Source organism: Xenorhabdus littoralis (genome assembly GCF_033949345.1).
In the GTDB taxonomy this organism is placed as follows: domain Bacteria; phylum Pseudomonadota; class Gammaproteobacteria; order Enterobacterales; family Enterobacteriaceae; genus Xenorhabdus; species Xenorhabdus littoralis.
Genome location: NZ_VCDP01000038.1, coordinates 1 through 101,282, shown reverse-complemented (window position 1 = coordinate 101,282; position 101,282 = coordinate 1). Strand labels below are relative to the sequence as shown.

The 101,282-nt window shown below is 44.1% G+C and carries 76 protein-coding genes and 1 pseudogene; 48 read left to right on the top strand and 29 right to left on the bottom strand.

The window, feature by feature from the left end:
* Positions 1 to 259: 259 nt before the first annotated feature.
* Positions 260 to 1,642, top strand: coding sequence for a multidrug transporter subunit MdtD (gene mdtD, locus FE394_RS11375; RefSeq protein ID WP_319926502.1), 1,383 nt, complete (start codon positions 260 to 262; stop codon positions 1,640 to 1,642).
* A gap of 5 nt (positions 1,643 to 1,647) precedes the next feature.
* Here mdtD and rbsR read toward each other — a convergent pair whose 3' ends face one another.
* From rbsR to rbsD, 6 genes are all read right to left on the bottom strand, one after another.
* On the bottom strand, positions 1,648 to 2,646 hold the full coding sequence (gene rbsR, locus FE394_RS11370; protein ID WP_319926501.1) for a ribose operon transcriptional repressor RbsR: 999 nt from the start codon (positions 2,644 to 2,646) through the stop codon (positions 1,648 to 1,650).
* Positions 2,634 to 3,578, bottom strand: a complete 945-nt coding sequence (gene rbsK / locus FE394_RS11365; protein WP_319926500.1) for a ribokinase — start codon at positions 3,576 to 3,578, stop codon at positions 2,634 to 2,636. The genes rbsR and rbsK overlap by 13 nt, the downstream gene beginning before the upstream one ends.
* Positions 3,579 to 3,641: 63 nt before the next feature.
* Positions 3,642 to 4,532 (bottom strand): ribose ABC transporter substrate-binding protein RbsB, encoded by an 891-nt coding sequence (gene rbsB, locus FE394_RS11360; RefSeq protein ID WP_319926499.1) that lies wholly within the window; start codon positions 4,530 to 4,532, stop codon positions 3,642 to 3,644.
* 20 nt (positions 4,533 to 4,552) lie between these two features.
* Positions 4,553 to 5,524, bottom strand: coding sequence for a ribose ABC transporter permease (gene rbsC, locus FE394_RS11355; protein WP_319926498.1), 972 nt, complete (start codon positions 5,522 to 5,524; stop codon positions 4,553 to 4,555).
* 5 nt (positions 5,525 to 5,529) lie between these two features.
* Positions 5,530 to 7,080, bottom strand: a complete 1,551-nt coding sequence (rbsA, locus tag FE394_RS11350) for a ribose ABC transporter ATP-binding protein RbsA (protein WP_319926497.1) — start codon at positions 7,078 to 7,080, stop codon at positions 5,530 to 5,532.
* A 7-nt stretch (positions 7,081 to 7,087) separates the two neighbouring features.
* Complete coding sequence (gene rbsD, locus FE394_RS11345; RefSeq protein WP_319926496.1) at positions 7,088 to 7,507, bottom strand: D-ribose pyranase; 420 nt, start codon at positions 7,505 to 7,507, stop codon at positions 7,088 to 7,090.
* Positions 7,508 to 7,783: 276 nt separating this feature from the next.
* Here rbsD and ravA point away from each other — a divergent pair, with 276 nt between their 5' ends.
* Positions 7,784 to 9,304, top strand: a complete 1,521-nt coding sequence (gene ravA / locus FE394_RS11340) for an ATPase RavA (RefSeq protein ID WP_319926495.1) — start codon at positions 7,784 to 7,786, stop codon at positions 9,302 to 9,304.
* A 153-nt stretch (positions 9,305 to 9,457) separates the two neighbouring features.
* Here ravA and FE394_RS11335 read toward each other — a convergent pair whose 3' ends face one another.
* Entirely contained in the window at positions 9,458 to 12,937 is a 3,480-nt protein-coding gene (locus tag FE394_RS11335) for a DEAD/DEAH box helicase (protein ID WP_319926494.1), read from the bottom strand.
* Between the two features lie 138 nt (positions 12,938 to 13,075).
* On the opposite strand from FE394_RS11335, the gene viaA reads away from it, so the two are divergent.
* The gene (viaA, locus tag FE394_RS11330; protein ID WP_319926493.1) at positions 13,076 to 14,533 is read left to right on the top strand and encodes an ATPase RavA stimulator ViaA; all 1,458 of its coding nucleotides are present in this window, start codon (positions 13,076 to 13,078) and stop codon (positions 14,531 to 14,533) included.
* Positions 14,534 to 14,536: 3 nt separating this feature from the next.
* Here the strand turns inward: viaA and asnA are convergent, their stop codons facing one another.
* Positions 14,537 to 15,529 carry an aspartate--ammonia ligase gene (gene asnA, locus FE394_RS11325; RefSeq protein ID WP_319926492.1) on the bottom strand — a complete coding sequence of 331 codons (993 nt, stop codon included), beginning with the start codon at positions 15,527 to 15,529 and terminating at the stop codon, positions 14,537 to 14,539.
* 165 nt (positions 15,530 to 15,694) lie between these two features.
* Between asnA and asnC the strand changes: the two genes are divergently transcribed.
* From asnC to cml, 23 genes and pseudogenes are all read left to right on the top strand, one after another.
* Complete coding sequence (gene asnC, locus FE394_RS11320) at positions 15,695 to 16,156, top strand: transcriptional regulator AsnC (protein ID WP_047964586.1); 462 nt, start codon at positions 15,695 to 15,697, stop codon at positions 16,154 to 16,156.
* Positions 16,157 to 16,246: 90 nt separating this feature from the next.
* Complete coding sequence (gene mioC, locus FE394_RS11315) at positions 16,247 to 16,687, top strand: FMN-binding protein MioC (protein WP_319926506.1); 441 nt, start codon at positions 16,247 to 16,249, stop codon at positions 16,685 to 16,687.
* A gap of 375 nt (positions 16,688 to 17,062) precedes the next feature.
* Positions 17,063 to 18,952 (top strand): tRNA uridine-5-carboxymethylaminomethyl(34) synthesis enzyme MnmG, encoded by a 1,890-nt coding sequence (mnmG, locus tag FE394_RS11310; protein WP_319926491.1) that lies wholly within the window; start codon positions 17,063 to 17,065, stop codon positions 18,950 to 18,952.
* Positions 18,953 to 18,963: 11 nt separating this feature from the next.
* On the top strand, positions 18,964 to 19,584 hold the full coding sequence (gene rsmG / locus FE394_RS11305; RefSeq protein WP_319926490.1) for a 16S rRNA (guanine(527)-N(7))-methyltransferase RsmG: 621 nt from the start codon (positions 18,964 to 18,966) through the stop codon (positions 19,582 to 19,584).
* A 611-nt stretch (positions 19,585 to 20,195) separates the two neighbouring features.
* Positions 20,196 to 20,573 (top strand): F0F1 ATP synthase subunit I, encoded by a 378-nt coding sequence (gene atpI, locus FE394_RS11300; RefSeq protein WP_319926489.1) that lies wholly within the window; start codon positions 20,196 to 20,198, stop codon positions 20,571 to 20,573.
* Between the two features lie 31 nt (positions 20,574 to 20,604).
* A complete protein-coding gene (gene atpB, locus FE394_RS11295) occupies positions 20,605 to 21,429 on the top strand; it encodes a F0F1 ATP synthase subunit A (protein WP_319926488.1) in 825 nt (274 codons plus the stop codon).
* 51 nt (positions 21,430 to 21,480) lie between these two features.
* Positions 21,481 to 21,723: a F0F1 ATP synthase subunit C gene (gene atpE, locus FE394_RS11290; protein WP_319926487.1), complete on the top strand. Its 243-nt coding sequence runs from the start codon at positions 21,481 to 21,483 to the stop codon at positions 21,721 to 21,723.
* 54 nt (positions 21,724 to 21,777) lie between these two features.
* Positions 21,778 to 22,248 (top strand): F0F1 ATP synthase subunit B, encoded by a 471-nt coding sequence (atpF, locus tag FE394_RS11285; RefSeq protein WP_319926486.1) that lies wholly within the window; start codon positions 21,778 to 21,780, stop codon positions 22,246 to 22,248.
* 12 nt (positions 22,249 to 22,260) lie between these two features.
* Complete coding sequence (atpH, locus tag FE394_RS11280; RefSeq protein ID WP_319926485.1) at positions 22,261 to 22,794, top strand: F0F1 ATP synthase subunit delta; 534 nt, start codon at positions 22,261 to 22,263, stop codon at positions 22,792 to 22,794.
* Positions 22,795 to 22,808: 14 nt separating this feature from the next.
* The gene (gene atpA, locus FE394_RS11275) at positions 22,809 to 24,350 is read left to right on the top strand and encodes a F0F1 ATP synthase subunit alpha (RefSeq protein WP_319926484.1); all 1,542 of its coding nucleotides are present in this window, start codon (positions 22,809 to 22,811) and stop codon (positions 24,348 to 24,350) included.
* Between the two features lie 74 nt (positions 24,351 to 24,424).
* Positions 24,425 to 25,288 (top strand): F0F1 ATP synthase subunit gamma, encoded by an 864-nt coding sequence (gene atpG, locus FE394_RS11270; protein WP_319926483.1) that lies wholly within the window; start codon positions 24,425 to 24,427, stop codon positions 25,286 to 25,288.
* Between the two features lie 34 nt (positions 25,289 to 25,322).
* Entirely contained in the window at positions 25,323 to 26,705 is a 1,383-nt protein-coding gene (gene atpD / locus FE394_RS11265; RefSeq protein ID WP_319926482.1) for a F0F1 ATP synthase subunit beta, read from the top strand.
* A 21-nt stretch (positions 26,706 to 26,726) separates the two neighbouring features.
* Complete coding sequence (locus tag FE394_RS11260) at positions 26,727 to 27,149, top strand: F0F1 ATP synthase subunit epsilon (RefSeq protein ID WP_319926481.1); 423 nt, start codon at positions 26,727 to 26,729, stop codon at positions 27,147 to 27,149.
* A gap of 183 nt (positions 27,150 to 27,332) precedes the next feature.
* The gene (glmU, locus tag FE394_RS11255) at positions 27,333 to 28,718 is read left to right on the top strand and encodes a bifunctional UDP-N-acetylglucosamine diphosphorylase/glucosamine-1-phosphate N-acetyltransferase GlmU (protein WP_419836332.1); all 1,386 of its coding nucleotides are present in this window, start codon (positions 27,333 to 27,335) and stop codon (positions 28,716 to 28,718) included.
* A 191-nt stretch (positions 28,719 to 28,909) separates the two neighbouring features.
* Positions 28,910 to 30,739, top strand: coding sequence for a glutamine--fructose-6-phosphate transaminase (isomerizing) (gene glmS, locus FE394_RS11250; protein ID WP_319926480.1), 1,830 nt, complete (start codon positions 28,910 to 28,912; stop codon positions 30,737 to 30,739).
* Between the two features lie 333 nt (positions 30,740 to 31,072).
* Positions 31,073 to 33,454, top strand: a complete 2,382-nt coding sequence (locus tag FE394_RS11245; RefSeq protein ID WP_319926479.1) for a type I restriction-modification system subunit M — start codon at positions 31,073 to 31,075, stop codon at positions 33,452 to 33,454.
* Between the two features lie 12 nt (positions 33,455 to 33,466).
* The gene (locus FE394_RS11240) at positions 33,467 to 34,807 is read left to right on the top strand and encodes a restriction endonuclease subunit S (RefSeq protein WP_319926478.1); all 1,341 of its coding nucleotides are present in this window, start codon (positions 33,467 to 33,469) and stop codon (positions 34,805 to 34,807) included.
* A 272-nt stretch (positions 34,808 to 35,079) separates the two neighbouring features.
* A complete protein-coding gene (locus FE394_RS11235) occupies positions 35,080 to 38,133 on the top strand; it encodes a type I restriction endonuclease subunit R (RefSeq protein ID WP_319926477.1) in 3,054 nt (1,017 codons plus the stop codon).
* A gap of 217 nt (positions 38,134 to 38,350) precedes the next feature.
* Positions 38,351 to 38,656 carry a type II toxin-antitoxin system TacA family antitoxin gene (locus FE394_RS11230; RefSeq protein ID WP_319926476.1) on the top strand — a complete coding sequence of 102 codons (306 nt, stop codon included), beginning with the start codon at positions 38,351 to 38,353 and terminating at the stop codon, positions 38,654 to 38,656.
* Positions 38,637 to 39,179 carry a GNAT family N-acetyltransferase gene (locus tag FE394_RS11225; RefSeq protein WP_319926475.1) on the top strand — a complete coding sequence of 181 codons (543 nt, stop codon included), beginning with the start codon at positions 38,637 to 38,639 and terminating at the stop codon, positions 39,177 to 39,179. Before FE394_RS11230 ends, FE394_RS11225 begins: the two co-directional genes overlap by 20 nt.
* Before the next feature lie 49 nt (positions 39,180 to 39,228).
* Positions 39,229 to 39,870: pseudogene (darT, locus tag FE394_RS11220) on the top strand (type II toxin-antitoxin system toxin DNA ADP-ribosyl transferase DarT).
* Positions 39,871 to 39,883: 13 nt separating this feature from the next.
* The gene (gene darG, locus FE394_RS11215; RefSeq protein ID WP_319926474.1) at positions 39,884 to 40,924 is read left to right on the top strand and encodes a type II toxin-antitoxin system antitoxin DNA ADP-ribosyl glycohydrolase DarG; all 1,041 of its coding nucleotides are present in this window, start codon (positions 39,884 to 39,886) and stop codon (positions 40,922 to 40,924) included.
* Positions 40,925 to 41,179: 255 nt separating this feature from the next.
* Positions 41,180 to 42,367, top strand: a complete 1,188-nt coding sequence (cml, locus tag FE394_RS11210) for a CmlA/FloR family chloramphenicol efflux MFS transporter (protein ID WP_319926473.1) — start codon at positions 41,180 to 41,182, stop codon at positions 42,365 to 42,367.
* Here the strand turns inward: cml and FE394_RS11205 are convergent.
* Entirely contained in the window at positions 42,364 to 42,699 is a 336-nt protein-coding gene (locus tag FE394_RS11205) for a LysE family translocator (protein WP_319926472.1), read from the bottom strand. The two genes, cml and FE394_RS11205, sit on opposite strands and share 4 nt — an antisense overlap.
* A 303-nt stretch (positions 42,700 to 43,002) precedes the next feature.
* On the opposite strand from FE394_RS11205, the gene FE394_RS11200 reads away from it, so the two are divergent.
* Positions 43,003 to 44,451 (top strand): flavin-containing monooxygenase, encoded by a 1,449-nt coding sequence (locus FE394_RS11200; RefSeq protein ID WP_319926471.1) that lies wholly within the window; start codon positions 43,003 to 43,005, stop codon positions 44,449 to 44,451.
* Between the two features lie 372 nt (positions 44,452 to 44,823).
* On the opposite strand, the gene FE394_RS11195 is transcribed toward FE394_RS11200, so the two are convergent.
* The 4 genes from FE394_RS11195 to FE394_RS11180 all read right to left on the bottom strand — a co-directional run bounded on the left by FE394_RS11195 (position 44,824) and on the right by FE394_RS11180 (position 53,750).
* Positions 44,824 to 45,390 carry a rhomboid family intramembrane serine protease gene (locus FE394_RS11195; RefSeq protein WP_319926470.1) on the bottom strand — a complete coding sequence of 189 codons (567 nt, stop codon included), beginning with the start codon at positions 45,388 to 45,390 and terminating at the stop codon, positions 44,824 to 44,826.
* A gap of 310 nt (positions 45,391 to 45,700) precedes the next feature.
* Positions 45,701 to 50,647 carry a DNA repair ATPase gene (locus FE394_RS11190; RefSeq protein ID WP_319926469.1) on the bottom strand — a complete coding sequence of 1,649 codons (4,947 nt, stop codon included), beginning with the start codon at positions 50,645 to 50,647 and terminating at the stop codon, positions 45,701 to 45,703.
* Positions 50,648 to 50,857: 210 nt separating this feature from the next.
* Positions 50,858 to 53,056, bottom strand: coding sequence for a hypothetical protein (locus FE394_RS11185; RefSeq protein ID WP_419836331.1), 2,199 nt, complete (start codon positions 53,054 to 53,056; stop codon positions 50,858 to 50,860).
* 67 nt (positions 53,057 to 53,123) lie between these two features.
* Positions 53,124 to 53,750, bottom strand: coding sequence for an NfeD family protein (locus FE394_RS11180; protein ID WP_319926468.1), 627 nt, complete (start codon positions 53,748 to 53,750; stop codon positions 53,124 to 53,126).
* Between the two features lie 707 nt (positions 53,751 to 54,457).
* On the opposite strand from FE394_RS11180, the gene ykgO reads away from it, so the two are divergent.
* The 3 genes from ykgO (at position 54,458) to asd (ending at position 56,725) form a co-directional block, all read left to right on the top strand.
* The gene (gene ykgO / locus FE394_RS11175; protein WP_086109894.1) at positions 54,458 to 54,598 is read left to right on the top strand and encodes a type B 50S ribosomal protein L36; all 141 of its coding nucleotides are present in this window, start codon (positions 54,458 to 54,460) and stop codon (positions 54,596 to 54,598) included.
* A 231-nt stretch (positions 54,599 to 54,829) separates the two neighbouring features.
* Positions 54,830 to 55,513 carry a hypothetical protein gene (locus FE394_RS11170; protein ID WP_319926467.1) on the top strand — a complete coding sequence of 228 codons (684 nt, stop codon included), beginning with the start codon at positions 54,830 to 54,832 and terminating at the stop codon, positions 55,511 to 55,513.
* Between the two features lie 93 nt (positions 55,514 to 55,606).
* On the top strand, positions 55,607 to 56,725 hold the full coding sequence (gene asd / locus FE394_RS11165) for an aspartate-semialdehyde dehydrogenase (RefSeq protein WP_319926503.1): 1,119 nt from the start codon (positions 55,607 to 55,609) through the stop codon (positions 56,723 to 56,725).
* A gap of 7 nt (positions 56,726 to 56,732) precedes the next feature.
* On the opposite strand, the gene FE394_RS11160 is transcribed toward asd, so the two are convergent.
* The 5 genes from FE394_RS11160 to dnaA form a co-directional block, all read right to left on the bottom strand.
* Positions 56,733 to 57,083 (bottom strand): hypothetical protein, encoded by a 351-nt coding sequence (locus FE394_RS11160; RefSeq protein ID WP_319926466.1) that lies wholly within the window; start codon positions 57,081 to 57,083, stop codon positions 56,733 to 56,735.
* Between the two features lie 263 nt (positions 57,084 to 57,346).
* Positions 57,347 to 59,761 (bottom strand): DNA topoisomerase (ATP-hydrolyzing) subunit B, encoded by a 2,415-nt coding sequence (gyrB, locus tag FE394_RS11155; protein WP_319926465.1) that lies wholly within the window; start codon positions 59,759 to 59,761, stop codon positions 57,347 to 57,349.
* Positions 59,762 to 59,779: 18 nt separating this feature from the next.
* Entirely contained in the window at positions 59,780 to 60,871 is a 1,092-nt protein-coding gene (gene recF / locus FE394_RS11150; RefSeq protein WP_319926464.1) for a DNA replication/repair protein RecF, read from the bottom strand.
* 33 nt (positions 60,872 to 60,904) lie between these two features.
* Positions 60,905 to 62,005: a DNA polymerase III subunit beta gene (dnaN, locus tag FE394_RS11145; protein WP_319926463.1), complete on the bottom strand. Its 1,101-nt coding sequence runs from the start codon at positions 62,003 to 62,005 to the stop codon at positions 60,905 to 60,907.
* A 4-nt stretch (positions 62,006 to 62,009) separates the two neighbouring features.
* Entirely contained in the window at positions 62,010 to 63,398 is a 1,389-nt protein-coding gene (gene dnaA, locus FE394_RS11140) for a chromosomal replication initiator protein DnaA (RefSeq protein ID WP_319926462.1), read from the bottom strand.
* 733 nt (positions 63,399 to 64,131) lie between these two features.
* Here dnaA and rpmH point away from each other — a divergent pair.
* From rpmH to FE394_RS11110, 6 genes are all read left to right on the top strand, one after another.
* A complete protein-coding gene (gene rpmH, locus FE394_RS11135; RefSeq protein ID WP_082026854.1) occupies positions 64,132 to 64,272 on the top strand; it encodes a 50S ribosomal protein L34 in 141 nt (46 codons plus the stop codon).
* Positions 64,273 to 64,290: 18 nt separating this feature from the next.
* Positions 64,291 to 64,650, top strand: coding sequence for a ribonuclease P protein component (rnpA, locus tag FE394_RS11130; RefSeq protein WP_319926461.1), 360 nt, complete (start codon positions 64,291 to 64,293; stop codon positions 64,648 to 64,650).
* Positions 64,614 to 64,871: a membrane protein insertion efficiency factor YidD gene (gene yidD, locus FE394_RS11125; RefSeq protein ID WP_319926460.1), complete on the top strand. Its 258-nt coding sequence runs from the start codon at positions 64,614 to 64,616 to the stop codon at positions 64,869 to 64,871. Before rnpA ends, yidD begins: the two co-directional genes overlap by 37 nt.
* Positions 64,872 to 64,873: 2 nt before the next feature.
* On the top strand, positions 64,874 to 66,520 hold the full coding sequence (yidC, locus tag FE394_RS11120) for a membrane protein insertase YidC (protein WP_319926459.1): 1,647 nt from the start codon (positions 64,874 to 64,876) through the stop codon (positions 66,518 to 66,520).
* Between the two features lie 92 nt (positions 66,521 to 66,612).
* Positions 66,613 to 67,977: a tRNA uridine-5-carboxymethylaminomethyl(34) synthesis GTPase MnmE gene (gene mnmE, locus FE394_RS11115; RefSeq protein ID WP_319926458.1), complete on the top strand. Its 1,365-nt coding sequence runs from the start codon at positions 66,613 to 66,615 to the stop codon at positions 67,975 to 67,977.
* Positions 67,974 to 68,150: a hypothetical protein gene (locus FE394_RS11110; RefSeq protein ID WP_319926457.1), complete on the top strand. Its 177-nt coding sequence runs from the start codon at positions 67,974 to 67,976 to the stop codon at positions 68,148 to 68,150. The genes mnmE and FE394_RS11110 overlap by 4 nt, the downstream gene beginning before the upstream one ends.
* Positions 68,151 to 68,456: 306 nt before the next feature.
* Here FE394_RS11110 and FE394_RS11105 read toward each other — a convergent pair whose 3' ends face one another.
* From FE394_RS11105 to FE394_RS11090, 4 genes are all read right to left on the bottom strand, one after another.
* Positions 68,457 to 69,263, bottom strand: coding sequence for an energy transducer TonB (locus tag FE394_RS11105; RefSeq protein WP_319926456.1), 807 nt, complete (start codon positions 69,261 to 69,263; stop codon positions 68,457 to 68,459).
* 21 nt (positions 69,264 to 69,284) lie between these two features.
* Complete coding sequence (locus FE394_RS11100) at positions 69,285 to 72,254, bottom strand: TonB-dependent receptor domain-containing protein (protein ID WP_319926455.1); 2,970 nt, start codon at positions 72,252 to 72,254, stop codon at positions 69,285 to 69,287.
* Positions 72,255 to 72,314: 60 nt separating this feature from the next.
* A complete protein-coding gene (locus tag FE394_RS11095; protein ID WP_319926454.1) occupies positions 72,315 to 73,790 on the bottom strand; it encodes a surface lipoprotein assembly modifier in 1,476 nt (491 codons plus the stop codon).
* Between the two features lie 87 nt (positions 73,791 to 73,877).
* Complete coding sequence (locus FE394_RS11090) at positions 73,878 to 74,618, bottom strand: Slam-dependent surface lipoprotein (protein ID WP_319926453.1); 741 nt, start codon at positions 74,616 to 74,618, stop codon at positions 73,878 to 73,880.
* Positions 74,619 to 75,080: 462 nt separating this feature from the next.
* Between FE394_RS11090 and FE394_RS11085 the strand changes: the two genes are divergently transcribed.
* On the top strand, positions 75,081 to 75,845 hold the full coding sequence (locus FE394_RS11085; RefSeq protein WP_319926452.1) for a GNAT family N-acetyltransferase: 765 nt from the start codon (positions 75,081 to 75,083) through the stop codon (positions 75,843 to 75,845).
* Positions 75,846 to 75,914: 69 nt separating this feature from the next.
* Here the strand turns inward: FE394_RS11085 and FE394_RS11080 are convergent, their stop codons facing one another.
* The 5 genes from FE394_RS11080 to fdhD all read right to left on the bottom strand — a co-directional run bounded on the left by FE394_RS11080 (position 75,915) and on the right by fdhD (position 83,949).
* Complete coding sequence (locus tag FE394_RS11080; protein ID WP_319926451.1) at positions 75,915 to 77,099, bottom strand: MFS transporter; 1,185 nt, start codon at positions 77,097 to 77,099, stop codon at positions 75,915 to 75,917.
* 9 nt (positions 77,100 to 77,108) lie between these two features.
* Complete coding sequence (locus FE394_RS11075) at positions 77,109 to 79,931, bottom strand: aldehyde dehydrogenase family protein (RefSeq protein ID WP_319926450.1); 2,823 nt, start codon at positions 79,929 to 79,931, stop codon at positions 77,109 to 77,111.
* A 567-nt stretch (positions 79,932 to 80,498) separates the two neighbouring features.
* The gene (locus FE394_RS11070; RefSeq protein ID WP_319926449.1) at positions 80,499 to 82,016 is read right to left on the bottom strand and encodes a porin family protein; all 1,518 of its coding nucleotides are present in this window, start codon (positions 82,014 to 82,016) and stop codon (positions 80,499 to 80,501) included.
* A 140-nt stretch (positions 82,017 to 82,156) separates the two neighbouring features.
* Positions 82,157 to 82,873, bottom strand: coding sequence for a Slam-dependent surface lipoprotein (locus FE394_RS11065; protein WP_319926448.1), 717 nt, complete (start codon positions 82,871 to 82,873; stop codon positions 82,157 to 82,159).
* A gap of 245 nt (positions 82,874 to 83,118) precedes the next feature.
* Entirely contained in the window at positions 83,119 to 83,949 is an 831-nt protein-coding gene (fdhD, locus tag FE394_RS11060; RefSeq protein ID WP_319926447.1) for a formate dehydrogenase accessory sulfurtransferase FdhD, read from the bottom strand.
* A 149-nt stretch (positions 83,950 to 84,098) separates the two neighbouring features.
* Between fdhD and fdnG the strand changes: the two genes are divergently transcribed.
* The 3 genes from fdnG to fdoI are packed head-to-tail and all read left to right on the top strand — an operon-like array spanning position 84,099 to position 88,738.
* Positions 84,099 to 87,146 carry a formate dehydrogenase-N subunit alpha gene (gene fdnG, locus FE394_RS11055; RefSeq protein ID WP_319926446.1) on the top strand — a complete coding sequence of 1,016 codons (3,048 nt, stop codon included), beginning with the start codon at positions 84,099 to 84,101 and terminating at the stop codon, positions 87,144 to 87,146.
* Positions 87,147 to 87,158: 12 nt separating this feature from the next.
* Positions 87,159 to 88,088, top strand: coding sequence for a formate dehydrogenase subunit beta (gene fdxH / locus FE394_RS11050; protein ID WP_319926445.1), 930 nt, complete (start codon positions 87,159 to 87,161; stop codon positions 88,086 to 88,088).
* The gene (gene fdoI / locus FE394_RS11045) at positions 88,085 to 88,738 is read left to right on the top strand and encodes a formate dehydrogenase cytochrome b556 subunit (protein WP_319926444.1); all 654 of its coding nucleotides are present in this window, start codon (positions 88,085 to 88,087) and stop codon (positions 88,736 to 88,738) included. The genes fdxH and fdoI overlap by 4 nt, the downstream gene beginning before the upstream one ends.
* 177 nt (positions 88,739 to 88,915) lie before the next feature.
* Here the strand turns inward: fdoI and FE394_RS11040 are convergent, their stop codons facing one another.
* The gene (locus FE394_RS11040) at positions 88,916 to 90,988 is read right to left on the bottom strand and encodes a plasmid pRiA4b ORF-3 family protein (RefSeq protein WP_319926443.1); all 2,073 of its coding nucleotides are present in this window, start codon (positions 90,986 to 90,988) and stop codon (positions 88,916 to 88,918) included.
* Between the two features lie 226 nt (positions 90,989 to 91,214).
* Between FE394_RS11040 and fdhE the strand changes: the two genes are divergently transcribed.
* The 4 genes from fdhE to FE394_RS11020 all read left to right on the top strand — a co-directional run bounded on the left by fdhE (position 91,215) and on the right by FE394_RS11020 (position 97,312).
* Positions 91,215 to 92,147 (top strand): formate dehydrogenase accessory protein FdhE, encoded by a 933-nt coding sequence (gene fdhE, locus FE394_RS11035; RefSeq protein ID WP_319926442.1) that lies wholly within the window; start codon positions 91,215 to 91,217, stop codon positions 92,145 to 92,147.
* A 19-nt stretch (positions 92,148 to 92,166) separates the two neighbouring features.
* Positions 92,167 to 93,558: an L-seryl-tRNA(Sec) selenium transferase gene (gene selA, locus FE394_RS11030; RefSeq protein WP_319926441.1), complete on the top strand. Its 1,392-nt coding sequence runs from the start codon at positions 92,167 to 92,169 to the stop codon at positions 93,556 to 93,558.
* Positions 93,559 to 93,622: 64 nt separating this feature from the next.
* Entirely contained in the window at positions 93,623 to 95,506 is a 1,884-nt protein-coding gene (gene selB / locus FE394_RS11025; RefSeq protein ID WP_319926440.1) for a selenocysteine-specific translation elongation factor, read from the top strand.
* 156 nt (positions 95,507 to 95,662) lie between these two features.
* Positions 95,663 to 97,312: an LTA synthase family protein gene (locus FE394_RS11020; RefSeq protein WP_319926439.1), complete on the top strand. Its 1,650-nt coding sequence runs from the start codon at positions 95,663 to 95,665 to the stop codon at positions 97,310 to 97,312.
* A gap of 176 nt (positions 97,313 to 97,488) precedes the next feature.
* Here the strand turns inward: FE394_RS11020 and FE394_RS11015 are convergent, their stop codons facing one another.
* Positions 97,489 to 98,157, bottom strand: a complete 669-nt coding sequence (locus tag FE394_RS11015) for a helix-turn-helix transcriptional regulator (RefSeq protein ID WP_319926438.1) — start codon at positions 98,155 to 98,157, stop codon at positions 97,489 to 97,491.
* 94 nt (positions 98,158 to 98,251) lie between these two features.
* Here FE394_RS11015 and FE394_RS11010 point away from each other — a divergent pair, with 94 nt between their 5' ends.
* The 4 genes from FE394_RS11010 to FE394_RS10995 all read left to right on the top strand — a co-directional run bounded on the left by FE394_RS11010 (position 98,252) and on the right by FE394_RS10995 (position 101,270).
* Positions 98,252 to 99,664, top strand: coding sequence for an MFS transporter (locus tag FE394_RS11010; RefSeq protein WP_319926437.1), 1,413 nt, complete (start codon positions 98,252 to 98,254; stop codon positions 99,662 to 99,664).
* Positions 99,665 to 99,872: 208 nt separating this feature from the next.
* Positions 99,873 to 100,172 (top strand): TPM domain-containing protein, encoded by a 300-nt coding sequence (locus FE394_RS11005; protein WP_319926436.1) that lies wholly within the window; start codon positions 99,873 to 99,875, stop codon positions 100,170 to 100,172.
* Positions 100,173 to 100,330: 158 nt separating this feature from the next.
* Positions 100,331 to 100,624, top strand: coding sequence for a helix-turn-helix domain-containing protein (locus tag FE394_RS11000; RefSeq protein WP_319926435.1), 294 nt, complete (start codon positions 100,331 to 100,333; stop codon positions 100,622 to 100,624).
* A complete protein-coding gene (locus FE394_RS10995; protein ID WP_474068165.1) occupies positions 100,614 to 101,270 on the top strand; it encodes a HipA N-terminal domain-containing protein in 657 nt (218 codons plus the stop codon). Before FE394_RS11000 ends, FE394_RS10995 begins: the two co-directional genes overlap by 11 nt.
* Positions 101,271 to 101,282: the final 12 nt, after the last annotated feature.

Below are 101,282 nucleotides of genomic sequence, written 5' to 3'. Positions count from 1 at the left end.
GTTTTTTTTGATTTTCTTTCTGTTCGTGGTTTTTTTCAACAAAACTGTCATTTATGTTCTTTTATTGCCCTAAAACTGGTGTTATAGACACCAATGATTAAATCAAGGTAAGTAATATAAGCTGTTAAATAGAGTGTAAGGATGGCGTCCATGCAGTTAAAAGAACAAAAAAATGCGAGAAAAAGGATTCTGTCCTATCTTTTGGCTGAACAAATCGATCAGATAATACTTTCAGGTGAGTATAAAAACGGGATATCTAATGGTTAAGTCCGCACGCAGTATGTCGGGATTGCCGTGGATTGCGGCTATAGCTTTTTTTATGCAGTCTTTAGATGCCACAATTCTTAATACCGCACTCCCGGCAATAGCTAAAAGCCTTCATCATTCTCCACTGGCAATGCAGCCTGCTATTGTCAGTTATACCTTAACTGTCGCGATGTTAATTCCCGTCAGCGGTTGGTTAGCTGATAGGTTTGGCACTCAACGGATATTCATTTATGCCGTTTTTCTCTTTTCTTTCGGTTCACTCGCTTGTGCGCTTTCCCATAATCTCTCTTTCTTAGTCATCTCCCGAGTGATTCAGGGAATTGGTGGAGCCATGATGATGCCAGTGGCTCGTTTAGCCTTACTGCGAACCTATCCACGCAGTGAATTACTGCCGATATTGAGTTTTGTCACCATGCCTGGATTATTAGGCCCAATTTTAGGCCCCATGTTGGGCGGTTTGCTGGTCACCTATGCAACATGGCATTGGATTTTCATCATTAATATTCCCATCGGGTTACTGGGGATCATTTACGCCAGAAAAAATATGCCCAATTTAACTATGCCCAAATGCCCTTTTGATTTTCTGGGGTTCATGCTGTTTGGCATGGGATTGGTGATGATTTCTGTCAGCTTTGATTTATTTGGCGATAATTCTCTTTCCGGCTATATTCCTTTGGCCTTGTTGCTTGGCGGGATCACTATGCTGTTGATATACATCTTCCATGCAAAAAGGCATAAAAATCCCCTTATTGATCTTCAGCTATTTCAGACACACACATTTTCAATCGGTATCGCCAGCAATATCGCAACTCGCTTAAGTACTGGTTCACTCTCATTTATTATTCCGTTGATGCTACAGGTAGGATTCGGATACTCAGCAGTGATTGCTGGGATAATGATGGTGCCGAACGCAATTGGTTCAATTTTCGCCAAATCTTTTGTTACCAAGATACTGACTCAATTTGGATATCGAAACACTCTCATTTGGGCCACAATTATAATTGGTGTGATGATTTCACAGTTTTCTCTGCAAACACCGGAGGTGTCCGTCGTATTATTGATAATCCCTCTATTTATATTGGGAATGGCAATGTCTACACAGTTCACCGCAATGAATACAATTACACTTGCTGATCTGAACGATAACAATGCCAGTGCTGGTAATAGCCTATTGGCAGTGACTCAGCAGTTATCTATCAGTTTCGGGGTAACTGTCAGTGCCGCAGTCCTTCGGTTTTATGAATCGATGGAATATGGATCAACTGTAAGCCATTTTCACTATACCTTGATTACGATGGGGATCATTACCCTGATTTCTTCTACTGTTTTCTTGTTCCTTAATAAAGAAGACGGCAATAACTTAATTAAGAAATAAATCAACTAACGATGAGCAACAGAACTACGCTCGACCAATGCGGGTGTCAAAATCAGCTCCTTGGGTTCACTTTCTGGGTTATCCATTCGATAAAGCAAGGTATCAATTGCCAGCTTACCCAATTCCCCTTTTGATTGATGGATAGTTGTCAACGGGGGAGTCAGGTAAGGTGCAATTGCAATATCATCATACCCAATGACAGAAATATCTTTAGGAACAGAAAGCCCTGACTGATATAGCGCCTGATAAACGCCAATCGCCATGGCATCATTACTGGCAAAGACTGCTTCTGGAGGTTCCGGTAGCTGCAATAATTGTTTCATTGATAAAAAACCACCGGAAAACTCAAAATTACTGTAAATCTCGTAGTCTGCAGAGATTTCAAGTCCGGCATCTCTCATGGCTTTTCGATAACCAAACAAACGCTGTTGAGCAGGCATCTTATCCTGTGGACCTGCGATACAGGCTATTTTGCGAAATCCTCTGCTAATCAGATAATTTGTTGCCAGTTCTCCCCCCAGCAGTGAGTTATCTTTAATCACATCACTGGAAACATCAAAGGGAGACCAATCCATTGTCACAATTGGCACCAGAGGGTATCGCAGAAAAAAATCCTTAGATATCCGCTGCTGTTCGGAGCACATAATCAATAGGCCATCGACGCGCTTTTGCAACAGGGTTTCCATACAGCGGAGCACTCGAGTTAAATTACCTTCAGTATGAAGGATTAAACTATATCCTCGCTCATAGCAACTTAGCTCAACGCCTCTGACAACCTCACCATAAAACGAGTTATCACTGCTGGTAACCAGCATACCGATAGTTTTGGTTTGTTTGATTTTCAAACTTCGAGCTAAGGCAGAAGGCGTATAATTCAGCTCTTCAATAGCTGCATTTACCCTCTTTTTGATCTTCTCACTGACATAACGGTTATTGTTAATCACATGAGAAACAGTTGATGTCGATACGCCCGCAAGGCGGGCAACATCCTTCATGGTAGCCACAGTGAGTCCTGTTCAGATAGAAATGTATCAATTTCGTGTCGCCACGGTACCGCAGGCTGTGCTCCCTGACGTGTCACAGCAATTGCAGCCGCAGCATGGGCGAAGCGGATCGCCGACAACATCTCTTTTCCTTCCAGCAATCCCGTTACCAAGGCGCCATTGAATGTATCTCCTGCTGCAATCGTATCGATCGCTTTTACTTTAAATCCAGGAACAATTTTGCCTTCTTTACCTTTCTCACTTAACCATACACCGCGGCTTCCTAAAGTAATAATGACAGTTTCTATACCTTGATCATGTAAGGCCAGAGCCGCTTCTTTCGCTCCCATATCATCTTTTACGGTAATGCCTGTCAGGTATTCTGCTTCGGTTTCATTCGGTGTAATGATATCCACCAGAGAAAGTAACTGAGCTGATATTTTTTGGGCTGGTGCCGGGTTCAAAATGACTTTGGTATGATGTTTCTTAGCCGTTTCAGCAGCAAGTTGTACTGTTTCCAACGGTGTTTCTAGCTGTAATAATAGCGCATCAGCATCTTTGACCACGTGCTCATAACGGTGGAAATAATCTGGCGTCAGAGCACCATTTGCCCCAGCGTGAATACCAATGACATTTTCCCCTTGCTGGTTGACAAAAATCAGAGCCACTCCCGTAGTTTCCTCTTCAATACACTCAATTGATGAAGTATTGATATTATCTTTCACTAACTGTTGACGAACTTGTTCGCCGATATCATCCTGACCAACACAGGCAATAAATGTAATGTCAGCACCGCAACGACCAGCAGCCACAGCCTGATTAGCGCCCTTTCCTCCAAATGCAACCTGATACTGCCTCCCTTTTACGGTTTCTCCCGGTTGAGGAAAAGATTCAAGGTTCAAAATGTGATCCACATTAATGCTACCCATCACTACAAGTTTTGCCATGCTCATTGCATTTATTCCTGTATAAAAAAATGCAGACGTAGAAACTAATCGCTGCATGAATAATGTTGATTATTTTTTAACAATTAATTCCAGTTCAACCGGAATGGTGGCGTCAACTTTTTCACCTTTTAACACTTTGTCCGCAGTCTGAACGCCGATGATACCAATTTGATCTGGACGCTGTGCGATAGTTGCCCCCAATTTACCATTCTGTACAGCCTTAAGTGCATCGTCAGTGCCATCGAATCCGACAACCAGCACATCTTCTTTACCAGCTGTCTGCAACGCTCGTAATGCACCAAGAGCCATTTCATCATTTTGAGCGAAAACGGCTTGTACTGACGGATGAGCTGTCAGCAGGTTCTGCATGACATTCATCCCCTTTGTGCGATCATAGTCAGCGGGTTGGCTGGCCAACATATTGAATTTGTGCTTTTGGGCGGCCTGACCAAAACCTTCACCGCGTTCACGCGCTCCTGAAACGCCTGGAATACCTTCCAATTGAATAACTTTGACACCATTACCTAATTTTTCAGCGATAAAATTAGCGGCCATTTTGGCACCTAAACGGCTGTCGGAAGCAATATAGCTGATAACGTTGCCCTTATTCGCTGAATGGTCAAGAGCAATAACAGAAATATTAGCCTTGTTTGCCATGATGATCGCATTACCTACAGCATCGGAATCGGTTGGGTTAATTAACATCAATTTTATTCCGCGAGCCGTCAAATCCTGTACGTTAGCCAATTCTTTGGCCGGATTGTCCTGAGAATCAAGCACAATCAGGTTATAGCCCAGCTTATCAGCTTCCTTCTGAGCACTATCTTTCATTGTGACAAAGAAGGGATTATTTAAGGTGGAAATAACCAATGCAATATTCTCTTTCGCCAGTGCATTAGCACTTACCATTGCACTCAATGCCATAACAGGGAGAATGGTTGCCAGCTTCTTCATTTTCATGTTTTTCTTGTAGGGTGAAGTTATTTACTGCTTTTGTTATCCACAAAAACCGCCAGCAAAATGACAACTGCCTTGGCGATCATCTGATAGTTGGAAGAAATACCCAATAAGTTCAATCCATTATTCAAAAAGCCTAAAATCAGCGCACCAATCAGTGTGCCAACAATTCTTCCTTTTCCGCCAGCCAGACTGGTTCCTCCCAGTACAACCGCTGCAATGGCATCTAATTCATAGCCACTCCCTGCCATGGGTTGAGCAGAAGATAATCGGGCAACTTCTATAATGCTGGCCAGCGCGGCTAATAGACCACATAGGGAATAAACGATTATTTTTATTTTATCAACACTGATACCTGATAAACGTGTTGCAGATTCATTTCCGCCTAATGCGTAAATGTAACGTCCCAAACGAGTGTGATGTAGCATGAACCAAGCCGAAATAAAAACCAGCAACATGATCCACACCGGTGTTGGTATCCCCAATGGACGACCAATGCCGAACCAGCCAAATAAATCCGCGTTATCACTGAATCCTGTATTAATCGGGCTACCATCCGTATAAACGCGAGTCACACCGCGCAGCAGCAGCAGCATCACCAAGGTCGCAATAAAGGCTTGTACCTTGCCTTTTGCGACAATAACACCACTACAGGCTCCAATAGCCGCTCCTAGTGCGAGTGCTCCAACAACAGCAACCAGAGCATTAATATCCGTACTTACCATTGATGCCGCTACTGTTCCCGTTAAAGCCAACAAGGAACCCACAGAGAGATCAATCCCTGATGTCAGGATGACTAACGTCATACCAACGGCCATGATGGCATTAACAGAAGTTTGCTGAAGGATATTAAACAGGTTATTCAAGGTGAAAAAATTGGGACTCAGAGAAGAAACCACAGCAATTAACAATAAGAGTGCAATCAACGATTTTTGTTCCAGAAACCATGCTTTTGTGAACCAACGTTGGGAGGCTAGCTCTGTATTAGAATTCATACCCATTATCCTTGACCATTATCTTTAAACTGCCCCGTATTTTGTTTTCTGATAGGTTGTATGCTGGTAAATTGCTTACCGACAGCTGCCGACATCAACGCTTTCTGAGAAACGCTATCCGCACTGAACTCGCCACTGATACTCCCTTCATGCATAACCAGAATACGGTCACTCATTCCCATGATTTCCGGCATCTCCGAAGAAACCAAAATAATGCTCAAGCCTTCTTTTTTAAACTGGTTGATCAGTTGATAAATTTCCTTTTTCACTCCCACATCCACGCCTCGGGTTGGTTCATCAAGAATCAAAACCTTCGGGCGAGTCATCAAACCACGGGCGATTGCAATTTTCTGCTGATTACCGCCAGAAAGTAGCCCTATTGTTTGTTCGATTGAGGGAGTTTTGATATTGAATAACTTGATAAAGTCAGTAACGGCTTTTTGTTCTGCAGAGTGATTTAAGAAACAATAGTGTCGACTGAAATAGCGCAATGCGGTGAGGGACATATTCTCTTTAACCGACATGCCCAAGACCAATCCATCGCGCTTACGGTCTTCCGAAATATAGACAATGCCATTGATCAGCCCCTCCTGTGGATTGCGAATCTTAAGATGTTTCCCATTCAACAAGATTTTGCCTGCTGTTTTCGGCAAAGCCCCATAGATCATCTTCATCAATTCAGTACGTCCGGCACCCATTAAACCTGAGATCCCCATAATTTCCCCGCCAAAGAGGGAAAAACTGACATTATTGATCCCTGATCCTGAAAGATTTTCAACTTCCAGCCGTTTTTCTCCTCTCGGGAGATCCAAACGCGGGTATTGCTCCTCCAGCTTGCGGCCTACCATCATTTCGATCAAACGATCTTCTTTAAGAGTATGAACAGATTGTTCACCTATAAATTGCCCATCACGCAATACTGTCACATCATCACAGATTTCAAAGATTTCTTTCAGGCGATGAGAAATATAGACAATGCCACTCCCTTGAGTTTTCAGCTCCCGTATGACATGAAAGAGGGATTCGGTTTCCATATCAGTCAAAGCATCCGTTGGTTCATCCATGATAATGACTTTGGATTGGAAGCTCAGCACTTTGGCTATCTCCACCATTTGCTGATCACCAATGGATAACTCAGAAACAAGCCGATAACTGCTATAGCTAATATTTAAACGCCTTAGCAAATTATCGGCTTCTTTATACATTTTTTTCCAATTGATCATGCCCAGTTTATTGACAAATTCTCGCCCTAAAAAAATATTTTCAGCAATCGTCAACTGGGGAATAAGATTCAATTCTTGATGAATAATGCCAATACCGGCTTCTTGAGATGCTTTGGGGCCGGAGAAAGCGACTTCTTGCCCAAAATAACGGATCGTGCCGGTGTCTTTTGTATAGATACCAGTCAAGATTTTCATCATCGTGGACTTACCCGCGCCATTTTCACCGACTAACGCCATCACTTTTCCAGGATAAACGCTTAGTGCAGCCCCTGATAGGGCTTTTACTCCGGGGAAAGCCTTATCGATCCCCTTTAACTCCAGTAATGGCTCCATAGTAACCTCAGAAAGTTACACCAGAACAAAGGAGAATATTGGCATAGGGGGTACATTCCCCTGTACAAATAACGGCTTTGCTCTTCTCTGTTTTCTCTTTCAGAATGTTATGACTCACATACTTTACTGTAATTGCATTTCCCTGTTGTGTTTCGAGATCAGCAATACGCTTGATGATTTGCTCATGTATTTGAGGATTGTGTTCAATAATTTCAGCGGCCAAAATGACCGCTTCTACTTGTAATTCCCGAACAACAACATCAAATACAGAGAGCAGATCAGGAGTTCCCTGGGTTAGCGCTAAATCAATTCGTTGGGTAGACGATGGGATAGGTAATCCCGCATCACTAAGAGTGATTTGATCCGTATGCCCCAAACGAGAAATAATGGCTGAAATATCAGAATGTAATAAAACGCCTTTTTTCATTTTTTTATTAACTCCTTAGCGAAACGTTTCGCTAAGGAGTTATCATATAAAGCCCAATATCAAAGACAACATGATTAATATGAAAATGTGATCATCATGGTAACGTTTAAAATAATATAGCTAATAAAAAATATTAACTTATTGAATAAGTTAAGCTGAATCGATTTTTTTGAATAATCTAAAGAAGTTCAAGAACACATCATCAAAATCTTTACATAGATTGTATTTTATCTATAAATAAAGGGAGGTAATTAAGCGAACCAAGGTGTAAATACTATGCAATTGGTCGAAAAAATATCTCAATTAAGCCAGTATCTAGAAAGTGGCCTGTATGAAAGGCGACAAGCCATTCGCCTTTGCCTGTTGGCTGCTTTATGTGGGGAAAGTGTTTTTCTCCTTGGCCCACCGGGCATAGCCAAAAGCCTCATCGCCCGTCGGCTCAAGTTTGCGTTTAAAAACGCACACGCTTTTGAGTATCTGATGACGCGTTTTTCTACTCCAGAAGAGATATTCGGTCCCCTCTCCATTCAAGCACTCAAAGATGAAGGGCGCTATCAACGTCTTACCGAAGGCTATTTACCTGAAGCTGAGATTGTTTTTCTGGATGAAATTTGGAAAGCAGGCCCAGCCATTCTGAATACGCTACTCACGGCTATCAATGAAAAGAAATTCAGAAATGGCAATCAAGAAGAACAACTACCAATGCGTTTACTGGTTACGGCATCTAATGAACTTCCTGAGACGGATAACAGTCTGGAAGCACTCTACGATCGTATGTTGATCCGGCTATGGCTAGACAAAATTCAGGAAAAGAAAAATTTTCGGGCTTTGCTGACTGATCGGAACAATGAAAATGACAATCCTGTTCCTTCCTATATTCAGATCACTGATGACGAATTTTATCAATGGCAAGATAAAATCAGCCATGTATCTCTTCCTGAACATATCTTCGAACTGGTTTATCAACTACGCCAGCAAGTGAATGCGACCGAAAATATTCCTGATGTTTCAGATAGACGCTGGAAAAAATCTATCCGATTATTGCAGGCCTGCGCTCTTTTCAGTGGAAGAGACGAAATATCGCCGTTGGATATAGTGTTACTAAAAGATTGTCTCTGGCACGACTTGAATGCCTTAGAACTTCTGTCACAACGCATGAACGCTTTGCTAACCGAGCAGGCTTATCAGCAAAATTCCCTGATACAGAAAATAGATGGTCTATATCAGGAGTGGATACAATCCAATCGAGATAAACATGACCATCATTCCCTGCAATTAATCACCAAAGCCTCTCTTTTCAGCCGTAAAATCCTTTATTCATTACCCGAACATATTCAGGATGAAAAATTGATACTGTTTTTTCATCCTTCATTATACTTGCATAATATTGAAGTCAATTTTATCGAAACAGACAAAAAATCACTGGAAAATACACTAAAAAATAATACTGGTGAATTGCCCGCTCGTTTAAATGGTATTGGTTTCCCGCAAACCATCATGATAGAAATCAACGAAAAGCATCAGCTTGAAGTACTGGATGTCAGCCGTAATAGTGCCATTCTCTGCCAAACAGGACAAAAATCGATAACTTCAGAAAAAAACACAGCCATACAGAATCATTCCGAATGGAATGAAAAACTGATATCCATCAGCGATGAAATTCAGCATCAGCACCTATTATTTAGCCGACATCAACCTTGTTTATTTATAGAGGAATATTGGCTTGCCAACATTGAACAAAGTTTCTTCCAGTTAAAAGAAAAACTGGAGCAACTGAGGTCAAAAATGGGGATGTAGCATGTTAAAGCTGAGCATAATTGGTCTTTTACTCCCAAATGATGAGAGAAGCACACGGATCATTATCGTCCGTATGCCTTGATGGTGAAACTTCTGTAAGGGAGTGATTGATCCAGAGTGTCAAATATCATCTCCCTTGAGGGAAATTACCCATCACGAAAGCGCAAACAGCGCTCTAAGCTCTTGTGTATCCAGATTGCCTATCCATTGCTCTCCGTTACCTACCACCATATCCGACAGCTCACGTTTACGCTGGATCATTTCGTTGATGCGCTCTTCAAAGGTGGCGCTGGTAATAAAACGGTGCACCTGCACATTGTGCTGTTGACCAATGCGATACGCACGGTCGGTAGCTTGCGCCTCCACCGCTGGATTCCACCATAAGTCGAAATGAATCACGTTTGAGGCGGCGGTTAGGTTAAGACCCGTACCGCCGGCCTTGAGAGACAGCAGGAATACCCGCTCAGTACGATCAGTCTGAAATTTCTCCACCATTTCGTCACGTTTGGTACGGGACAAACCTCCATGCAGGAACATCGGCTCCCGCCCGTAGCGTTGCCGCAACCAGTGGGCAAGTAATTCCCCCATTTCTCGGAACTGAGTGAAAATGAGCGCCTTCTCGTGGCTGGCATGTAGAACATCGAGCAGATCAAACAAACGTTCGAGTTTGCCAGAAGCTAATGCATTGCTGGCGGGTTGTTTCAGGTACTGATCCGGATGGTTGCAGATCTGCTTCAGTGCCAGAATCATTTGTAGAACCAGTCCCTGACGTTTGAAACTATCGCCTTCAGACTCAAGAGCCAGTAAACCTTCACGCACCACCGATTCGTACAGTGCGGTTTGCGTTGGCGTCAAGGTGCAGTATTGATCACTCTCGACCTTATCAGGCAGGTCGCTGATCACGTTGCGATCAGATTTAAGGCGACGCAGGAGAAAAGGGGCAGTGATGCGCCGGAAGCGTTCCGCTACCTGCCGATCACGGCCGATCTGGATCGGCGTTGTATATTCTTTCTCGAAACGTTTAAGTGTGCCCAAATAACCGCGATTGACGAAGTCCATCAAACTCCAATATTCAGACAGGCGGTTTTCAACGGGAGTACCACTCATGGCGATATAGCCAGCAGCAGGGATGGACTTGATCGCCTTGGTCTGCGCAGTCGACGGGTTCTTAATATTCTGCGCTTCATCCACCACCAGCACTCGCCAAGACAGAGCCTTGAGCGCAGCCGCCGCACTACGGGCGATACCGTAGGTAGTCAGCAAAATGTCCGGCCGGGTGCGGGTTAATTCACGTTTACTGCCATGAAATACACCGATACTGAGCGTTGGCGCAAAGCGGGCTATTTCTTTCTGCCAATTGGTCAGCAAACTGGTGGGAACCACTATCAATGCCTTATCCTGATCCAAAACGCCGTCCTGCTTGAGCTTGAGCAGGGTAGTGATCACTTGCAGCGTTTTTCCGAGTCCCATGTCATCAGCAATGACGCTGCCGAATCCGACCTGTAGATTACGAAACATCCAAGCATAGCCACGTTGCTGATACGGGCGCAAGGTAGCGTTGAGACCGTTCGGTAAGGGCACTTCGCTCTCCTCTCTCAACTCGGTCAGAAGTTGTAGCATATTGTCATCAAGCTTCACCGGAGTACCGGCATATTCGCCAGCCAATGCCGTGCGCAGCAGTTCTGTACCCGACAATTTAGAGGGACGCTCCAGCTGGGCTTGCAAGCTCGCGATTTCCTCAGGATCGAGGTAGATGTATTCTCCTTTGAAACGCACCACGCCCGTAGCACCCTGAACCAATTGTTCGAACTCGGCGCGGGTCAGATGGTGCTCACCCAGAGCCACCTTCCAATCGAAAGTCAGTATCTCGTTGGCTCTCAGTTGACCATCTCCCAGCCCGGGAGTCTTACTGGATACATTCATCGACAACCGTGGGCGTAACAACCGCTCCAGCACTTTGGGCAGCAAAGTGCGAATGCCGAGCAGCTGAATGGCCGGGAGTGTGTCGAACAATAGCGTGGGCAGTTGCTCAGCCGTCAGAACAATGGGAGAACGTGCGCCCTGTCTCAAATAGTCATTAAGAGACGGGAAAAATTCAGCCAGTAGAACGACTGTCTGCAAGATACCGAAACGCGCCTGACTCCACTCGTCTTCGATCAGTACACTGTGCAGTGGGACTGGAGGCATTAACAAATCTGATTTAGGCTGAATAGCCAGCCCTATCTCGAAATCGCCGTATTCACCCTCATCCAAGATCAATACAGGGGAATAATCCCGTTCAGCCAGATGATAGCGTGAAAGCCAAGCCTGTAAAGCCGGGCCGATGGCACTTTCCCCTGAGCCATCAAAACTTTTCGGTTCAGTACTGAATAACAGGGACAATATTTTATTGTCACGCGGTTTCTCTCTGGCATAATCCGATTCCATTCGTATGTAATAACCGAGGAATACCGCACATAGCGCACTGGCCTGCATTATCGGTGAGATAGTCTGGTTCGGACTCAGAACAACCAGTTGTGGCGGCAAGCCTCTTGCCAGACACTGCACTTGTTCAGCCACTCGGCTATCGAGCATGGCTGGTAGCCAACGAATACCCAAGACGCCGGGTTCCGCCGCAAACACTTGTGGCACCACTGCTCCTTGAGCCAGAAGATGCAAGGATATCATGCGCAGATGGTACAGTGCGGCCACCTCTGGTTGTCTGTCCGGCAAGTCTGCTGGCGTGAGTTGTGCCAGTGCAGTGTCCAATTCTTCAATGGTATACAAGCCGTTGACGCCGCTGATGATAGCATGCCCTTCCCGGCTCAGCGTGATACGTGGACGGTGGGGAGCCAACAAAGTAACGATAGGCACATCCGCCGGGATCTTGCTATCCAGAGTTTTACGGGCGAATCTGGCTACCCGCGACAATACTCGTTGCATCACCTTGCACAAATCACCGTCAGGGAAAAAAGCAGGCTGTTCTGGCAGTACCGCCAACAGTGCCTCAGACAGCGATGGCAAGTCAGCATAATCAAGCGTCTCCAATGCAGTCGGATCTGACAAAGTGTCCTCTGCCGACATCACGTCTGCAATAAACAAAGCCGACAAATGCGGCACATTGACTACCACTTCGCGCTCAATATAAATCCCTCGTGCTTTTAGCTGCTGGATAAGATCCACGCCTCGCAGAGAGAACACCAAAAAAGGATTGCTATCGATTTCACGACTGACCAGATAAATCGTTGCCGCCAAGTGCTTACAAGGAACAGCCCAGTCGGGGCAAGAGCATTCCATCCTTAAGTCTTTCCATTGGGACGGAAAAACAGCAATACCCAAGCGTTTGGCTTGCTCCAACACAGAAGGATCTAATTCTTGATTGAGCAGCCGGGCTATCACACCAGGATCATCCACCAATGCATCAAGCAGTTGATCAACTTGCTTCTGCGACAGTGAGGGAACCCTAATTGAGACCTTATAAGGTGATGGACGGGAACCCTGCACGTTGGCCTGCAAGATGCCCCCCTTTAATGTCAGATTATTGACCATGCCTTTATTCGCGTAAGTTCTCCCGCGAGGCAGTCGGTTGTTATAATCTATATTAGTCAAGGAGTTAAGCCACTGTTTACCCCACCAAGTATTGCCATAACTCATAATATTTACCAAAAAGGATAAAAGATATAATCTGAATTTTACGGATTTTGATCTCAAATAACATGGCTATTGCTGACATTGATGCATGCTCACTAACCAAAAAATTGCAATAGTAGAGATCAAAAATGGGGGAGTAATATGTTAACACTGACCACTCTCGATCTCTTGCTTTCCATCAATGAAGGCGAGCTGATCGAAGAGATCATTTCGACTCTGTTGAGTTCTCCTCAATTGGTTATTTTCTTTGAAAAATTCCCAAGACTTAAACACGCATTACTGAAAGATCTTCCCGGATGGCAACAAACATTACAGCAAAGAATAAAAGAAACACTTATCCCTTCCCTATTGGCTGAAGAATTTCAGCTATATCAACAAATACAGACAATCAATACGGCAGATTTTTATCAAAAGCTGCCGATTATCGTAGAAAAACTTCAACAACTCGAATCGCCTTTTGCCAATGAGGCCAGCACACTATTAAAAATAGTATCTGAGCATACCCATTCAGGACAAATACTGTTTCTTCAACGCTGGCGTATCAATCTGATCCAGCAAGTGACGACATTTAACAAAACGTTATTAGAACAAGAAAAAGAACAGTTATTAGCGGAGATCCAGAAACGATTAACTCTCAGCGATAAGCTTGATCCAATATTTGATCACAATGATCGCACAGCAGGTCGATTGTGGGATATGAGCAAAAACCAACTTCACCTGACTTCAAATAATATACAACTCTTCACTCTCTATGCTGACATTCTCAGGCAGCAGCCTGAACTGAAAAAGCTGGCGCAATTGCTCGGGCGCAGCCAAACCGCTAAATCAATTCCCGAAGCAAACCATGCCCTTGAGCCATTCACCCAAATTGAGAGGATCCCTGATACCGTACCGGAACAAGTCAGTGGGATTCGACAAAGTGATGATATCTTAAGACTGTTACCTACTGAGATGGCCATGCTGGATATTGAAGAGTTGGAATACGAATTTTATCGACGGCTGGTGGAGAAAAAATTACTGTCCTATCGCCTGCAAGGGGATAACTGGCAGTCAAAAACGACATTAAAACCCGTAACTCATCACCACAATGCAGAGCAACCACGGGGACCTTTTATTATTTGTGTCGATACTTCAGGTTCAATGGGCGGGTTTAATGAACGATGTGCGAAGGCATTCTGTCTGGCTTTAATGCGTATTGCGCTGGAGGATAACCGCTACTGTCATATTATGTTGTTTTCGACAGAACTCATTCACTATGACCTGACATCATCAGACGGACTCACTCAGGCAGTACACTTTCTGGGGCAAACATTCAGGGGAGGCACCGATCTTGCGTCCTGCTTAAATGCAACGGTTGAGAAAATGAAAGAAAATATCTGGAAAGATGCTGATGCTGTTGTTATTTCAGATTTCATTGCCCAGCGTTTACCGGACTCTCTAATCCATCAGATAAAAAATCTGCAACAGCATCAACAACACCGCTTCCATGCGGTCTCATTTTCCCATTATGGAAAACCCGGAATCATGCGGATATTCGATCATATCTGGCATTTTGACACTGGGCTTATAAGCCGTTTACGGCGAAGATGGCGAAATTAAAACTTAAAGCACACCTTCAACAGATTCAATAACTTCTGGTGACCAAACACCGCACTGAACCTGACCAATATGTGACATTTGCAGCAACAGCATTACCAAACGTGATTGTCCGATACCACCACCGATAGACTGTGGCATATCACCTTTTATCAATGCCTGATGCCAGTCATACTGCAAACGCTCTTCATCATCAGTCAGAGCAAGCTGACGTTGCAGGGCTTCTGCATCAACACGGATACCCATTGAGGAAATCTCAAAAGCGTCCTGTAAAACTGGGTTCCAGACAATAATGTCACCGTTCAGACCCGAAAAACCATCGCTGTTTGGTGAAGTCCAGTCGTCATAGTCCGGTGCGCGAACATCATGTGATTGGCCATCAGATAACTTATCACCAATGCCCATCAGGAAAATCGCACCAAACTCTTTGGCAGCCTCACGCTCACGACCTTTAGCATCCAGATCAGGGTAACGTTTCAGAAGCTCTTCGCTGTGGATAAAGTGAATTTGATCTGGCAGGAACGGTGCCAGACCAAATTCCTTACTTACAGCTTGTTGTGTTTCTTTTATTGCTTCGTAGATTTTACCTACTGTCTGTTTTAAATAATCGAGTGAACGCTGACCTTCACCCATCGTTTTCTCCCAATCCCACTGATCAACAAACACAGAATGGATAGGGGTCAAGCGATCTTCATCAGGACGCAGAGCTTTCATGTGGGTATATAACCCTTGTTCAGCCTGAAAACCAAAGCGACCTAGTGTCTTGCGCTTCCATTTCGCCAGAGAATGAACTACTTCAAACGTTGCATCCGGCAATGTTTTCACTTTTACCTGTACTGCTTTTTCATGGCCGGATAGGTTGTCCTGAGTACCATCACCAAGGCGACTCAAGATAGGCCCTTGAACTTCAATTAAACCGAGTTGTTTCTCCAGCAAGCGGGAAAAGTATGATTTTACAAAACTAATCTGCTGCTGTTTTTCAATGAAGGATGTTTTCATGATGATACTCTCAAAAATTTTAGTGACCTTGTGTCTCGTTGATATAGATTAAGCAACAGAATGGGGTACAAATTCAATATCTGATAATAAAAATATTGTATAAGATGTATAAACGATAATTTTTACGCTATAAAAATAAATATCATTCAAAAATGGGGATTAAAAATGGCAGAAATTTATCAGATCGATAATTTAGACCGTGACATACTTCACGCTTTAATGGAAAACGCACGTACACCTTACGCAGAATTAGCCAAAAAATTCGCGGTGAGTCCGGGAACGATTCATGTACGCGTGGAAAAGATGAAACAATCGGGGATCATCACGGGGACCCGGGTTGATATCAGTGCTAAGCAGCTGGGATTTGATGTGTGTTGCTTCATAGGCATCATATTGAAAAGCGCCAAAGACTATCCGGCAGCACTAAAGAAGCTCGATATGCTCGATGAAGTTGTTGAAGTCTATTACACCACGGGGCATTACAGCATCTTCATTAAGGTCATGTGTCGATCCATCGAAGCGCTTCAAGATGTACTTATCAACAAGATCCAGACAATAGACGAAATTCAGTCAACAGAAACTTTGATCTCCCTGCAAAACCCGATCACAAGGACAATAAAGCCTTAAACAGAAAAATGATTAACCACATTATCCACAGGTAGATCCCAATAGATTCACAGCGTACAATACTTTCTCTTTAATTTAGCAAGGATCATGATGAGCACGATAACCTTAATCAGCGGCAGCACAATGGGTAGCGCCGAATACGTCGCCGAACATATAGCTGAGATCTTAGAAAATGACGGGTTTTCAACAACGGTGACTCATGGTCCCTCATTAGAGGAGCTTCCCCTTGAAGGGCTGTGGATTGTGGTTACTTCAACGCACGGAGCAGGGGAGTTACCTGAAAATATCCAGCCTCTGGCTGATATGATCTTACAACAGCATCCTGATCTAAGTAATGTAACATTTGGAGCCATTGGCATAGGCAGTTCTGAATATGACACCTTCTGCGCAGCAATAAGATCATTAGAACGCTTATTAGCGGATCACGGAGCGAAACTGATCGGCGATCGACTGGAAATAGACATCATGCAACATGAAATTCCAGAAGATCCGGCCGAAGAATGGGTCAAAGAATGGTCAAAGTTACTCTGATCTGATTAAAAATATAACGATCAACTGTGGATAACTTAGCTTAAAAGCAGGGGTTAACCCGTAGTTATCCATTTAATAACCATGATAGAATTAATCAGCTGTGAATAACTACGCTTTTAGATCCCAGCTTATACTGAGTTGGATCACGGATCATTCACAGCAAATGATCCTTTACAGCATCATGATCTTTATATGGAAAATCCACTTATCCACAGATGATCGCGATCCTAATAAAAGATCTAATAAAGAGATCTTTAAATAAAAAGATCTTCTTTTAATTAACGATGATCTCTTCCTACTTGGTCTGAAGGCCAAACTTGAGTAGAATCCTCTCCTCAATGCATATGACGCATTCTCACAATTGAAGGTTCGCACATGTTTTATCCAGAGCACTTTGACGTTATCATTATCGGCGGGGGTCATGCCGGTACTGAAGCAGCAATGGCTGCAGCCCGCATGGGCCGTCAAACCTTACTACTGACTCACAATATTGATACTTTGGGCCAGATGTCATGTAATCCAGCCATTGGTGGGATCGGTAAAGGGCATCTGGTAAAAGAGATCGATGCACTTGGTGGCCTGATGGCGAAAGCCACTGACCAAGCGGGTATTCAATTCAGAACACTCAATGCCAGCAAAGGCCCCGCAGTCAGGGCAACGCGAGCACAGGCAGATCGGGTACTTTACCGACAAGCTGTAAGAACCGCATTGGAGAATCAGCCTAACTTGATGATTTTCCAGCAACCAGTTGAAGATCTTATCGTTGAGAACGATACCGTCACAGGTGTTGTTACTCGTATGGGTTTGAAGTTCAAAGCTAAATCTGTAGTTCTGACAGTAGGTACTTTTCTTGATGGTAAAATTCACATCGGGCTGGAAAACTACAGCGGCGGACGGGCGGGAGATCCTCCTGCGATCTCCTTATCTCACCGTTTACGTGAATTACCTCTGCGTGTATCCCGCCTGAAAACAGGCACACCTCCTCGCATTGATGCGCGATCCATTGATTTTAATCAGCTTGAACAACAGCTGGGTGATAATCCGATCCCCGTATTTTCATTCATGGGTAACGTGGATCAACATCCACAACAGATCCCGTGTTATATCACCCATACCAATGAAAAAACCCATGATGTGATCCGAAATAATCTGGATCGCAGTCCGATGTATGCGGGGATCATCGAAGGGATCGGCCCTCGTTACTGCCCTTCCATTGAAGACAAAGTGATGCGTTTTGCAGATCGCAACGCTCACCAGATCTTCTTGGAACCTGAAGGGCTTACCAGCAACGAAATTTATCCGAATGGGATCTCAACCAGTCTGCCATTTGATGTGCAGATGCAGATCGTTCACTCGATGAAAGGCATGGAAAATGCCCGTATTATTCGTCCGGGTTATGCGATCGAGTATGATTTCTTTGATCCGCGTGATTTAAAACAAACGCTGGAAAGTAAATTTATTCATGGCCTGTTCTTCGCTGGTCAGATTAATGGCACCACCGGATATGAAGAAGCTGCCGCACAAGGATTGCTGGCAGGTCTCAACGCTGCTCGTTATGCCTTTGGTGAAGAAGGTTGGTTCCCACGTCGTGATCAAGCGTATCTTGGTGTTCTGGTCGATGATTTATGCACATTGGGCACTAAAGAACCTTACCGCATGTTCACATCCCGTGCAGAATATCGTTTGATGTTGCGTGAAGATAATGCGGATCTTCGCTTGACTGAGCAAGGTCGTAGACTAGGCTTAGTTGATGATCTTCGCTGGGAACATTATTCCCGTAAAGTTGAAATGATCGAACAAGAACGTCAACGGCTGCGTAATATCTGGGTACATCCTCACTCAGACAGTCTGGGAGAGATCAACCAAATTCTGAAAACACCGTTGTCAAAAGAAGCTAATGGTGAAGATTTACTGCGTCGTCCTGAAATGAACTATGAATTACTGACGTCCCTTCCACGTTTTACACCGGGATTGACAGAACCTCAGGCGGCAGATCAGGTTGAAATTCAAGTGAAGTACGAAGGTTACATTGCTCGTCAGCAAGAAGAGATCGAAAAACAACTGCGCAATGAAAACACTGCACTGCCAGTTGATCTGGATTACAAACAAGTCAGCGGTCTTTCCAATGAAGTTATTGCAAAACTGAATGATCATAAACCAAGTTCCATTGGGCAGGCTTCGCGTATCTCAGGTATCACTCCTGCTGCAATATCGATTTTGCTGGTATGGTTGAAAAAACAAGATTTATTGCGTCGTAACGCCTAAGGGGACGGACTTTGCTTAACAAATTGGAATCGCTTTTAGCGAAGACGGATATTGAATTATCGCTGAAACAGAAACAACAGCTCGTCGCCTACGTTGACATGCTCAATAAATGGAATAAGGCTTATAACCTGACATCTGTTCGTGATCCTGAACAGATGTTGGTTCGGCATATCATGGACAGCATTATTGTGGATCCATTCCTTCACGGAACGCGTTTTATTGATGTGGGCACCGGGCCTGGTTTGCCGGGCATCCCATTGGCAATTGTGCGCCCAGACTCCCATTTCACCTTATTGGACAGTTTGGGGAAACGTGTTCGCTTTTTACGTCAGGTTCAACATGAATTAGGCTTGGTTAATATCGAACCCGTACAGAGTAGAGTTGAAGAATTTATCCCTGAGCCGCCTTTTGATGGCGTGATTAGCCGCGCATTCGCCTCTCTGCAAGATATGCTTTCATGGTGCAGCCATCTTCCTAAGCCAGTTGAAGGACGTTTTTATGCCCTGAAAGGCATATTACAGGAAGATGAATTAGCTCAGTTACCGACAGAGATTACCCTTGATGCCATCATCCCTCTTCAGGTTACTCAGTTGGATGAACAACGGCATCTGGTAATACTTAAGTCAAACTAACTTTGTTGTGTATCAAAAAAAATCCAAATAATTAGTGGCGTCAATGGACATTAAAATGTTGCGGACGTTACTAATTATTTTCTTCCATTATTCCAATTTTATTTACTGCTGGATCACAGAAAACCAACGTTATTTTTATATTGATATAATTTCGCTTTTTACTAGTAACTATAGATTTTCTTGATAAATAATTTTTAGATAACATCAGTAAAATAAACATTTAACCTTTTTCATCGATATATCAGATAAAACTTTATAGGTATAATATTAATTGACTGATTTTCAGTGAAAAAAACAAAAGATTTTCTTTATATATTTAAGGGTTAATATAATTAATGTTTTTTATTTAATGTGATGCGTATCACGTTTGAACTGGGGTTTATATCGTTAATCGTTGCAGAATATTAAATGGTATTTGTGAGCAATCTGGCACCAAAGTTAGAAATTTAAATAATTATTCACTTTTTCGCTACTTATGGATTGAATTCATTTTGGCTCCCCGTATAATTTGCACGTTTTTGTCACTTGACACTCTTAAGCAAAGCCAGTTTTATACAACATTCAGCAAGACCTGATATGTGATGGCGTACCTCAGGGAGAAAACAAAAGTCATGTCTGTATCCCTTTACAGCGGTAGAATGGCACTGAAACTGTTACTTTTGCAGTTTATGACTTTTGTTATTCTCAGTGTGGTTTTTTATACCAAAAGTATAGAGTGGGGCGCATCTGCTTTTGCTGGTGGCTTGGCATGTTGGTTACCCAATGCCATTTTTATGCTGATTAGCCGTTTCCAAAAAGTGAAAGAAGAAGGTGTTCCAGTACGCATTGCATGGTTTTTCGCGATTAGTGAAGGGGTTAAGGTTATCATTACGATAACTGTGCTGATAGTCGCTTTAGGTGTGTTCAAGGCGGCATTTGCACCACTTGGTGTGGCTTATTTAGCGGTGCTGATTGTGCAGATCATCGCACCTGCCGTAATGAACGGTTAGCGTTTTTAACAACAAAAGGGTAAAAAGCATCATGTCTGCATCAGGAGAAGTTTCAACTTCAGAGTACATAAGTCACCATCTGAAGCACCTTCAGTTGGACTTGCGTACCTTTGAGTTGGTCAATCCCCACGCTAGTGGTTATGAGGCGTCGTTCTGGACATTGAACATTGACTCGCTTTTTTTCTCCATCGTATTAGGGATATTGTTTCTATTTGTATTCAGAAGAGTCGCGGTTCGCGCTACTGATGGCGTTCCGGGTAAATTCCAGACTGCGGTAGAAATGGTAATCGGCTTCGTTGATAACACCGTTCGTGACATGTATCACGGTAAGAGCAAAGTGATAGCCCCTCTGGCTTTGACTGTGTTCGTTTGGGTGTTACTGATGAACGCATTGGACTTATTGCCAATCGATTTTATTCCTTTAATCGGTGAACATGTCTTCGGCTTGCCTGCTCTGCGTATTGTTCCAACCGCAGATGTCAGTGTCACCTTGTCGATGGCTCTGGGTGTCTTTGTCCTCATTTTGTTCTACAGCATTAAGATGAAAGGAATTCGTGGTTTTGCGAAGGAGCTGACATTACAGCCTTTCAATCATCCACTGTTTATTCCGATTAACTTAATTTTAGAAGGGGTCAGCTTGCTGTCTAAGCCTATATCACTCGCTCTGCGATTGTTTGGGAATATGTATGCCGGTGAATTGATCTTTATTCTTATTGCTGCCCTGTTACCGTGGGGAGCACAGTGGTTACTCAGCCTGCCATGGGCTATTTTCCACATACTGATTATTACGTTACAAGCCTTTATTTTCATGGTTCTGACGATTGTTTATCTGTCGATGGCATCTGAAGAGCATTAATTTTTTATCAATCATTAATAATGTTTTAATTGAAACAAACTGGAGATTGTCATGAGTGTAGACCAGGATCTAATGTTTATGGCTGCCGCTATCCTGATGGGCTTGGCGGCTATCGGTGCTGCGATCGGTATCGGCATCCTCGGGGGCAAATTCTTGGAAGGTGCTGCTCGTCAGCCTGATCTGATTCCTCTGCTGCGTACTCAGTTCTTTATCGTTATGGGTCTGGTTGACGCCATCCCAATGATCGCTGTGGGCCTGGGCTTGTATATGATGTTCGCTGTCGGTACCAAGTAACGAGCAGAACTGAAAAATACGCCGATTCATTAATTGAAATAGAGGTATTGTGCCGTGAATATTAACGCAACAATCCTCGGCCAGGCCATCGCGTTTGTCCTGTTTGTTTTGTTCTGCATGAAGTATGTATGGCCACCAATCATGGCGGCCATTGAAAAACGTCAGAAAGAAATTGCTGACGGTTTAGCTTCAACAGAGCGTGCTAAAAAGAACCTGGACTTAGCGCAAGCCAATGCGACCGACCAACTGAAAAAAGCGAAAGCTGATGCGCACGTCATCATTGAGCAGGCTAATAAACAAAAAGCCCAAATTATTGATGATGCAAAAGTAGAAGCCGAGCTGGAACGTAACAAAATCGTAGCGCAAGCTCATGCTGAAATTGAAGCTGAACGCAAACGCGCTCGTGAAGAGTTACGTAAACAGGTTGCGATGTTGGCTATCGCAGGTGCCGAGAAAATCATCGAACGTTCCGTGGATGAAGCTGCTAACAGCGACATCGTTGATAAACTGGTCGCTGAACTGTAAGGAGGGAGGGGCATGTCTGAATTTGCTACGGTAGCTCGCCCCTACGCCAAAGCAGCTTTTGACTTTGCTGTAGAGCACCAATCTCTTGAGCACTGGCAGAACATGCTGGCGTTCGTTGCTGAGGTCACTCGCAATGAGCAGGTTGGTGAGCTGCTTTCCGGTTCATTGGCACCGGATACGTTAGCCAAAACCTTTATCACTCTTTGTGGTGAGCAGGTTGATGCGCATGCTCAGAACTTTATTCGTGTAATGGCAGAAAATGGTCGCTTGCTGGTATTGCCAGAAGTCTCCCAGCAATTTATCCAATTGCGTGCGTCACTTGAATCAACCATTAATGTTGAAGTGATTTCTGCGTCCGAACTGAATGAGCAGCAGCAGGCTAAAATTTCTGCGGCGATGGAGAAACGTCTGTCACGCAAAGTGAAGCTGAATTGCACAATTGACAAGTCTGTTATTGCCGGCGTGGTTATCCGCGCAGGTGACATGGTGATCGATGGCAGTATTCGTGGCCGTCTAGATCGTTTAACAGATGACTTGCAGTCTTAAGGGGACTGGAGCATATGCAACTGAATTCCACCGAAATCAGCGAACTGATCAAACAGCGTATTGCTCAGTTTAATGTCGTGAGCGAAGCTCACAATGAAGGAACGATTGTTTCCGTTAACGACGGTATCATTCGTGTCCACGGTTTAGCCGATGTCATGCAGGGTGAAATGATCGCTCTGCCTGGCAGCCGTTACGCAATTGCACTGAACTTGGAGCGCGACTCTGTGGGTGCGGTTGTAATGGGTCCGTATGCTGACTTGGCCGAAGGCATGAAAGTCAAATGTACTGGCCGTATTTTGGAAGTCCCTGTTGGTCGTGGTCTGCTGGGTCGTGTTGTTAACACACTGGGTGCACCAATCGACGGCAAGGGTGCTCTTGAGCACGATGGCTTCTCACCTGTTGAAGTGATTGCGCCAGGCGTTATCGAGCGTCAATCTGTTGACCAGCCTGTCCAGACAGGTTACAAATCCGTTGATGCCATGATCCCAATCGGCCGTGGCCAGCGTGAGCTGGTTATCGGTGACCGTCAGACGGGTAAAACCGCTCTGGCTATCGATGCTATCATCAACCAGCGTAATTCTGGTATCAAATGTATCTATGTTGCGATTGGTCAGAAAGCTTCTACCATTGCTAACGTAGTTCGTAAACTGGAAGAGCACGATGCACTGGACAACACTATCGTTGTTGTTGCATCCGCTTCAGAATCTGCTGCCCTGCAATATCTGGCACCATACTCTGGCTGTGCGATGGGTGAATACTTCCGCGATCGCGGCGAAGACGCACTGATTGTTTACGATGACCTGTCTAAACAGGCTGTTGCTTACCGTCAGGTTTCTCTGTTGCTGCGTCGTCCACCTGGACGTGAAGCATTCCCTGGTGACGTTTTCTATTTACACTCCCGTCTATTGGAGCGTGCAGCGCGTGTTAACGCTGAGTACGTTGAAAAATTCACCAATGGCGAAGTGAAAGGCCAAACAGGTTCTCTGACTGCACTGCCAATCATTGAAACTCAGGCGGGTGACGTTTCTGCGTTCGTACCAACAAACGTTATCTCCATCACTGATGGTCAGATCTTCCTGGAATCTTCCCTGTTCAACGCAGGTATTCGTCCAGCGGTTAACCCGGGGATTTCCGTATCCCGTGTAGGTGGTGCTGCTCAGACTAAGATCATCAAGAAATTGTCTGGTGGTATCCGTACCGCTCTGGCTCAGTATCGTGAACTGGCAGCATTCTCCCAGTTTGCTTCTGATCTGGATGATGCAACTCGTAAACAGTTGGATCATGGTCAGAAAGTGACTGAACTGTTGAAACAGAAACAATATCTGCCGATGTCCATTGCACAGCAGGCTCTGTCCCTGTTTGCCGCTGAGCGTGGCTATCTGGAAGATGTTGAAATCGCGAAAGTGGTCAGTTTCGAAGCTGCGCTGTTGGCATACGCTAGCCGTGAACATTCTGATCTTCTGAAAGAGATTGACCAGTCTGGTGATTTCAACGGAGAGATTGAAGCTAAGCTGAAAGCTCTGTTGGAATCCTTCAAGGCGACTCAGTCCTGGTAACACTATTCGGCCCAGTTTAATTTTATTTAATTAAAAAAAACATGGGCCGTCTGGTTGAATTCGGAGAAGCAGAAATGGCCGGCGCAAAAGAGATACGTACCAAAATCGCCAGTGTGCAGAACACGCAAAAAATCACTAAAGCGATGGAAATGGTCGCCGCGTCCAAAATGCGTAAAACGCAGGATCGCATGGCAGCCAGCCGTCCTTATGCAGAAACCATTCGCAGTGTGATTGGACACCTTGCGTTAGGTAATCTGGAGTACAAACATACATACCTTGAAGAGCGCGAAGTGAAGCGTGTTGGGTACGTAGTTGTTTCTACTGATCGTGGTTTATGTGGCGGTTTGAACATTAACCTGTTCAAAAAATTGCTGATAGAAATGAAAGACTGGTCTGATAAAAACGTCCAAGTTGACTTGGCGCTTGTTGGAGCTAAAGGGGTTTCTTTCTTTTCTTCTGTTGGCGGCAACATTGTTGCTCAAGTAACAGGGATGGGAGATAACCCATCATTGTCCGAACTGATCGGGCCAGTCCACGTCATGATGCAAGCATATGACGAAGGGCGTCTGGATAAACTGTATATAGTGACAAACAAGTTCATGAATACAATGTCTCAGGTTCCGACAATCACTCAGTTATTGCCTCTGCCAGTCGGAGACGATGAAACACTGAAGAGGAAGTCTTGGGACTATCTGTATGAACCTGATCCTAAAGCGCTGTTGGATACCCTGCTGCGCCGCTATATAGAATCGCAAGTTTATCAGGGCGTCGTTGAAAACCTGGCTAGTGAACAGGCCGCACGAATGGTAGCGATGAAATCCGCGACCGATAACGGTGGCAACCTGATCAAAGAGTTGCAGTTGGTTTACAACAAGGCTCGTCAGGCCAGCATCACTCAGGAACTCACCGAAATCGTTTCGGGTGCTTCTGCGGTTTAACAGCTAGGTTTACGAATTACGTAGAGGATTCAAGATGGCTACTGGAAAGATTATCCAGGTAATCGGCGCCGTAGTGGACGTCGAATTCCCTCAGGACAGCGTACCAAAAGTATACGATGCCCTTGAGGTTAAAAACGGTGAAGAAAAACTGGTGCTGGAAGTTCAGCAGCAGTTAGGTGGTGGTATCGTTCGTTGTATCGCAATGGGTACCTCAGATGGCCTGCGCCGTAATTTAGAAGTGACTGATTTAGGCCACCCAATCGAAGTTCCAGTGGGTAAAGCGACACTGGGCCGTATCATGAACGTATTGGGCGATCCAATTGACATGAAAGGTGAGATTGGCGAAGAAGAGCGCTGGTCAATTCACCGTGCAGCACCTACCTATGAAGAGCTGTCCAACTCTCAGGAATTGCTGGAAACTGGTATCAAAGTAATGGACTTGATCTGCCCATTTGCTAAGGGTGGTAAAGTCGGTCTGTTTGGTGGTGCGGGTGTAGGTAAAACCGTTAACATGATGGAGCTGATCCGTAACATCGCGATCGAGCACTCAGGTTACTCCGTATTTGCCGGTGTTGGTGAGCGTACCCGTGAAGGTAACGACTTCTATCATGAAATGACCGACTCAAACGTACTGGATAAAGTATCTCTGGTATACGGTCAGATGAATGAGCCACCAGGAAACCGTCTGCGTGTTGCACTGACTGGTTTGACCATGGCGGAAAAATTCCGTGATGAAGGCCGTGACGTTCTGCTGTTCGTTGATAATATTTACCGTTACACCCTGGCCGGGACAGAAGTATCTGCACTGTTGGGTCGTATGCCATCTGCGGTAGGTTATCAGCCAACACTGGCGGAAGAGATGGGTGTTCTGCAAGAGCGTATCACCTCAACCCAAACTGGCTCTATCACTTCCGTGCAGGCAGTTTACGTTCCTGCGGATGACTTGACTGACCCATCACCAGCGACAACCTTTGCTCACTTGGATGCAACCGTTGTATTGAGCCGCCAGATCGCATCTCTGGGTATTTACCCTGCGGTTGACCCTCTGGATTCAACCAGTCGTCAGCTTGATCCACTGGTTGTTGGTCAGCAGCACTATGACGTGGCTCGTGGTGTTCAGTCAATCTTGCAGCGTTATCAGGAACTGAAAGACATCATCGCCATTCTGGGTATGGATGAACTGTCTGAAGAAGACAAACTGGTTGTGGCACGTGCCCGTAAGATCCAGCGCTTCCTGTCTCAGCCATTCTTCGTCGCAGAAGTCTTCACTGGTTCACCAGGTAAATTCGTTTCTCTGAAAGACACTATCCGTGGCTTTAAGGGCATTCTGGACGGTGATTATGACCACCTGCCAGAGCAGGCGTTCTACATGGTTGGTACCATCGAAGAAGCTGTGGAAAAAGCGAAGAAGCTTTAATACGGCTGACGGGAGGTTGATATGGCTGCAATGACGTTCTCCCTGAACGTAGTCAGTGCTGAAAAACAGTTGTTTGAAGGACTGGTACAGAAAATTCAGGTGACAGGCAGTGAAGGTGAGCTGGGGATTTATCCTCAACATACCCCGCTGCTTACTGCCATAAAACCGGGCATGATACGTATTGTTAAGCAGTTTGGCGAAGAAGAATTTATCTACCTGTCAGGTGGAGTTCTTGAAGTTCAGCCAAACGGCGTTATCGTACTGGCCGATACAGCGATCCGTGGTAAGGATTTGGACGAAGCTAAAGTGCTTGAAACTAAGCGCGAAGCTGAAGAACACATCCGTAACTCTCACGGTGATGTTGATTATGCTCAGGCATCTGCTGAATTGTCGAAAGCGATCGCGAAACTTCGCGTTATCGAACTGACAAAAAAAATGATGTAATAAGTACCCGATAAATTTTGAATTGAAGCCAGTTGAGCTGCAACTTGAAATACGGGTATAGGCAGTGAGATAAAAAGCCAGTTGGTGAAAGCTAACTGGCTTTTTTGCATTGCGAAATATGTGGCAATTTATTTCGCAAACGGGTTTACTTTCATACTTAAAATTGGAATTGTCAGGTTTCTTATGTCTATTATTTCAAACGGCATCAATGCTAAAAGTGTCGTGATCCTTGCCGCAGGTAAAGGAACTCGCATGTATTCCGATCTCCCTAAGGTTTTGCACTTGCTGGCGGGTAAACCGATGGTTCAGCATGTCATTGATACCGCAATGGAGTTGGGAACCCAGAATGTTCATCTTGTCTACGGGCACGGCGGGGACTTGATGAAACAAACACTTTCCGACCAAAATCTGAATTGGGTACTACAAGCTGAACAGCTTGGTACTGGCCATGCCATGCAGCAGGCAGCACCGCATTTTGCCGATGATGAAGACATTCTGATCCTTTACGGTGACGTGCCTTTGATTGCTAAAGATACTTTAGAGCGTCTGATCGAAGCGAAACCGGAAGGTGGTATTGGTTTATTGACTGCCATTTTGGATAACCCGACGGGATATGGTCGTATCATCCGTGAAAATGGTGAAGTTACCGGCATTATCGAACAGAAAGATGCGACAGAAGAACAGCGTAAAATCAACGAAATCAACACGGGGATTCTGGTTGCGAATGGCGGTGATTTGAAACGTTGGTTATCCAAATTGGAAAACAACAACGCTCAGGGGGAATATTACCTGACAGATGTTATCGCACTGGCACACAAAGAAGGCCGTCAAATTAAGGCAGTACATCCAAGCCGTTTAAGTGAAATGGAAGGGGTTAACAATCGTCTTCAACTTTCAGCACTGGAGCGTATTTATCAGTCTGAGCAGGCCGAAAAACTATTGCTGGCAGGTGTCATGTTATTAGATCCAGCTCGTTTTGATCTGCGTGGAACATTAACACACGGCCGCGATATCGTGATTGATACCAATGTGATTATCGAAGGACATGTCACACTGGGAAATAATGTTCATATCAGTTCTGGCTGTATCCTGAAAAATTGTGTTATTGGTAATGGTGCAGTCATTAGCCCTTATACCGTAATCGAAGATGCTGAACTTTCAACCGAATGTACAGTTGGGCCTTTTGCTCGTTTACGCCCGGGTACTAAACTGGCTGAAAAAGCTCACGTCGGCAATTTTGTTGAAATGAAAAAAGCCTCTCTTGGCAAAGGCTCCAAAGCGGGTCATCTGACTTATCTTGGTGATTCTGAGATTGGAGATAATGTGAATATTGGTGCAGGAACCATTACCTGCAACTATGATGGTGCTAATAAATTTAAAACCATTATTGGTGATGATGTTTTTGTCGGGTCAGATACCCAGCTCGTTGCGCCTGTTACGATAGAAAAAGGGGCAACTATCGGAGCAGGAACCACCGTAACAAAAAACGTTGCTGAAAATGAGCTGGTTATCAGCCGCGTGAAACAAACTCATATTAAAAACTGGCAGCGCCCAGTGAAGAAAAAATAAATAAGATATACCCATAATAAAAACCCAATAGATTTCAATTCGCTGTATTGCGGCTTGAAAGATAAAGGGAATAATCCCCATCTCTACAAAGCTCGGGGATCGGCAAAGCCGGAACACGATTTGCCGTAAGACAATCAGGTTGTGCGACATAAAAGGGGCTTTTTATCGCCCTGTTTTTAGGAATAAAACACATGTGTGGAATTGTTGGTGCTTGTGCACAACGAGATATTGCAGAAATACTGATCGAAGGTCTTCGTCGCCTTGAGTACCGTGGTTATGATTCTGCGGGCGTGGCTGTCGTTGACAGTGAAAACCGTATGACCCGCCTGCGTGAAGTTGGCAAAGTACAAATGCTGGCGGATGAAGCGGACAAACAGCCAGTGATCGGCGGCACAGGAATTGCCCATACCCGTTGGGCGACTCACGGTGAACCTAATGAGCGCAATGCCCATCCTCATGTTTCTGAACATATCGCAGTAGTGCATAACGGCATTATTGAAAACCACGAAGAACTACGCGAAGAGTTAAAAGCGCGTGGTTACATCTTCTCTTCTGATACAGATACTGAAACCATTGCCCACCTTGTTCATTGGGAACAACAACAAGGCGGATCACTGCTGGAAGTGATTCAGCGCGTTATCCCGCAATTGCGTGGTGCTTACGGCACAGTCATTATGGATAGCCGTAACCCTGACATGCTGGTGGCTGCGCGCTCTGGTAGCCCATTGGTGATTGGTTTAGGCGTGGGAGAAAACTTCCTGGCATCCGATCAACTTGCGTTACTGCCAGTGACTCGCCGCTTTATCTATCTGGAAGAAGGTGATATCGCAGAAATCACTCGCCGTACTGTTCGCATCTTTGATGTGAACGGTGAAGCAGTTGAACGTGAGCAGATTGAATCCAATGTTCAGTACGATGCAGGTGACAAAGGTGTTTATCGTCACTACATGCAGAAAGAGATTTATGAACAGCCGATGGCTATCAAAAGCACATTGGAAGGCCGTTTAAGCAACGGTCAGGTAAATCTGTCAGAACTGGGCGCTAACGCTGCGGAACTGCTGTCCCAAGTTGAGCATATCCAAATCGTTGCCTGCGGAACTTCCTATAATGCAGGAATGGTTTCACGCTACTGGTTTGAATCATTGGCGGGTATTCCGTGCGATGTCGAAATCGCTTCTGAATTCCGTTACCGCAAACCTGCACGTCGTAAAAACAGCCTGCTGATTACCCTGTCTCAGTCTGGTGAAACGGCAGATACCTTGGCTGCCCTGCGTTTATCCAAAGAACTGGGTTACCTGACTTCGTTGACCATCTGTAACGTAGCGGGTTCATCTCTGGTACGCGAATCAGAATTTGCCCTGATGACCAAAGCAGGCGCTGAAATCGGCGTAGCCTCTACCAAAGCCTTCACGACCCAGTTAACAGTACTGCTGATGCTGGTAGCTTACATGGGGCGTCAGAAAGGCGCTGATGCGGCATTGGAACACGATATAGTCCATGCGCTGCATGCCTTGCCAAGCCGCATTGAAAGTATGTTGTCCAAAGACAAACTGATTGAAGCATTGGCAGAAGACTTCTCTGAAAAACATCATGCCCTATTCCTTGGCCGTGGCGATCAGTACCCGATTGCGGTTGAAGGTGCGCTGAAACTGAAAGAGATCTCCTACATTCACGCAGAAGCCTATGCAGCGGGTGAACTGAAACATGGTCCATTGGCGCTGATTGATGCGGACATGCCAGTGATCATCGTTGCACCAAACAACGAACTGCTGGAAAAACTGAAATCCAACATTGAAGAAGTCCGCGCCCGTGGTGGTTTGTTGTACGTCTTCGCCGATCAGGATGCGGGTTTCACCAATAGCGAAAACATGAAGATCATCTCCCTGCCACACGTAGAAGAATTGATCGCCCCGATCTTCTACACCGTGCCACTGCAATTGTTGTCTTACCACGTTGCATTGATCAAAGGTACGGATGTGGATCAGCCGCGTAACTTGGCGAAGTCGGTGACGGTGGAGTGATAGTGTTGTAGTTAACTGTCAGAGATCTGTCTTATGAAGGCAGATCTCACTGTATTTGGGGAGTTTGCACGTAACGAACTTATTACTCTTTTCTGAAAACAGATCATAGTTATTTTCACGTAATGAGCGATGTCTAAGCTACACTCAATAGGTCCTAAAAATACTCCCAATTTCGGTTGTTTCTATGTTACTTGACAGCCAAAATTTCTATTGCCTAACTAGGTACTTATTTATTTCTTTATGTGATTTTATTATTAAGTAATCACATAAGTTTCGATTAATTTTAAAAGTATTATGTGACCATTGGTGTTTGTCACATTAAGCGGAAAAGATATGAACCACAGCGTACACAATAAACTGATTTCTTTTATTTGGAACATTGCTGATGATTGCCTACGTGACGTATATGTCCGAGGTAAATATCGTGACGTGATTCTGCCAATGGTGGTATTGCGTCGTTTGGATACTTTGCTGGAACCGACCAAAAAAGCGGTACTTGACGAAGTTAAATTCCAAAGAGAAGAAATGAATTCCATCGAATTGGATGATGATCCGTTGATGGAAGCAAGTGGTTATGTGTTCTACAACACCTCTAAATGGACATTAAAAACACTGTTAAAGACTACAACTAACAACCAGCAAATTTTGCTCGAAAACTTCAATGAGTACCTGTTGGGTTTTAGTAACAATGTCAAAGAAATTATTGATTGTTTTAATCTGAAGTCTCAAATCTGCCATATGGCGTCTAGACAAGTGCTACTTGAAGTGGTTGAAAAATTTGTATCAGAATACATTAATTTGACACCAGAAGAGACTAATGATCCTGATGGCAATAAACTGCCAGCCCTTACCAATCTGGGAATGGGATATGTCTTTGAAGAATTAATCCGCAAATTCAACGAAGAAAATAATGAAGAAGCAGGGGAGCATTTCACACCACGAGAAGTGATTGAGTTGATGGTTCACTTACTTTTCGATCCACTCGAAGATTCTTTGCCACTCACCATGACCGTGTATGATCCAGCTTGCGGTAGTGGCGGTATGCTTACGGAGTCGCAAAACTTCATTAAAGAAAAGTATCCAAAAGATAACCGTGATATTTACCTGTATGGTAAGGAAATCAATGACGAGACTTATGCCATCTGTAAGTCAGATATGATTATTAAAAACAATAATCCGGAAAACATCAGAGTGGGTTCAACTTTATCTACTGACGAATTTTCCTCACAGTTTTTCGATTTTATGCTATCCAATCCACCCTATGGAAAAAGTTGGGTATCAGAACAAAAGCATATTAAAGATGGTTCTGATGTGATTGACCCGCGCTTTAAGGTTAAATTGAAGGATTTTTGGGATGTTGAATCTGACTATGATGCAACACCTCGCTCAAGCGATGGGCAGCTGCTATTTCTGATGGAAATGGTCAGCAAAATGAAGTCACCAAAAATTAGCCCGTTGGGGAGTCGTATAGCTTCTGTTCACAATGGTTCTAGTTTGTTTACTGGTGATGCAGGCGGTGGTGAGAGTAATATTCGTCGTTATATTATAGAAAACGATATGTTGGATGCGATTGTTCAGTTACCAAATAACCTTTTTTATAACACGGGTATCACCACTTATATTTGGATATTGAGCAATAATAAATCAGAAAAACGCCGCGGCAAGGTTCAACTGATCGATGCCAGCCTCTTATATCGCAAATTGCGTAAGAACCTTGGCAATAAGAATTGTGAGTTTGCTCCTGAGCACATTGAAGAAATAACACGCACCTACTTGTCTTTTGACACCATTGAACGTCAATTGGATGCTAGTGGTGATCCCGTTGGAATTGCCAGCCAGGTATTTCGTAACGATGATTTTGGTTACTACAAGGTTACGATTGAGCGCCCTGATCGTCGTAAAGCAAAATTCACATATGATGCTATTAATCCGCTTCGATTTGATAAACAGCTCAGTGATGTTATGTCACATTTATATATTGAGCACGGTGACAAGGTGTATGAGAAAGGTTTCCTTAAGTCCATTGAAAAAGAGATTGTGTCTTGGTGTGAAGAAAATGAAATTAGTCTGAACACTAAAGCTAAAACCAAACTTCTGGATGTTAAGCACTGGTTATCACTCAAATCTGTATATGAAACAGCTAAACAATTAATGGCAGCAATTGGGGCGAATGAATTTGGTGATTTCAACAAGTTCAAATCACAAGTAGAACAGGAGTTGAAAAAATACCAAGTTAAGCTTTCAGCTTCCGAAAAAAACACTATCCTGAATGCGGTGAGCTGGTATGACGAAACAGCGGCTAAGGTTATCAAAAAGGTTGTTAAATTGACGGGTGATAAGCTTGATGAACTTTTGAAAAGCTACGACTGTGAATCCTTGGATCTGCCTGATTTTGGATTCTATCCTACAGATAATAAAGGTGAATATATCACCTATGAAACCAACACTGATTTACGTGATAGTGAGTCCGTACCACTCAAGCAAAGCATCTATGAATACTTTCTGGGAGAAGTGAAACCTCATGTCGATGAAGCATGGATCAATCTGGACTCCGTGAAAATCGGATATGAGATTAGCTTTAACAAATACTTCTATCGGCATAAACCACTCCGCACTCTTGAAGAGGTGGCATCAGATATCATCAGTTTGGAACAGAAGACTGAGGGATTGATTGCTCAAATATTGGGTGTTTCTGTTGAAAAGGCCCAAGGATAAAGAGGCAATGTGATGAATATTTACGAATCAGTAGAGAGTAAAAAATCCTCAACAGTTGTAATCGATGACTTCCAGCTTCCAATCGGATGGAAAATATATCGTTTTAGGAACCTTTTTAAATTTGGTAAGGGTTTAAATATTACGAAAGAAAATCTTCAAGACGATGGAATTCCTTGTGTTAATTATGGAGAAGTGCATTCAAAGTATGGATTTGAAATTAATCCTGTAAAGCATAAACTTAGATGTGTAAGTGATTATTACTTAAAGAAAAATTCAACTTCATTACTAGAGTTAGGCGACTTTGTTTTTGCAGACACATCAGAAGATATTGAAGGTTCTGGAAACTTTACCCAGCTCGTGGCAGAAGTAAAGACGTTTGCAGGGTATCACACGGTTATTTGTAGGCCTGTTGGTGATGGCAACCATAGATTCTTGGCTTATTTATTGGATTCTTTGTCATTTCGGAAACAAATTAGAAAATCTGTCAAAGGAGTGAAAGTATTCAGCATAACAAAATCGATACTGAAAAATACCCAAGTATGGTTACCAGATATTAATTATCAAATCATAGTTTCCGCCTTTCTCGATAAAAAAACAGTTCAACTTGATGAGGCTATCGCCATCAAAGAGAAGCAAATAGCCTTACTGAAAGAACATAAGCAAATTATCATCCAGAAGGCTGTGACACAAGGGCTTGACCCAAATGTATCTATGAAAGATTCAGGTGTGGATTGGATTGGGAAGATACCAGCACATTGGGAGATGGCTCCAGGCTTTACTATTTTCAAGGAAAGTAAAGATTCAAATAAAGGTATGGTTGAATCTCAAGTGCTTTCACTTAGCTATGGAACTATCATAGTTAAACCAAAAGAAAAACTAGTTGGATTGGTTCCTGAGTCCTTTGAAACCTATCAGATTGTTGAACCAGGCGATGTAATTATCAGATGTACTGATTTGCAGAATGACAGAACCAGTCTAAGGACAGGTATAGCAAAAAATAGAGGAATAATTACGAGTGCATATTTAAATTTGCGAGTAAAGAACGATGCTTACCCTGACTATGTACATTATTTTCTGCATGTTTTGGATATAACTAAAGAAATTTATCGATTTGGTTCTGGTTTGCGTCAAAACTTAAGTTTCGCAGACTTTAAACATATGCAAATATTACAACCATCAAAAAGTGAACAGATTGAAATAGTTTCATACATACAAGAGCAAGAGGCTCATACTATAAATTCAATAAACTTTCTCCAAGAGCAAATAGAAATGCTCAAAGAATACAAAAACTCTCTAATCAACAGTGCAGTGACCGGAAAAATCAAAATAACACCTGAAATGGCCGAATCATAAGTAAGTCAGCACTTAATCGTCAAACTAACCATATTAGCTTGGTTAAAGTAAATTAAACAGGCCCTTCTGGAATGGATGCGGTAGGACGACAATAAATCCTACCGCATCCTATTTTTTATAACGTTGGCGGATTTATTAAAGAGATTAGGTCACAATCTATCGTTAGGAATCTCGATTACATAAACAAATTAGAATAATCTCTAAAAGGATCGTTGCGAAAGGTGGCAGAGACACTGAGGCAAAAGAATTTAGGATAAGGATAATTGAGATTTATGGTCAGTAAAACTAACGAACAAGCATTAGAGGCAGCAATTGAGAAATATCTGGTAGGAGTTAGTTCTGAAGAATTGAAAGAAGATTTGTTTGTTCATGAGGCAGGTACTAAATATTCTGCAGAAGCGGATACTAGATATTCTGCGGGAGTATCGGAAGATTTCGACAATCAATATGCTTTAGATAGGCGATTTTTCTGGCAATTTCTGGAAAAAACGCAAAAAGCTGAAATAGCTAAACTCAAGAAAAATTCCCCCTCTGATTGGCAAAGAAAACTGCTTGAACGTTATGACCGTCTGATTAAAAAACACGGTGTTTTGCATCTGCTTAAGAAAGGGATAAGCGTTGATGATGCACACTTTAATCTGATGTATTCAGTTCCACTGGCTAGCAGTAGCGAGAAGGTAAAGCAAAATTTTACTGATAATATTTTCAGTTGTACCCGGCAAGTGCGTTATTCACTTGCTAATCCGCGACAAGAAATTGATATGGTTTTGTTTATCAATGGTATTCCTATTATTACTCTGGAATTGAAGAATACTTGGACAGGACAAACAGCGAGATACCATGGGCAAAAGCAGTATCGTGAAGATAGAGATCCTAACCAGCCATTATTGACTTTTGGGCGTTGCTTGGTACATATGGCGGTGGATACCGACGAAGTCTATATGACAACCAAGCTGGCAGGTAAAAATACTTTCTTCTTGCCGTTCAATAAAGGGCATAACCATGGTCAGGGTAATCCACCCAACCACAATGGGCATAAAACTGCTTATCTATGGGAAGAAATTTTCACTAAAGAAAGCATTGTTAATATTATTCAGCACTTTGTTCGTTTGGATGGTACCAGTAAAGATTCTCTCTCGAAAAGAACACTTTTCTTCCCTCGTTATCATCAATTAGATGTAGTACGTAAGCTAATGGCTCATGCATCGACCTATGGAGTTGGTCAAACCTATTTAATTCAGCACTCCGCAGGTTCAGGGAAATCTAATTCTATTACATGGGCGGCTTATCAGCTTATTGAGACCTATCCAGCATCGGAAGCAGTTTCAGGTGGGCGGGGTATTGAACAACCATTATTTGATTCAGTCATTGTTGTAACAGACAGGCGCCTGTTGGATCAGCAGCTTAAGAAGAACATTAAGGAATTTTCTGAAGTAAAGAACATAATTGCACCAGCCCGTACATCATCTGAGCTCAAGCAAGCACTGGAGAATGGCAAAAGGATTATCATCACGACCATCCAGAAATTTCCGTTTATCATTGATGGTATTGCTGACCTCAGCGACAAACGATTTGCCGTGATTATTGATGAAGCACATAGCTCTCAGTCCGGGTCAGCTCATGACAATATGAACCGAGCAATGGGTAAATCGGATGTTGAAGAGGAAGAGGATGCTCAGGATAAGATCTTGCAAGCGATGAAATCACGTAAGATGCGTGGTAATGCATCTTATTTAGCGTTCACTGCGACACCCAAGAACAGCACGTTGGAGAAGTTTGGTCAGTGTCAGGAGGATGGTTCGTTTAAGCCATTCCACCTATATTCAATGAAGCAAGCCATTGAGGAAGGCTTCATTTTGGATGTGCTCGCTAACTATACGACTTATAGAAGTTACTATGAGATCGAAAAATCGATCGCTGAGAACCCTGAGTTTGATACCAAGAAAGCACAAAAAACGTTGCGTGCTTATGTCGAACGCAGCCAGCAGACCATCGATACTAAAGCAGAGATCATGCTTGAACACTTTATCCCCCATGTAGTAAATGCTAAAAAAATCAAAGGGAAAGGTAAGGGCATGGTCGTAACCCAGAACATTGAAACAGCTATTCGATACTACAAATCAATTAGTCGTATTTTGGAAGAGCAAGGCAATCCTTTTAAGGTATTAATCGCTTTTTCAGGCTCTAAAGAAGTAGATGGTATTGAATATACCGAAGCAGATATTAATGGTTTTGCTGAAGCAGACACCAAGGACAATTTTGATACAGATGAGTATCGCCTGCTTGTAGTTGCCAACAAGTACCTTACTGGGTTTGATCAGCCAAAACTTTGCGCTATGTATGTGGATAAAAAGTTGTCTGGTGTTTTATGTGTACAAACACTTTCTCGCTTGAACCGTAGTGCTCCTGCATGGGGTAAGAAAACTGAAGATTTGTTTGTATTGGATTTCTTTAACTCAGTTGAGGATATTAAGGTAGCATTTGACCCTTTCTATACTGCAACATCTCTGTCTCAGGCTACAGACATTAATGTTCTTCATGAGCTAAAAGATGAAATGGATAATGTGGGGGTTTATGAATGGCATGAAGTTGAAGACTTTGTAACCCGTTATTTCAATAATGAAGATGCTCAAACATTGAGTTCAATCATTGATAAGGCAGCGGAGCGGTTTGAAAGTGAGTTAGAACTGGAACCCGAGGCTAAAGTAGATTTTAAAATCAAAGCCAAGCAATTTGTGAAGATTTATAGCCAGATGGCATCTATCATGCCTTATGAAATTGTCATATGGGAAAAACTATTCTGGTTCCTTAAATTTCTAATTCCTAAATTGAAAGTGGAAGATCCTGACGCAGAAGTTTTCGACAAATTACTGGAGTCGGTAGATTTAAGTTCTTATGGCCTACAACGGGTTAGGCTAAACCATGGCATTAAGTTGGATGACTCGGAGTCAGAGCTAGATCCTCAGAACCCTAATCCAAGAAGTGCCCACGGACTGGAGAACGAGACTGACCCGTTAGATGAAATCATTCGTACTTTTAATGAAAGATGGTTCCAGGGTTGGAGTGCTACTCCTGAGGAACAAAGGGTTAAGTTTGTAAATATCGCTGACGGTGTCCGTAATCATCCTGATTTTGAAACCAAATATAGAAATAACCCTGATCCACATAACCGAGAGTTGGCGTTCGAAAAAATATTGAAGGAAATTATGTTGCAACGCAGAAAAGATGAGCTAGAGCTTTACAAATTGTTTGCAAACGATCCAGCCTTCAAGATTTCTTGGACTCAGAGTATGCAACGGGTTATTGGTGATGAAGAAGATGACTGATTTTTAATTTTAAATACAATATGTTAATAAATTTCAAACAATCCGAAACCGACAATTAGTCGGCGTTGAAACCAGCAAATAGACGCCATTCAGGTATTAAGCCTTTATCTTATAAGTACGGCTATCAGCCGTACTTATTTGCTTATTATTCCACCCAATGCTAACCTCCATCAGTACAATAAATAAACACACCCAGAAATAAACCGGAGCACCTCAAATGGCAACGATATCGGTAAAAAAACCTCAAAAAGAGGCTAAAAATGCCCGTGTAGAGTTAAAAACCAGTACCGAGCTAAAAGAAACTTTGTGTCAGGCAGCTCAGGTTGCAGGTGTTGATTTAAGTGCTTTTATCCTGAATGCCGCTTTTGAGCGGGCAGAAGAAGTGCTGGAGAACCAAAAGCGTCGTGAGTTAGATGAAGAAAACTGGCGTACTTTGAATATGCTGATTGCTGAACCTGCGTCTCCAACCCTTGCTTTACACGCTTTGATGAGGAAGAACAAAGATGGAAAAGCCACTAAATGAAATTAGGGTTGAATACATTTGTGTAAATTATCAGAGTGATATGACATATCCGGGGCAAAAAAACTTTGATTGTGGCAATCATGTTATTAATCGTTATGTCCGCAGCAGCCTTAAAAACAATGTCGCTACCGGAAATTGTGTCGCTAAAGTTTTAATTGATACTCAAACAGATGAGTTACTTGGTGTATGCAGTTTTACGGGTTATTCACTGGCAAAATCTCGTTTAAGTGGGGTGTTAAGTGGTTCAATGCCAAGTGACCTTTCCGTCGTTCGTTTGGTGATGCTGGGTGTATCAGTCAAGCATCAAAAGAAGGAATATGGCCATATTTTAATGCGGGAATTTTTAGTGCACGCCATCAAAGTTCATCATGTGATGCCGATTAAGGGAATATTTTTGGATGCCGATCCTGATGCTGTTGCGTTTTACACACTTCTTGGATTTGTCGAGCTGGGAATGCCTGCATCCAATGGAGCAACTCCCATGTTTTTAAAGATTCAGGATTTATTGGCAGCCGTAAAGTGACTTTAACTCACTGCAACGCGGAAGACTTGAATAAGAGGATGGATAGTGAATGACTGTTCCTGCTCAACCAAAGATTTATCATATTGTTCATGTGGATCGGTTAGCATCGATTATCGCCACGGGAAGCTTACTCTGTGATGCACAAATCATGACTCAAGATGTCGCTGGTACGATTATTGGCATGAACAGCATCAAGCAACGTCGATTGCAAGAATTGACGCTGGCAAGTCATCATGATCTCTATGTCGGGCAGTGTGTACCGTTCTACTTTTGTCCCCGCTCGATTATGCTCTATATAATTTCTCAAAAGAACCATCCAGAATTGATTTACCAAGAAGGACAAGAACCCATTGTGCATCTTCAAGCTGATCTTCATACATGTGTAAGTTGGGCAAAGCAAGAACAGCAGCGTTGGGCATTTACACTATCCAACGCCGGATCGTATTTCTTTGAAGACCGATGTGATTTAGCACAGTTACATGAACTCGATTGGCAGGCAATTGAAACTAGACAATGGAAGGGCTGTTAAGAAGGCAAGCAGGCAGAATTTTTATTGGAACATAGCTTTCCTTGGCATCTTGTTGAAGCTATAGGCGTTCAATCGAAACAGATTTATCAACAGGTAACTGATACTTTAAGAGCGGCGGATCATCGTCCACCTGTTACAATTAGACCAGAATGGTATTACTAAGGAGGCTACTAAAATGATCGAGTTAACGAGCGGTGATATTTTACGTGCCGATGCAGAAGCAATTATTAATACCGTAAATTGTGTTGGTGTAATGGGGCGGGGTATCGCATTACAGTTTAAAAATGCCTGGCCTGATAATTTCAAAGCTTATGCTGCTGCTTGCAAGAAAAAAGAAGTACAGCCCGGAAAAATGTTTATTTTTGAAACGGGTCAGTCAGCTAATCCTCGTTTTATTATCAACTTTCCCACCAAGCGCCATTGGCGTGGTGCAAGCCGAATGGAAGATATTGATTCTGGACTCGAAGCATTAGTTGAAAGTATTAAAAAACACGACATTAAATCGATTGCTATCCCTCCGCTAGGGGCTGGTTTAGGTGGTTTAGATTGGGAACTCGTTCGTGAAAAAATTGAAACAGCAATGAGTGAACTATTTGAAGTGCGTGTTTTAATTTACCAACCAAAAGGTGCGCCAGAGAATGACAAAATGGCTCATCATAAAGAAGTACCTAAAATGACGGCTGGCCGTGCTGTACTGATTGAGTTGATACAGCGTTATTTAAAGGGATTACTCGATCCTTCCGTTTCACTGCTTGAGGTGCATAAGCTGCTTTATTTTATGCAAGAGGCGGGAGAGCCATTGCGTTTGAATTATCAAAAAGCACATTATGGCCCTTATGCGCAGAACTTGCGTCATGTTTTAAATGTGATTGAAGGCCACTTTATTTCTGGCTATTCCGATGGTGGTGATGCGCCAGATAAGGTACTTCAGTTAGTGCCAGGCGCAATTGATGAGGCAAACGCATTCTTAGAAAAACACCCTGAAACCCGTGAGCGTTTTGAACGTGTATCATGTCTTGTGGAAGGTTTTGAGTCTCCGTTTGGGTTAGAACTGTTATCGACAGTGCATTGGCTGAATAAGTATGAGCAAGTAAGAGGCTCAGAGGAAATTGTTCGGGCTACTCACAATTGGAATGAGCGCAAACAGCAGTTCACAACAAGGCAAATTGATGTTGCTGTTAAAACCCTCGAAAGGAAGCATTGGTTAACGTTTTAAAGATCTAGGAATTATTGGTAGCCATAAAGTTTTATGGAAAAACCAGCCTTAACCTCACCTTACTCGAAATTTTGAAATTTATAGGCTATAAACCATCAAATAACATCAAAAGGATACGAATATGGATCCCATCCTACAAACAGTTCGCTAAGCCGCAACAACTCTTTTTTTAGTCGTTGTTGCGGTGATCTCCTCTTATTGATCATGAATAGGCAGATTGCCGCCAGATTTCACTTTCTGAGCGGATTTTTTGTCATGTCTAATAAAACTACGCCCGTTTGGGGCTACTCTTTATCGTCAGCGCTTGTGCTGATGGTTCCGTTTGATCTCCTCGCTTCATTGGCAATGGATGTATATCTACCAGTCATTCCGGATATGCCGGCTGCACTTGATACCTCACCCGCTATCGTCCAACTGACGCTGAGCGTCTACATACTTTTACTTGGATTGGGGCAGATGATTTTTGGCCCGCTGTCGGATCGTATCGGCCGACGATCCGTGCTATTAGGCGGGGCTTTGCTTTTTTCTATCGCTTCCTTTGCCCTTGCCATAACAAGTAGTGGTGCATTGTTTGTCGTCTTGCGGATTTTGCAGGCATTGGGTGCATCGGCAGCTCTGGTGGCGACTTTTGCGACTGTCCGGGATGTCTATGGTGACAGACCTGAAAGTAGCATTATTTATGGTCTATTCAGTTCCATGCTGGCGTTTGTGCCTGCGCTCGGGCCTATTCTCGGCTCTGTCATTGCGCTTGTTTTTGGCTGGAGAGGGATCTTTGTGATGCTTGGCTTGCTGGGGCTGTTGGCATTCAGTCGTGCGCTACCCCGATGGCATGAGACACGACCACCGAAGCAGAATAAACATGGATTAGCCATTGCGTTGATTTTGTCTAATAAGTCTTTCTGGATCTATACCCTTGGATTCAGTACTGCGATGGGGTCATTTTTCGTATTTTTCTCTACTGCCCCCCGTGTACTTGTCAGTCATACCGGTTTTTCTCAAATGGAGTTCAGTATAGCGTTTGCGACGGTTGCGCTCGTCATGATCGTTGTGGCACGTTTCGTTAAATTTTTCGTGTCACGCTGGGGCATTCCGGGAAGCTTCGCGCGAGGCTTATTTGTCATGATGACGGGAGCTATTGTTTTAGCGGCTTGTGCTGTCTTCTCGAAACCATCGTTTATAACTTTCGTGATGCCAATGTGGTTGATTGCGGTTGGCATGGTGTTTGTCGTTTCGGTCACGGCAAATGGAGCGCTTCGGGATTTTAGCGATGCCTCGGGCACTGCTGTCGCGCTGTACTACAGCATCCAAAGTCTGATTGTGGGCGGAGTGGGTACGCTCATGACTTTGGTGCTTGATGGCGATACGGCTTGGCCATTGGTAGCTTATTGCTTCGGAATGTCAGCAGTAAGTTTCATTGCATTCACGATATTGAAACCTTTTTAAAACTGACTAACGGCTAAATTAATTGCTAAAGCTATAAATATTAAACCTGTTATTTTATTTAAAACCGTTTGTATTGATGGTGTATCAGATAAAACAACGCTCAAAAAACCAGATAAATAGGATATGAGTGTAAATACTAAAAAAGAAATAACTACAAATATTAACCCCAGATAGAATAGCTGAAATGGAATGGGTGTTATATTTTCACTATTAGTCGTAAATTGAGGGAGAAAAGCCAAAAACAAGAAATTATCGGCTGTAAAATAGGCAATGGTTGCGACTACATCAACATCTTGATCAGAATATTTATTCAGGTTGTCCTTATGCCACAATGTATATTCAATGCTTGCATTAGGCGCTTCTGTCTCAATGAGGCAAAATATAGATGGTAAAGTAGCTTGGGCAACATAGTCACTGGAAGTAGTTTGTAATTATTCAAGATGTGCTTTCCGTGTAGTAATCGGCTGATTATTATAATAAATCTAAGTAATTAACGTTTCAATTTTTCGGCTAGTTAACATAGTGATACTCCCCCCACATAAAAGCAAATGGTTACCTCTGAAAATAAAAAATAACATGACAGATTGAACAAAATACTTATCTGATTAAAAAAGTCTTTTTGCAGGAGAGGTAACATGAATAACCACTATGATGTTTTGATCATGGGAGCGGGCGTTGCTGGCATTGGTATGGCATGTCATTTAACAAGAGAATGTCCCGGTAAAAAGTTTATTATCATAGAACGTCGTCAGGCTATCGGTGGTACGTGGGATTTATTTCGTTATCCGGGCATTCGTTCTGATTCGGATATGATGACTTTTGGCTATAAATTCCGGCCTTGGTCTGAAACCAGTGTTTTTGCTGACGGGCCTTCAATTAAAAGTTATGTCAATGAAACGGCAAAAGAGTACGGGATTGATAAGAAAATAGAATTTGGATTAAAAATAATTAATGCAGATTGGTCTGGTACAACTAGCCAATGGAGCATTACTGCTGTTGAGGAAGCGAGTGGGGAGTCACGAACTTTTACCTGTAATTATCTCGTCGCAGCGACGGGTTATTACAATTATGATGAAGCGTATATGCCCGATTATCCCGGTGTTGAGGATTTCAAAGGGCCTGTCATTCATCCTCAACACTGGCCTGAAAAATTGGACTATAAAGGGAAGCGGGTTGTTGTGATTGGCAGTGGGGCGACCGCAGCGACTTTAGTTCCGACCATGGCAAATGATACCAAACATATCACTATGCTACAGCGCTCTCCCAGTTATTACTTATCTGCTCCCGCAAACGATTATATTTCTGCATTCCTGAATAAATTTCTGCCAAAACGTTGGGTTTATACACTCAGCAGAAATCGTAATCTTTTTATTCATCGTTTACTTTATAAAAGTAGTCGGCACGTACCCACTTTACTTAAATCATTTTTATTATCATCCGCCCGCAGAAGGGTAGGTGACAAGTTTAATATGAATCACCTGATGCCCAAATACATGCCTTGGGATGAGAGATTATGTGTGATCCCGAATGGTAATTTATTAAAGGCATTGAAGGAAGGTAAAGCCTCTATCGTGACCGATCAAATAGAGCGTTTTACTGAAAATGGCATTTTGTTGCAATCTGGTCAGGAATTACCGGCAGATATTATCGTCTCCTCAACCGGCCTGAATTTATTACCTCTTGGTGGCATTGAAATTTCTATTGATGAGAAAAAATTACAGGGCAATGAGCGCATGCTTTACAAAGGAACTTTGATACAGGATATTCCGAATTTTGCCTATTTATTTGGCTATATCAACAGTTCATGGACATTGAAAGTTGATCTCTCCGCTGATTATATCTGCCGTTTATTGAAAGAAATGGATCGTCGGGGCGCTAAGTCTGTCACTCCCAATGCTCAACCAGATGAAATGCTGAAACACGAAAACATTTTTGGCGAGCTACAATCGGGTTATGTAAAACGTGGTGATGAGGGTCTTCCTCGTCAGGGACGCAGCCCCAATTGGCATGTTTCACATGATTATAAAAAGGATAAAGAAGTATTGGGGCAACCCGTGGATGATACGGCATTACGGTGGAAGTGATTTTTGATATGGAGCTGATTAATTTGAAAATTCAATATATTTAGCAAGCGATGAAGTAATGAGTCAGCTGCAATATCAGGAGAATTAGCCCGTCATTAAAACGGGCTGTTTATTTTGATTAGTCAGATTGATGCTGATTTAGTGCATGGCGTGCCTGAGCTGCCTGAAGATATTTATGGATCATATTGATGAATTCTTCATCTGAAAGGAATTTATTATTATTTTAAAATTTCTCATATAAATATTTATTTCAAAAACACAGGTGCTTTCCCTGACTGAAACAGAATAAAATTAATTTTTTGGGGTAAGAGAGAATAATTCTATTTTATTCATAAGGCTGTGAAATGGGAATAATATAATATTCCCAATTATCTAAAGCTGACGGTTTGTGGTGCTCCACTTTTTTGTAAGCCAAGAGAAAACCAACCCTGCAATAGCACCAAAAATATGCCCTTCGGTTGAAATTTCACTTTGTAAGGGAAATAGCCCGAAAACGATCCAGCCGTAGTAAATCAGCACCAGAACGGCAAAAAAGAAATCTTTGGCTCTTCTCAGAAAATAAGCATTAGCCAGCAATAATCCCCACAGACCACAAATCCATCCACTGGCACCGATATGAATGTAGGAGCGACCAAATAACCAGACCAGAACTCCTTCCACAAAGATGATAAACAGGCTGGCGAGCACATAGTAACGGATGGAGTGAGTCATCAGTAATGCGCTGAGTACTAATAAAACGGGGAGATTGTTAAACAAATGCATCCAACTGCCATGCAGGAAAGGAGATAGCGGAATGCCAATCAGCCCTTGGGCATGCAGAGGGATTATGCCGAACTTATTTAATGCATAGCCGGTAAAACTATTAATTAATTGGATGGTAATCAACATTAATGTCAGATTTGCCAGAATATAAAGGCGTTGTTTGAGCCATACAGTCATTACTCTCTCCTGACTGAAACTGGAAATGATGTATCAAGGTTTTTTCTAATTGTAACAGCTGATCCGGCCATAATCGGTCATGTTTTTATGACAGATTACTTTTTCTGCTTCTTACCTTTTTTCTTACCTTTTTTCTTACCGATTATTTCAGGATCACGATTAGGGAAAGGGTTCTCCAGATAATTTGCTAACTGCTGATAATTAGATATGGTAAAGAAAAAGCGCCAAAGAGTTCAAAAGGGATGGTTAGCATGAATTTCCTTTAATCTCTTAGAGTCGAATTCCCCGCCGTTTTCGGCGGGGTTCTTCATTATTTCGAATAACTTCCTAATGCCTGAACACTTTCAACTAAATCAGCTAGTTGGGCGACAACGCGATCCCCCACATCGGCATTATCGCCGCCCAGTGCTTTATTGCGCATAAAGTCGCGTTTGATTTGCTGCCAGCGTTGTGCCTCTTCTGGCGTAATCGTGCCGCGAATTTCTGCCAGTTTGAGAAGATTCTCTTCCGCGCCGCTTGTCAGTAATTGAGCTTCACCCAAATAATGATCATCAATAATGCGCCGTACTTCTTCGGCATTCATGACCGCAGAAACTTTTTCACTGAGTTTGTTCATATTGCGGTAGCTGCCCTGCAATTTGAAGGGGGGGTCTGTCCGGTATTTATCAGATTGTGCGGCGCTGATGATGTATTGCTGGTTCACCTTGAACACGATATCCCGCATCATCAGCAAACGCTCAAGTATCGCGACGATTTCGGTGATCTCGGCTTCACTGTAGGGATAACTCAGGCCGTTGCTGGAGAAGGGTTTGCCCATTGCTTTATCGATAAACAGATAGAGATCGTTCATATCGCGCAGTGCCAGCGGTGCCAGTACCGGATTCGATGTCAGGCTGTTTTCGATATAGCTCAGTGTGAATGCCTCTTCCATACCGCCCAATACTTCGCCGAGGTTATAGATATCGGCTCGGTTTGCCAGCATATCCGGGATCTTGAACAGTTCGCCAGATTCGGTATAAGGGTTACCCGACATGACAACGCAGAACTTTTTACCGCGCATATCATAGGTTTTCGTCTGACCTTTCCAGACTCCTTCAATGCGCCGTGTGCCGTCACACAGGGAAATAAACTTCTGTAAGAATTCTGGGTTGGTGTGCTGGATATCATCGATATACAGCATCACGTTGTTGCCCATTTCCAGTGCCAGATTGAGTTTTTCCAGCTCCTGGCGGGCAGTGGCATTTGGGGCCTGAATCGGATCGAGTGACAAGACATCGTGCCCTAATGCAGGGGCGTTGATCTTCATAAAGATCAATCCCAGACGATTGGCGATATATTCCATCAATGTTGTTTTGCCGTAACCGGGCGGGGAAATCATCAATAACATCCCCATCAGATCTGTCCGTTTGCCTTCTCCGAGAGCACCGATCTGCTTCGCAAGGTTGTCGCCAATCAGCGGCAGATAAACATCGTTGATCAGTTTATTACGTACAAATGAGCTGAGTGGCCGGGCTTTAAATTCATGCAGTCGTAAGGACTGGCGCTGCTGACTCAAGACGCTTTGGCGCAATTCCTGATAATGATGATAGGCGGGAATAAATACTTTCCGTTGTTTGCGCATCCGGCAGAAATAGTCATCAAGACTCAGGGTCAGTGTTTGGTTGACGATGCAAGGGTGTTCGCCGATTAAATCTGTGATAGTAAAGCGCAGATCCACTTCACTGAAACGTGCATTCAGTGCCTTATCCAATAAAACCAGTGCCACGGCTTCTGAAATATAACCTTTCAGTGGAGCGAATTCTGGCAGAGTACAGAGACCATTCAGCCAGTTTTCCACCAGCATCCAGCGTTGCGCGAAACGTTGGCCGAGGTTCTGTTGTGAGTGGTTGAAATCCCCCCACATATGCGCTTTTTCCAGTTCAGATTGCAACCCTTCCAATAACGTACGGGCATATTTGCTGAAACTGAATTCCACGGTTGTCCGACTTAATGCCAGACTCAGGTATTCCGCCGCTTGTGTCTGTTGGTAAGGTTCACACTTGAGTGGATGGCACTCAAGGAACAGGCTCAGCTCCGCTTCGATTTCGGCCTGTAGATCCAGTAAACCGGCATCATTGCGGAAAAGCTGATAAATATTTGTGCAGGTTCGGGCACGTTCAGGCCACAGTGCTGGCTGCTCTTCGCGTTGAATCTGTTCCCAGAAAAGTACCGCAATCCCTCTGGCATGAGGATTAAATCGCAAAAGGTCAGCGCTTTCTCCCACAGGGATGAGTTTGCGCAGGATCGCTGCGGCATCATAGTCATGAATTCCTTTTTCATAGCCTTCTTTATAGCGGGGAGCAGCAAAATCACGTACGGTTTTTTCCAGCATGTCCGGTTTGCTTAACAGCGATTTAAGCTCGCTCAGAGTCATGCCGTCATGCCCTTTGCTGGCGGCGTAAATCAGGGAATAAGCAAGGTATTCCGCACGGTAAACTTGCGGTGACTCCGATTCAAGGGCAATCGGCCAATAGGGTTTCAGCGATTCAAGTTCTGGGCTATCAATCGGTTCCTGATAATCCGTTCCGGTCAGGTGCAGATAGAGGCGATCACCCCGTGGCAGGATAGTGAGATCCAGCTCTTGGGTATTGACGCTGAAACGGTGGCGCGGGCCAAATTTGATAACGTTGCCGCCATCTTCATAAATTTCTGTTTTATCCCGCAGGCTGCGAATAGCCTGATCTCTTGTCGCCTTGAATTTGGCATCAATGTCATCTGCTTTTACGCTGTCTTTCAGTTCCCGCAAGCGCCCGATGATTTCCCGGGTTTTCAGCGAAAGGGTATCGGAAGCAAAAAAGGCATTCAGTTCATCGAGGGAAGAAAATTTCGCTGTCCGGCGGATGATGCTATCCAGCAAGCGCTCTGCCGCAACCTGTAAATTCTGGGCCTTGCGCTGTCGCTCATCCAGTAGTGACTGTTTGTGGGTTTCAAAGGTTTCCAGCAACTCTTCACGTTTGTCCAGAATGTCATTCAAGAACTCATCGTGATCACTGAATTGGGTTTCCAGTTCTTCCAGTTGTACCAACAGGCGGGAGAGTTGTTCATCACAACGTTCTGGATCGGTGGATAGTGTCAGAGCATTGGTGATCCCTTGACTGAATAATTTAAATTGTGCCCCGAACTGCGCGACGGATTCAACGGCGCCCTGTTCTTTACGGCGTTGTTGCAGTCTGGCGCGAGCTTGGTTCAGCAGGGCATAAATTTCAGAAATCGACTCGATGATATGGGTTTGCTGGGTAGTGTCTTCGAATTTCAGAGAAGCCATCAGATTCGACAGCATATCCAAATCGGTGGACATTTTCTCCATACCCGCCAGCGGTTCGTTGAGCTGTGCTCTGTTGGTTGCGGCCTGAACCTGCTTTTCCAACGCCTGTAATTGCAGGAGAAATGGCTGTAATGCTTTTTCGCTGGCAAGAAATTCCGCCGTCGCCAGTGAAATGCGCTGCTGATTATCAGTCAGTTGCGTTTCCATTTCATCAAGGCGGGACAGGTCGATATAACGGTGATCGCGGAGAGTGATTAAATGACCACGCTGGATGCTCAAACTGTTTAAGGCTTCAATAAATTGCTGAGTCTCTGTCCAGCTTTCCGGCAGCATCGCGGACAGTAACTCTTTCTGATGCGATGTCGCTTCATTCATGGCCCGGATAGACTGGCGACGGATGCTTTCTACTTTTTCGTATTCATCCAGAACTTTCTCGCCAGTATTAGCAATCTCTTTCAGCAATATAGAGATATTCAGGCTCTGTTCGTCATTTAGCCAATAATAGATATCGATTAGACGGCGGGCATCCTGACAGAGTTTTTCGTAGAGCAGGGAAGAAATCTGCTGTTGCTCAATTTCTTTGGCGATATGGTAGAGATCAGAAATACCACGAACCAACTCAGCATTGCCGATGCGTCCCAAAAAGCTGTTTTTTGCCGGTTGGCGGGCGGCATATTCGTCAGAATAGAACGGGGTTTGCCAGATTTGCATCGGATGAATGCGGGTTGGCTCTTCTGATTGCCCCTCGAACAGTACCATTTGACCATCTTCCAGCATGGCGTAGCCGTGACCAAATAGTGGATTTTGGAGTTTGCGTTCGATCAGGTTGTAATTGAACAGAGCCAGACGACCCAGTTTGGGTTCGTAAAAGATGTACATGACATCTTCGCCGTTTGGAGAACGGCGAACACGGCGGAAACGCATACCATCCATTGACTGATCGAAAGTTTTATATTCTCCGCTTTGCAGATAATAACCACCCGGAAAAATAATGCCGTGGTCTTCCGGTAACTGGATACAGGCCAAACCGATGGCATCAATGCGTTGTACGCTCTGGGTTAAAGTGTTGTAGACCAGATAACGCCATGATGCTTCGCGGTAAGGCAGGATTTTCAGCAGGATCAGGCTGCCGGTCTGGGCGTATTCAATCTGTGCATCATCCAATGACTGGGTTTTATCCAGTACCGCTTCCCGATAGATCCCTAAACCATCTTCGGTATTGTTTTCACATTTAATGGTCAGATCGCCGCCAATGGTTTCCACAAACACAGTATCCAGAATGTTCATATGTGGATAGCGACCATTCACGGTGTTTTCCCGCGAGGTTTTCTGCCATTCAAAGTCGTAAGCGGGAGGAAGGGCTATGTCGCGTTCACCGCGATTATCAATATAGGTTATTTCTGTTTTATCGCTGGAAATGGCCCAGCGAAACACGCGAATATCAGTAATTCTTTCACCAATCTGGAAGCTGGCGAGAAGTTTGCCATCACGCTCAACAAGTCCCAACAATTGGGTATTTTTATAGTAAGTGTAAAGCTCGTGAAAATCTTGCACGAAGCTGGCGATGTTGAGAAATGTGCCTGTCAACGGAACGGACTCTACATCATACTCGTCATTTTCTTTCTTGAGTTTGTACAGGGAAAAAACATCTTCAACCCGTGTCTCTTTTTTTAAGCCGAGGAATACGTTGTAGCCAAAGAGCAGCCAGTTGCCGACCCGAACAATATCGCGGGCAACGCAGTTGTTTTCTGTACGGATGCGGATACGCCCGATAATGTCAGTCTGGTTTTTGCCGAATTCTTCCAGACGGCGGGTATTCAGCAGGCTGACTTTTTCATGCAGTTGCTGGCCTTGCTCAGACAGGCGATTGCGTAAGATGTCGTAGGCTCCGCCTTCTGCTACAGCATTATCCAGTAATTCCTGTTCACGATTATTCACTTGGCTATCTGACATGGCGTATCACGTTTCCTTGCTCAAGATTGATTTTAATGACGTTAATTCTGGTTTTGGCGCACTGTACAGACATTCCGGATAATCATTCCGTATGATTCAGAACATCTGATTGAGTACATCTGATTGAGTACATCCCGTATGATTTAGTGCAGGGAAAAATCCGCCACAGATGACCCTGTAAATAGTTCTGTGACGGATGAACGTTGTTTATTACTCTTTAGTGCTATCTTTGTTCTGATTCTTTTTATTTGAACCGAACATATTGACCAGAGACTGCACTTCTGGGTTTTGCAGGAGTGAATCGAGATTCAGTTTCGGCTCACCGACTTCTTTCTCTCCTTTTTCACCTTTACCTGCCAGCAATTTCTGTACGGCCTCTTTTACCAGCGGGCTTTTGTCTACTACGCCATTAATGGCTTTGCCCACGCTGAGCGCTTTGGAGAAAGTATTGAAGAAGCTGCCGTCCCCACCGACGATATCAATGTTGGTTTTGCTGAGTGCCGCAGCCAGTACTTCTGCCTGCTCTTTGGCAATATCTTTGTTGGCGGCAATGGAAGCCATCGCTTGTTCGAAGTTCTTCTCAAGCTGCATACGGAATTCTTCGTGATCACGAGCGGTATCGTTGAGATTGCCCATCGCGGTGAATTTGTCGGTCAGGCCATCCGCCTCTGCTTTCAGCCGCTGGCGGATAACTTCCGCTTGCGCTGAACCAAGCTGGCCTTCACCACGAGCTTGTGCCACCAGTTTTTCTTCCAGTACTTTGGCATCCACCAGACCCAGTTTTTCTTTGGCATAGGCTTGTTGTTCATCACCACGAGCCTGTGCAGACAATTTCTCTTCCAATACTTTCGCTTCGGCAAGACCTTGTTTCTCGGCTGCATTGGCCTGTGCTTCCAGAACACGCGCTTCCGCCAGACCTTTTTCTTGTGTCCCTCGGGCTTCCGCCAGCATTTTTTCCGCAATCACATTCGCCTGTACCAGACCTTCTTTCTCTTCTGCTTCTGCTTTGGCTTGGCGAATACGGGCTTCTGCCAGACCTAATGCCGCTTCTTCTGCTTCAGTACCTTCGGCCATGCGTTTTTTCGCTTCGGACTGTTTGGCGGCCGCTTCCAGTTCAGCCTGCGCCATCGTACTGATTTCCATCGCTTTGAACTTGGCGCTGTTTTCATCTGCCTCAGCTTGTTTTACCTGACGCACCAGCTCCTGCTCTGCTTTGGCCTGAGCCTGAATAATGGTGATCTGTTTCTGACGATCAGCATCAGAAATCATGCGTACTTCTTTGATCCGTTCTTCTTCCTGTGCGACGGTTTTCTCTACGGCGACACGTTCACGGATCACGTTAGAAATATTTTTACGCTCTTCTTCCAGTGCTTTTTCTTTATCGATGCGCTGGAGTTCGACCTCACGCTCACGGGAAACAATTTCCAGTTCCTGTGCCCGAATAACCTTTTCCATTTCAATGGCCACAGCACGGGAACGGTTCTGTTGTGCCACTTCCACTTCACGCAGGCGGTTTTCTTCGCGAATTTCAATTTCTTGTTGAGTATGGATGCGAGCCTGTTCTGCTTTCAGACGTTCTTCTTCCTGAACACGCATCGTTTCAGCCGATTCACGGGCACGGATACTTTCAATTTCACGCTTCTGACGGGCTTCTGCATCTGCTTGCTGGCGTTCCAATGACAGACTGGCTTCGCGGGTTTCCACGTTTTTCTTCTGGATAGCCAGTTCTTGATCACGCTCTTTTTGGTTGGTTTCAATATTGTGGATAGCAGTGATTTCGGTGATTTTGCGGATACCTTCCGCATCGAAAATATTGTTCGGATCAAGGGAGTTTTTCGATGTCTGCTCCAGATAGTCGATAGCGACGTCTTCCAGTGCATAACCGTTCAGATCTTTACCAATGACATCAACAATGCGATCACGGAAATTCTGGCGATCTTCGAACAATTTTGACAGTTCAAATTGTTTACCTACGGTTTTCAGCGCTTCTGAAAATTTGGCGCTGAACAGGGCATGAACGGCGTTATGATCGGAGGCTCGTTCTACACCGATGGATTTTGCCACCTTTAATACATCTTCCGTGGTTTCATTAACACGCAGATAGAATGCAACAGTAATGTCTGCACGCAGGTTGTCTTTACAGATCAGGCCATCTTTACCACGGCGATCAACTTCCAGCGTCAACAGAGAAATGCGCATAAACTCTTTTTTGTAAATCACCGGATAGACCAGTGCACCGGTAAAATGCACTTTTGGCTGTGATGACATATCGTTGACGATCAGTGCTGTTCCTTGTGGGACTTTGATATAAAATGCTTTGAAAAGCCCGAAGAAACCCAGAATGACGATGATTATCGTCGCAACAATCATCAAGAAAGGCATGAAATCTGCCATGGAAATATCTGACATGTATTTCTCCATTTTATTTTGGGGCGAATTTGTTTGGGGCTAACTAATCCCTTACAACTTAAATTCTTTACAACTTAAATTCGTTTTCACTGACTACGGTGTAACTATGGGTTGCTGCGTCATAGCTGATTATCACGACACGATCGCCGCGAGTGATGCCATCACTTTCTGGTGCCCGTACCTGTAAGATCAGACTGGCTCCGTGATTTTCCATCAGGGCTTCTCCGCGCTGCTCAGTCACCATCGGAGAACGAACTTCGGCGGCTTTGCCAATCAGGTTATCAACACTGTTGGAGCGATTGAGTTTAGACAGTATGGGTATCAATGGGCGCAATAACATTGCTGTCAGCAATAACGCAATGAATGTCACTGCAAAGAAAGTGACAGTTCCAAGCAAATAGCGAAGCACATCGGTTTCAATGAAACGGAGCATTAAATGCATGCTGAAATAGCTGAGTGGCCAGCTAATAAGCGTAAATAACGTAATAATGATGGTGACCGGAATACCGATTAAACCGAGTTTTGTTAACCAACCCGCTAGGGAGGAAGCATCTAAACTATCTGCATCTATATTTAATATATCAATATCGAATAAGCCAAAAGCCGCGCATATCCAATAAAACAAAACAATCAATAACAGCCCGCTGAAAATAACAACCGGAAAAGCCAAGCAGTTTTGTAAAAAAAGATCCATCAGAATGCTGTCTCAATGTAGTGATATTTATTAAATAATACTTAATTAAACCATTTTTTAAAATAAATTAAACAAGGAAAAAAGGGCTTTTTTGAATCATATCGCAAGAATGATGTAACCCTGATTTCTTGTTGTTATTCATATAAATTGGATGATAAACAGACTTGTTTTTCACATTTATGCCGGAATAAAATGGTGAATGCTAAAATGAGCGGTAAATATAAATTAATTTTCTTATAAAGGGAGAATTAAAAGTAGAAAAATCTAATATAAAATTTCAGTAAAAATAGGAGGGGATTTATCAAATACTGAATAATTGATTTATTTTGTTAATTATAATTTAATTAATATTAACCATTGATATTAACTTTATTTAGCTTGGAAAATGATGAGGACAGAAGTTGATCGGGCGATTTTTTGCTGTGCTGAGCAATAAGTAGTCAAGGTAAGCGGTATCAAAATTATCAAAAGATAGTTGTCAGCAGAAGAAAGTTGAGTTATTGTGATGTTATATTATAACATTTATGTTGGGGTTTGAAGAAACAGGGTATTCATCCTAATGATCTAACTGTCCAACAGAATCGCCCCCTTTTTATACTGTTAAACAAATAAGTGTGTCGAAAGAAGGCAGCACGGCACGTTTTCAAAAAATATTTGGTCGGTTTTTGGGCAATGTATTGGGTAATATATAATAAAGAGGATTGTTCATGCAGGTATTGAGTTCACTGAAAACCGCAAAACAACGTCATTCTGATTGCAAGGTTGTTCGACGTCGTGGTCGGTTGTATGTCATCTGTAAATCTAATCCGCGTTTTAAGGCCGTTCAGGGCAAGAAAAAGAAACGCTGATCGGAAACCTACAGTTCTGCTGTAGGTTTTTTCCCTCATCTATATCTATTTCATTGATATTTATCTAATAAACTTGTAATCCAATCCTTCATTGATTCGTTTTTTTCGCTTGTTTGTTTTTGATATTTCATTCTAATAATAAATAAGTGATTAATCGTGTAAATAGTTCATTAAGCTGCCATTACATTCATACATCAGTATGAAAATAATGACATTTGAGGGAGGGTTATTATGAGAAATATTAAAGTTTTTCATGGGATTTATACATTCGAAGACACTTATCGTGGTCATCTCCGTTTATCGGTGTGTGCTCATGGAGATTATGATGAAAAAAACGCCATTGGATATTTGTTGGTTCCGGGTGAATATCAAAACATAAAAAAAATGACACCAAATGAATTATATAACCAGTTGTTAAAAGAAATAGACATAAATAAATTTCGATATATTCGGATGATTATCTGTCATTCTGCAGAGAGCAAGAAAGATAGATCTGATACTCCTTACAACGTTGAGGAATCTTTTGCATCAGAATTTTCTAAATTGTGCCCAAATAGTATTGTTATTGGTTATCTTGGAGCTATTAAGGTACGTCATAATCATTTTGATGAACATACGTTGAGTTACAGATATCATGAAGATACTCGACGTAATGAGGAAGTGTTTAGAACAAACAGTATTTATCAGCTTCATTTTGGAAAACTTTCTACGAGGCGGGAAGCCAGAGCTATCTTTATGACAGCAAAAGAAGTTTATTCAACAGTCGAAACAACGGAACCTATTACTCCTCTACCTTTTTTGAGAGCTAAAGAGCCGGGAAGAGCGATAGATAATTCTAATTTTGATATGGTAGGACATACCTCAATATGGTTTAAAAATGGCAAACGCATCCATGCAGAAATGCTGGTGCTATAGTTCATAAATCTACTTGCACCTTTTGCTATATTTTGTCAGTTTTAATGCTGTCAGTGGTGTCTGACGAACATCTTTCAAAGCAGGGTAAACATGATGAAAAACGTAGGTTTTATCGGCTGGCGTGGTATGGTCGGCTCAGTATTGATGCAGCGGATGATGGAAGAGCGGGATTTTGACGAAATAAATCCGGTTTTCTTTACAACTTCCCAACACGGGCTATCTGCACCGCAGTTTGCAATAAATAGCGCCGGAAAATCCGGTATTTTACAGAATGCTTTTGATATCGATGCATTGAATACGCTGGATATTATCATTAGCTGTCAGGGGGGGGATTATACTAATGAAGTTTATCCTAAACTGAGAGATACGGGTTGGCAGGGGTATTGGATTGATGCCGCTTCTTCTCTGCGTATGAGTGATGATGCTGTTATTATCCTCGATCCGGTTAACCATCAACATATTCAAAACAGCCTGAATAAAGGCATTAAAACGTTTGTGGGTGGTAACTGTACAGTGAGTTTAATGCTTATGTCATTGGGTGGGTTGTTTACCAATGATTTAGTCGAGTGGGCATCGGTATCAAGCTATCAGGCGGCTTCCGGTGGCGGCGCTCGCCATATGCGTGAACTGCTGGTGCAAATGGGGATGCTGCATAATCAGGTAGCAGAGGAGTTACAAGATCCTGCCTCCGCGATTCTGGATATTGAAAAACGTGTAACAGATTTTACCCGCAGCGGTACATTGCCGGTGGAGCAATTTGGCGTTCCTTTGGCGGGAAGTCTTATTCCGTGGATTGATAAGCAGCTGGAAAATGGGCAGAGTCGTGAAGAGTGGAAAGGTCAGGCGGAAACTAACAAGATCCTGAGTACGGGCAATAATATCATTCCGATTGATGGCCTGTGTGTCCGTATCGGAGCATTGCGCTGCCATAGTCAGGCATTTACCCTGAAATTGAAAAAAGATATTCCGATCCATGAAATTGAAACGCTGTTGTCTTCCCATAATGATTGGGTACGCGTCATTCCGAATGATCGTGAGTTGACGATGCGAGAGTTAACGCCCGCTGCGGTTACCGGCACATTGAATACCCCGGTCGGGCGTCTGCGTAAGCTGAATATGGGGCCGGAATATCTATCTGCATTTACTGTTGGTGATCAGCTTCTGTGGGGAGCGGCAGAGCCTTTGCGCCGTATGTTGCGTATTTTGCTGTAGTAAGAATTTAATCATTATTGGGTTCGTGAAAATAGACCGCCAATTGAATCGATAAATTGGCGGTTAGAATTTTGTCATTCTGCATTGAATAATTTGTATCATCATTAATTTTGGCGGATTCCTGTAAACAGATAACCGCCATAATTAGGCGATAGAGACCAAGTTTATTTATTGTTTCTTGTTTATTGGTTTCTCTGACCACAGGGATATATCCATTAATTAATCTGGGGTTATTAATGTTTATATTTATATTCAATAGATTATCAGGTGGAAGAGTATTGAAGGATTTTGATCTTGAAATACTATCTGTTGATGTTTTATTAATATACCCATCAAAAGAATTTGTTCTTTTTAGCATGATAAACCTCTTCAGATTATAAAAGAATTGGTTTTTATAAATTTAAAGTAATCTGAGTTATGATTACTTATTTTTATATATTGGCGGAAGTTATTTATCGTAGGAATGGTTTTTCTATAGAATAAATAGAATATCTTTTTTGTCCAGCAGAACTTGTGAAGGACAACAGCAGGGGCTGTTTGGTAGGGAGAAACTCATCAGGCTCTGATGAGCACATCCCAGATAACATGGTGCTATCTGGGATGTGGAGATAAGCAAAAATATTAGATATCGATATTTGCTGCTTTCAGGGCATTTTCTTCAATAAATGCACGACGAGGTTCAACCGCATCACCCATCAGGGTGGTGAACAGCAGGTCAGTTGCAATTGCATCTTTCACGGTTACACGCATCATACGACGCGTTTCTGGGTTCATGGTTGTTTCCCACAACTGCTCTGGGTTCATTTCCCCCAGACCTTTATAACGTTGGATGGAAAGACCACGGCGTGACTCTTTGGTCAGCCACTCCAGAGCCTGCTCAAAGCCGCTTATTGCCTGACGGCGCTCGCCACGTTCAATATATGCGCCTTCTTCAATCAGGTTCCCGATCGATTCACCCAGTCTGGTGATGCGGCGGTATTCGCCACCGTGAATGAAATCGAAATCCAGATTGTAGTTGGTATCAACACCATGTGTACGAATGCACAGAACTGGCTCGAAAACTTGGCGTTCACGATTTTCATGGATGTGATAGCTGTAAGTGCTGCCATGCTGTTCTTTGTCATTCAGGCGAATAGCCAGCGCGCTTACCCATTCTTCCACTTTCGCCTGATCGTTCAATACATCTTCGGTCAGTTTCGGATGATAAATCAGGTTGCTCAGCAGAGCCAGCGGATACATGCGTTCCATGCGACGGATGATTTTCTGGGTGGAGTTGAATTCTGTTACCAGATTTTCCAGCGCTTCACCTTTCAATGCCGGTGCGTGTGGGTTGGTATACAGAGATGCGCCATCCAATGCGATGGACATCTGGTATGCTTCCATTGCATCGTCATCTTTGATGTACTGTTCTTGTTTGCCTTTCTTCACCTTATACAGCGGTGGCTGAGCGATATAAACATAACCACGCTCGATGATTTCCGGCATCTGGCGGTAGAAGAATGTCAATAGCAGGGTACGGATGTGGGAACCATCAACATCGGCATCGGTCATGATGATAATGCTGTGATAACGCAATTTGTCCGGGTTGTACTCATCACGGCCAATACCACAGCCCAGCGCAGTGATCAACGTCGCTACTTCTTGTGAAGACAGCATTTTGTCAAAACGCGCTTTCTCGACGTTCAGGATCTTACCTTTCAGTGGCAGGATCGCCTGATTTTTACGGTTACGCCCTTGTTTTGCCGAACCACCCGCTGAATCACCCTCCACCAAGTAGAGTTCAGACAGAGCAGGATCACGCTCCTGACAGTCAGCCAGTTTACCCGGTAAACCAGCCAGATCCAGTGCACCTTTGCGGCGGGTCATTTCACGGGCTTTACGTGCTGCTTCACGGGCGCGAGCTGCATCAATGATTTTGCCGACAACGGTTTTGGCGTCGTTCGGGTGTTCCAGCAGGTATTCCACCAGCTTCTCATTCATCAGCGTTTCAACTGCGGTCTTCACTTCGGAAGAAACCAATTTGTCTTTAGTCTGGGAAGAGAATTTAGGATCAGGCACTTTAACGGAAATAACCGCAATCAAGCCTTCACGGGCATCATCACCTGTGGCACTGACTTTAGATTTTTTGTTGTAACCCTCTTTTTCCATATAGCTATTGAGGGTACGGGTCATCGCGGTACGGAAACCAACTAAGTGAGTTCCACCATCGCGTTGCGGAATATTGTTGGTAAAGCAGTAAATGTTTTCCTGAAAACCATCATTCCATTGCATGGAAACTTCAACACCAATGCCGTCTTTTTCTGTGGAGAAATAGAAAACATTTGGGTGAAGTGGGTTTTTATTGCGGCTCAGGAATTCAACAAACGCTTTGATACCGCCTTCATAGTGGAAGTGATCTTCGGCATTAGTGCGTTTATCAACTAATCGAATGGAAACACCGGAATTCAGGAATGACAATTCACGCAGACGCTTAGCCAGAATATCGTATTCGAATTCAGTGTTAATCTTGAACGTATCCATGCTTGGCCAGAAACGGACAGTGGTTCCTGTCTGCTCGGTATCACCGACAATGTTCAGCGGAGACTGTGGAACCCCATGATGATAAGTCTGTTCGTGGACTTTACCGTCACGACGGATAGTCAGTTCCAGTTTTTCCGATAAGGCGTTAACAACAGAAACCCCTACGCCATGCAAACCGCCGGAAACTTTATAGGAGTTGTCATCGAATTTACCCCCTGCATGCAGCACGGTCATGATAACTTCCGCCGCTGAAACACCTTCTTCTTCGTGTATGCCGGTAGGAATACCGCGGCCATCATCCTGTACAGAAACTGAATTATCTGCATGGATGGTGACAACTATCTTGTCACAATGACCCGCGAGGGCTTCGTCGATAGCGTTGTCAACAACCTCGAAGACCATGTGGTGTAGACCAGTACCATCATCGGTATCACCGATATACATGCCTGGACGCTTACGGACGGCATCCAGCCCTTTTAATACCTTGATACTTGAGGAGTCATATGTATTCGACATCAACGTTTCTCGCTCATTTTAATCCTGTGGTTGAATCTCTATTTTGCCATGTTCTACGCGAAACATCCTGCTATTTACATCAATCATGTCTGTAACTTGCCCGGGAGTGATTGCACTGACAAACACTTGGGCTTGCGTAGATTTCAGACGCTCGGCTAATAGCTGACGACGACCGGCATCCAATTCTGAGGCAAAATCATCAAGCAGATACAGGCATTGTTGCCCGCTCTGTCGGGTGAAATATTCACCCTGTGCTAACCGCAACGCACACATCAGTAACTTCAACTGACCACGGGAAAGCATGTCTTCTACTGGTGTGCCGTCCGCCCTGATCCGAAGATCGGCTTTATGGGGGCCGGAAGCGGTGTAGGTTAGCGATCTGTCACGCTCAAACTGCCGCGCGAGTAGTTCAGCGTATTCACTCTCTTTGTCCCAGCCTTGTTGGAAGCTGATACTGAGAGTGAATTCAGGTAAAAATTGTCGGCAGGTTTTCTCGATATCTTCAGAAATTCCTGCAATGTATTCAGCCCGCCATTGGCTTATTTCAGTCGCCAGTGGAGCAAGTTCGCGATCCCAATGCTGGATCTGGCTGTAGCGCGTGACTTGTCGCAATGCTGCATTTCGCTGTTTGAGCAGCCTTTTCAGGTTGGCCCAGGCAGTGAAAAAAAGTGGCTCATTGTGAAAACAGCCCCAATCAATAAAGGCCCGACGATATTTCGGACCGCCGTTTAGCAAGGTAAAACCTTCTGGCGTAATGAGTTGTATAGGCAGCATTTTTGCCAACTCAGCAATTTTATGTCCGTCACTGCCATCGATCCTGACTTTGCTGTCGCCTTGGCGATTTTTGCTCAGCCCAACTGACAAGGAACGTTCATGGAGTTGCTGATCAAGCCGTCCATGAAGAATGAATTCATCGCAATCATGGCGGATCACTCTTCCTGTTTGAATACTGCGAAAAGCACGACCATGGCCCAATGTATAAATGGCTTCCAGTATACTTGTTTTACCGCTACCGTTTGGCCCAACCAGAAAATTAAAACCGGTTGCCAGCGGCAAGTCAGCATCCGCGATATTACGAAAATCGCGGATCAGCAAACGCGAGAGAATCATATGTATGAGTTAATGTTATTATAGGCACATTTGTTACAGACGCATCGGCATCACGACGTAAGTCGCGGCCTGACTGGCTGAATTCTCAATTTTCACGCTGGATGTGGCATCTGTCAGCAGGAGACTGACCTGCTCGCATTTCAATGCATTCAGAACATCCAATACGTAGCTGACATTGAAGCCAATTTCCATTTCAGTGCCTTGGTAACTGACATCGACGATCTCTTCCGCTTCTTCCTGCTCTGGGTTGTTAGCTGTAATTCTGAGCTGGTTTTCGCTTAAATAGATGCGAACACCACGGAATTTCTCGTTAGATAAAATGGCGGCCCGTGAGAATGCCTGTTTGAGCGTGTCACAGTTTGCTTCCAGCGTTTTATCGGGATTTTTCGGCAGTACGCGGCGGTAATCAGGGAAACGGCCATCAACCAATTTTGATGTGAAGATAAAATCACCGACGTGGGCCCGAATGTTATTGCTGCCAATCTGCAATTGCAGCGGATTATCACCGCCATCCAGCAGGCGCATCAATTCAATGACCCCTTTACGAGGCACGATCACCGAATGAGATGGCAGATTCTGCCCGATGTTCATGGAGCCGACCGCCAGACGGTGGCCGTCCGTCGCAACGGTACGCAGTTCTTCCCCTTCCGTTTCAAACAACATGCCATTCAAATAGTAACGGACATCCTGATGCGCCATGGAAAATTGAGTGGACTCAATCAGACGTTTCAGTGTGGCTTGTGGCAATGAAAATTCGACTTCACTCTGCCAGTCATCAAGATTGGGAAAATCTGAAGCGGGCAGGGTCGAGAGTGAAAAACGGCTGCGACCAGAACGGACGAGAATACGATCGCCGTCCAGTTCTACGCTGATTTCTGCTCCGTCAGGCAGTCCGCGCCAGATATCAAAGAATTTACGCGCGGGGATCGTGGTTGCACCCTGTTCATGTGGCTGGGTCAGTGTAACCCGGGCCTTCATTTCCATTTCTAAATCGGTGCCCGTCAGCAGCAGGGAGCCTTCTGTTACCTGCAATAATAAGTTGCCTAAAATGGGCAGGGTCGGGCGGCCTCCCAAGGGGCTGCTAACCTGTTGCAAAGGTTTTAATAATTGCTCACGTTCAATGATGAATTTCATAGCGCTAGGAAGATAGTGTCCTGATTAAGTTAGAAAAATCTTCTTTGATGTCATGACTCTCCTCACGCAGCTGTTCAATTTTACGACATGCGTGAAGTACAGTTGTATGATCACGTCCACCAAAGGCATCCCCGATTTCAGGTAAGCTGTGATTTGTCAGCTCTTTTGCCAGCGCCATTGCCATCTGTCTCGGACGAGCCACGGAGCGTGAACGGCGCTTAGAAAGCAAATCAGCAACCTTGATTTTGTAATATTCAGCTACAGTTTTCTGAATATTATCAATGGTTACCAGCTTTTCTTGTAGAGCCAATAAATCACGTAGTGCTTCTCGTACAAAATCAATGGTAATCGCACGGCCGGTAAAGTTGGCGTTGGCGATGACCCGATTCAAAGCGCCTTCGAGCTCACGAACGTTGGATCTCAGGCGTTTGGCAATAAAGAAAGCCACTTCTCCCGGTAACTGAATTTGGTTCTCGTCAGCTTTCTTCATCAGAATGGCTACGCGAGTTTCCAGCTCCGGCGGTTCGATGGCAACGGTCAATCCCCAGCCAAAACGGGATTTTAACCGATCTTCGACACCATTGATCTCTTTCGGATAGCGGTCTGATGTCAGAATAATCTGTTGATTACCTTCCAGCAGGGCATTGAACGTGTGAAAGAATTCTTCTTGAGATCGCTCTTTATTTGCAAAAAACTGAATATCATCGATCAGCAGAGCATCCACTGAGCGATAATAACGTTTAAACTCTTCTATAGCATTGTTTTGCAAAGCTTTAACCATGTCCTGAACAAAACGTTCAGAATGCATGTATACCACTTTTGCATTGGCTTTACGTGCCATGATGCTATTGCCGACCGCATGCAAAAGGTGAGTTTTACCCAATCCGGTCCCGCCATACAGGAACAGGGGATTGTATGCGCCCCCCGGATTATCGGCAACTTGTCTGGCGGCAGCTCTGGCGAGTTGGTTGGATTTACCTTCAACAAAGTTATCGAATGTGTGTTTGGGATTAACATTGGAACGATAGGATAACTCTGGCTGGGCTTTTGCGTTGTCCCAGCTTGGGCGTACAGATGAACTGGACGGCACAATAGTTACCGGCATATCGGCAATGATTTTCTGAGATGGAGACTGGTTTGCTGAAACAGGTTTATTTCCTACTTCAAAACGCAGCAACGGTACTTCAGGACCACAGAAATCATTTAATAACAAATTGATATTATTAATATACTTCTCTCTTACCCAATCCAACACAAAACGGTTGGGGGCATAGAGAGCCAAAGTGTTATCACTCAGTTCTGCCTGAAGGGGTCGTATCCACATACTGAATTCTGTGGCAGGTAACTCATCCTGCAATCGGGCAAGACATTGCTGCCAAAGCGAAAGTGACACGGCGAACTCCCCTAAAACGAGACCAATAAAAGAAACCGGAATAATAGATACGTTATACTGGGCACAAGGCATCAGTCCCCGATGGTGAGGAAGATAGCATGCACCTTGTGGCGATTTGTAATGTCATCGCTCCCCAACGATCCGCATAATCCGCAATATCGAGAGATCGGGATCGTGACCGACGATCATAACGCAAAAGACGACATAGATCCTCATTCTTTTACACAGCTTTGACGCTTTTTATCCACAGGGAGAACACCACGCTTTGGCACTTGCAGCATATAAAGGCCCGTAAGAGATACTGTAGTGTAATCATAATATATAGCAAACTTCATTTAGCTATCGTTTAAAATTCAAGGGGAAAACAACACGATGATCACTCATTCAAATGCAACGATCTGTGTATGATCCTTGCGCTTTATTACACAGTCCGTATAATCTTGCACCCTGCGTGTGATGCCAACGATTTTTTCCGGTTATGTCTGGTGAGGATTTTGGGTAAGCACTTCGGGTAGCAAAAAGTCTGGTTATGTCTGATTAACTAAAAAATCCGACAGAAAAAGTAGCCGGGCTCGCGTCATCTTGGATTGACTAAGGGTAGTACATTTTATTACAATCCGGCCTCTTTCTATATATTGATGTTGCGATTGAGGCATCGGTGTCTACTTATTCTCACTGGTCGCCAACGCATTTGCTGAATCAGTAACAAATTTTAAGCTAGGTAGAAATCGCTATGAAACGCACTTTTCAACCATCCGTACTGAAGCGTAACCGTTCTCACGGCTTCCGTGCTCGTATGGCCAATAAAAATGGTCGTCAGGTTCTGGCTCGCCGTCGTGCGAAAGGCCGTACTCGTCTGACCGTTTCTAAGTAATAAAGCTAACCATACCTCGTGGTTAAGCTCGCTTTTCCGAGGGAGTTACGTTTGTTAACTCCCGAGCATTTCACATATGTTTTCCAGCAGCCACAACGGGCAAGTACCGCAGAGATAACAGTTCTCGGGCGCTTGAATGAGCTGGGGCATCCCCGCATCGGTCTAACCGTCGCCAAAAAAAATGTTAAACGCGCCCATGAGCGTAATCGTATCAAGCGACTGGCTCGTGAAAGTTTTCGTTTAAATCAGCATAAATTGCCGTCAATGGATTTTGTGATTTTGGTGAGGAAAGGTGTCTCTGAACTCGATAACCGTGAGTTGACGGAAGCTTTTGGCAAATTATGGCGTCGCCACAGTCGCTTGGTTCGCGCCTCCTGATTGCGTTAATTAGGGGCTACCAGTTAGTGATTAGTCCACTGCTGGGGCCTCGCTGTCGTTTCAATCCTACCTGTTCTCACTATGGCATTGAGGCATTGCGCAGGTTTGGAATGATAAAAGGCAGTTGGTTAACAGTGAAACGCGTATTAAAATGCCACCCTTTACACAAAGGTGGTGATGATCCCGTCCCACCTAAAAACGACGATAACAGAGAACATTAACGATGGATTCGCAACGCAATCTTCTTCTCATCGCTCTGCTGTTTGTTTCGTTCTTGGTCTGGCAAGCGTGGGAGAGTGATAAGAACCCACAACCAGCGGCCCAGATCACTCAGCAAACAAATAATACTACGCTGAGCAGCGAAGCAGGCAGTGAGCAAGGTAAACTGATCACCGTGAAAACGGATGTGCTTTCGTTGCACATCAATGCCCGTGGCGGTGATATCGAGGAGGCTGATTTGTTGGCCTATCCAGATAGCCTCGGTTCCCAAACTCCGTTCAAACTGCTGGAAACAACCCCGGAGTTTACTTATCAGGCTCAAAGTGGATTAACTGGCACCAATGGTCCAGATAACCAAGCTGAACGCCCACTTTATCACACCACTCAGAATAGCTTTGCTTTGGCTGATGGTCAGGATGAATTGCGTATCCCGATGACGTACACTGCGCCGGATGGCGTTGTTTATGTCAAAACCTTCGTTTTGAAACGCGGTAATTATGCAGTCACTGTTGATTACAGCATCAATAACGTCACAGACAAGCCATTGCAGATGGCGTTTTTCGGTCAGTTAAAGCAGAGCATTGACCTGCCGAAACACCGCGATACCGGCAGCAACAACTTTGCCCTGCATACTTATCGTGGTAGTGCTTATTCTTCTGATGACGCAAAATACGAAAAATACAAATTTGATGAGATTGAAAGTAAAGCGCTTTCCGTAACCACAAAAGGCGGCTGGGTAGCGATGCTCCAGCAATATTTCGCCACTGCTTGGGTTCCGGGTGAAGGCAAAACCAGCAATTTCTACACCATTGACCTGAAAAACCAAAAAATGGCGATCATCGGGTACAAGGGTGAAAACATCAATATCGCACCAAACAGCCAGCAGAATATCTCTTCTACCCTGTGGGTTGGCCCTGAAATTCAGGACAAAATGGCTGCGATCGCACCACATTTGGATCTGACTGTAGATTACGGCTGGTTATGGTTTATTTCCCAACCACTGTTCAAATTGCTGAAATTCCTGCACGAGTTCATCGGTAACTGGGGCTTCTCCATCATTGCGATCACCTTTATCGTGCGCGGTATCATGTATCCGCTGACTAAAGCGCAATATACTTCGATGGCGAAAATGCGTCTGTTGCAGCCAAAAATCACGGCGATGCGTGAGCGTTTTGGTGAGGACCGCCAGCGCATGAGTCAGGAAATGATGGCGCTGTACAAAACAGAGAAAGTGAACCCGCTGGGCGGCTGTTTGCCTCTGGTTATTCAGATGCCAATCTTCCTTGCGCTTTATTACATGCTGATGGGTTCTGTTGAACTGCGTCATGCTCCATTCATTGGCTGGATTAATGACTTGTCTGCACAAGATCCTTACTACATCCTGCCATTGCTGATGGGTGTGACTATGTTTGTTATCCAGAAACTGTCACCGACTACTGTAACCGATCCAATGCAGCAGAAGATTATGACCTACATGCCGGTCATGTTCACCGTCTTCTTCCTGTGGTTCCCATCTGGTCTGGTACTGTACTATATCGTGAGTAACTTGGTTACCATCATCCAGCAGCAGGTTATTTTCCGCAGTCTGGAAAAACGCGGCTTGCATACCCGCGAAAAACGCGAAAAGAAAGTCGATCTTAATAAAAAGTAAGTCTTTCAAAAAAATAAATAGAAGGCGGTCATTGGCCGCCTTTGTTATTTCCGATCATAAGTAAATAAGTAAAAAGAAAAAGAGAGAATTTTATGAATACCACCGATACGATAGTCGCTCAGGCCACCCCTCCGGGACGAGGCGGTGTAGGCATTCTGCGTATTTCTGGCCGCAAGGCAGCGGAAGTCGCTGAGGTGGTATTGGGAAAACTTCCGAAACCCCGTTATGCCGATTACCTGCCCTTCCGTGATATGGATGGCTCTGTACTTGATCAAGGCATCGCACTTTACTTCCCCGGCCCTAACTCTTTTACGGGGGAAGATGTGCTGGAGCTTCAAGGTCACGGCGGGCCTGTTATTCTCGATTTGTTGCTAAAGCGTATCCTGACGATTTCCGGTGTGCGTATTGCCAATCCGGGCGAGTTTTCGGAACGTGCCTTCCTGAATGATAAACTCGATTTGGCTCAGGCAGAGGCAATTGCAGATCTGATTGACGCCAGCTCTGAACAAGCGGCGCGTTCCGCGATGAACTCGCTGCAAGGCACATTCTCCAATCAAGTTCATCAAATGGTAGAAGCACTCACTAACCTGCGTATCTACGTAGAAGCAGCGATTGATTTTCCTGACGAAGAAATTGATTTTCTTTCCGATGGCAAAATAGAAGCCAAGTTGGATGAAGTGATTGCTGAACTGGATCACGTCTGTTCACAAGCACGTCAGGGCAGCTTGTTGCGCGAAGGTATGAAAGTGGTGATTGCAGGGCGTCCGAATGCGGGTAAATCCAGCCTGCTCAATGCCCTGGCGGGTCGCGAGGCGGCGATAGTGACTGATATTGCAGGCACAACACGCGATGTTCTGCGTGAACACATTCATATTGATGGAATGCCGCTGCATATCATTGATACGGCGGGATTGCGTGAAGCCAGTGATGAGGTGGAACGTATTGGTATCGAACGGGCATGGCAGGAAATTGAACAAGCGGATCGGGTATTGTTTATGGTAGACAGTACGACGACCGACGCGACTGAACCTGCGCAAATCTGGCCTGAATTTATGGCTAAATTACCTGAATCCCTGCCCATTACCGTGATCCGCAATAAGACAGATATGACCGGGGAAGAAACGGGCGTCTCAGAAGTCGGTGGTTACTCACTAATCCGTCTTTCCGCCCGTGAAGGGAAAGGCATTGATTTGCTGCGCGATCACCTGAAAGAAACGATGGGTTTCAACAGCAATACCGAAGGTGGATTCCTTGCCCGCCGTCGTCACTTACAGGCGCTGAATACAGCGGCAGACCATTTACAGGAAGGTCACCAGCAGCTGGTGTTTGCCCGTTCAGGGGAATTGCTGGCGGAAGAACTGCGTCTGGCACAGCAGGCATTGAGCGAAATCACGGGTGAATTTACTTCTGATGATTTACTCGGCCGGATTTTCTCGAGTTTTTGTATTGGGAAGTGACTTCCCGCCAAATTCCGACTAGCCCATCGCCTTCATTTTTCAAGTTGCAGCTTAGTAGCGTAAACGAGATGGTTGCCATTGAGAATGGTGAGTTTCAACCTAAACCAGAGCATGTCCACCGCCATGCTATCCCTAACGTTAAATCTCTTCGTGAACATTTTGGCATGAAATAAACTGAGTTTGCGGAAATGGTAGGGGTGAGTGTTGGATTAGTACAGAGTTGGGAATATAACTGTCGTATACCATCAGGAATAGCGCTGAAGATGTTACGCTTGATAGAAAAAGCTCCGAATATTGTAGATACGTTAAAGACTATTTAGTCAATCTCCTTTGGAAGCGGGCTATTAAACGTATTAACAGCATTGCAAGCTAATAGATTCTGTCAGTGACTACATTACTGCATCCCTGACAGATAGCTAAATCATGGGATAATCATAAAACAATAATAGCTCAGACTTTATTTGATATTTACCTCTGCTTTAGTTCGCTTTATGCAACGTAAAATTGAGCGCCAGTGTAACTTCTGGTGCCATTCCCGCAGGTTTGGTTCCAACGGCACTGGCGCTATTGATGGCATCAAGTGCGGCATTATCCAATGTGCTGCTGCCGGAGGAGTTAACTACTCTGGCGGCGGCTAATGTACCGTCGTTCAGCAGGGTAAAGTTAACGGTGACGGTACCCTGTTGTTTCATCCTCTTTGCTTTGCGGGGATAGACCTTATGGCGTTCAATTTCCTGCCGTAATCTCGCATTATAATTATTCATTTCACTACTGCCCTGACCCACCAGAGGCTGGGAAGTTTTCACCTGACTCATGCTACCTTGCGAATTAACCTGATCGCTGCCGTTGGTTTCCTGTTCTGTAGGGTTGTCTTTCTGTACCTGCGGTGATGGGGTGGTTTTTTCTTTCTGCTGCTTTTTGCGTTTTTTAGGCTTGTTGGGTTCCAGCGGCTTTTCCAGTTTATTTTCAGGATGAATCGCTTTATCCAGCACAATTTCAGGTTTTGTCGGGGATTCAGGCGCAGTTAAAAGCGCGGGGGGCGGGGAGACAGATTCTGGTTCATTTTCCCATGATGAAGCGGCAACCATTGTAATGGAAAGCCCCGAGGCATCCGTGCTGTTATTAATATACTGGGCTGTGTCCGCATCATGTGAAGTATGTCGGTTAAACAGCCATATCAGACTGATATGCAATAAAATGGCAATCAGAATACTCACCAGCAAGCCCTTTGGAAGAGTAAGCGGAGAATGGGCGACTGGGTTACCCAATATGGCTGTGTTAGTCATAATAATTCCTCTAAATATCACCTAAAATTGGCTGGTAAGGCTGAGCTTAAAGGTTCTTCCCGGCGCTGGCATCATCGAACGCGTCAGCGGGTCGAGATAGTAACGATTGGTTAAGTTGGTACCAATCAGCTCCACCGATATATCAGGGGTGATTTGGTAGCTGATATAGGCATCAACTGTAAACACCGGATTCCAGCGCATCGGGTTGTTGGACTGGCCCTTATAAACATCCGGCAGGGCATTCATCAGCCATTTTTCATCTTTATTTTCTGCCTTGCTGTGGTAGAGCATACGGCTGCCCAGTTCCAGTTTTTCGTCAAGCAGGCGACCGCCGATGGTCAGGTTGGCAGAGTATTGGGGCTGGATCGAGGTACGCAGATAACCGCCCGGAAAACCGCCATCAATACATTCAGGGATACCATAGCGATTCTGGGAGTCCATTCTTAAGGTGGAGTTCTTGTCACACACCTTGTTTTTCATATTGTAGGTTAGCCCCATATCGGTAAAGAAGCTGCCGTTGTCATAACGCGCCTGTAATTCCAGACCCGCCAGTTTCTGTTTATCTATTTGGGAGAATTGGTAAGTGTTGTCCCTGTCGAACACATTTTCAATCACAGTATTGTAGTAAGAAAATTTGATATCAGCATGACGTTCAGCATCAACTAATTGGCTGAAATCATAAACTAAGCCGACTTCAGTGGTTTTGGCGCGTTCGGGTTTGAATTGCTGGCCTACGCGATTACCCAGAGAACCGGAAAAGCCGACAGTGTCGGTAAAAAGGCTGGGCATTCTCACTGCTTCGACATAACGGGTATAAAGCCGGAGATCATCGATCACATAAGCCGTAGCAGAGAATGCGGGCGCCCAGGCATGATCTTTACGTTTAGCGGCAGGTTCCCAAGGGTTGTTAACTTCAGGGCCTAATATGCCATTTGTATCAACGGCCATTCCATATTCATATTTATAGCCTTCCTTACCACTTATTGGATCGATAACTTTTTCATTCATATCCAATTGACCATTGAAATAAGGGTTATCGCTTTTATTGAGCTGACCGGTTCCAGTATCGTAACGCCAGGCGAATTCTTCACGAACCATATTGCGTTTTTGCCCGTCACGTGAAGAGATACTTTCGGTCTTTATTTTAAAGTATTCATTATATATCTTCCGTTTCTCTTCCCTTTCTTCTTTGCTCATTTTCGAGAGTGGTTTTCCTTTTTCAAACATTTTTTGGATTACATAGGCTTCTCTTTCGGTCGGTGTTCGACGATAACTCATTTGATGCCCGATAGTTTCCCGCTGCTTTTCATAACGCCAATCTTTTGCCGCCCGTCGTTCATTAAGTACATCATCCTGAGACCAGTAGGAAACACGTTTGGCACCAGCTTTTAGTTCCAGCCATGAAGTGGGTCGCCAGTCAAAATTAAAAGCGAGATTGATCTCCTGACGCTGCCCTCTCCGCGAGGGTGACTGGAAGAAGTACATATTGGTGGAGCTGTAATCATCATTGGAATCAAGACGCTCCCGTTGGAAATTGCCTATTAAAGTCAGATCCAGACTGGGATGCAGGGTAAATTTATTGGAGATATCGATACCCCAACGATTGTTCTGGCTATGAGTCACAGCAGAATTGATTAATGTGCCATCAATGTTGTTGTTCCTGGGGTCTTCCCCGCTTTCCCAGTCCCAGTCTCTATCGGTAGGAGTACGGGGATATCCCCCCGCCGTGTTGGTATTGCTGGTGGTGCGGGTTGTCCACAGGTTCATGTCGAAATCAGCATAAGGATTATCGGTAGGTTGCCACTTATAGTGCAGGTTGGCGGCTTGCTGGTGGACATTAGCCAGTGGCCATTGGGGAACCTTATTATCGGCAGGATCAACCCAACCCAAGCGTGAGGGCATAATATCGCCAAAATCCATATGGGTATCGCGAAAGCCCAACAACAGTGTCTGATCATCGGTAAAACGCCAAGTGTTTTTGATTAGCACAGAACGCATTTCACTGGAAGTATTGGGAACTTCATTACCGGGGCGATAGATACGGGCGGCAAACGGCAGATACGGGTCCAGTGTTGTCCTTGCCCCCTTCATTAACTCCCTGTCGGCTTCTGTAATGGACTCATCATAACGATGGGCACCCCCTTTACCGGCAAAATAGTTACCCTGACGACGATAAGCATAGGCCAGCATCAAATCAAAATATTCCTGCCGTGTACCTACTGCGAAGCGGAATGCGTTATCTTTGAAACCAAACAGTTTATTGTCTTTTGATGAGTGGGGGGTGATCTGTAAAGCAGGATCAGTCTCGATACCATTTCGGGCAAAATTCGGGATATCGCGGTAGTCCTGTCCCAATGACAGGGAAGGCGTGCGTTCTTTCACTGAGTTACTGCTGGTTTCCAGTTTGGTATTGATACCGAAGGTTTCCCCTTTCGGTACGACATCATCAATACCCAGAGTTTTGATGGCGACGGCACCGCCGACAGAGCCTTTGATATTACGGTTGAGAGAGGGACCTTTTTCGATTTCAATGCTACTGATTAAGTTCGGATCAATGTAGTTGCGGTTATTGGCACCATTGTAACCACGACCTACGGTGATGGCCTGTTCCGTACCGTCAATGGTGACGGGAATACGCCCTTGTCCCTGAATGCCCCGGATATTGATATCCAAAGCACCACTATTACGCGCGTCACCGCTGTATACGCCAACGGCTCCCTTAATTAAATCGGCGGGAGATGTGCCCTTGTAGCGTTCTATTTCCTTTTTGCCGATATAAATATTGGAGATATCTCTGTCATAGACGGCATCATATCCGGCCTTATCTTTATCACTGGTATCGGTGACACTAATTTTACCTAAATCGGTCTTATTGCTCGGGGATGTGGCGGTCGATTTAGATTCGGCAAACAAGGGCGATGCTGCCAGTGAAAATGCCAGTGACAGTGCGATTGTGATGGGGGTTAGTTGGGTTTTGACTCGGTATACCATTGTTATCCCTGCCTCGATTCTTGGTTATCATCACGCAAATAAAAAATCATAACTATTTGATTAAAAATACTTCTCCAGCCTAATCAGCACTTCATTTTTGTTATAGCTGTATAACCAATCCACATTGCTGTGATTACGTCGGTGGCGGAAAGTAAGGGAAGGCGTCATGCCCAGTATTTCAGCAGCGGGCACTTTGATAACCGCTGTGTAAATCTGTTCAGTATCCTGACGTGTGGCGTTCAGCATCGGGGTGTAAGCACCAAAGCGCCGCTCTTTCAACGTGGCAAACAGTGAGCCAGTGATGCCGGAATAGAGTTCCCCGGCGATCCCTGCCCGAATTCCCCATTGCTGATAGCTGTCTTCGGGATAATGGTCGTTGTTTCGGTACAGCCAGTCACCGCCCCCAAACAGGACAACGTTTTTGTTAATGGCATGGGATAACGTGAGGTAGGTTGAAGAAAGTTCGCCATCTTTTCTGCGGTAACGTTGCTCCTGATGCCGCAGTTGTTTATGTTCAAGCTCAATATTCAAGGCAGTCTTATTAGTGAATGCCCATCTCCACTCTGTTTTAGCCCCGATGGCGCGGTAACTGGTGTCATCCGCCCGTTGTTTATATTCAAACAGGGTCCCAAGGGAGAAATCGTGATTTCTGTTTTTAAAGTTATATCCACCGACCAGCAGGAATGTATTCTCGTTTCCATCGTGGTAATTGCGGTAGTTTTCACCATACATCAGACTTCGGCCAAAAATACCGTGATGGCCGGAAAGCTGGTAACGTCGGCTTAACGTTGCATCGTAAGACATTCCCCATGCTTTGATCGCTTTGGGAACTTGCTTCTTATTTATGCATCTGCCCAGATAGTAACTTAAGCAGATGGGGCCATGATTAGAGGACATATTGACGTTATCGTTATAGGCATAACCTGCCGAAAAAGAACCGCGCCAGCCTGTTCTCAGGTCTATCGCTGCCAGATAGCTGTTAATATTCTTCAGGACAGCGGCTGGTAACTGTTGTTTTTCATTTAACCCGGTAAATAGTTGCTCAGCTTCCCGATTTTTGTGATCTTCAAAATAGATACGGGCCAGTTCCAATTCGATACGGGGAAAGTCAGGTTGTTGATTCAGGACTTGTTGATAATGATAGGCGGCGAGATCTAAATCTTCCTCAAGGCGAGCCAGTCCGCCTAGGGCAAAATTCACCAGCATGACATCATGATCCGACAGTTTTTGGTAAGCCGCGAGAAAGCGCCTGACATCCGGCCATTGTCGATGGTTAATGGCGAGGAATAAAGCCTGACCTAGATCATTAATATTGTTCCCAACCTGAAAAGTCTGTCCGTTAATCACAATAAATGACGAGTTACTTCCAACAAAAATGGGATCTGGCGTAATTAGGTTGGTTTCATTTTCCTGTTGGTTATGTTGAGCATCCTGCCAGATTTCACGGGAAGTATCTTCATCGGCATAAACGGTCAGGGAAAGGCACAGAGCTATCAATGCCGCTGCTAATTTTGGCGTTGTTCTGTTGTCAGACATTGGAAAACCAACTTACAAAGCTCACGTTATGAGAAATAAAAACAGAGAACAGCACCAAAATGGCGCTGTTCTCTGAAAAATTAATGGTTACTGTTTAGAACCACCGAAAGCGGTATCCTTGGAGCTATCATCAGCAAATGTGGCATATCCAGCCAAGCTGGCAGCACTGTCACCAAAGAAGTGGCCTTGAGTTATTCCGTTAAGATCACCGGCATTGGCGCTACCTTGGAACTTAGCATCAGCGCCGATATTGGCATCAATATCTATCGTCATCGCAGTATTTTCCAGTGAACCAACCAGAGTTTTGTCACCAAAATCGGCGGTAAATGTACCTGACAGAGCATTGTCACCGCTGTATTGGTTAATACCTGTCACGGTGTAAGTTGCTGTACCGTCGGTTGGGATATTGGTAGTAATATCCTTGCCGGCATAATAAACAGTGTGGGTGCTATCCGATGCCTGACCTGTCTGAGACCATTCACCGAAATACACATCTGCATTGGCAACTTTGCTGAAATGGAATACGCCCATACCACTGTGAGAGCCGGGTGCTCCTGCCATTGAGATATTGTGGATGCCATTGCTGTCGGCAGGTGCCATGCGAGTCAAACCGGCAAAGCCAGTGATTTGACCGCCATAAACGGAACTAACACCAATGCCGGGTTCGCCACTTTTGCCGCCATGTGGGCCTGAACCTGGTTTAGTTTCACCAACCTTAATGTGTGGCGTTGTTTCATCTTGGCTCTGACCAAATCCTACTGCGGCCTGAGCTTGTGCCATAAACCCTAAAGCGCCTAAAGCGACGACTAATACATTTAACTTTTTCATCATTATCCTCGTTTGAAATGGGGGATCCCTTATTACCCAATCTAAAAAACGGCCTGATTTATTGCGCCGGAAAAAAGTACATCGTTCAAATGATAATGTAAATGATAATTATTACCATTTGTTATCTTTTTTGTGGGGTTTTTAGGTCGAATTTTGTGTTTAATGTATTGAATAATTTGATTTTTATTTGATTGTAACAAGCGTGGAATAATCTATATTTTTTGTTGAAAATGTGATGTAAGTAGATTTAATTACCTAATATTATTGTGGTATTAATAACATAATTAGTCTTCAAAAAATTACATTTATAATTAATTCCATGTGGAAATATAAATAATTACATTATTAATCTATTAATATTAAACATTTCATTTTTTAGTCGGTAAATACGTATTTCTTGTCGTGAAATATAAATTTTCATTTGTCTGTTTTACAAAGAAAAAGTTTAATAGGAAATTGATTATGGAAGCAAAAATTATTATTCAATCGGCCGAAGAGAGAACCGATTTAGAAGAGGCGATCAGTTTCCTCATCGGGCCTAACTGGCCTGTATTTATGAATAATGATGCTGTAGCTGCACAACACTGGCATAAATTATATGAATCTGATTTCAGTCGTTTTCAGAAATTTGCCATTCTGCAACAGGGGCAGGAAGAACGGCTGATTGGTCTGCTGAATTCAATCCCTTTTCCTTGGGAAAACGCTCCGTTAGATCAACTACCGGATGAAGGTTGGGATGCTGTATTACGAGCTGGAGGGGAAGCAAAAGGAAAGAAAAGAGCTAATATGGTGTCAGCGCTGTTTGTGACGGTTGATCCCGAATTCAGGGGTAAAAATGTCCCCGCTTTATTAATTAATAGCGTAAAACAGACGGCTCGGGATGAAGGACTGGAGGGGCTGGTTGTTCCCGTCAGGCCGAGTTTGAAAAGTCAGTACCCTCTGCAAGATTTTGTTGAATATTGTGGTTGGAAAAATGACAAAGGTGAGCCGTTTGATCCGTGGATTCGCACTCATTGGCGTTTAGGAGCAAAGGTAATCAAGCCTGCTCTCCGCTCTCTGGATATTTATGGCTCTGTGGAACAGTGGCAGGAGTGGACTGGCATGAAGTTTCCGCAAAGTGGGGAGTATATCATTCCGGGTGGTTTGGTTCCGTTGGTGGTGGATGCCGAAAAACAGATGGCCTACTACATTGAACCTAATCTGTGGATGTTGCATGACCTTGATTAATCGACCAAACGTTCTGAATGAGTAACATATGATTACTCATTCATCTTTCTGAGAGAGTAACGGATATGCTTATTCTTTTGTTGCGGAGATTGTAAGCTGTTCCCCTCTGGGTATAGGCTTGTTAGGAAACCAGTGTGAAAGAATAAACAACAGCCCAACGGAAGAGAGAGTGATAATAAATCCTTTTTCGTCAAATAGATCCATCGCTATCCCTGTCACTAAAGGGCCGGTAAGGCTGCCAACTCCCCAAACAATGCCAAATAAGGCGTTTATGGCAATTAGCATCTGCCCTGAATATTTTTTTCCTGCTCTTACCAAAGATAAAGTATAAATCCCTCCGCCGAATGCCCCCATTACGATGACATCAATCCATAAAAAAATGGAATTTACTGTAAATGGTAATGCTAATAAGGAAAGAGTGAAAATTACGCCGCAAATAATATGCATTCGTTTCAAATCAGTTTTATCTGCAAGCCATCCGATAGGAACCTGAAAAATAGCGTCTCCTAAAAAGATTAATGTTATCAGCGTAATGGTGATTTTTTCAGGTATCCCTAACGATAATCCATACAGCGGAAACATGGAGAGTGCGACGGCATCAAAAGAAGAGAAACAAATGACGCCAATGATAAGACAGGGGGCTGACATGATGAGTGGAAAGATTGGAAACCCCCTTTTTTCTTCTTCTGTTTGTGACGATATGGAGGCAGAAGGATTTATCAGTATAAGAGCAATGCAAAGGAGGGAAAGCATGGACAATAATATTGCCGGAATGAATGAAATTATGCCAAATAGAGAAATCAGTAATGGCCCGAGCAATTGACATCCGGTGAATGCCGAAGCGTACAGCCCCATCAGTGTTCCTTTGTATTTGTCAGTGGTATTGGCGCTGACCCAGGATTCTCCGACAACGACAATGACACCACAGGCAAAACCCATCAGAAATCGGGGAAGGGCAAGGTAATAGACCTGATTTAAATAAGTAGAAAATACAGTAGAAACTGTAAGTAATAGTAAGCTAAAGCTCAGTAACTTATTTAAGCTATATAAACGGCTCAGAGTGGGAATCACCATGGAAGAAATAAGCATTCCTACAGCAGGTAGCGCTGATATTATACCCAGTAGTGTTGAGGTTTGCTTTTGCCCTGCCAGCTTTAAACTGACCATTGGTAGTGTATATCCCATCGCCAATCCTACGAGAGATGCTCCTAATATGATGGATACCATATATGATTTATTAAAGCTGGCTGTCATTTTATCTCTTTACCTGTTATGTGGTTCGACTAAATATTGATATATATCCCTTTGTGGTAATGTACTCCCGTTAATTCTATCTCCATCATACCAAAGGCACGATGCAGCAGGTCCCTGTCCACCATACGGAAGATAACCATGTTCTTCCATATGTAAATCAGTATTAGTCAGTATACTTTCAGGTCGGTGTAACTTTTTATTTAATTGCTTACTGATATAATCACTCGTGCCAAATAAAGAAATATACATAGCATTGGCAGGATAATTTGGATTAGAAAAATAGTCAGTTAAATCTTGATCTTTTTGGTATTTTTGTAAAAAGAAAACCGGAGCAAAGAATTCTTTATAGTTACCACCAAGAGAAAGGGGTTTTTCAAAGATAGTCGGCTTTATCATACCATTTATCGGGTTTATTTCTCCCCCATAGGTACAATAATCTCGGTTAGCTTTAAATACAGAGGCAATTTTTAGACTGTGATCTATGTCGCTGTTAGGGCCAACTATATTATTATGATCAGAGTAAGGCCCTATTTTGTCTTTAATATCAATTAAATCGGAAATCAGCCTGCTCCTGAATAAGTCATATATATCATTATGTACCAATATCGAGTTGGGACCAGCACAATCTTGTCCCTGATTATAAAGCACCACTCGTTTGGCACTTTCAATCGCTATATTGATGTCCGCATCTTTTGAAATGACGAGTGGATTGTGTCCAGCCCCGTTTAAGATAAATAACGTATTTTTTCTAAAGTGCTTGCGAACTTTAACTGCATTTTCAGGTGTTCCGGTGAATATAACAGCATCAGTTATTTTTACCCTTTCACTTAAAAACAGTTCTTTATCTTCATAAGAGATTGAAAATGATTCAGATATTTTCGATATATCAATGATATTTTCAAATTTTTTATAATGAGGGTGCATCGCTGTAGGCGGACGGATGCAAACATTTTCAGCCATGAGAGATGGAATGAAACCAAAACATACGGATGCGTAAATTGGTTGGTTAAGTGGCAGGAATGAAGTGACACCATAGATGTATTTTTTGAAGTACTCTTTATTTTTTTCAATATTATCAAGAATATCTATTGAGCGACAAATTTCATCTTCAGTAACGATTTTACATTGATATTCTGAAAATGCATCAATCAGAGAGGTGCTATGTTTTCTCAGCTCAAAAGATAGGTCTTTACATTTTTTATTGACTTGTTCGAAATCAATATTTCCAAATAACTTTGTCATATTTTGTGTATTCTCATTATTTTTATTCATTACAATGAACGTCTCTGCCTTTTCGACTTTTTCGTTTGTTTTTTTATTATCAAGGTTCGCTTTTTTGGGATGGTCAAAGTATTCAATAATATTTTTTTTGTCATTTATCTTTATCCATGTTTTAATTCTGGGACCGAAAGTTTCCCCAAAAAACCCCCTATAGAGTAACTCCCATATTTGTGAGTTTTTTTTCTCAGGGAAAAACTCGCTGAAAGAATTAGTTATGAATTTGAAGATATCTTCATCAGATGAAAACTTTTCTTGTTTTATGTAATTAGATATAAAGGAGAAGTAATTTTCTTCTATAGTGGTTACTAATCCTTTATCATTATGTTTATTCGTTTTCAAATAATAATTGTAACTAGTGGTTATCTCGCTTTCAGTGATAATTTCTCCATTTCGTCTATATAAATCAAGAAACTTTCTTGCGGAGGTGATACAGGTCGGTTTTGATGCGTGTAATATCCTTGATATCTTTTTAAAAGATAATCGTTTTTTAATTTTTTTCGAGATATTTACTTGGTCATTGAGTCTTGGGGATTGTTCTATATGAAATTTAGTGGACTTTTTTGGAGATTTTGCTAAATGAACATGGATAGCTTCTTGTGTGAGAAGATTTTTAGCATCATTGAGTGAGAAACCATTGCCTTTTGATTTAGATATTTTTTTTCCTGAAGCATCAAGGAAAAGTCCGTATTTATAAAGGCGTGGAGTCGGTTTATTCAATGTGGTGAAAATCTGCCCAGCAACAGTGGCTGAATCTATCAGATCTTCACCATGCATCTCAAAATGAATATTTCTATATAACAAACGCATACTCCAATCCGCTTTCCATTGAAGTTTTGCTTTTCCATTGAATACTGAAATGGTTTGTTTTTGATCTAATATCTCTCCCTGATAAAGTTCCCGGAGCTCTACACCATATTCATATCCGGGTTTATTAACTATTTCATCTGATGGAATGTAATAAGTGATTTCACCCTTATCGGCGTTTATATCTGTAATAACAATGTGCTCAAGTATTTTTCCGCTCAGTTCAGAAATAGGCATTATAATATTATAGGTTCTTTGTCTTAAAAAACCGGTGGATTCCTTACATATCTTGTTTATTGTAGAAAAATTATTTAGGAATAACTTAATTGAATTATTATATTCGCCATTTTTATAGCACAGAGAGTTTCTTACTAATTTACAATCTACATTATACTCTTTTGTGAGTTTTAATAATCGGGACTCAGCCATTTCTGAAAATGAGGAATATATGCCAAAAGGATCTGGTGTTTTATTGATGGGTAGTCCTAAGTAGCTTTTTAATTTATCTGGGCTGGGTATATTTGATGGTATTTTTCTGAATGGATCTAAATCATCTGAAATGAGGTAAAAATTAACCTTTCTACCTAGCCTGATTAACTCTTTTTGAACTAGACTTGTGCGAATTATTTCACAAAGTGTTCCTATGTGAGGTATGCCAGTCGGTCCAAATCCAGCACTAATGTTAATTGGTTCTCCATCCGGGATGGATTTATTGATTTCTAATGCTTGCTTGGTGTACCACTTCATAAATAACTGGCCCCCTGTGTATTTTTATCATTAGTTTAAAATGATAATTATCATTTTAAACTATTTACCCTATTTAAATATTTCCATTGTTTATTTAAAATTATTATTAGACTTAAATAAAGGTGCGCTTATTTTTTTATCCAGTCAATATGCTGCGGTAGATTTTTATACAACCCTGTGTGATTGTTTGTTTTTGTTATTGTATGAGTCTATAAATGGCGTGTAATAACTCCGCTATACATGGTGTTATTTAATGTCTTGTTATACATAGAGTTGTGAGTGGTATAAAGTGTGGCGCTATTTTGGGGCGTACTCATGATATTATTTATGATTAATTTATTTTGCGATATATAACCTGAAATTTTAAAATGGTTATTAATTTGTAAAATAAATTTACTTTATTTCTTTAGTTGATATTTGACTGGGAATATAAAAAAAAGGGGGGTGAATTTTATAGGATCTTTCATCTAACGCAAATACTATATTATTAAGCAATCTATTTTTTGGATATATGCCGAGTCTTCAACCGGATTCTGGCTGGGGCTGTAAGGGAGTAGTCAACCTCAGTTAAAAATATTTCTCCAGTTGTATCTGTATTTCGTTTTTATCATAGCTGTACAGCCAGCCCACATTGCTGCGATTGTGTCGATGTTGGAAAGTCAGAGAGGGGGTCATGCCCAATATTTTGGCATTTGGAAATTTAATGGAAGCCGTATAGATCTGTTCATTATCTTGACGCTTGGCTCCCAATAATGCGCTGTAGGCTTCAAAGCGTTGTTGTCTCAGTGTGGCAATCAGTGAGCCTTTAATGCCGGGATAGAGCTGTCCGGCTATTCCGGCACTCACTCCCCATTGTTGATAACGGTCTGCGGGTTGTTGGTTGTCTCGATAGACCCAGTTACCTCCGCCAAACAGAACAATGTTGTTGCTGATGATATGCGATAAGCTGAAATAGGATGAATAAAGTTCACCGTCTTTAAAACTATAACTCTGCGGATAACTCAGTCGCTTATTTGTAAGTTCCACGTTTAGGAAGGTTTGAGCGGTCATTGCCCACTGTCCCTCGATTTTGGCACCGATGGCATGGTATTCGGTCTTTCCAGCTCTCTGTTTATATTCAAACAAGGGGCCAACGGATAAGTCGTGCTCCCTGCTTTTATAGCTATAGCCACTGACCAGCAGGAATGTATTTTCGTTTCCGTCGTGATAATGGGGATAATTCTTACCATAAATCAGGCCACGGCCAAAAATACCGTGATGGCCGATAAGTGAGTAACGCCGACTTAATGTCGCATTATATGTGCTTCCCGACTCTTTGATGGGTTTTGGCGCATTCCGCTCAATTATGCACTTTCCCTCCTTAGTAAGAAGGCAGATAGCTTTCTGATTTGTAGACATATTTATATTATCGTCATAGGCATAACCGAATGAGAATGAACTGTGCCAGCTATTTCTCAGGGGAAGCGCCTGAAGGTAACGATCAATATTCTGCAAAACTATTTCTGGTAACTGGTGCTGTTCTCTTAATCCATTAAATAACTGTTCGGCTTCCCGATTTTTGTGATCTTCAAAATAGACACGAGCCAGTTCCAGTTTTATGCGTGTGAAATTCGGTTTTTGACTGAGGATTTTTTGATAATGGGAGGCTGAGAGTGCCAAATTTCCTTCGATACGAGCCAGTCCACCTTTAGCAAAATCGACGAGTAACGGATCGTACTCAGGCATTTTTTGATAAGCCACCAGCAGGTGTTTAACGTTTGACCACTGTTGATAGTTAATAGCAAAGTACAGAGCTTTAGCCGTGTCTTTAAGATTGTTTTCGATCTTAAGTTGTTGTCCGTGACCCGTGGCGGCTGAAGTACCCTCTTTTGTCGGAATGGCATCAGATATAATCAGGCTGGCTTCATTTTTTTGTTGGTTTTCTTGTTGATTGTACTGTGTTTCCTGCCAAATTCTGTGGCCACTTTCTTCATGGGCATCAGCATAAACTGCCGCGGAGTAAAATAAGATCAGCGGTGCCATTAATAAGGGCATTAATAAGGTCGTTAATAATATAGATATAGACGTTCTTCTCTTGCCAGTCATAGCAGCAACACCCGATCACAAAGCCCCTATTATTGGCAATCCAATTAGGTATCAGACCGCAATAAGCAGGGCAAAGAAAGTGAAGAAGATAAGGAGGAAACAGTGCCAAAAATGACACTGTTTGCTGGAAAAATTAGCTATTACTGTTTAGAACCACCGAACGCGGTATCCTTGGGTCTGTCACTGTCAAATTTGGCATACCCAGCTACAGCGAAAGCAGAGTCACCATAGAATTTCCCATCCGTCTGTCCATTGATACTATCATTGGCTGTGGCTTTGCCTGAAAAACCGGCATCGTCATTTATATTGGCATCGAGATCTATCTTTAATGAGCCATTACTCAGTGTGCCGTCCAGTTTTTTGGTATCAAAGTTTGCGGTAAGTGTGCCATTAAGGAGGTTATTGCCGCTATATTGGCTAAGACCTTTTACCGTATAGGTCGCAGTACCACCGTTTGGCAGGTTGGTTGTAACGTCTTTGCCTGTATAAAAAACAGTATGTGTGACATCTGATTTATCGGGGGTCTTTTGTGCCCATTCACCGTAATATACTTCCGTACCGGGAACCTGACCGACATCAATATATTGATGCTCAATATCACCATAACCGTCTTCATATTTGGCACGATAGATGCCATTACTGTCGAGCGTAGTGAATTCTTTCAATTCATCGAAAGTGTAGAGATTATTTTTTAGTAGGTATAGAGAGATACCTATGGCGGGTTTACCATCTTTCTCGCCTAGTATAAGGTGTGGGTCAGTCTCTGATTGGCTTATGCCATACCCGACTTTTGCTTGAGCCTGTGCTATCAATCCAAAAATGCCTAATGTAGCGATTAATATATTGATCTTTTTCATTAGCAGCCTCACTGAGTATAAAGAGTATTTTATCCTGTCATAAAAACGTCCTGAACTTTCTAAGTGAAAAACCCCATGAAAAAAGTACATTGAATAAATAGTTGTGTAAATTAAAAGTAACTCTATTGTTTATAGTTTGTTAATTACGAAGATCTCTAAAATCAAGACAGTCATTTATTGAATGGAAAGTGTTTTTTTGTTGAGAGGGAGGGGATAGCGAATTTCTGGATGTTTTACTGCTTCAATTAATCCACTAATCGTTGTGGATGGGTATACACAGTTGCTCTTCCGGGTTTGGAAAATCCGATTAGTGTCAGGTTACATTTCTGTGCGACTTCGATAGCCAGTGAGGTGGCCGCAGAAACAGCAAATAAAATTTCCACGCCACAATTGGCTGATTTTTGTACCATTTCATAACTCGCGCGGCTGGAAACCAAGACTGCCCCTTGTTGCCAGCCCGTTATGGCCCGCATTCCCAACAACTTATCCAAGGCAACATGGCGACCAATATCTTCACAACCGCCAAGAAATGTCCCGTCAGAATTTATCCAGCCTGCCGCATGGGTACAGCCAGTAAGAGCACCGATTTCTTGGATATGCGGTAATTGGGCAAGCGCGGCATCAAGGTGAGAGAGTGAAAATGTTTGGGTGAAAGGTAAGGAGGGAATTGGGCGAAAGATTTCTGTCAGTTGCTCAGTACCGCAGATTCCGCAGCCAGTTCTGCCAGCCATATTGCGCCGGCGTTCTTTTAATCCCGCAAAACGGCGGCTGGAAAGTTCAATATGTAACTCAATACCACCGTGGCAACTGGTGATGGCATCAATACCCCGGATTTCCTGAGGGGAAGTGATGATCCCTTCTGATAATGAAAAACCGATGGCGAAATATTCCAGATCTTTAGGGCTGGCCATCATGACGACATGTGAAATATGGTTATAAACCAGTGCAATAGGCACTTCTTCTGCTACCCAGTCTGGTTTGGCGCTGTTCAGGTTATTTTTTTGTTTTACATTGATGTGAAAAGCGCCGCAGATACCCTCAATGGCTAACTGATTTCCTGACCTTGTGTTATCCATTAGATGAATTTCCCAGCAGATTAATTCATAATACTGCCAAACCTTATCAGGTAATTAATCAGATCACACGAATTAATAAAAAAGCAAATGCACCGACGTTTTTTCGTCAGAAGGTGTTTAAATGAGCAATGTGAGTGAGGAGATCCCCCATGCAAGTCAGCAGAAGGCAGTTCTTTAAGATCTGCGCTGGCGGTATGGCGGGTACGACGGTAGCCGCGCTGGGATTTGCACCAACCGCCGCGATTGCACAAACACGTAACTACAAATTGCTGCGTGCGCGTGAAACCCGAAATACCTGCACATACTGTTCTGTCGGTTGTGGATTGTTGATGTACAGCCTTGGCGATGGCGCCAAAAATGCCAAATCTACTATTTTCCATATTGAAGGTGACCCGGATCATCCTGTAAACCGTGGTGCCTTGTGTCCTAAAGGGGCTGGTCTGGTCGATTTTATTCACAGTAAAAATCGCCTGCACTATCCGGAATATCGGGCTCCGGGTTCCAGTCAATGGCAGCGCATAAGCTGGAATGACGCTTTCGATCGTATCGCGAGATTGATGAAACAAGATCGTGATGCCAATTTCATCAAAACTAACCAAGATGGCGTTACCGTTAACCGCTGGCTGACAACGGGGATGTTGTGTGCCTCCGCCGCCAGTAACGAAACAGGTTATTTATCACAAAAATTTAGTCGCGCTCTCGGCATGCTTGCCGTAGACAACCAGGCGCGTGTCTGACACGGACCAACGGTAGCAAGTCTTGCTCCAACATTTGGTCGCGGTGCGATGACCAACCACTGGGTGGATATTAAGAACGCGAATCTGATTGTCGTGATGGGCGGGAATGCCGCTGAGGCTCATCCTGTCGGTTTCCGCTGGGCGATAGAAGCCAAAATTCACAACAACGCCAAACTGATTGTGATCGATCCCCGTTTTACCCGTACAGCATCTGTAGCGGATTTCTACACGCCTATCCGTTCCGGTACGGATATTGCTTTTCTGTCAGGTGTGATTTTATACCTGATGACCAACGAAAAAATTAATCGTGAATATGTTGAGGCTTATACCAACGCCAGCCTGATAGTACGGGAAGATTTCTCGTTCGATGACGGTCTGTTCAGTGGTTATGATGCGGAAAATCGTCAATACGATAAAACGACATGGAACTACGAGCTGGATGAAAACGGTTTTGCCAAACGTGACAAGACGTTGAGCCATCCGCGTTGTGTCTGGAATCTGCTGAAAACTCACGTTAGTCGTTATACGCCGGATGTGGTTACCGATATCTGCGGTACGCCGAAGGAAGATTTCCTTAAGGTGTGCGAATATCTGGCCGAAACCAGCGCGAAAGATAAAACCACTTCTTTCCTGTATGCACTGGGCTGGACGCAGCACTCAGTCGGGGCACAAAATATCCGTACCATGGCGATGATCCAATTGCTGCTCGGTAATATGGGCATGGCTGGCGGAGGCATTAATGCGCTGCGGGGTCATTCCAATATACAGGGCCTGACGGATTTGGGGCTGCTGTCGCAGAGTCTGCCGGGCTATCTCTCCCTGCCATCGGAAAAACAAACTGATTTGCACACCTATTTGCAGGCAAATACGCCAAAATCCACTGTGCCGGGGCAGGTCAACTATTGGGGGAATTATCCGAAATTCTTTGTCAGCCTGATGAAGAGTTTCTATGGTGATCATGCTCGTAAAGAGAATGATTGGGGTTTTGATCTCCTGCCAAAATGGGACAAGCCTTACGATGTCCTGCAATATTTTGACATGATGTCGAAAGGGGAAGTGAACGGCTATATCTGTCAGGGTTTTAACCCAATAGCATCATTCCCGAATAAGAATAAAGTCGTCGCTGCTTTGTCAAAATTGAAGTTCTTGATTACGGTCGATCCGCTCAGTACCGAAACGGCTTCATTCTGGCAAAATCATGGCGAGTTCAACGATGTCGATCCTGCCTCTATTCAAACCGAAGTATTCCGGCTGCCATGCTGCTGTTTTGCAGAAGAGAATGGCTCGATAGTCAACTCCGCACGCTGGCTGCAATGGCACTGGAAAGGGGCTGATGCACCGGGGGAAGCGATTGGGGATGGCGAAATCCTGTCAGGTATCTTCAAGCGCCTGCGTGATCTGTACCGCGAAGAAGGGGGTGCGGCACCAGAACAAGTCCTGAACATGACATGGGATTACCTCGAACCTGATAACCCGAAACCAGAAGAAGTCGCACAGGAAAATAACGGGCTTGCTCTGGCTGATTTGCTGGATAGCAATGGCAATGTACTGGTGAGAAAAGGGCAGCAGTTATCGTCTTTTGCGCAATTGCGTGATGACGGTTCGACCGCCAGTGGTTGCTGGATTTTCGCCGGAAGCTGGACGCCGGAAGGGAACCAAATGGCGCGTCGTGATAACGCAGATCCCTCCGGCATCGGTAATACGCTGGGTTGGGCATGGGCATGGCCGCTGAACCGCCGCATTCTGTATAACCGTGCATCCGCTGATCCACAAGGCAATCCGTGGGATTTTAAACGGCAGTTAATCGCGTGGAATGGTGATAAATGGGACGGTGTGGATATTCCTGATTATAGCAACGCCGCTCCGGGAACTGATGTCGGGCCGTTTATCATGCAGCCTGAGGGCATGGGGCGCCTGTTTGCCATCGACAAAATGGCTGAAGGGCCATTCCCGGAACATTATGAGCCGTTTGAAACACCGCTGGACACGAATCCGCTGCATCCGAATGTGGTTTCCAATCCGGCTGCCCGTGTGTTCAGGAGCGATTTTGAGGCGATGGGTAAGGCCGATAAATTCCCTTACGTTGGCACCACTTATCGCCTGACCGAGCATTTCCACTTCTGGACAAAACACGCCTTGCTGAATGCGATTGCCCAGCCGGAGCAGTTTGTGGAAATGGGTGAACGATTGGCGGCAGAAAAAGGCATTAAACAGGGCGATACTGTTAAAGTCAGCTCCAATCGTGGCTATATCAAGGCCAAAGCGGTGGTGACTAAGCGTATTCGTACTTTGCATGTCCACGGTCGTGAAGTCGATACCATTGGTATTCCGATTCACTGGGGCTTTGAGGGCGCGGCGAAGAAAGGTTTCCTTGCGAATACCCTGACACCGTTTGTCGGTGATGCCAATACGCAGACACCGGAATTCAAGGCATTTTTGGTCAACGTGGAAAAGGTGTAAGGGAGAAAAATTATGTCATTGCAATCTCAGGACATTATTCGCCGCTCGGCCACCAATTCACTGACTCCCGCGCCCCGGGTGCGGGATCACCAGCAAGAAGTGGCAAAACTGATCGACGTGACGACCTGTATCGGCTGTAAAGCGTGTCAGGTGGCATGTTCGGAATGGAACGATATTCGGGATGAAATCGGGCATAACGTAGGTGTTTATGATAATCCGGCTGATTTGACGGCGAAGTCATGGACAGTCATGCGGTTTTCCGAAGTTGAAGAACACGGCAAGCTGGAATGGCTGATCCGCAAGGATGGCTGTATGCACTGTGCTGATCCGGGTTGCCTGAAAGCCTGCCCTGCGGAAGGCGCGATTATTCAGTACGCCAACGGTATTGTTGATTTTCAGTCAGAGCACTGCATTGGCTGCGGCTATTGCATCGCGGGCTGTCCATTTGACGTGCCGCGCATCAACAAAGAAGACAATCGTGCTTATAAATGTACGTTGTGTGTTGATCGCGTGGGTGTGGGACAAGAGCCGGCTTGTGTGAAAACCTGCCCGACGGGTGCGATTCATTTTGGCAGTAAGCAGGACATGAAAGCGCTGGCGGCAGAACGGGTTGAGGAACTGAAAGGGCGTGGTTATGACCATGCCGGTCTGTACGATCCCGAAGGTGTCGGCGGTACACATGTCATGTATGTGCTGCATCATGCCAACAAACCGCAGCTCTATCACGGCCTGCCGGAAAACCCGACCATCAGCCCGACCATTACATTCTGGAAAGGTATCTGGAAACCATTGGCTGCAATAGGCTTTGCCGCGACCTTTGCCGCGTCTATTTTCCATTATGTGGGGATTGGCCCGAACCGTGTTTCTAAAGAAGAGGAAGAGAATGCCCTTAAGGATCTTGATTCGGACAAGGTAAATCATGAGGAGGAGAAGAAAAAATGAAAAAACGTAACGATGTCATTATTCGCCATTCTCCGATTGAACGAATGAATCATTGGGCGGTTGTTATCTGTTTCCTGTTCACTGCCATCAGCGGATTGGGATTTTTCTTCCCATCCCTGAACTGGATGATGAATATCTTCGGGACACCGCAACTATCGCGGATACTGCATCCGTTTGCGGGTTCGGTGATGTTCTTCCTGTTCATCTTTATGTTTTTCAGATATTTCAAACATAACATGATCGACAAGGATGACATTGAGTGGGCGAAGAATATTCACAACGTACTGCGAAATGAAGAGGCCGGAGATACCGGACAGTACAATCTCGGTCAGAAAGGCATTTACTGGGCGGTGAGTGTCTGTCTGTTCCTGCTGCTGGTCAGCGGTATCATTATCTGGCGTCCGTATTTTGCTGAGTATTTTCCTATCCCGTTAATCCGGATTGCCTTATTGGTTCATTCACTGGCAGCGATTGGCCTGATTCTGACCATTATCGTCCATGCTTACGCGGCGTTTTGGGTGAAGGGTTCAGTACGCGCGATGGTGGAAGGCTGGGTCACACGCGGCTGGGCGAAGAAACACCATCCGCGCTGGTATCGTGAAATCGTGAAGCAAGAGCAACAAAACGGGCAACAAAAAGAGAAAGAGTGAATTTGGGGCAGGGGGTTTTTGATATATCCCGCTTTCAGTTAATTTAACTTATAAGTTAAATCATGACGATATAGAGTTTTGTCATTACCAGCAATGAACTAGCACTGAATAGGAAAGTTGAAAATGAAACCGGAGGCGGTGCTTTTCCTCCGGTTTTGCAAGATGTTATTAATTGAGTTAGTGATTAAACAGTGCCTTGAGCCTATCGTTAGCCTGCTGTTTATCAAAAGGTTTTGGCTGTTCATCCGGCGATAATCCCGCCCATTCTAGCTGCTCTTCTTCGTCTTCTGTCAGGACTTTCTTTTTCCGTAACTTGAGTAAATGGTTCCAACTCCAGATACCGCCGGAATCCTCAACCGGGCATATGCCATTGCCGGCAGTGATTTCAGGCCGCTTAACATCTTTTTCAAGAACTTTCTCTACGGTTATCTGATGGAACCAATCATCACCGAAGTCATATTGATAATTGAGTTCATCCTCGGTTTCATGCAGAAATACGCCGACAGGCAATTGGTCATAATGCTCTTCCGGAATATCTATCCCATTGAGCTCAAAACGGAACAAGTGGGCATTTTCCCAACCCATCGCGCTTTGTATCACATAATGCAGTTCAGACAAGCTCATTTGGTTGCTGATCCGTATCCGGCGCCATACCGGAGGACTCGCTTCTAATAAACTGACTTTAATAACCAACCCTTGCTCTGGTATCTCAGCAGAGGCAGGATCTAATCCTGTAACAAATAATTCAAAACTGATTTCCGCCAAAGTATCAAATAAAGCAAATCTCTTGCGATTTAATGAAGGGTCGCTGAGTGTATGGGCCAAATCCAAATAATCATTGGTGAAGCGTGGTGCGTCTGATGGCTGTTTATATCGCTCAACGGCAGCAGAATAAGTCAGGCGTCCGGCAAACAATTCCCGGTTTGCGTAGTAGTAAAGCTTCAATAAGTCTCTTGGTTTTTTCGCTTTTAATAAGCATTCTTCCGGTGCAAACCAACTCAATATTAAGGGAGAACCCATCGTGAGACTCAGGCGATTCCGCTCTTGTCGTTTCGGGTCTTCCTGATAATCCAGCTTTTGGCTCCAGTGCTCAAGCTCAAATGTTTCTGGCTGTGTCCATTCAAAAGGCAATTGTGATAACCAATAAAGTGAGTAGAAATCGAGCGGCGTGTTTTTCTCTTGTTGCACCGACAGTATCCACGGCAAAATTTGTCCCAGCCAGTCCGGAGATACCGGATGAAAGTCAACTTCAGTGTCTAAGTGCGCAATCAGCTCAGCAATTGATTGTTCAGGGTCAAGGTTCAGCAAGGTTTCCCGGATGCCGGATTTAAAATCCAACATCATATTCATCTGATATACCCGCTCTTCCAGTGTGATCCTCAGCATCATACTGGCGCAATCATTGCCATCAACATGAGTGGCGTATAACTCATGTATTTCCGCCGTTGCCCGGACTTTATTGTGTGCCATCGCCCGTTTTTTCCAGCGCTTAAAACAAGGCTTAATTGAGTGGTGACGGTTGAATCGTGCGCACAGGTTTAAAAGTTGCAGGTAGGATAAATTCGTCCATGCAGAGGAAGGGCAATTATCCAACACTTGCGCACTGGCAAGCGCAATCGGCTCCTCAAAATATTGAGTCAGCAGAAGCAGTGCATCTATGCCCCATGAATAATGAGTGACTTCCGACAGCAAATGGGGAATAGCGTCAGGAGGTGCTACAGAAAACCCGTTTTCGAAAAATTCAATGAATTCGATGCCGGATTGCAGTTCAAACTGATCAAACAGTTGACCCAGTTTAGGCTGTTTCTGGGGAAAGGGCGTTATATTGGTGTCATCAGCATATTTGGGTTTATCCAGTAGCTGAGCGATATCAATTTTGATACTGAACTGATGTCTCTTTAATATCGATAAGCATAACAACACACACTCACTATTGAGCCAGAGGTTTTCTTGGGTATAAATCAGAATATGTTCAATGGTTTCTTCAAATTGCCGTTTGGTTTCTGGTGGTAACTTGTTTGTTGTTAATGCAAGCTCTGCTACCGCAATATCAACCCAAGTATTAACACTATCTCCTATCTCGTTCATCGTCTCTTCAGGTAGCGTTAACACTGAGGTGATCAATAGGAATATATTCTCTGGTTCGGTAAACCACTGCATTTGCTTTGGGGTTACGCTCCGATGTTTCTCAGGTTGTTGGGCATATTTTTCTATTGCAGCGAGTAATTTTTCAGATGTGAGTTTCATCATAAGCCTCTTCAGATACGGATAGTTCAATCAAGAAGAGTGCTGATGATTGTGCTGTTAAACTCACCCTTCCCCAGTCATGAATACTAACAGTCTAACCTGAATTTTGACATCTTCCCTCATTTTGCGACACTCATCTTAAGGTCAGATTTTTGCTGTGTCCGGATGAATGTGATGTCAGTAAACTTGCGTTGAATTTAAGTATCAACATAACAGGAAGGTTAAAGTAATGAGTATTCGCATTATTCCTAAAGAACAGTTAGGCAAAGAGCGTGTTAATGAAAGGGGAGCCGGTTTTATTCCTCCGTTGTTGTTTGCCAACCTGAACACCCTGTATCAACACCGTGCTGAGCGTCTGAGATCGCTGGCGACAAAAGATAATCCATTTTCCAGTTACCTGAATTTTGCCGCTGAAATTGTGCAGGCACAGCAAAAAGCGTTGTATGACAATCCGCTGAATGTGGAGTTGGATGAGATCTTTCTTCATTCCCGCCAAGAAAACCGTGCCCCATTGGACTGCAAAACGTTACCTCGGACTCTGCATTGGCAGAATATCCTGCATTCCCTGATTGCAGAATTGCAGCCCACCGTACCGGGGCATGTGAAACCAACCCTTGAAAATCTGGCGAAAAACTCAGAACAAGAGCTGGAAGAGATAGCCAGTGCATTGCTCAACAGTGAATTCAGCAAAGTCAGTCCTGATCAGGCCGTATTTGTCTGGGCAGCTTTGTCTGTTTATTGGACGCAAATGGCCAGTTTGATCCCCGGCAAAGCACGGGCGGAATATGGTGATCACCGCCAGTTTTGTCCGGTCTGCGGCAGTATGCCTGTTACCAGTGTTGTGCAAATCGGCACGAGTCAGGGTCTGCGTTATTTGCATTGTCATCTGTGTGAAAGTGAGTGGCATGTTGTGCGGATAAAATGCAGCAATTGTGAACAGACTCGTGACCTGAATTATTGGTCTTTAGAGAGCGAGCAAGCGGCAATTAAGGCAGAAAGTTGTGGTGATTGCGGAAGCTATCTGAAAATTCTTTATCAGGAAAAAGATCCGAATGTAGATGCAGTAGCGGATGATCTGGCATCGCTGATTCTGGATGCCAAAATGGAAGAAGAAGGCTTCGCCCGCAGCAGCCTGAATCCTTTCCTGTTTCCCAACGAATAAGTGACTAAAGGGGAAAGCGATGACACAAGTCATAAACTCGCTGTATCGTCAGTTACCCTCCATTGACAAATTACTGCGGGAACCCGGGATAACACCGCTGATTGAGCTGCACGGTCAGACGCGGGTAGTGGATATGTTGCGGGAAATGCAGGAACAGGCGCGGTTCAATATTCAGGAACATCAGTCTTTGCCAGAATGGAGTGGTAACTGGGTTGCCTCATTGCATCAACGGGTCAGACAAGATCAAACTTCAGCCCTGAAGCCTGTATTTAATTTGACTGGAACTGTCCTGCACACCAATCTGGGACGGGCATTGCTGGCAGAATCGGCGATTGATGCAGTCACTCAGGTGATGCGTTCGCCAGTGACGTTGGAGTATTCCCTTGATGGTGCAAATCGGGGGCATCGTGATCGCGCACTGGCTGATTTGCTGTGTGAGCTGACCGGGGCAGAAGATGCCTGTATCGTTAACAATAATGCCGCTGCGGTTTTGCTGGTATTGGCGACGGTAGCACAGGGAAAGCAGGTGATTGTTTCCCGTGGTGAGCTGGTGGAAATTGGCGGTGCATTCCGTATTCCTGATGTTATGGTACAAGCGGGTTGTCGTCTGGTGGAAGTCGGTACGACCAACCGGACACATTTGAAAGATTATCAGCAGGCAATCAACCCGGAAACCGGTTTGCTGATGAAAGTACATGCCAGTAATTACAGCATTGAGGGCTTTACGGCTGAAGTATCGGGAGAGGCATTGGCGAAGCTGGGCATGGCATCTCAAATCCCGACGGCTATCGATCTCGGCAGTGGTGCGATGATAGATATGACGCAATATGGCTTGCCTGCGGAACCGATGCCTCGCGATTATCTGAACTACGGTATCGATCTGGTGACTTTCTCCGGCGATAAATTGTTGGGTGGCCCGCAAGCCGGGATTATTGTCGGCAGGAAACAGTGGATTGAGGCTATCCAGCGGCATCCCCTGAAACGGGCATTGCGGGCGGATAAAATGACATTGGCTGCACTTGAAGCAACATTGCGTCTTTATCAATATCCTGAACAACTCCGGCAGAAATTACCGACTCTGCGTTTGCTGACCCGCTCACAAGATGAAATCTATGACATGGCGCAGTGGTTGCTTCCCCGAATTCAGGCATATTACAGCGAAACGTTGATTGTGCGCGATGAACCTTGTTATTCCCAGATTGGTAGCGGTTCCTTGCCTGTCGATCGTCTGCCCAGCTGGGCGCTGACTTTTACTGCTATTGACGGGCGGGGCGGCACATTGGAAAAATTGGCTCACCAATGGCGCAATTTGAACAAGCCCGTGATTGGGCGTCTGTATGATGGGCGGCTATGGCTTGATCTACGCTGCCTTGAAGATGGAGATGCATTATTGCGGGCATTGTCGTTATAAATATTATGCTTATAAAGCAATGCCATTATAAAAAATCGTTGTTACAGAGATAGGCCCGATTACTATGATTTTTGCTACAGCAGGACATGTTGATCACGGGAAAACCAGTCTGATTAGGTCGATCACGGGTGTTGATACGACCCATTTGCCGGAAGAGAAAAAACGGGGCATGACTATCGATCTCGGCTATGCCTACTGGCCGCAACCGGATGGTTCTTCGGTGGGATTTGTTGATGTGCCGGGGCATGAGAAATTCTTGTCTAATATGTTGGCAGGGATTGGGGGGATTGAGCATATTCTACTGGTCGTGGCCTGCGATGATGGTGTGATGGCTCAGACGAAGGAACATCTGGCGATTTTGCATTTAATCGGGCGGCCTGATATCACGGTTGTGCTGACTAAAGCAGATGCTGTCGAGCAAACAAGGATCGAGGAAGTCCGGCAGCAAGTGACACAATTACTGGTATCGCAAGGCTGGCAGGCATCATCTCTGTTTGTGACAGCAACAACAACGGGGGAAGGGATTGCTCCACTCAGAAAATATTTACTGTCTATCCATCAAACCTGTCAAACCAGCCAGCCTGCTCAAAATCCGCAGCATGAAAAATTGAATCAACGTTTTCGCTTGGCTATCGATCGCGTTTTCACTGTGAAAGGGGCGGGATTGGTCGTCACGGGAACGGCGTTAGCGGGAAGTATCAACGTCGATGATACTTTGTGGCTGACCAGCAATGTCAAAGCAGTGAGAGTACGCGGACTGCATGCCCAGAATCAACCTGTCCAGCGCGCTCAGGCAGGTCAGCGGATAGCACTGAATATCGTTGGGGATATTAGCAAAGAACAAATTTCCCGTGGGGATTGGCTACTGTCACAAAAACCGTTGTTCGCGGCTGAAAAAATATTGGTAGAAATTGAAACTGATGAACCACTACAAAATTGGCAATCTCTCCACATTCACCATGCTGCCAGCCATATCACCGGAAGGATTTCATTACTGAATCCGCTGACAGATGTACCCATATTGGCTGAGTTGGTATTGGATCATCCTTTGTGGCTGGTAGAAAATGATCGCTTGATCCTGCGTGATATCAGTGCCAGAAGAACACTGGCGGGAGCACGGGTCATTAACTTAAATTCTCCGCGTCGGGGAAAACGTCAGCCGGAATTTCTTGCTTGGTTATCTCAATTGGCGCGTGCTGTTGGTCATACCGAAAACCTCACCTTACATTTACTGCGGGGTGCGTTGTCACTCAGCCACTTTGCATGGGCTCGTCAGCTAACTGAAAGTCATCTCAATAGTTTGTTGTCAGGGATGGGCATCATTCTCACTGAGAATTGGGCGTTGTCACAGCATAGCGCGGAAGTGGCAGAACAAAAATTATTGCAGACTTTAGCGGAATATCACGAAAAACACCCAGACCAACTGGGGGTAGGTAAAGCCCGCCTGAAAAGAATGACGTTGCCAACATTAGATGACACGCTGGTTTATACACTTATCAATCGATTACTTGAACAAAATGCCCTCAAGCAGACTCATGGTGGATTGCATTTACCTGAGCATGGACTGGCGTTTACTACAGAGCAGGCGAATCTGTGGTTAAAAGCAGAACCTTATTTTGACGCTGGGGTATGGTGGGTTCGTGATTTGGCAACGGAAACGGGAGAAGATGAAGAGACTATACGCGGCCTTTTGCGAACAGCAGCCCAATTGGGGCTTATTATCGCCATTATGCCTGATCGTTATTACCATCGTCACCGCATCCAGCAGTTTGCTGATGTGATCCGCAGATATTACCGGAATAACGGAGGAATAACGGCGATAGATTTTCGCAATGAGCTGGGTATCGGCCGAAAATTAGCAATCCAAATTCTGGAATACTTTGATCGCACCGGATTTACCCGCAGGAAATCAGATTTACACGTTTTACGGGATGAGGGTATGTTTTAGCGGTGTATTTTTCGGATAATGCAGATTGAACTCCTTTGGATAAGAAGTGTCTTCATTGGGCGAATTTGCTGTATATTTGATAACCCATGCTATTTTTAACTCGTGGGATCAAATTGAACTTATGTCTGGAATTCAATCAAATATGAAGAAAAAAGTATGAATAAAAAAATAATCTCGGAGATTTATTTTGGATTGCTGTTGATTGCTTCCTTGATATTGGTATTTGAAAAGGGGGGTGATATTTATCCTGCGCTGATTTCTGTCGGTGTGTTTGGCATCATTTTTGGTCTGCTTTTTTTAGTTTCAACACGCTGGCTATTTTCGGCAGTGTTGACTGGCACTGTATTTATCATCCTCAAATTCCTTAACCAGATAAAAGTTCATTACTACAAAGAACAACTGATGTTTTCTGATTTTAATGTCATTCTTGACCCTTCAAATCAGGAAACCCTGCAACATTATTGGTTGGCAGGTATCGCGGTAGCCGCGATGATTGTCTGGTTGATATTCAATATGATATTGAGTTGGCAAGCAGCGTCTTCTGTACGTGGTATCAAGTGGCGCATTGCCAGCATTGTTCTGATGGGCGCCGGTGTCTGGGGTATCCATCTGACGGTCAATGCCTATCATGTCCAGTGGCAGGAAGAACTGCCAAAAGGGCGGGGAACGATGACCAATATGGTCATGTCAGCCATGGATGCGCAATATCAGCCGCCGGAATTCGGTTCATCTGCTGATTATTTCTTGCAACAGGCGAAAAACGTGACGTTGCCTGAACCGCAGTCAGACGTGAAACCTGATGTAGTTGTGTTATTGCAAGAATCCACCGTCAATCCTCATATTTACCCATTACCCAACGACGTTAAATTGCCGGATCTTTATATGTTCCGGCGGGATGCAGGTGTCAGTGCCCAAAGTCCGCTCAGGGTACAAACCTTTGGTGGCGGAACCTGGCTATCTGAATTCTCTGTTTTAACGGGATTGAACACGGATGATTTCGGCTCACGCAAAAATGCAGTGTTTTACTTTGTCGTTGATCATCTGCGAAACAGCCTGTTTCGTGCGATGAAAGACAATGGCTATTACACCGTTGTCCTGACGCCATTTAATAAATCGGCTTACCATGCCGGACATGCCTACAAAACGCTGGGCGTTGACCGGATTATCCAGCCACAGGAATTGGGCTATCCGGCCAGTCGGGAGGAAAACCTATGGACGATCCCGACACAGGATATGCTGTCTTACGTGAAAACTATTCTGGCGCAAGAGACAGACAAGCCGATTTTTATTTTCTCCCTGACAATGTATGAACATGGCCCTTATGAAGAGAGCCACCATGATGACTATGGTTTGACCGGCAAGATCGAGAACTCAACATTAGTGGGCAAATTCAGTCATTACATGGAAAAAATCACCGCGTCTGATCCCGCCATCGAGGATTTTAGTGAGTTCGTTGCCAAACGTGATAAACCCACCGTTTTCCTCTATTTTGGTGATCACCAACCGAGTATCCACTTTGATCAGTATCACTCTCCGTTATCTGATCCTGCGCATCTGACTCAATTTACTCTGCGGGATAATTTGAAACAGGGAGCGCCTATTACAACGGGCAAGCTGACGGATATCTCTTTCCTCGGCGGAATGATTCTGGAGCGTACTCGTTTGTCAGCTCCGGCGTTTTATCAGGCCAATATGATTATGCGCCATTTGTGTGAGGGTGCTTTAAATGATTGTCAGGATAATGCGCTGGTAGAGAGCTATAAGCATTATATTTACCAGCAGTTAGATTCGGCGGGTAAGAAATAGCTTTATCCGCCGGAATTCCTCACTAATCCTTACTAATCCTCACTATTCCTCATCATCTCTTCAGTCAGCGGTGCAGGCTGACTGAAGGGTTATATCTATTTCCCCAATGAATTGAGATTTATTAGCCATCGATGATGGTGGACTATAACGGATTGTTTTTAGGCTAATTTAAATAATCAGTTAATGCTTTTGGTCAGTGGTGTGATGCGATAGGCGCATCGTCGATTACCACTGAGAATATATTCAGTTCTTTCCACATTGGCCTGTAGAATTTCTCTGAATAATTTCAGCTCTGTCCGGCAAAATTCCTGACATATTTTTGCAGCGGAACAGATCGGGCAATGGTTTTCAAAAAACAGAAAAGAGCCGTTTTCCTCAATACTATACTCAGCCATATAACCTTCTTGGCTGCGAATAGCTACCAGACGTTCCAACCGCTCTTGTAACCCTGTTGCGTTTTCCAGCGCTTTTTTATAGTTGGATAAAAGCTCTTTTTCGCGGCAGGTAATGATCACATCCATGGCTGTTTCGCCCAATTGATTGCGAATAATCGTAATCAGCTGAGTTGTCAGCTCTGCATGGGTATCTGGATATTGGGCGTGGCCTTGCTTAGTCAGATGCCAAAGCTGAATAGGCCTGCCAACTCCCCTTGTTTCTGATTTCGCCTCAACCAAGCCTTCTTTCGCCATTTTCACAAACTGTTGACGAGCCGCTTCACCTGTTGTTCCCAATAGTTTGCCGGCATCAGAGGCTTGTAATGCACCTTGAGTTTTCAGAAGCATTAATAACTTCTCACTCACTGTTTGCCCCGTGATTATGTTCTTTTCCAAGTCAGAACTTGACATATTATTGATCCCGACATTAATTTATTCCAAGATTTATCTTGTTTAATTTAGCGTAAGATTTTTCATAACTCAACCGGTGTTCAGGACAACAATCATGATAATGACTGAGGAAAGCCGCTGGCGGGATCTGTTTTCCAGCAAAAATGCGCCAAGTGCGATAGCACTTTCATTGGGTGTGGGATTAATGGCAATTAATACTTTAATTGCCATTACTATTTTGCCCTCTGTTGTAAACGATATCGGAGGATTGAATCTCTATGCCTGGAATACGACATTGTTTGTCGTGGCATCAATTATTGGTTCTATTCTTTCGGCAAGATTACTGAGTGTGTCAGGCGCGAGAAATGCTTACTTGGTTGCGGGATTAATCTTTTTCATCGGCAGTTTATTTTGTACTTTCGCACCGACGATGGAGGTGATGCTGATTGGAAGAACCATTCAGGGGCTCGGCGGTGGATTTCTGTTTGCACTTTCCTATTTGATGATTAACTTGGTATTTGAGCAATCACTCTGGACTCGTGCGATGGCCCTGATCTCGGGGGTGTGGGGAGTTGCAACCTTAATCGGGCCAGCGATAGGCGGTATTTTCGCTGAGATGAACGCATGGCGTTATGCATTTGGCATTATGGTGCCCATTATTTTGTTGTATATCGTATTTACTTACCTGATTTTGCCGAAAAAGCAGGAGCAGGATAAAACCAGAATCCCATTGCCGATTGTGCAACTGATCCTGCTATCGACTGCTGTGTTGGTGATATCAGCGGGAAGCTTATCCCAAGATGTTCGGATAAATATTATTGGCGTTGTTACATCCGTCGTCTTGGTGTCGTTGCTGATCATCTATGAACGTCGTACTTCAGCGAGATTATTGCCTGAAAATGCCCTGAGCCTGCGATCTCCCCATCTGGTCTTATTCCTCACCATATCGCTACTGGTGATAGGCTTGGCGTGTGACGTTTTCGTTCCCTATTTCCTGCAAATTCTGCATGGGCAATCACCTTTGGCCTCTGGTTATATGGTTGCAGCCGCAGCGATGGGTTGGACAGTAGGAGAAATGCTCAGTGCCAGTTGGCAAGGCGCAAAAATGCGATTTGCGATTGTGAGTGGCCCTGTTTTCATGCTGCTCGGCATGGTGCTGTTGCTGGTGATATTGCCATATCCATCGACAGGTGAATGGCAGATAGTATTGCCGCTCATTTTGGGGTTGGGAGTCTTTGGATTCGGCGTCGGTTTTGGCTGGCCTCATCTTTTGACCCGCATTTTGCAGGTTTCCAGTGATGCCGATAAAAGTATTGCCGGTTCGTCCATCACCACCGTTCAATTATTTTCCACCGCATTTGGTTCTGCGTTAGGCGGCATGATCGCCAATCTATTCGGATTTTATCAGCCGGGCGGAGTGGAAGGCGCGGCTTCCTCTTCCCACTGGTTACTTTTACTCTTTGCTATTGCGCCAATCTTGGCATTATTGACCGCATATAAATCAGCAAAAATTAAAGTGGGAAAATAAATCTATTATCAACGGTATTATCGTAAAAATAATGCCGTTTTCTTCATTACACGTCATGGAATATATCCATATACTATTGATGATTGATATTAGAAAAAAGAACTAAAGATATTTGATGTCAGTAATTTCCCCTATACCAAAGGATGGTTGTAGTGCCTGCCTAACACAACCGAGAAAAAATGACTCTTTGATCATAAAGTATTTTTTTATGCTGTTTTTATTGCTCATCGGAATGGGCAGTGTATCAGCCAAAGAGATAAAATCAGAAACAACAGCCGTTGATGTTCCTGCATTAAGCAAGCGAGTAACAGATATTGCCAAAGTTCTGACGAAAGAAGAGAACCAACGATTGACCCGTCAGATCAAAAAACTGCAATCTGAAAAAGAAGTACAGATAGCCGTTTTGATTATTCCGACTACGGGCAGTAATACCGTTGAAGAATTCGCTTCCCGTGTGTTTGATAGCAGTGGCAGAAGTAGCGGCGGTGGTGCGTCAGGCGATTGGTAATTTTTATATCAGTGGGGATTTATCCCCACTGATGATTTAACGTAGTTATCAACATACGTTCTGGTTACAGTATCCAACCCTTTTTATGGATACAATAATATCCATAATTTATATTTTTAAACTATAATGGATATTATTGTATCCATTTCGGGGATGATATGAGCCATTTTTTACTACTAGATGATGTTGATGTTCAACACGCTTTTGCTAAGCATCTTCGTCGCCTCCGTGAGCAAGCCAAGCTATCACGAGAGGCACTGGCTACGCGCAGCAGCGTACCTGCTGCGACCATCAAAAAATTTGAGCTTACCGGAAAAATATCTTTTCGCCAGCTATTGTTGCTCTGGCAAAGTCTGGATGATTTGCAGCGTCTTTTTGAACTCACACAAGAGCAGATCAACAATCCAGTCATGCCAACCTCAATTGAAGAGGTATTAAAATATGGTGTTTAAACCGATTCAAAAACTAGAGGTAATGCGCACTCTATCATCGGGTGAGCGTATACATGTTGGGGTGATGGCGCAAAACCGTCAGGGGGTGTTTTTTCAATATGATGCGCAATACCTTGAACAACACGGTAATTTGTCACCTTTTATACTGAAGGCGACAACAGAATTACAGATTGCACCAAAAACACCACATCAAGGTATTCATGGTGTATTCGGGGATTGTTTACCGGATGGATGGGGACTGTTATTACAGGATCGCGTTTTCCGCCAGCATGGTATTCTGCCAACCCAACTCACGGCAATGGATCGTTTAGCTTTTGTTGGTCACAGTGGTATTGGCGCATTATCGTTTGATCCGGTTTCTGATTTCGCTATTGAGCAAACGGATGACATTGATTTGGCAACGATGGGGCTTCAGGCACAGGCTTTATTTGATGGTCAGACAGACGAGGTGCTTGCCGCATTAGTTGCCGCCGGCAGTTCTGGTGGTGCCAGACCGAAAGCCCAAATTTATTTAGCACCGGATGATACAAAGCACTGCCGCACGAGAGCCAATCAAGGTGATCAAGCGTGGTTGATCAAATTTACTTCACAAAATCTACCATTAGGACATGAAGAAGGTTTGTGTGAAGCAGCCTATCTAACCTGAATTCCGTTTAAG

Coding starts and splice junctions, on each gene's coding strand:
- FE394_RS11015 (WP_319926438.1), bottom strand. CDS start 98,157: ATGTCAAGTTCTGACTTGGAAAAGAACATAATCACGGGGCAAACAGTG.
- rbsK (WP_319926500.1), bottom strand. CDS start 3,578: ATGAGCATGGCAAAACTTGTAGTGATGGGTAGCATTAATGTGGATCAC.
- FE394_RS11170 (WP_319926467.1), top strand. CDS start 54,830: ATGAGAAATATTAAAGTTTTTCATGGGATTTATACATTCGAAGACACT.
- viaA (WP_319926493.1), top strand. CDS start 13,076: ATGTTAACACTGACCACTCTCGATCTCTTGCTTTCCATCAATGAAGGC.
- FE394_RS11225 (WP_319926475.1), top strand. CDS start 38,637: ATGGAAAAGCCACTAAATGAAATTAGGGTTGAATACATTTGTGTAAAT.
- FE394_RS11240 (WP_319926478.1), top strand. CDS start 33,467: ATGAATATTTACGAATCAGTAGAGAGTAAAAAATCCTCAACAGTTGTA.
- FE394_RS11005 (WP_319926436.1), top strand. CDS start 99,873: ATGCTGTTTTTATTGCTCATCGGAATGGGCAGTGTATCAGCCAAAGAG.
- mnmG (WP_319926491.1), top strand. CDS start 17,063: ATGTTTTATCCAGAGCACTTTGACGTTATCATTATCGGCGGGGGTCAT.
- rbsC (WP_319926498.1), bottom strand. CDS start 5,524: ATGAATTCTAATACAGAGCTAGCCTCCCAACGTTGGTTCACAAAAGCA.
- atpG (WP_319926483.1), top strand. CDS start 24,425: ATGGCCGGCGCAAAAGAGATACGTACCAAAATCGCCAGTGTGCAGAAC.
- yidD (WP_319926460.1), top strand. CDS start 64,614: ATGGCGTCGCCACAGTCGCTTGGTTCGCGCCTCCTGATTGCGTTAATT.
- glmS (WP_319926480.1), top strand. CDS start 28,910: ATGTGTGGAATTGTTGGTGCTTGTGCACAACGAGATATTGCAGAAATA.
- FE394_RS11010 (WP_319926437.1), top strand. CDS start 98,252: ATGATAATGACTGAGGAAAGCCGCTGGCGGGATCTGTTTTCCAGCAAA.
- atpE (WP_319926487.1), top strand. CDS start 21,481: ATGAGTGTAGACCAGGATCTAATGTTTATGGCTGCCGCTATCCTGATG.
- dnaN (WP_319926463.1), bottom strand. CDS start 62,005: ATGAAATTCATCATTGAACGTGAGCAATTATTAAAACCTTTGCAACAG.
- atpI (WP_319926489.1), top strand. CDS start 20,196: ATGTCTGTATCCCTTTACAGCGGTAGAATGGCACTGAAACTGTTACTT.
- mdtD (WP_319926502.1), top strand. CDS start 260: ATGGTTAAGTCCGCACGCAGTATGTCGGGATTGCCGTGGATTGCGGCT.
- FE394_RS11095 (WP_319926454.1), bottom strand. CDS start 73,790: ATGTCTGACAACAGAACAACGCCAAAATTAGCAGCGGCATTGATAGCT.
- FE394_RS11100 (WP_319926455.1), bottom strand. CDS start 72,254: ATGGTATACCGAGTCAAAACCCAACTAACCCCCATCACAATCGCACTG.
- atpB (WP_319926488.1), top strand. CDS start 20,605: ATGTCTGCATCAGGAGAAGTTTCAACTTCAGAGTACATAAGTCACCAT.
- asnC (WP_047964586.1), top strand. CDS start 15,695: ATGGCAGAAATTTATCAGATCGATAATTTAGACCGTGACATACTTCAC.
- fdoI (WP_319926444.1), top strand. CDS start 88,085: ATGAAAAAACGTAACGATGTCATTATTCGCCATTCTCCGATTGAACGA.
- mnmE (WP_319926458.1), top strand. CDS start 66,613: ATGAATACCACCGATACGATAGTCGCTCAGGCCACCCCTCCGGGACGA.
- FE394_RS11235 (WP_319926477.1), top strand. CDS start 35,080: ATGGTCAGTAAAACTAACGAACAAGCATTAGAGGCAGCAATTGAGAAA.
- mioC (WP_319926506.1), top strand. CDS start 16,247: ATGAGCACGATAACCTTAATCAGCGGCAGCACAATGGGTAGCGCCGAA.
- FE394_RS11200 (WP_319926471.1), top strand. CDS start 43,003: ATGAATAACCACTATGATGTTTTGATCATGGGAGCGGGCGTTGCTGGC.
- atpH (WP_319926485.1), top strand. CDS start 22,261: ATGTCTGAATTTGCTACGGTAGCTCGCCCCTACGCCAAAGCAGCTTTT.
- asnA (WP_319926492.1), bottom strand. CDS start 15,529: ATGAAAACATCCTTCATTGAAAAACAGCAGCAGATTAGTTTTGTAAAA.
- FE394_RS11335 (WP_319926494.1), bottom strand. CDS start 12,937: ATGAGTTATGGCAATACTTGGTGGGGTAAACAGTGGCTTAACTCCTTG.
- FE394_RS11180 (WP_319926468.1), bottom strand. CDS start 53,750: ATGGATCTTTTTTTACAAAACTGCTTGGCTTTTCCGGTTGTTATTTTC.
- cml (WP_319926473.1), top strand. CDS start 41,180: ATGTCTAATAAAACTACGCCCGTTTGGGGCTACTCTTTATCGTCAGCG.
- FE394_RS11040 (WP_319926443.1), bottom strand. CDS start 90,988: ATGATGAAACTCACATCTGAAAAATTACTCGCTGCAATAGAAAAATAT.
- FE394_RS11085 (WP_319926452.1), top strand. CDS start 75,081: ATGGAAGCAAAAATTATTATTCAATCGGCCGAAGAGAGAACCGATTTA.
- atpD (WP_319926482.1), top strand. CDS start 25,323: ATGGCTACTGGAAAGATTATCCAGGTAATCGGCGCCGTAGTGGACGTC.
- FE394_RS11230 (WP_319926476.1), top strand. CDS start 38,351: ATGGCAACGATATCGGTAAAAAAACCTCAAAAAGAGGCTAAAAATGCC.
- rpmH (WP_082026854.1), top strand. CDS start 64,132: ATGAAACGCACTTTTCAACCATCCGTACTGAAGCGTAACCGTTCTCAC.
- FE394_RS11075 (WP_319926450.1), bottom strand. CDS start 79,931: ATGAAGTGGTACACCAAGCAAGCATTAGAAATCAATAAATCCATCCCG.
- FE394_RS11160 (WP_319926466.1), bottom strand. CDS start 57,083: ATGCTAAAAAGAACAAATTCTTTTGATGGGTATATTAATAAAACATCA.
- fdhD (WP_319926447.1), bottom strand. CDS start 83,949: ATGGATAACACAAGGTCAGGAAATCAGTTAGCCATTGAGGGTATCTGC.
- fdxH (WP_319926445.1), top strand. CDS start 87,159: ATGTCATTGCAATCTCAGGACATTATTCGCCGCTCGGCCACCAATTCA.
- glmU (WP_419836332.1), top strand. CDS start 27,333: ATGTCTATTATTTCAAACGGCATCAATGCTAAAAGTGTCGTGATCCTT.
- ykgO (WP_086109894.1), top strand. CDS start 54,458: ATGCAGGTATTGAGTTCACTGAAAACCGCAAAACAACGTCATTCTGAT.
- recF (WP_319926464.1), bottom strand. CDS start 60,871: ATGATTCTCTCGCGTTTGCTGATCCGCGATTTTCGTAATATCGCGGAT.
- FE394_RS11195 (WP_319926470.1), bottom strand. CDS start 45,390: ATGACTGTATGGCTCAAACAACGCCTTTATATTCTGGCAAATCTGACA.
- rbsA (WP_319926497.1), bottom strand. CDS start 7,080: ATGGAGCCATTACTGGAGTTAAAGGGGATCGATAAGGCTTTCCCCGGA.
- FE394_RS11245 (WP_319926479.1), top strand. CDS start 31,073: ATGAACCACAGCGTACACAATAAACTGATTTCTTTTATTTGGAACATT.
- atpA (WP_319926484.1), top strand. CDS start 22,809: ATGCAACTGAATTCCACCGAAATCAGCGAACTGATCAAACAGCGTATT.
- rbsB (WP_319926499.1), bottom strand. CDS start 4,532: ATGAAAATGAAGAAGCTGGCAACCATTCTCCCTGTTATGGCATTGAGT.
- FE394_RS11065 (WP_319926448.1), bottom strand. CDS start 82,873: ATGAAAAAGATCAATATATTAATCGCTACATTAGGCATTTTTGGATTG.
- asd (WP_319926503.1), top strand. CDS start 55,607: ATGAAAAACGTAGGTTTTATCGGCTGGCGTGGTATGGTCGGCTCAGTA.
- darG (WP_319926474.1), top strand. CDS start 39,884: ATGATCGAGTTAACGAGCGGTGATATTTTACGTGCCGATGCAGAAGCA.
- selA (WP_319926441.1), top strand. CDS start 92,167: ATGACACAAGTCATAAACTCGCTGTATCGTCAGTTACCCTCCATTGAC.
- gyrB (WP_319926465.1), bottom strand. CDS start 59,761: ATGTCGAATACATATGACTCCTCAAGTATCAAGGTATTAAAAGGGCTG.
- FE394_RS11020 (WP_319926439.1), top strand. CDS start 95,663: ATGAATAAAAAAATAATCTCGGAGATTTATTTTGGATTGCTGTTGATT.
- fdhE (WP_319926442.1), top strand. CDS start 91,215: ATGAGTATTCGCATTATTCCTAAAGAACAGTTAGGCAAAGAGCGTGTT.
- FE394_RS11260 (WP_319926481.1), top strand. CDS start 26,727: ATGGCTGCAATGACGTTCTCCCTGAACGTAGTCAGTGCTGAAAAACAG.
- FE394_RS11105 (WP_319926456.1), bottom strand. CDS start 69,263: ATGACTAACACAGCCATATTGGGTAACCCAGTCGCCCATTCTCCGCTT.
- FE394_RS11190 (WP_319926469.1), bottom strand. CDS start 50,647: ATGTCAGATAGCCAAGTGAATAATCGTGAACAGGAATTACTGGATAAT.
- FE394_RS11185 (WP_419836331.1), bottom strand. CDS start 53,056: ATGTCAGATATTTCCATGGCAGATTTCATGCCTTTCTTGATGATTGTT.
- FE394_RS11000 (WP_319926435.1), top strand. CDS start 100,331: ATGAGCCATTTTTTACTACTAGATGATGTTGATGTTCAACACGCTTTT.
- selB (WP_319926440.1), top strand. CDS start 93,623: ATGATTTTTGCTACAGCAGGACATGTTGATCACGGGAAAACCAGTCTG.
- rbsD (WP_319926496.1), bottom strand. CDS start 7,507: ATGAAAAAAGGCGTTTTATTACATTCTGATATTTCAGCCATTATTTCT.
- FE394_RS10995 (WP_474068165.1), top strand. CDS start 100,614: ATGGTGTTTAAACCGATTCAAAAACTAGAGGTAATGCGCACTCTATCA.
- FE394_RS11080 (WP_319926451.1), bottom strand. CDS start 77,099: ATGACAGCCAGCTTTAATAAATCATATATGGTATCCATCATATTAGGA.
- ravA (WP_319926495.1), top strand. CDS start 7,784: ATGCAATTGGTCGAAAAAATATCTCAATTAAGCCAGTATCTAGAAAGT.
- FE394_RS11070 (WP_319926449.1), bottom strand. CDS start 82,016: ATGACTGGCAAGAGAAGAACGTCTATATCTATATTATTAACGACCTTA.
- yidC (WP_319926459.1), top strand. CDS start 64,874: ATGGATTCGCAACGCAATCTTCTTCTCATCGCTCTGCTGTTTGTTTCG.
- FE394_RS11090 (WP_319926453.1), bottom strand. CDS start 74,618: ATGAAAAAGTTAAATGTATTAGTCGTCGCTTTAGGCGCTTTAGGGTTT.